This window comes from Chryseobacterium angstadtii, assembly GCF_001045465.1.
In the GTDB taxonomy this organism is placed as follows: domain Bacteria; phylum Bacteroidota; class Bacteroidia; order Flavobacteriales; family Weeksellaceae; genus Chryseobacterium; species Chryseobacterium angstadtii.
The window spans coordinates 230,685-346,027 of the sequence record NZ_LFND01000007.1 but is presented as its reverse complement, the minus strand read 5'-3'; the positions used below and the strand labels follow the sequence as shown (position 1 = coordinate 346,027).

The following is a 115,343-nucleotide window of genomic DNA, read 5'->3' as shown; positions in this document are numbered from 1 at the left end:
CACAAATAGACGAAGCCTTTAAAAACACTTTTCTCTTACCCAGAGAAAAAGCAGTCACTCAATTTTTGGTTGATGTTTTACATTCAAAATATAAATTCAGGGAAGATGATAAAAAAATTGAGGTGATCAGTTTGTATTATTATGCTTCAAGTCCTTTAAGTTTTTTATTTGCTTTGCCTAATTATGAATATTATTCTCCGGACAAAACCATTCAGATAGCGGAACTTCACTTGAAAGAGCATTCGTTTGAAGACTACTCCCCTATGGATGTTCAGGAATTATGCAAAAAGGTGCTGGATCAAAATAATATTGATTATTCTGCCTATCTCGACGAGCATGGTCATTTGGATTATGCACATTATTGGGAAAACCAATTCGGTCTGGAAAGTAATTTCATCATGAACTGTTGGAAAAATGCCAAAGAAAAAACACAGTCTAAAATGCTTGGATTTTTAGAATCTTCAGACGGCGAAAGCGGAATGTATGATCTGGACAATAATTACGTGATTCCATTTGATGTCAGCCTTGATGAATATCTTAGATCTCATGGGTTTATTATTAAAGGAGACTAATAACTTCTTTGAAAATGAATAAGTATTTATTTGTACCTGTAAATCATACCATTTTCTGAACTGTAAAAACGTATTCTTTATTCCCAAGCTCCTGTTCACGAGTAAAACAATCGCTCCGGTTCCTCTTATTTTTTGTAGCTTCGTTGTATTGAAGCCTGATGATTTTTTTCTTTCAGGCAGAATTTTGAAAAAAACACCCATGAAAAATCTCCAGCGGGAAGATATCCATATCATCAGTCGCCACAGCAATGTGACAGAAAAAGGTCTTGAAAAAGCCCTGAAAGAAAACGTTTATAATGACCGGGAAATGTGGCAGAAATTTCTTCGGCTATTGTTAATCACGCTCGGTATAGGATTTACGACGGCGGGAATTATTTTCTTTTTCGCCTATAATTGGGCATCCCTGAATAAATTCGTCAAATTCGGATTGATAGAAGTCCTTATTATTGCCACAACCATCATCGTTTTACTGCCGAAAATAAATACAACCACCAGAAGTATTATCCTTACAGGTTCTTCATTTTTGGTAGGCGTTTTATTTGCAGTCTTCGGACAGATTTATCAGACAGGAGCCAATGCCTACGACTTCTTTCTGGTGTGGACGCTTTTCATAACGCTCTGGGTAGCCGTATCCAATTTTGCTCCGTTGTGGTTGCTGTACATTATTTTAATCAATACTACATTTATCTTATACTCCCAACAGGTAGCCCGGGACTGGCCGGAAATCCTCATCATTACAATTCTTTTCCTGTTCAATACAACGGTACTTATCGCCTCCCTTGTGCTGGATCACTATAAAAAGATTGAAAACCTGCCCAAATGGTTTACCTATATTTTGGCTTTAGGCGCTGCGACTTTTGCTACAATTGGAATGATTTATGGCATTTTCGACAGTTATGAACCGGCATTTCCAGTTTTAACAGTGGTTGTTTTAATAGCTTATGGCTTCGGAATCCGGCATGGCATTCAATCTAAAAACGGCTTTTATCTTTCGGTCATACCCCTTAGCATTATTATGATGATTGCTGCTTCCCTCTTCAAAATATCGGACGGGGTAGAAATGTTTTTAATCGTCAGTCTGTTTATCATTGTAAGCGTTACTTTGGTGATTATGAAACTGATTAATCTTCAAAAAAAATGGAAAGATGAGAAATAAAGAAGAAATAAAAGAACTCCTGGAGTATTTCCGGACAACCGACAATAAAGAACTGAAGTTTGACGAAGAAGCTATTTTTGCGGCTTATGAGAAAAACAATGACCATCAGTCATTAGCCATAAAAATCCTGTCTATTTTAGGAGGTTTATTGGCAAGTCTTGCTTTTATAGGATTTCTCTTTCTAACAGGAATATATGATTCAACAGCGGGTTTATTCATACTAGGGAGCATTTCCATTATCGGAGGAATTCTTATCAATACATACTATGATAAAATCATCCTTGATACCGTAAGTATTTCCTCTTATATTATCGGATACATCCTTTTAACCATGGGATTTGTTAAGCTGGAAATGAGTGAAAATACAATAAGCCTTATTTTTATAATGATAGCAGGACTTACATTAATCCTGGCCCGTACTTATATCATTTCCTTTATTTCGGTATTGGTGATCAATGGAGCGTTCTTAACGATGATCATCACCAGCCACAACGATGATCTGGCGCATCTGTATACTTCCGTTCTTGCCATTCTATTGACTTTTGTTTTTCTGAAGGAAGCCAAAATAATTTCCCTGCATAATGCCCTTTCAAAATTATACAATCCTGTTCGTATAGGATTGGTTATTTCGTTCTTAGCAGGATTGATTCTCCTCGGGAAAAGTGACCTTATCGATCTTTCCGGAGAATATCTTTGGATCTCGTCTGTCGTGATTATCCTGACTATCCTGTATGTACTCTCCCGGCTTTTCGAAAGACTGAATATTTCCGGAACACAACAGAAAGCGGGAATCTATATCATAAGTACCCTTATTTTGCTGCCTACCATCCTGTCTCCGGCGATATCGGGAGCCATTTTAATTATTCTTCTGAGCTTTCTGGTGAATTACAAAACCAGTTTCGTTATCGGTATTATCGCCTTCATTTACTTTGTTTCACAATATTATTACGACCTTCATTTTACCCTGTTGACCAAATCCATCCTTTTATTTTCGTCAGGTATCTTATTTCTAGGTCTCTACTTATTAACCCGTAAAAAGCTGACATCGAATGAAAAAGTATAAATGGATCATTATATTGCTGAACCTGATTCTTCTTTTGGTGTATTTCAACTATTCCGTTTCAAAAAAAGAAGAATTGCTCAAAGACGGACAGTTGGTTCTTTTACAGCTTGCCCCGGTTGATCCGCGTTCTTTGATGCAGGGCGATTACATGAGTTTACGGTACAGCCTTTCGGACAATACCTATTCCGACGATATACCTAAAAGAGGATATTTCGTTGTCCGCCTCAATCCTCAGGGAGTTGCCGGGAAAGTAAGAATCCAGCAGGAACCCGCTCCTTTAAACAAAGGGGAATACCTGATTAAATACACCTCAACCAACCATTGGAACGTCAATATAGGTGCTGAATCTTTCTTTTTTCAGGAAGGACATGCCAGAAAGTATGAAAATGCAAAATACGGCGGCCTGAGAATAGATAAAGACGGAAACAGCCTGCTGGTAGGCCTTTACGATGAGCATCTGAAAAATATAAAATAAAAGCATCCTCCGGGATGAATCGTTTCTAACATTCACACAACATCATGAAAAAAACATTCGAATTTCTTCGACATCTGGAAAAAAACAACACCCGGGAATGGTTTTCACAACACAAAGCGGAATATGATGCGGTGGTGAAAGAAAACAAAATATTCTTTACTGAGATCTATCAGGAACTTCAGGAACACGATCATCTGAAAGGAATCCATATTTTCAGGATTTACAGAGACGTCCGTTTTTCTAAGGATCCTACTCCTTACAAAACCAATTTCGGAGTTGGATATTCCCGCACAAAACCCATGTTAAGAGGAGGATATTATATTCATCTGGAGCCCGGAAACAGCTTTGTGGGCGGTGGATTCTGGGGTCCTGAGGCCAAAGATCTGCTCCGGATCCGGAAGGAATTTGAAATCAGTACCACGGAAATAGAAAAAATTACATCTCATCAAACGTTCATCAAATACTTCGGAGAAATTGAAGGAGATGCCGTAAAAACTGCTCCGAGAGGTTTTGATAAAAATCATCCCGCCATTGATTTAATTAAGAAAAAGCAATACATAGTCATGCGAAAATTCACAGATAAGGAAGTGTTATCCGATAGTTTTCAGAAGGAAGCTGTCCTTACTTTATTAGCCATGCGTCCTTTTTTTGATTATATGAGCGAAGTCCTGACAACGGATTTAAATGGTGAACCTTTATTTTAAAAACAGGATTCAGAACCGTTTTCTATTATATCTATCTTCCTAAAATTCATCCATGAAAGCAACATTTGACACCCTTATTCTGTATGTCCAAAACGTAGAACTGCTCAAGAATTTTTATGTTGACCACTTTAATCTGAAAGTGATTGAAGAAGATTCCATCTGGGCCTTATTGAATGCCGGCTCCGTCAATATCGGACTTCATAAAATCGGAGATCCTTATCTCGAACAAATAGAGGAAGGCTATACATTTGATAACAACACCAAAATTGTTTTTGAAATTGAAACGGATATAGAATCTGCCAGAAACGAACTGACAGCAAGAAATGTTGAAATGAGAGCCATTAAAACCTTTGAAAACTATGGTTTCTGGTTATGCGACGGAACGGATCCGGAAGGAAATGTATTTCAGTTGAAAAGTAAAAAGACAAATAACATTTGATTTACAACAACCTACATATGAAATCATAAATCTCATTCAAGTTTTTATTAATGACATAATTGATGTTCGATCAGGAATAAATTCTGGGGATCAAAATAATACCAATCCATTTTTTCCCTATTTTTATATTCAATAAACCACTGAACATAAAATCATTATGCCTCATTTTATTATAGAATGTTCCCGGGATATTCTTCAGCAGAGAACCCCGGACGAGATCATGGATACCGTTTATACAGCGGCAGATTCTACGGGCCTATTTACTCCCAATGACATCAAAGTCAGGCTTCAGCCGTATGAATATTTCCGGCTTGGAAATGAGAAGAAAAATTTCCTTCATGTTTTCGGATATATTATGGAGGGCCGGAATACGGAACAGAAGGCGGAACTTTCAAAGAAAATCTGTAAGGAATTAACAGCTTTATTCGCGGAGATCTCTTTCCTGTCTGTCAATATTAATGAATTTGAACAGGCCACTTATTCCAATAAAGCACTGATTCATCCTGAAAATGTAGAACAAAACCGTCATTTTGGATTGTAAGTTAAAAAGATCCGGAATAGATCCATCATGTAATAGTTATACTCCTGAAATTGTTTTTTAATAAAACCAGTCATGAGAAATTTATATATCAGCATTCTTTTTTTCTGTATCCTTATTTTCTGTTCCGCGCAGAAAAAAGCTTCGGAACAATTCTTAAAAACCCAAAAAGAATTAACGGATAAACTCGCTGAAATAAGCAAGACAGCCAGTTTCAACGGCTTTGGAGTTGCCCTCGTTAATGATCAGAAAGTTTTATATCAAAACGGATTCGGAACTGCCGGATTAAATCCTTTTCAAAAATATGATGAACATACCGTTCAGAATATAGCATCCGTCTCCAAAACCCTGATTGGTATTGCCGTCCTTAAAGCTCAGGAACTGGGAAAGCTGAAACTGGATGATCCCATCAATCCCTATCTTCCCTTTAAAGTGATCAATCCAAACTATCCCGACATTCCGATCACCATCAGACAGCTCACTACGCATACTTCTTCCATTAATGACAATAACGAATACCTGACCCGGACGGTTGTTTTAAAAGATACGGTTAATCTTGCTGAAAATTTGAAGATTGATATTTCTCCTACAAAATTCAATTCTCCTTCTTCTAAAATTTCCATTGAAGAATTTCTGAATCGCGTTCTCAGTGAAAAAGGGCAATGGTATTCAAAAGATGTATTTTTGGATAAAAAACCCGGTGAACTCTATAATTATTCCAATATCGGGGCTACTTTGGCGGCTTTGGTCCTGGAAAAAGCAACAGGAATGTCCTACGCTGATTTTACAACGAAGTATATTCTCAAGCCCTTAAAAATGAATGATTCAGGCTGGAATTTCAATACCATCAATTTCTCAAAATATACCCGGACATTTATCGATAAACAAAAACCTTATCCTTATTATTCGCTCAATACTTACCCAGACGGCGGAATGCTTACCACTTCAGACGATATGAGTAAATATCTTCTTGAACTGATGAAAGGGTATTTTGGAAACGGAAGCCTTCTTTCCAAAGAAAGCTTTAAAGAATATTTCACTCCTCAGCTTAAAGCGGAGAATTTCCAGGACAGAAGCAACAGCGAATACAGCGACGAATACAATATGGGAATCACCATGGGGTTTGGTTCTACCGGGAATTTCGGGCATACCGGAGGAGATCCGGGAATGAATTCCGTGATCTGGTTTTTTAAAGACAGAAAAATGGGCAGATACCTTATCGTGAATACGGATTGGGATAATAAAGCTTCAGGAAAAGATCAAAAAGCGATTTACGATTTGCTGGATGAATATTTTCTCAAACTGGATGCCATCAGCAGAGCTGAAAAACACGAAAAGTGATGATAAGAAACCTTTTTTTAGTGAATACAGCCTAAAAAGTCATAAATTTACATTAACCAATCCATTGAAAATCAGAGTCAAATATGACGAACCAGCAGGTATATCATTTCTTTAAAGACAGGTGGAAATCTTCTTTTCTTCTCGCCGGAAGTATGGCTGTGTTCATTACATTCAATATTTTTTCTGATTACTGGTTTACGCGGTTACAAAACAGCAGCTTTTATTTCTCGGAATCGCTGCTTTTCAGCTCTTTCTGGATTCTTTTTATTCCGCTGCTTTATATCCAGAATTATTGGATAAAAGCAACGAAAAAACTCTCAGTTCTTTTGCTGATCACAGGTTTGATGATTTTAATTCATCTGACCGTATATCCGGCTCTGGTATGGCTGCTGTCAAAAATAGGATATGATCATACTTTCCCTTACATACAGACCTTTAATTTTGGACTAACGGCTTATCTGATCAAAACAGTCATTATCTATGCTTCATCATCTGTGATACTGACCATTTTAAAGAATAAGGTACAGCATCCGCCTCAAACCGCTGATGAAATAACAGAGAAAACAGCCATGCAATCTATGGTGGTTTCAGACATGAACAATACAAAAATAATCATCAGCCTGAAGGAGGTTCTTTATTTTTCGGCCAATACGCCTTACATTACGATTCATCACAGCTCAAAAAAATACCTTCACCATGAAACTTTAAAATCATTGGAAGCCAAACTGGACGGTAATCAGTTTGTCCGGATACACAAATCTCATATGATCAATCTCAATCAGATTATTTCTTACCAGTCACGGCAAAACGGGGATTATAATATCACCCTTTCGGACCAGACTGTTTTGAGAGCAAGCCGAAGTTATGCAAAAGATTTCAAACCGATGCTGGACCGCCTTCATCTTACCTCAAAATAAACTCGCCTTACCACATTAAATTTGAAAATCAAATGTTTACGTAATAAACTTTGCAAAAAAGTTGAATCGTATGAAAACATTGATTTTGTTCATCGGCATGCTGATTCCATGTCTGGGGTTCATGAGCTGCAACGGGCAGACTTCCGAAAAAAAGATAAATAATGCCATTATAGGCGGAGGTTGCGACGGTTGTGAAATGATGTACGTCGGAATGCCAAAAACCATTTATTCTGAAGACACAAGTCCCGGCTGGAATGAAAAAGGGCAAAAGCTGATCGTATCCAGAACCGTATTTCAGCTTGACGGAAAAACTCCCGCACCCAATATTATTATGTATTACTGGCAAACGGATAACGATGGTTATTATTCTCCTGAAAAAGGAATGGACAAACGTGCTGAACGTCATGGGCACATCCGTGGATGGGTAAAAACAGATGCAGCCGGAAAATATACCATTAAAACAATCCGCCCGGCGCCATATCCAGGCCAAACGATGCCCGCACATATTCATTTATCCATCAAAGAACCGGATGTTGATCATGAATATTATGTAGATGAAATCAATTTTGATGATGATCCGCTCCTTATTCCTTATCTGAAAAAAAATCCTCAGGAAAACCGTGGCGGAAGTGGCATTGTAAGGCTTTTAATACAAAGAAATATTCATATTGCAGAACATACTATTATTCTGGGCCTCCATATTCCCAATTATCCTAAAACAATTCCGCAATCTGCCCGATCAGGATTGAATATAGGTGAAGATCAGCCTTCTTTCACACCTTATCACGCGTATGGCCCTGACAAAGGAACCCGCACCTGCCCGGTTTGCAAATACGGAAGGTATCAAGGTATCCTTTATTTTACAGGAGCTAAAACAGATTGGGACGACATCAAAAAATGGCTTCAGTTTCTGGAACAGGAAAGCACGAAAAGAAGTCAATACCTGAAAGTGTATTTCATATCTGCCGGCCAGGATCCTGAGTATAGGAAAGTACTCGTCAATCTTGGGGAAGAGCTTCATTTAAAAAAGACTGCCCTATGTTTTGTTCCCTCCTTTTCCGATAAAGAAACAGAGGTCAATCTGAACAAAATAAATCCTGATTTTAAAAATACATTCATCATTTACAAGCATCGAAATATTGTGGATAAATATGTAAATCTGGAAGCCGGCAATGAAAATTTTGGTAAAATCTCCAAAGCTCTGGACAAAACACAGGGAGATTATTTTGAACTGCCGGAAATCCCTTATGAATAGATTCTGACAACAAAATTAACCGTTCATTTTTAACTTCATAAAAACTTTCATTTCTATTTCATGGTCATTTTTTGAACAAACAGTTGATATTTTACTTATTTTTAAATCATCAAATCACTAAATACTTTATGAATCACCATGAATCTAAAAACATTAATCAACCACAGTGTTCAGTACAATAATTGGGTCGTTAATAAGTATATTGACTGGCTCTCTTCAAAGTCTGATGAACAGCTTAATCAGGAGGTTATTTCAAGCTTCCCAACGATTCTGAAAACTCTTCACCACATCTGGCAGACGCAGGAATACTGGTGGGGACATATTGCAGAAAACCCGGATTTCGATTTTGAAAAAATGGCAGCAGCCCTTAGTAAGGAAGAAATTTTCGATGGCATCAGAAACAATTCACAGAAACTGGTGGATTACGTTGAAAGTTTATCCGAAGAGGATTTAACGAAAAATGTAAAAATAGTATCTCCCTGGTTTGAATGTGATTTTTCCAAGTATGAATACATCCAGCATGTGATCATCCACGGAACGTACCACAGAGGACAGATTGTAACCATGGGACGAAACGTAGGAATTACCGATGCGCCTATGACGGATTATAATTTCTGGAATATCTATAAAAATGCAGAAGTTACGTCTGAAGCATAACCCACTTCTCCTCCACTCATCTCTTTAAAAAAATCAAAAACAATGAATCAGGATTCTTCTGAAGAAAACCCGATCTACTATCACGGCACCAAAGCGGATCTCAAAACCGGAGACCTCATCGAAGCAGGTTTCAGTTCCAACTATGGGACCCGCCGAAAAGCGAAGTACATTTACCTTTCAGCAACCCTGGAAGCGGCAACCTGGGGTGCAGAACTGGCTTCCGGGGAAGGAAGGGAACGGATTTATATCGTGGAGCCTACAGGAGCTATTGAAGATGATCCCAATCTGACCGACAAAAAATTTCCGGGAAATCCTACCCGTTCTTACCGTTCCCAGCATCCTTTTAAAGTGACGGGAGAGGTTATGGAGTGGCAGGGACATTCTCCGGAACAGCTGAAAACTATGAAAGATCATCTTGAAAAACTGAAACAGCAAGGTATTGAAGCTATTGAAGACTGATTGAATATGACCGGAATACTCATCAATGCTGTAAGAAAAATGGCAATCCTGTCTGTTTTCTTTTTATTTTTTCAAAACACTTTTTCTCAGGAAATTCATGCTGAAAAAATAGATGAATACATCAGTGCCATTGAAAAAAATAATCTGGATATAGGGAATATTTCTATTTTTCAAAGCGGAAAAGAAATCTATTCCAGATCTTTTGGAGCCACGGAAAAACAAAAAAAGAATACAGGTACAGCCTATCAGATCGGATCTGTAACGAAGCTGTTTACGGCTGTACTGATTTTTAAGCTTATCGAGCTGCATAAAATCTCGCTTCATGATCCACTGAGCAATTATTTTCCTGAAATAAAAAATGCAGGATCCATGACCATCAAAAACCTACTGGAACATTCAGCAGGTTTGAATAATTATGTAAAGAAAAATGAAAAGGAGATCTGGCTTAAAGAACCCAGAACCAACGAAGAAATTCTGAAAGAAATAATCAGTCAGAGGCTTTTGTTTGCTCCCAATGAAAACATTTCCTACTCCAATTCAGGGTATTATCTGTTGGGGAAAATCATTGAAAAGGAATTCAGCAGGAATTATGGCCAGGTTTTGAAGGAAAAAATCACCAAACCGTTGAAGCTTACTTACACAAAATCAGCCCTCGAAAATCCAAAAAATGTAACGGGATCTTATATTTTTGAGGACAATGCGTGGCATACTGCCCTGGATTTTTATTTTAAAAACATTGTTGGAGTCGGGGATATTTCTTCCAATACGGAAAACCTGAATAGGTTCCTGTACTCATTGTTCAATCATCAGATTCTGTCAAAAGAAAACGTGGAAACCATGAAGCCTGTGATCGGAAAAGAAACCTATGGAAGAGGATTGATGACTTTTCAATTTCACTCTGTTGATTTTTACGGAAATACAGGCGGCACTTACGGCACCAATACGATTCTGATCTTTGATGAAAAAACGAACAGATCTGTTGCATTAATCATCAATGGCGAGCGCTATCCGAGAAATGAATTCATTAATGACATCGTGGATATCGTGTACCACAATACCCTGAAAAGCAGTGCAGAAATAGAAGATTTCGTTAAAAAAACAATTGAAAAATGACAGATCCTGAACTTTGGGAAGAAGAATTAAAAACCATCTGGGACCAACTCGGAAGCATTTCTGATGAAGATTTTATTGAGTTGATAAGAATCCATACCAATACAATTTCAAATGGGCAGCCCAACGCCATTGCAGATTTTGAAAAAGCCTGTGCCTACGACTCTACGGGTTTTGAAAAAAATGCAGAACCACTCTACAGATCAGCTTTGGAAACGGGATTAACCGGATTAAGGAGAAGAAGAGCCCGGATCCAGCTTGCGAGTACCTTACGTAATAACGGAAAGATACAGGAAAGTATTGAAATCCTCAGAGAAGAGAAGGAAAATTATTCTGATGAACTGGATGATGCGGTCAATGCGTTCCTGGCGCTGTCACTTTCATCAATCAATCAGGATAAAGAGGCTTTATCACTAGTTCTTGAATCACTGTCCGTACATTTACCGAGGTATAATAAATCCGTGTCCCGTTATTCAAAAGAGCTCATCAAATAAAAGGCAGGTTCCATTTACTTAAAGAAAAAAAATTTGAAAATCAATACGTTATCCATAGACAGACTTACGACTGAAAGATTAATTCTTATTCCATTAACTATAAAAATGTGTGAAAACATTCTGAATCATGATTTCAGTGATTGGCCTGCATTAGGATTAAAAAAAGAAAAAAGATGGCCGGACTCCGATTTCATAGAAATTATACCTAAAATCATCAATAATTTGTCCCTTGCGGAAGGGCCCACAGGATTTGAATCGTGGTTAATTATCAGAAAAGACACTTTAGAAGTTATTGGTGATGCTGGATTTAAAGGCTATAATTTTAATGAAAAAAATGCAGATATCGGATACGGAATCATTAGCGAAGAAAGACGGAAAGGTTTTGCTGAAGAAGCGGTAAAAGAATTGATACGATGGGCTTTCTCTACCGGAATTGTCGATGAAATTACCGCCAGATGCCTGTTGGACAATGTGAATTCCATTAATTTTCTGAAAAAACTAAACTTCACAGAAATCAAGCAGGATGCTGAAATGAAATATTGGACATTGCAAAACCACTTGGTTTAAAATAATTATAAAAGACAACGGCACATTAGATAAAGTCTGTACAAATATCCCAGATACATTTATAAAAAAAACACCAACTATGAACCTGAAATTATCATTTTTATATCTCTCTCTTCTGCTGATCATCAGCTGCAACCGAAAAGAAATTCAGATTGTGGATAAAGCAATCGGATTCAGCATGAATTTACCAGGCGGGTTTCAGAAACTGGATCAGAGAGAAACGGACCAGGCTATCAATCTTGGAAAAGAAAAGTTCAAAAAAATCTACAATGCCGATCTTGATATCAGCAACCTTAAACCTAATATTTTCGAAAAAGACAGGGACAATTATTTCGTTCTTAATATCAAAGATTACAATCCGCAAATTGAAGGAGATTACAGCCAGGCCGTTTACGAATCCAATATTCAGTTATATAATACCTACAGACAGAATTTTACCGGAGCGAAGATTGATACTTTAACGGCTCATGAAAAAATCGATCAGATCGATTTCACTAAGTTTTCAGTATCCATAGACATTCCGAATAAAGCTAAAATGCAGGTCGTAAGCTATACTTCTTTTATAAAGAATAAGGACTTCACAGCTTCCGTTGTCTATCTGGATGAAGAAATCGGAAATGAAATGATCAATGCTCTTAAAAAGGCTAAGTTCAAAAAGACAGCTCCATAAATTGATTCTTATGAAGACCTTCAGCTCTATAAAAACAATGTTCAGTCTATTGCTCATTGCGATCTGTTTCCTGTTCAATTCATGCTCCGGACCCGAGCCTGCATCCAAAATCACTGATATTTCCGACATTAAAGCCGAAATTGATGTTTTCCAGAGGTTGACTGATGAAAACAACAACAGTATTTCTGTGATTCTCTACGATAAAAAAGGAAAAAAGTTCGGCAACGATTCCGTAAAAATATCCGTCAACGGAAAGAAAGCAGAATATAAAGTGATGCCGTATATGTATTATTCCAAACTGTATCATTACCGCGCAGAAAAGGTTCCGCCTATCAAGGGAAATTATGAAATTCAAATCCAGCTGGCCAACGGAAAAAAGCTTTTTCTGGCCCGCATTCCTTCCCTTCCGCAGAGCAGTTCAAAAAACATTATTTATGAAAAAGAAGCTCCTTTGAACCGGGATTTTTCCATACAATGGTCCGGTCTTCGGGATGTGAATGTACTCTATCTTTCCAAAAGCGTTCAGGTAAAAAATAGGGATGAAAATAATGTAGAAACTTTTATAGAAAAAGCCGCAGATACTATAAAAATAGGTCCGGACGGAAATTACACCCTGAAAAAAGAAAATTTCTCCAATCCGGGCGAAAGGCTGAGCATAGCGAGTTTCGAATTTACGGCAGAAAAAACAGGAACTCTCAATCCCAAACTTATCAAAGGCAGCACCGCAAAGATCAGTGGCAGCCATGAAGAACGGGTAAGCTTCAAATAATATTTTAAACACTATTTAATCATCAAATATGGAAAACACAAAAATCCGGGAAGAATGGTTCTCAAAAGGAGAACGTTATGCAACAGAAATTAATGAAATGGTTGATTTCGGTGAAAAAAACGGTTGGGAAAACTGGAAAGGCAAAGAACCTGAAGATAAGAGATCCAATCTTGCACAAGGCGTTTTTAATCTGCTTAAAAAAGCCAATCAGGATGGAGATGTTGATCATTTCAGAGCGAATTTTCCGCCGGCCCACACGCCTATTATTCCTTTATTGGAAAACAGATCACAGAGTATTGAGCAGCTTCATTTTATTTCCGGTGAAAAAATTGTTTTCATGACCGGAACTTCTTATGAAAAAAGACAGGCTTATCTGCTGGATCATGATCAGGTGACTCAGCTTGACGAAAATATTCAGGCCATAGGAAAATCAAAACAGTATAATATTTTTGCTATGGCCACTCCCGGTAAAATATCAATTTATAAAGGTTGGGAAGGAGAGCTCATCAATGAATTGGAACTGAACCAGACTGCAGAATTAGGAATTACGGAACTGATTCCCTTCAATGACGGCAGCAAGGTTCTTCTGGTCACTTCATTTGGAATCTATCTGGTCTCGCCGAAAGAAGAAAAACTCATTCACCCGCTTAATGAAGACAACGAGGAAGACTGGACACCTGACATTGATATGGAAAACGCAACTCTTTCCAATGACAATTCCTATATTGTGGTGGGAGATCAAAGCTATGATCACAGGATTTTGGATCCGGAAGGAAATACTTTGGGATCCATCGGAGCACAGTCCTCCTACCCGCATTTTTGTCTGTTTACAAAAGATGACAGCCAGCTGATCACAAATTCCTGTCATTTCTACAACGGAATTACCATCGGCATCAATTCCGGCCAGTATGTAGGTGCCGACATCGAAGCGTATACGGAAAGTGATGACTACACCATTATTGACGAAGAAATGAGGGTTTATGCAGGTACAGCAACAAAAGAGTATTACATTCTCGGAGATGCTTACGGATACATCAAGGCATTCGACAAAGACGGAAATCAGTTGTGGAGACACTTTTTAGGTTCCACAATTTCAGGAATGACACTTTCGGATGATGAAAAAACACTTTGGGTAGCTGCCCATTCCGGGATTCTGCACCAATTGAAACTGGGCAAAGGCCTCAGGGACACCCACACCATAGGAAACGGGAATCATTATGAGGAATTCAGGCTGCTGATCTGGAAAAATGAGCCGCAGATCTGGAAATGGTAAAATTTTATAACGCAAAAACGTTCTGTCTTCAGAGCGTTTTTTTATTTTTACAATAACAAACCCTAATTAATCAATATGAAAAAAGTAGTTCTCGATCTGGCTGTTACTTTAGACGGATTTATCGAAGGTCCCAATGGAGAAACAGATTGGTGTATTATGGATGATGATATGAATTTCGATGGATTTCTGGACAGTATCGATACTATTTTCTACGGCAGGGTAAGTTATGATTCGTGGGGAAATTATCAGGCGGAAGATAATGCATCCTCTGAGGAAAAAAAGCTGTGGGAATCTGTCCATTCAAAAAACAAATATGTCTTTTCAAAACAGACCAGAGAGGATTCCCGGGCCACTTTTATCAGTTCCGGTATTGCTGAAAAAGTAGCAGCAATCAAAAAGCAGGATGGAAAAGATATCTGGCTTTACGGCGGGGCAAGTCTTATCAAAACCTTTATTCAGCTTCATCTTATTGATGTCTACAGAATTTCTGTTCACCCTGTTGCTTTAGGAAACGGAAAACCTTTGTTTGAAGAATTGAAAAGCAGACTGGAATTAAAACTGATCAAAACCAATGTATTCAGATCCGGAGTGGTACAGCTTATTTATGAGCCTGTCAATCAATAAACCCGGCATTATACAAAAAATGGTCTACACTAATGATCACCAAACATTTTATTTACATTATAAACTATATTAATCATGGAAAAATACGCACAATCGTCAGACGGACAGAAAATTCATTATAAAGAAAGCGGACAGGGAAAACCTTCCCTTCTATTCGTACACGGATGGCTCGGCAATGCAGAATGGTGGAACAACCAGGAGGAAAATTTCAACAATACCTATCATATTGTACAAATGAGCCTTGCAGGACACGGTTTATCTGATACATCCAGAAAAGAATGGTCAAGTGAGCTGTATTCAGATGATATCAAGGCGGTGGCAGATCAGATCAATTCAGATGAGATTATTCTGGTGGGACATTCGATGTCGGGAGCTTATGTTCTTGAAGCATCTCTGAAAATTCCTAAAGTAAAAGCGCTTATTCTGATTGACACCATAAAAGATCTTGATGAAACTTTTACGGATGAACAGGCTGAGCAATATTTATTTGTACACTATCGCAATGATTTCAAAAATGCCGTAGAAAACATCCTTCCCCAATATCTCTTTGCAGAAAACACACCGTCTGAGGTAAGAGAAAGATTACAGAATGAATTTCTTCAAAACACATCGGAGGCAGCTATTGAACTCCTCAGACCTTTGTATAAAAAAGATTTCAGAGAAACCGCATCAAAAGTTCAGATACCCGTAAGAGCAATCAATTCAGATAATTCTCCTACGAACATTGAGAATAACAGGAAATATTTAACAGACTATAACTCCGTTGAAATAGCGGGAACAGGCCACTATCCTATGTTGGAAAATCCGGAGGAATTCAACAGAATTCTTAATGATGTGCTTGGAGAGCTTAGCGGGAAACATTCATAGTCTTATTTTAAACATCAATTAAAAAATTATGCAGAATACCAGAATTTATACAACAGCTTTTGCCAGTGTCTATCCGCACTATATTCAAAAAGCGGAAAAGAAAGGCCGGACAAAATCAGAAGTTCATGAAATTATATTTTGGTTAACCGGATATGATGAGAAAAGTCTGCAGGAAATACTGGATAACCGAACCGATTTTAAAACATTTTTTGAGGATGCTCCGAAAATCAATCCCAATGTTTCGCTTATCAAAGGCGTTATCTGCGGATATCGTGTGGAAGATATTGAAGATGAACTGATGAGAAATATCCGGTATCTGGACAAACTTATTGATGAATTGGCCAAAGGAAAGAAAATGGAAAAGATATTAAGAGAACAATGATCTTTAACCTGAAAAAAAATTAAAATGTATCAATGGAACTATTTTTACGGAGCAATAATGCTGGGCTCTGATTATAAAGGTTTTTTAGACTTTGTGCAGCATACCATGAAGGACAGAAATTATTATTATTTTCATCCGGCTATTTTCTCACAGGCCATACAGGAAGCTCCTTATTATTATGATGATATTCTTGTTTCTTTTGGAAGAACGGCCAAATGGTTTCTTGATACCGAAAGTAAGCTTCATGAGTTTATGCTGGAATTCGAAGATATATTGCGGCATATAGATTTTCAGCATGCCCAGATAAAAATGGGCGGCGTTTATTCTGATTACTCTTTTTTCTGGCTGAATAAGAAGAAACTCATTAACCAACCGGGAGGCAGCTTTAAAACAATGATGGATTATCTCGCTGAAAATAAAATCCGCTTTTTTGAAAGTGAAGATCTTTATTTCGGGCTGGGTGAAATCAATCTGTCTACCGGATGGTGCGAAAAAAGATACGATGAAGATGAACTGAAGTCTTTTGACATTCAATACCCCGGATTTAAATATCCTATCTGATCTTCTCCGGCAATATACCCTCATTCGGACTGAAAATATAGTCATCCATAAATACGATCAAAAATAACTTCTCCAATTCAAAAAACTTCCCGAAATTAGCGGTCTGTGCGTTAAAATATAATGAATGAAATAAAATTTTAAATCAGAACATACAGTAAAACTTAGTATAAGTTTTCTTCGGGGCAGGGTGAAATTCCCTACCGGCGGTTACAGTCCGCGACTCCTTTCTTCTGAAGGGACTGATTTGGTGAAATTCCAAAACCGACAGTTAAAGTCTGGATGGGAGAAGAAAATGAAACGGTCAGTAAGATTCCTTACGGGCTTATTGTGCCGTATTTCATTTCCATGTACCGAAGACTATTTTAACTTTTAAAAGTAAAATAACATGGAAAAATTATTAGAACAATTTGGAGCAACCTCCACAGAACGTGTAGAAAATGCACTTCTTAAACTACAACAGGGAAAAGGAATTCTTTTAGTAGATGATGAAAACCGCGAAAACGAAGGTGATATCATCTTTCCCGCCTCCACCATTACAGAAAAAGACATGGCACTTTTAATCCGTGAATGCAGCGGTATTGTGTGTCTTTGCATTTCCGAGGAAAAAAGCAGACACCTCAACCTGCGTCCTATGGTGGAAACCAACAATTCAAAAAACCAGACCGCATTCACTATTTCTATCGAAGCCAAAGAAGGTGTTGAGTCCGGAGTTTCTGCAAAAGATCGTGTAACCACCATCAGAACAGCTGTAGCACAGGATGCGCAGGCTGCCCATATTGCAAGCCCGGGACATGTTTTCCCGCTGATAGCCAAGCAAGGCGGTGTTTTTGAAAGACGCGGTCATACGGAAGGCAGTGTAGATCTTGTAAAAATGGCCAATCTCGGAGACGATGCCGTACTCTGCGAACTGACCAATGAAGACGGCTCTATGGCAAGGCTCCCGGAAATTGTGGCATTTGCTTCTCAGAAAGGAATGAGCGTAGTGACTATTGAAGATATTTACGCTTACCGGAAAATAATGAGCAACTAGAGAAAACAGATAACGCACAGAAAGGCCGTCCGATCAATATCGGGCGGTTTTTTTTATGATCTATTGAAAAGATTAGAGAGAAAGTGTTTTTTTGGAGGCTTATTTTACGTAAAGATTGATTCTGAAACTGCATATTCAAGAGGAGCAAAGAAGGAATCAATTTCATTGATTCGACGAAGTGGAAATGTTAAAGGCGTTTGATAATCCCGTTTCAATTTCCCGAGAACTATTAAAAATCTACATAATCTCTAAAATCTGCGGGAGTTTTTTACAAAAGATTTATCTCAATAGTCTATTTAAGGAGACAAAAAAAGAATGAATCACAGATGAATCCGATTAAATAGATGCACTGTTTTTCATCCTTTAAAATAAAAAACCGCTATCAGAACCACTTTCTCTCATCCCTTTATTTTATTCATTAAAAATAAATTAACTCTAAAAATTAATATCAGTTTTTATTTATATTAGTAAAAAAATTAACCATGAAAAAACAACTACTTTTTATGCTGGGTATTTCCGGTGTACTTTCTGCACAGATCACTCTGACAAAAGCAGCTAATGATCCTTTAACAGGGGACACCGTGAATAATTACACCGTAACAGGGACCGTAAATAATTCTGCTACAGGAGCTAATGTTACCTTTTCAAACGGCGGCCTGACACAGGGAGCAGCATCTCCAACCACGTATTCAGCTCCTTCTTCTTCTGAAATTACCACATTTCCGGGTTCTACCATCAAAATGGTGGGCGGAGGAACTACTATTTTCTATAAAGCGTCTGCTTCAAAACTTGAAATCACAGGAATCGTAAATCCTCAAGCTACCCTGAATTTTTCTGTTGACAACGGAACTTACATGAATTACCCTACTGTTTACGGAACTCCTCAAAGCGACAATGCCAGAGGAACTTTCTCTTCATCATCTGCCAACGGCCTTTTCAGCGGAACCATGGGAACTTTGGCGGATGCACACGGAACGTTGATCATTGGTAACAAAACCTATACAAATGTTCTGAGAGTAAAATTCACACAGGTTTTTAATCTGTATGCCTCATTTGATATCACTTACTCTAATCCGATAGGAACCCTTACCAATACCGCCTACTCCTATTATGACGGTACCCACAGATATGCACTGCTAAGCTCTACCGCCGGAAACATTTCAGTGCCTTTACTGGGCGTTAATCAGTCTACTTCAAACGCTGTAGCTCTGAATGAAACATTTTTAGCGGTTGCCAATGCTGTAAAAAAAGAAAACTTCACCGTATATCCGAATCCAGCCCAGGATTTCATTGGGTTCAAAGGAGATATGGAGAATTATACATCTGCCAACATCTACAGTCTGGATGGAAAACTGATCAAAACATCTGATATACAGTCAGGAAAAATTCAGATTTCTGAACTTCCGCCGGCTTCGTATTTTATAGAGGTTAAAGGAAAAAATTCAGAAACGAAGAACAATACTAAGTTCATCAAAAAATAAAACTTTTTATCATCTCCGGAACAATCCGCCTTATTTCAGGGCGGATTGTTTATTTGTGTTATCTTTTGTGTTTTAGCTGGCTCTTCTTAGAATAAGCTCACGTGGATTTTTTTGTAAACCTGGGTTCGGCTTAATTACCCTTGTCAAGGTTCGAAACCTTGACAAGGGTTTTTCATTAGCAGATAAAAATTAATAAAAGGGGTTTTGCCATTCCACTTTCGCCCTCAAAAAGACACAGCTTTATTAAAAAGTTGCTGCCGGAGCCGTTTCATTATTCAGCTTTCTTTGCAGTTCTGTTTTCTTGCCTTTTGAAAAGTCAAAGCTTACTCCAAGAACAAACATCGACTTGTTATTCATAATTCTCGTATGCGAACTGTAGTTCACCAGACTTTCCGGGAGACTTTTCGTTTTGTACTCCGAAGGCATCCCGATCCAGTACATTCCCGCTGTAAAACTCCAGCTTTTAAGCCTGTAGCTGGCAAAGATGTGATTCTGATTCTCGTTGGTATTCAGGAAAGCTCCGTTCAGGGTATAAACCGGGATATTGAACATATACTGAATACTGAAAGATTTATATTCTGAGAATAATGTAAAACTATTCGAAAGATAATCGTTCTTAATTAATTCCCCTTTGCTCGTTCTCAGCGTTTCTGAAGTAGGAGTCAGAACGGCTTTCACAACAAGCCAGTTATTTCCGAAAGGTTTATAGGAACCTGACAGCTGTATTCCGTACCGCTGGGCATTCTTTCCGTTTTCATACGTCAGTGCATATCCTCCGAAAGTATCATCCAGTACATAATACTGATTGATCACCCTGTCTGTATATCTGTAGAAAAGAGCAGCATTAAAGTCAAAATACTTATTGTTAAAAGAATAAATTAAATTATTGGAAAAATTCTGCTGCGACTTCAGAAAAGGATTCCCTCTCTGTACAATATTCGGGGCCTGCTGAACCACATTACTGCTGAGCGCACTGCTCCAGGGACTTGTTGGGCTATAGCTGCTTGTAAACCTAAGACTTTGGTTATTCTTCAGCTGATATCCCAGAATAACTTTCGGGGTAAAAGACCATTCATCAAAAGTATTCTCGGCACTTTTATTATGAATATTCGTAAGTCCGGCTCCTAATCTATAGCTGAATTGATCAACTTTTCCTGAGAATTCACTGTAAAAATACTGCTCCAGATAATTAACTCTGTACTGGGAGTATCCTGCCAGGTTATTCAGATCATTAGAAATCGTACTGCTCGAAATCCGGTAGCCTGAAGACAATTTTCCGGCCTTAAAATCATGAGTATGGGCAAGTTCACCTACAAAATTAGTTTGTTCCGTCTTCAGTACCATGACATTATCGTACACTGAAATCATGGAAGGAACAATCCATTCTCTGGCAGACTCGGTAGTATTTGTGCTGTAAGCAGAACCGACAAGATTGATGCTTACTTCGTCTTTAGAATTTATTTTTTTTGAATAATAGAGATCTAGTTTCGGAATCACATAGTCTGAACCGTTATTTTTAAACATTTCATGCTCTTCAATAAAACTGTCTTTTGTAAAAACACTTGCTCCGGTACCTTTTGAAAACCGGCTAAAAATATCCATATTCAGTTTGGCCTGAAAAGCATAGTCATCAGGAACCAGGCGGGTGTATCGCAGGGCAATATTCTGAGAGGTATATCCGAAATGATCCCTTCTGTTTTCATCCGATCGGTAGTGTTCTCCGTTAAGCTGATAATCATAGATACTCTGTACTTTTCTGTTGTTATAATCCCGTAAATTCAGAGAATATTCCAAACCGAAATTATTTTTCCCTTTTGTAAAGTTGGCGTAAGCGGATGCATTAACAAATCCCGTATTGAGCGCCGCTCTTGCATCTGCTCCGAAAACATATCCGGTTTCGTTTGATTTGGTGATAATATTGATCACAGTTTCTGCTCTCGAGGCCCATCTTGCGGGTGGAATATCGTAGTACTCTACTTTTACAACTTCACTTGGCGGCACACTGCGGATCTGAAGATCTGTAGCTTCTATTCCGTTGATAAGAAACAGAGAAGTTCCCCCCTTTGTACTCGTAATGGTATTGGAAACAGGATCTAGCTGTAATTCCGGAAGTGTCTGCAGAAGATCTTTGGCATATCTGGCTTTCTCCAGCGCTTCTTTATCGAAGGTATAAACAGCTTTATCTGAAAACTGCTTTTTACGTTGAGCTTTAAGAATCACTGCCTGAATTTCTTTTGTATTCGACTGATCTGCTGTATCCTTTTTTATATTTTCCTGCGAAAACACAAAAATACCACAGAGAAAAAATAAAGAAGTTATTGTTTTTTTCATATCCAAAGTAGAGTTCATTAATAAAAATAAGACACTTGGCCCATACCCTTTGTTACATAGGGTTAAAAATTTATAGAAATTAAAAAAATTAAGCATTCAAGACCTACATGTTTATTTTTTAATTTAAATTCAGCATTTAAACGTAAACCAAAGACAAAACATCACAATAATTCAATTATTTTACAGTCAAAAACAAAAACATATTGAAATATCATTGTATTTTTGCCCGTTTTTTGCTGCTTCTTTTTTACATCACCAAATATAACGTCATGAAAAAGCTACTCCTTTCTATTCCCATCTTTCTGCTCTCAGAAGCAGGTGCACAGGAGCTTCAGGCTGCTCCATCGGATAAAATGAATATCGTTAAGACCAACGTTACGGCTTATGCATTCAGAAATATCAATCTGTCTTACGAAAGAGCCATTACCCAGTGGTTCTCTTTGAATATAGGCTTCGGAACAATGACGGAGGGAAAAGTACCCTTCATCAATGCTTTTTTAAAGGATGAAGACGAGAAAAGATTCCAGAATTTAAGGGTTAAGGCAACCAATTTCACCATCGAGCCAAGATTTTATATTGGAAAAGGCTATGGCCGGGGATTTTATTTCGCTCCCTATTACCGTTATTCAGATGTTTCATCCAATACTTTCGATTTCTATTATGACTATGATGCTGTAGACGGAAATACCTACCAGATACCGCTTAAAGGTCAGGGAAGCACCAGCGGAAACAGCGGTGGTCTGATGGTAGGTGTACAGTTTTTCCTTACCAGAAGTCAGAATCTTGTCCTGGATTTCTGGATTGCAGGAGCTCACTACGGAAGCGGAAAGGGCGATTTCACCATGACCAGCGACTATGTACTGACCCCGGAAATGCAGGCACAGCTAAAAAAAGAAATTGAAAACCTGGATATCCCATTTGTAGATTATACCGTAGAAACCAATGCCAATGGCGCCAAAGTAAAAGTGGACGGCCCATGGGCAGGATTCAGAAGCGGACTTTCCATTGGATACCGGTTCTAAATAAACAATTAAAAAATTCCGTTCTTCATTTTCTGAACGGTTTTTTTATATCTTTAAACCGGATAAACGGGTATCCGGTTTAATACTTTCGCATGAAAATTCTCATTATAGAAGACCATAAAGATCTTGCCACCAACATCACAGACTATCTTAAAAAAGAAGATTACATCTGTGAAGTAGCTTCTGATGCGAAAGAAGCCTTAGAAAAAATAGAACTTTTTGAATACGACTGTATTCTTCTGGATCTCATGCTTCCCGACGGAAACGGACTGGACATTCTGAAGCATATTAAAAACTATGCCCCGGAATCCAGCGTCATTATTGTTTCCGCAAAAAATTCTTTAGATACGAAACTCACCGGATTAGATGACGGAGCAGACGATTATATCACCAAACCATTTTCTTTACCCGAACTTCATTCCAGAATAAAAGCGGTTCTCAGAAGAAAAACGCCGGAAACCAACCGGATTTTAAGCTTCAATGAAATTAAAATTGATCTGGAATCCAAAGAATGCCGGATTAATGATCTCCTGCTCAATCTCACCAAAAAAGAACTGAACCTGCTGATTTACTTCATTAATAATCAGAACCGGATGCTTTCCAAGCAGGCCATTGCAAGTCATCTCTGGGGTGATTACACGTACAGTATTGATAATGTAGACTTTGTGTATCAGCATTTAAAGAATTTACGCAAGAAAATGACGGATGCCGGAGGAAAAGATTATCTGCAGACAGTTTACGGGCTGGGCTATAAATGGATCGATAAATGAATTTAAGTTTTCGTTTTGCCAGAGCATTTACCGTATTGGTATTTTTCGTGCTTATTACAGGCTTTGCCATTCTGTATTTTGCTTTTGAAAGAGCTACGATGCGTTCTGCCATTCTGAAACTTGAAGATTTGAATGCATATGTGGCCAAGAGACTGAAACAGGATCCCGGTTACGATTATTTAAAATTTCATCACCGGCAGACTCAGGTTAAAATTCTTCCTTTAGATTCCAAAAGCTTCAAAGAAAAAATTATTGAAGAAAAGTACATCTGGAACAAAAGCATACAGTCGCACATGAACAAAATTACAGTGACAACATATCCTGTAATTCATCATAAAAGATATGCCATCACCAGTGTAAGGTACATTACCATCATTGAGAATAATTTTCTGATGAGCATTATCATGGTCATTGCATGGATCATGGTATTTCTTATCATTCTCACCATTATTGTCAGTATTCTGGTATCAAAAAAAATTCTTGAACCGTTCTATCACGCGATAGATGAGATCAAAAAGTTCAGTCTGAGAGACAATCCTTCCATGGATCTGATGAAAACGGAGACCGAAGAATTTAAATCATTAAACACCTTTCTGTTGAAAATGACCGAAAGCTCGAAGAAAGATTATCACCTTTTGGAAGAACTTTCGGAAAACACATCCCATGAACTGCAAACGCCGCTGGCATCCATCAAAGGTAAAATAGAACTGCTTATGGACAGTGAACTTTCCGAGAACCAGCTTATCACGCTTTCTTCAATGAATGATGAACTGGACAGGCTTTCCTCTATCAACCAGTCTCTTATTCTCCTCGCCAAACTGGAACATTTTGAAAAAAACGATTCGTCACTGATCAATTTCTCTGAACTGCTTCAGAAAAGGCTTCATTATTTTGAAGATATTTTTGAAATTCAGAACCTCAGGGTCATCAAAGATATTCAGGAAAATGTTTTTGTCAATTTTGATCAAAACCTGGCGACCATCGTTATCAACAATCTGATCAGTAATTCCAAAAGACACAATATAGAAAACGGAACCATCTCCGTAACCCTTACGGAAAGCTATTTCCAGATCTCCAATACCGGAAATCCGCCTACGATTCCCACAGAAGAATTATTCCAGAGATTCAAGCGCGGAAACCCCAATCAAAACTCCATCGGGATCGGTTTGGCGCTCGTGAAGAAAATTTTGGAGATTTATCATACGGAAATAATCTATCAATTTGAAAACAATCAGCATACAACAAGAATCAATTTCGTAAAATAAACCATTGAATTTCAAAAACATAACATCAAATGATTCAATTTTATGAAAACTTCAGAATTTCTTCAGAATTTATGTATTGTTTAGGTGCAAAGAAAAGCGCCAATGAAAAAATTACTTCTTATTTTCAGTTTAGCTGCTATGCAATCTGTTTATGCTCAGGATACCTTAAATGTGCTTAAAAACCAGGAAGAGATTACTCCTCTGAAGAATCCTTTAGATGTGGGAGAACTTAAAATAAACCTTAATTCCAAAGGGGATAAATGGCTGAAGTTTGGAATTTCCAGCCAAATATGGCTTCGCAGTATTGATAACAATCCCGGAACACTGGTTAATGGAGTTCCTCAGGAACAGACTTATGATGCCGGAATCAGGAGAATGAGACTGATCATTCAAAGCCAGGTGACTCCTTTTTATTCTGTTTTTTTGCAGATGGGAATTAATAATCAGAGTTTTAATTCAGGTGGCGGATCCGGTACGGGAAACAATGGAGCCGGAAAAAAAGCGCCTTTCTTTTTTCACGATGCCTATAATGAGTTCGCCATTATTCCGAGAAATGATTTTCAGACAGGAAAACCTAATAAGAACAACCTTTATTTAGGAGCAGGTCTTCATTCATGGAACGGAGTCAGCAGGCTTACCAATGCGAGTACGACTAAAATGCTTGCGGGTGATATTCCAGTTTTTAATTTCCCTACCATTGAAATTGCCGATCAGTTTTCCCGGCAGCTGGGAATTTTTGTACATGGAGAACTGGATAGAATTAATTATCGTTTCAGCGTCAACAAACCTTTTGCGACCAGTTTGAAACCGGCAGTTGGCGGACCGGCAGTAGATAACAACCAAAGCGGAAAACTTTCTTATGCAGGATATGCATTCTATCAGTTTTTCAATAAGGAAACTACGGTGACTTCATTTCTTCCGGGAAATAATCTTGCGGCAAAGAAAGTCCTGAATCTGGGAGCCGGTTTTTATACCAATAAAGAAGCCACCCAAACCCAACCTTCAGAAAACACATTTGAATCGCATGATGTGAGTATTTTTGGAGCTGATGTCTATACAGAGCTGCCTGTAGGAAACAAAAGCAAAGAAATGGGACTGACTCTGTACTCGGTGTACTACAGGTATAATTATGGTCCTGATTATTTAAGAGTAAGCGGTCTTTTGAATCCCGGCACTCCCAATACAGAATTTATGGGCCAGAAAGCACTGGAAGGAGCAGGAAACAACAGAGTATTGATGGGAACGGGAAATATCTGGTTTTCGCAGATGGGTTTTGTTCTTCCGAAATTCAGTACCATTCTGAAGGTTCAGCCATTTTTCAATTATGCGCTTAAAGATATGCAGGCTCTTAACCAAAACGGGAGCTATTATGATGTGGGAGCCAATTTTTATTTATATGGTCAAAATGCAAGAATTGTTGCTCAATACAGCAGCAGACCGCTTTATGATGGGGCTTCCAAAAAAGTTTTTGACAGAAAAGGTGAATTTCTACTGTCTTTTCAAATCGTACTTTAAAAAATTTAATATCTTACTTATATGAATACTACTCAAATTACAACGGGCCAGAGAATCAAGGCTATCATTGGCGGTTCTGTGGGAAACCTCGTGGAATGGTACGACTGGTACGCTTATGCTGCTTTCGCCATTTATTTTTCGAATTCATTTTTTCCGGATTCCGATCTGAACGCCCAGCTGATGAATACAGCGGGAATATTTGCCGTAGGGTTTCTGATGCGTCCCATCGGAGGCTGGATATTCGGAAGTATTGCTGATAAAATCGGAAGAAAAAAAGCCATGACTCTTTCTGTATTGCTGATGTCTTTCGGCTCTCTTCTCATTGCCCTCACTCCCACGTATAAAACGATAGGAATTCTGGCTCCTGCATTGCTTCTGATCGCCAGACTGCTGCAAGGTTTAAGTGTCGGAGGGGAATATGGTGTTTCTGCTACTTATCTCAGCGAAATGGCATCGGAAGATAAAAGAGGATTTTATTCCAGTTTTCAGTATGTAACCCTTATCGGAGGGCAGCTGATTGCTTTGGGGATACAACTGATCCTTCAGAAACTGCTTTTAACCGAAACACAGCTTGAAGAATGGGGCTGGAGAATTCCTTTTGTGATTGGAGCATTACTTTCTGTTATTGCTTTGTATTTAAGAGCCAATCTTCACGAGACTGAAGCTTTTGAAAACAAAAAGGAGCTCAGCGAAAAGAAAAAAGGAACGGTAACGGAGCTTCTTAAACATCCTAAAGCATTGCTTACCGTAATCGGACTGACTCTGGGAGGAACTCTGGCATTTTATACTTACACAACGTATATGCAGAAATTCTTAGTTAATACCGTTCATCTGACTAAAGAGCAGTCTACACTGATTTCATTTATTTCATTATTTATATTTGCCTGTCTGCAGCCTGTATTCGGGGCATTATCAGACAGAGTAGGCAGACGGCCGCTGCTTTTGGGATTTGGAATTCTGGGAACAGTTTTTACAGTTCCTCTTCTTACGGCTTTAAGTACAACCACTTCAATGTGGACAGCCTTTTTTCTGATCATGGCAGCTCTGATTATTGTCAGCGGCTATACATCCATCAATGCTGTGGTAAAGGCGGAACTTTTCCCTTCTGAGATCAGAGCTCTGGGAGTAGGTCTTCCGTATGCTCTCACGGTGGCTATTTTCGGTGGAACGGCTGAATATGTGGCGCTTTGGTTCAAACAGGCAGGTGTTGAGTCTTATTTTTACTGGTACATCACCGGATGTATTTTATTTTCTCTGATTGTCTATGCCAGAATGAAAGACACTAAAGAAAATTCTTCTTTAGATAAGGATTAACTGGATTGAGCATAAAAACCGGGCGCCGCAGATTCTCTGCGGCGCCCGGTTTTATTTTTAGTGGTAAGCTTTTTTAAATTTCTCTACCATACTGTCCAGAGTATGACGCTGAACATACACGCTCTTCACATCTTCGTATCTTGGTGACTTGTAAAAAACCTCGTGGAAATCCATGCTTCCGTTTCCTACCTTCACTACTTTCTGTACATCGATATTCAGTTTTTTCAATTCGTCCTTGAATACTTTAAATTCATCTTGTATATCGCTCATTTATATTTTTGGATTTTGAGTTAAAAAAATCAACTTTACACTTTATACCCTTCCGTCAACCGGGGCGAGGTCTAAACTTATAATAAAATTAGTGAATTTTCTAATATAATAATCAGGTAAGTACATTTTTTTTACATAAAATCATGATTTTATAGCGATTTTATATTTTTTATGAATATTCAACTATTTTCCAGCTTGTTAATTTTCAAAAAAATACATAGCTTAAAAGCCTATTAATTCAAGGAAAAATAATTTTAACTCAATTTTTGACACATTATATTAAGTAAAAGAAAATCAGTGGTTTTTTCTCTTAAAAATCTGATAAAATAGGGTCAAATTTACTGGAACAACACAAAAAAGTAAAGATTTTGAATACTTTGGACTTTAAATTACACAAGAACTTGGAAATTTTCAGCAAAAAAAAGACGATACCGGTGATTAATTTTACGGTTTTTGATCACTCCATGAGACTTTAAAAACGATCTCTTTATTCACGGTTAATTAATGCTCTGTTTTATTCCGGAGAAAGTCCTTCTCATGAGGCATTCATTAAAACTTTGAAAACTCATTAAAAAAATTCTGTAACATTTTGAAAAAGCAGGTCTCTAAAGAGCATAATCATCTAAAAATTGATACCATGAAAAAATACAGAATCTTACTTATCTTATTATTAGTTTTTGCAGCAGCATGCAATATATTCGGACAGGCAAAGGCTTACCCTTTTGAAGTAAAAAAATCAGGAACAGGCAGTCAATCCATCATCTTCATTCCGGGATTTGCGTCTTCAGGAGAAGTTTGGAATGACACTACAGCCAAATTTGAAAAAAATTTCGTCTGCTATGTATTAACCATGAAAGGGTTTGCCGGAGTACCACCAGCAGCCAATGCAGATTTTAAAAGTTGGGAAAAAGAAATTGCCGCCTACATACAGGATCAGAAAATAGAAAAGCCTATTATTATCGGACACAGCATGGGAGGCGGTCTTGCAATGGCATTAGCCGCGGATTACCCTGAGCTTATTGATAAAATAGTTGTGGTAGATGCTCTTCCGTGTCTGGCCGCTTTATCCGACCCCAATTTTAAATCTAAAGAAAACAATGACTGTACTTCAACCATTAATGCTTTAAAAACAATGAATGATGAACAATTTAAGCAAATGCAGACCAGCACCATTCCGCGTCTTGTAGCAGACCTTTCCATGCAGGAAACGGTAATTGGCTGGAGCATGAAATCAGACAGAACTACGTTTGCGAAAATGTACTGCGATTTCTCTAATACTGATCTGCGCGAAAAAATAAAGCATATACAATGCCCTGCTCTTGTTCTTCTGGAGTCTTATTTTGTTAATTTTAAACCTGCCATTGAAAACCAATACAAAAATTTAAAAACAGCAGATATGAGATATGCTTCAAAAGGACTTCATTTTATTATGTACGATGATAAAGAGTGGTATCTGGACCAGTTGAATAACTTTTTATCATCAACGAAATAATGGTATTCGAAGATATATACGAACTCTACTGGCAGAAGATTTTCCGTTTGTGCATGGGATATGTTAATAATTCTGAACTGGCCAAAGATCTCGCGCAGGAAACATTCATTATTGTGTGGCGCCAGCTTCCCAATTTCAGGAATGAATCCGGTATCGGCACATGGATCTTCAGAATTGCTTCGAATAACTGTCTGAAACAGATTGAAAAGGAGAAAAAGTTTACAAAAGCAGATCTTCCCATCCATCTTGAAGAAAAAAAACAGGAATCTCTGGAACCGCAGATTCAGCTTCTCTATCAGTTTATTTCGGAGCTTCCGGAAACAGACCGGATTATTATTTCTCTGGAACTGGAGGAACTGAGACAAGCGGAAATAGCTGGCATCGTAGGATTATCCGAATCCAACATCCGGGTAAGGATTCACAGGATAAAAGAAAAATTAACGAAAAGATTTAAAGAAAATGGCTACTAATATAGATTTCAAAGGTCTCTGGAAACAGCAGACTACCCATCAGCCGAGCATGGAAGAATTACTTGGCAGACTGAAAAAATTCAGGAACGAAAACCTATACAGGTTATTAGGGACTAACATTATGCTTATCATTACCAGCCTTTTAATAGGGCTTATCTGGTACTATTACCAACCTCAGCTGCTCAGTACCAAAATAGGAATTGTACTGGTTGTATTATCCATGATCATCTTCCTTACAGCTTATAATCAAATGTTTATGATATTTTACAAACTGGATTATACACAAACCAATACAGAATATCTGCATAGTCTCTATCTGCTGAAAAGCAAACAAAAGCTGATGCAAACCACCATGCTGAACTTGTATTTCATCATGTTATCAACAGGAATTGGTCTTTATATGTATGAATATGCCTCAAAAATGGAAATCATCTATGGCATTGCCGCTTATGGACTTACGTTTTTATGGATTGCTATTAACTGGTTTTATTTAAGACCAATAACGATAAAAAAACAGCAGGCAAAACTTAATGGATTAATTAATAAATTTGAAGAAATGAACGGGCAGCTGAAAGAATAGCCATCCGATAGCTTAAACTCACAGGAAATAAAGATGGACAACACTCAAAAAGAACACTGGGAAAATGTATATGCAACCAAAAACCAGGATCAGGTAAGCTGGACACAGGAAATACCGCAGACCTCTCTTGATTTCATTGATTCTTTTCCATTGGGGAAGGACGCTAAGATCATTGATATCGGGGGCGGAGATGGCAATCTTGTAGATTTTTTGCTCAAAAAAGGGTACCAAGATATCACCGTGCTTGATATTTCTGCAAAAGCTCTGGATAAGGCAAAAGCAAGATTAGGAACCGAGGCTGAGAAAGTAAAGTGGATTGTATCGGATATCACAACATTTCAGCCACAAGAAACTTATGATATCTGGCACGACAGAGCTGCATTTCATTTCCTCACTACCCCTGAACAAATATCCGGATATCTTGACATAGCCGAAAAAAACACAACTGGTTTTATGATCATAGGAACTTTTTCTAAAAATGGCCCTCTTCAATGCAGCGGACTGGATATTCAGCAGTATGACGATGTTTCGCTGGCTGCAAGATTTAAAACCGGTTTTGAAAAAATAAAATGTCTGACGGAAAATCATACCACACCGTTCGGAACTGTTCAAAACTTCGTTTTTTGTAGTTTTAAAAAGATATAACGCTCTTCGGGCTTGGTTTAAATATTATTCTATATTTCAAGACCGGAAATTCTTTAATCTGATCCGCTCTTTATTTCAAATATTTAAATTTTTCTTATTTACTACCAAATCCATTTATTTTTAACTATTTAATAATTTATTTAATTAAAAACAATTTAAAATACACACAATATCTTATTTTACAAAACATTTCATATATTTTTTATTATTTTTATCAACCCTAAATATAATATCAAAGTACTATGAAAAAACTATTACTCCTACTGATGTCAGGAGCACTATGCTCCAATTTTTATTCACAGAAGTTAGAATTTCAGGAATGCGGAACAGATGAGCTGATGCGGAAACATTACGAAAGATATCCGGAGCAGAAAGCACAGGATGATGCCTTTAATCTGGAAATATCAAAGCTCATCAAAAGTGGAAAATTTGCCAAAACTTTCAACAAAAATCAGGTATATGAAATTCCTGTCGTAGTGCATGTAGTTGGTGACGGAAGTGCCATTGGAACCACAAATAACAAATCTGATGCAGATATTATCGCCTGGGTCAATTATACCAACGGTGTTTTTGCAGGAAGCTCCTCCAGCGGAATGTCCGGAACCAGCGCTATACTTCCTGTAAAGTTCGTCTTTGCTAAAGTAGATCCAAGCTGCAATACTACGAACGGAATCAACAGAATCAATGCATCTCATCTGCCTAAATATGTAAGCGGAGGGGTGAATGATGACAACACGACCAACGCTGTTGCCGCCACAGAAATCACTGCTTTGGGGATGTGGGACACCAGCAAATATTACAACATCTACGTTGTGAAAAAGCTCACTTCCAATGCAGGAGCACTGAATGGATATGCTTATTATCCCGGAGGAAGCAACGATTACTCTTTCATGTCTACGAATGCTTCTGCGGTAAATGCACAGACTTTGGCCCACGAATTCGGGCATGCATTAGGTCTTCGCCACACCCATGAAGGCTACAACCAAACCACAGGAGACTGCCCTACCAATACCGACTGTACTCTGCAAGGAGATCTTGTATGTGATACGGAACCTATGAAAAGTCTTTATCATTCATCCGTTCCGTATACATGCCAGACCGGACAGACCAATCCTTGCACCAGCCAGCTGTACGCAGGCGGTGAAAGAAATGTAATGGCTTACACATTCTGTTTCAGAAACTTATTCACACAGGGGCAGGCAGACAGAGCTACAGCACAACTTCTACAGTACAGACAGTCGTTAATCAATTCTCCGGTAGCGTCTTCAACAACTCCGAATAATACTGCTGTATTAACCAGCTCATGTACTCCGGCCTCCATCACCAATCCAGGGAACTATAATATTGGAATCACTTCTGTAAAATTTGCAGATATCAATAACTATTCTGCCAATTTCAAACAGGCTTCCAATAATTTCTATGAAAATTTCACCGGAAACTACTGTGCAGGAGTTTCTAAAACGTCTATTCCTGCGGGAGTTGCAACCAACCTCAGCATTACACCGGGAACCAGCAATGCACATGTTATAAAAGCCTATATAGATTATAATAATGACGGCCAGTTCAATGAAACTACAGAGCTTGTTCTTAACCAAAGCGGAGTGAGCAGCGGTACTGCGGCTACTGCATCGGTAACTCCGCCAGCCAATGCTGTTACCAATACTTCTTTAAGAATGAGAGTAATCGGGGAATTCAACGGGACAGCGGTTACTGCATGCTATACGCCAAAATATGGACAGGTAGAAGATTATTCTGTAACGATAACCCGTCAGAATATGCTGGCTACAGAAAATGTAACTAAAATGGATGATTCGGTAATCACTAAAGAAGAGAATTCTGTCTATGTAAAAAGCAATTCAAAAATTTCTTCCCTTCATATTTACGATGCTTCCGGAAGACTCCTTACCGGGAAAACAGCTATACAGTCTTCTGAGTTCAGATTCCCTGTTCGTGAGAAAAATACCATTTTAACGGTAAAAGCAGTCTTGGAAAATGGAAAGATTCTCCATAAGAAATTAAAATTCTAAATTTAATACCCAAATAAAAAGAGAGCTTTAGTAAAGCTCTCTTTTTTTTATCTCATGCAGTACCATTCCGGTAAGTTGATGATTTTATTTTTCTTCTTCTTCCAGTTCCACTTCATGTCTCAGCTGAGCTTTGTAAAGTGTAGAATAGTATCCATTTTTATCCAGAAGTTCCAAATGTTTTCCTTCTTCCACAATTTTACCATGCTCCATAACAATAATTTTATCTGCTTTCTCAATGGTAGAAAGTCTGTGGGCAATAATAATGGAAGTCCTGTTTTTGGTAATTTTTTCTGTAGCTCTCTGAATCAGCTTTTCGCTTTCGTGGTCTATTGAGGAAGTAGCTTCATCCAGAATCAGAATTTTAGGATCTGATAAGTAAGCTCTCAGGAAAGACAACAGCTGTCTCTGTCCTAAAGAAATAGAGGAACCTCTTTCGCTCACTACAAAATCGTAACCGCCCGGAAGCTGCTCGATAAATTCATCCACTTCAATCTCTCTTGCCCCTGCTTTTATCTTTTCCAATGTGATACTTTCATCACCAAAAGCCAGGTTTTCAAAAATACTTCCATGGAAAAGGAATACATCCTGAAGCACAACTCCGATATGACTTCTCAGATTATACAGTTCATAATCTTTCACATTCACATCATCAATGACAATTTTCCCGGAATTGATATCGTAAAGTCTGGTAATAAGGCTTATAATGGTAGATTTTCCGGCTCCTGTAGCTCCCACAATGGCAACGGTTTCACCCGGATTCACTTTAAAATCTATGCCCTTCAATACTTCCTGCTTCTCATCGTAAGCAAAATATACATTCTCAAATTCAATTTTACCGTCAAAATGATCCTTCTTCACAGTCCCCGTATTCGGCATTGCATAGTCTTCATCCATAATTCCCAATACCCTTTCCGCTCCTACAATACCTCTCTGGATATTGTTGAAACGGTCTGCTATCTGTCTCAGCGGACGGATCAGCATTGAAATATACTGAATAAATGCAATCACCACTCCAGCACTGATTGTGATATATCCTCCATAAAACAGGATAAACCCAATAAAGAGTGAAGATATAAGTTCTACTACCGGAAAGAATAACGAGAAAATAAAAACCGTTCTCAGAAGGGCTCCTTTTAACGTAATATTGATATCATCAAATCTTTTGAATTCAGCTTCCTGTCTGTTGAATACCTGTATAATCGGCATTCCGGCAAGCCTTTCCTGAACAAAGGAATTCTGATTGGCCGTCCAGGATCTTTCATCTCCAAAAGCTTTTTTCAGTCTTTTCTGGAAAAAACGGGTAATCAGAACCATTAACGGAAGGATAGCCAATGTGATGTAGCTCAGGTGAACATTGGTACTGAACATCATCACCAGAACGAATATGATTCTCAGAATATCTCCGAAAACCATAAGAAAACCATCCGTATATACCGTAGCAATAGTTTCTACATCTCCGACAGCCCGCGTTACCAGCTGCCCGATCGGGGTTTTATCAAAGAAAGAGGTTCTGAAATAAATCAGCTTGGCATACAGCCTCTCACGGATATCACGGATAACGTTCTGCGAGATAAAATTGGAAAAGTAAACCAGGAAAAAGTTTAAAATAGTCTCCGCAAACACCAAACCTACCAATATGTAGATATGCTTCATCATCAGACCGGTATCTTTCAGCCTGGTAATATCATTATCTACCACCTCCATGGTAAGATAAGGCCTGAAAGTAGAAACTATAGAGAGTATGACGGAAATTATTAAAGTAAGGATGAACCAGGAACGGAATTTCATCCCGATAAAGAACAACCTTTTAACAATCCCCCAGGTATCTTGTTTTTTCATTGTACGAGTTGAAGAAAGAATTTAAAATTCTATGCAAAAATAAGACTTTATAATTTGTCTGCCTTTACAAGTTCATCAAATCGTTATAGATAATTTCAGATAAGGACGATTTAAAATATGAATATACTAAACCAGATTTTGGGAGTTATTAGGGTAAGCTTTCACAGCTATTTCCGGCACACAAGCTGTTGACTGAGACTGAGGCACTCCGTTGGCTGAGGCTCTCGAAGCCAACATTCCGGTGACTTCGAGAGCCTCAGTCACCTTACTTAACCCATGATCTACACCTCCTGATCTCCGATCTTTTCAATCTCCATAGACGGCTTATTCACCTGCTCCTTTACAAATTTTTTCTCAAGAAGTTGATAAACACCATATACCGCAGCAATTGAAATAATCCAGCTGACAATATTAACGATTGAATATCCTGTATAATCTACATTGTCAAGAGCGTTAGGATCTGTAATTCCTTTGTAAATCCCGTAAGAAAATCCGAAGAACAGCTGAGTACCCAGATACACCCCAATGGCCAGAAGTCCGTAATGCCATTTTGTTTTTCCAAATTTTTCAGCAAGCTGTGCGTAGTAACGGTACGCTCCGATAAGAATAAAAATTGATAACATAATTCGTGTTTTTATATAGCGGGAAATTCAGATTTATCCTGATTTCATTATTAATACAGTCTTACTTCTATTTCCAGCAAATACTGTATTCTACATAAAAGAATCACACGAATTTTCCATGGAAATAGTCATTGATCGCTAAAATAGCATTTTTTCCGGTATTATCAACAAATACGAACGATAGATAAAAACTCTTGAATATTTTTATTCTTACACTGGCTTATTACACAGAACATCTATTTTTTCGCTTCAAACTCATAGCCTACATCCACAAGAAATAGTCCATGACCGGGAGCGGAAGTTCCTGCTGCATTACGGTGTTTGTCTTCAATGATTTTACGCAGATCTTCAGGTTTTATTTTCCCGCTTCCTATTTCCACCATTGTTCCTACAATAGCACGAACCATATTTCTCAGGAAACGGTTGGCTGAAACGGTAAACTTCAGTTCAGTTCCATCCTGCTCCCACTCTGCTTTGTACATTTTGCAGATATTGGTTTTGTTATCTGTTTTTAATTTGGCGAAACTTGTAAAATCCTCATATTCAAAAAGAATTTTACAGGCTTCATTCATTTTATCAATATCCAGCGGTCTTTTCCAGTGCTGACATGCAGATTCCTGCGTAAAAGGATTTTTGGCAAGAGAAATATAATACTCATACGTTCTGTAGGTAGCATCAAAACGGGCATGAAAATCATCCTTCACCTGAAATATTTTTTTTATAGAAATATCAGGCGGTAAAAAACTATTGAGTTTATAGGGCAGATTGATTTCGTCCACCTCTTTTTCCGTATCGAAATGGGCAAATATCTTTTTGGCATGAACCCCTGTATCGGTTCTCCCGGCACCTGTGGTTTTAATTTCTTCCCTCAATATCGTGGAAAGCGCTTTTTCCAGTTCTTCCTGTACAGAAATGGCATCCGGTTGTATCTGGTAACCGAAATAATTTTTCCCGTTGTAAGAAAATTCAATAAAGTATCTCAATGTAGTATAATAACTCCACAAAAATACTTTAATTTAATGAAAAGTCTTTGAGAATAGTACACAAAATCCTTATGAAAATTCCTATTTTTGCAAACGTATGAAAAGATGGTACCTTTATCCTTTTTCCCTTGGTTATCATTTGGTAACGGGTATCCGAAACACAATGTATGATCTGGGAGTTTTTAAAACTACAAAATTTAAGACCCCGATAATTAATGTCGGAAACCTTTCCGTGGGTGGAAGCGGGAAATCGCCTATGGTGATGTATCTCGCCCAATACTTGTCCAAACATTACAGGACAGGGGTACTTTCGCGTGGATATGGAAGACTTACGAAAGGCTACGAGGTCACCAATTACGACAGCAATTATAAAATAGTCGGTGATGAAGCTATGCAGCTTTTCGAACGCTTCAAAAACCGTTTTGTGATTGCCGTTTCCGAAGAAAGAGTTCCCGGAGCCAAAAAAGTAATTGATGACATGGATCTTGATGTGCTTGTTCTGGATGATGCTTTACAGCACAGAGCCATCAAAGCAGGATTCAACATTCTCATGACCGATTTTAATGATCCTTATTTTAAAGATCACCTTCTTCCGGCCGGAGATTTAAGAGAATCCAGAAATGGTTCCAAAAGAGCAGACATCATCATGGTCAGCAAATGTCCGGATGAACTTACTGAGGAAACCAAACGCTATTATATTTCAAGAATAAGACCTTCCTACAATCAGAAAGTCTTCTTCTCCTCCATCGGCTACGATGAAAATGTATACGGAAGAGATAAAATGCTTCCGGACAACAATCTGAATTATTATGACATCCTGCTAATTACCGGAATTGCCAATCCGAAGCCTCTTCTGGAACACTTGGCAAAATTCTCACAGCGTGTTAAACATTTAAAATTCAGAGACCATCATAATTTCACGGATGACGATATAAAAAAAATCACCGCAGAATATAAAAAATTAGGTGAATACAAACTGATTCTTACCACTGAGAAGGATTATGTACGTCTTAAAACTTTTGACTATCTTAGAGAAATTGTTTACTACTGGCCTATCAATGTCATTATTGATAAAAAGGAAGAATTCAATCAAATCATCTTAGATTATGTTAGAAAAAATTAAGCAGACCGCAGATTTTATCCAAAATATCATTCAGGAAACTCCTGATTTTGCCATTGTTTTAGGATCCGGATTGGGAAAACTGCAGGATGAAGTAGAAGCCACTCATATTCTGGAATATTCTGAAATCCCCAATTTCCCGCAAACTACTGTTGCCGGACACGGAGGAAAATTAATTTACGGAACCCTGAATGGCAAAAAGATTCTGATGATGAGCGGCCGTTTCCATTACTATGAAGGTCATTCCATGGAAACAGTGACTTTTCCGATAAGGATTTTCCATCTGTTAGGTATTAAAAATCTTATTCTTTCCAATGCGTGTGGCGGTGTAAATCCGGCTTACAGCGTTGCTGATATTGTCATTTTAAAAGATCATATCAATATGATGCCGGAACATCCTCTTCGCGGTAAAAATATAGAATCGTTCGGGCCACGTTTTGTAGATATGAGCGAGCCTTATAACAGAAAAATGATTGAAACTGCCGAAAAGGTTGCCGCAGAAAATCATATTAAAATTCATCAGGGAGTTTACGTAGCCTTACAGGGGCCAACCTTTGAAACCCCGGCGGAATATGGTATGATCAAAGCCATTGGCGGCGATATGGTAGGCATGAGCACCGTTCCCGAAGTGATTGTAGCCCGACACATGGGAATGGATGTTTTCTGTATTTCTGTGATTACGGATCTTGGCGGGCCGGATATTGCCCTTGCCGTTTCCCACGAAGAAGTCCTGAATGCAGCTAATAAAGCCATGCCGAATGTAATTGCCGTGGTAAAAGGTTTGATTAAAAACTACCCGTAAAAACTTCCCCACCCATATCACAACTTAAAACGCACATTCCCCTCCTCCGCGAGGGTGTCCAATTGAGAATTTGACGGGGTGGTCCGCGCAATAATACCATAGCATTTCCTCATAGAGCCCATCAATATTATAAATTTTTCCTAATTCGTAAGAAATCAAACCTTAATTGCATTTCATTGTTTAGATTTGTATAAATGAAATTGAGAAAATGAAAAAATTAGTATTTATTTTTATGATAAGTATTTTTGGGCTAAGCTACTCACAGGAGCAGCCTAAAGTGCTAAAAACCAGTTTTTCCAGGGAAGCCCTGGCACAGAAGCTTGAAGATGAAGAAGGAAAAAACACGACCATTCAGCAAATTCTGGATCAACATAAAGGAAAAATTTTAGTGATAGATTTCTGGGCCGGATGGTGCAGAGACTGTCTGAAAGCACTTCCCAAAGCTGAAGAACTGGAAAGAAATAATCCGAACATAGACTTCGTCTTCCTTTCACTGGAAAGATCAAAAGAAGGCTTCGATAAGAGTCTCGAAAGATTCAATATGAAGGACAAGGATAATTACTGGTTTGCTTCAGGATGGAAAAATGATTTCAATAATTATGTTGATCTCAATTGGATTCCAAGATATATGGTGATAGACCAAAAATCTTCTATTGCAAAATATTATGCCATTTCTCCTGAAGATCCGGATATTCAGGAAACCATAAACCGTCTTTTAAAGTAATGATTACCAGAGAAGCCACAGAACAGGATTTGGAAATCCTTTTAGAATTCGAACAGGGAATTGTAACTGCAGAGAGGCCTTTTAACAGCACGCTTAGTGATGGAGAAATTCATTATTATGATCTGCTTCATCTCGTTAAGTCCGAAGATTCTTTAGTCCTTGTCACGGAAGAGAATAACGAAATCATTGCATCCGGCTATGCCCGCATCCGGAAACCTGAAAATAATTATTCTAATTTCGAAAAATATGTCTATTTAGGATTTATGTACGTGAAACCTGAGCATAGGGGAAAAGGAGTTAATAAGCTGATCTTAGATGAACTGATCAGCTGGGCAAAATCTAAAGACATTTCAGAAGTAAGACTGGATGTTTACGCCCAGAATGAATCTGCCGTAAAAGCATACGAAAAAGCAGGCTTCGAATCATTACTCGTTACCATGAGGATGAAAACTTCTTAAGAACCTAATTCAAAATAAATGAATCCATATCTTTGCGGTATGGATTCTTCTTTTCCCATCCGTAAAATTATTCATGTGGATATGGATGCATTTTATGCTTCTGTGGAACAGCATGACAATCCATCTCTCAAAGGAAAGCCTATTGCAGTGGGAGGAGAACACCGCGGTGTAGTTTCAGCGGCAAGTTATGAAGCCAGAAAATATGGCGTCCGCTCTGCCATGCCAAGCAAAACAGCAAAGGAAAAATGTCCCCATATTATTTTTGTTCCGCCCCGATTTGCACGATATAAAGAAATATCAAGACAGATTCGTGAAATTTTTCATGAATATACAGATCTTGTAGAACCTCTTTCTCTGGACGAAGCCTATCTGGATGTTACCGAAAACAAAAAAGATATAGAATCTGCCAATCAGATTGCTAAAGAAATCCGTCAGAAAATATTCGAACAGACCGGGTTGACTGCTTCCGCAGGGATTTCCGTTAATAAATTTCTGGCAAAAGTTGCTTCCGATATCAATAAACCTAATGGACAAAAAACCATTCATCCTGACAGAATCGAAGGTTTTCTGGAAGAACTTCCGGTTGAAAAATTTTATGGCGTAGGAAAGGTTACCGCTAATAAAATGTTTAGTTTAGGCATTTACAAGGGAAAAGATTTAAAGAAAAAATCTCTGGAAGAGCTGGTGCGCCTTTTTGGAAAATCCGGCGGTTATTATTACAACGTGGTTCGTGGCATTCACCATTCTGAAGTAAAACCTCATCGCATCCAGAAAAGTGTTGCCGTAGAAAGAACTTTTTTTGAAGATCTTTTTGATGACCAGCAGATCAATGAAAAGCTGGAACATCTGAGCCAGGAACTTCATCAGAGATTACAAAAAAACAATATTCTCGGAAGAGCATTAACCCTAAAGATTAAGTACAAAGATTTCTCCCTTTTCACAAGAAGTTTTACAAAGGAAGACTATTTCACTTCGCCGGAACAATATTTCAATACCGGAAAGAAACTATGGGAGCTCCGTCCTTTTGACAAACCTGTAAGATTATTAGGGCTGTCCCTTTCCCACCTCAATACGGAAGAGAAAAAGCAGATTTCCATTCAACTAAAAATCCCGTTTGAAGAATTTGACCATCAATAGGTGAAAAATTTTCACTATCTTGTAGAAAATCAACTCAAATCACTTCTCCTATGAACGTTACGATGATTCAATTTTTCCACTGGTATTCTGAAGGAAATGGAAAACTATGGAAAGAAGCCGAAAAACAAGCTGCTTATCTGGCTGAATTAGGAATCACCTCGGTCTGGTTTCCTCCAGCCTATAAAGGAGCCAATGGAGGATATTCTGTAGGATATGACGCTTATGATCTGTATGATTTGGGAGAGTTTGATCAGAAAGGAAGTCTTCCTACTAAATACGGTACCAGCAAAGATTATTTAAATGCCATTAAAGCTTTAAAAAGCCAGGGTATAGAAGTGATAGCAGATATCGTTCTGGGACATAAAGCTGGTGGTGATGAGCTTGAGAAGTTCAGCGTTGTAAAGGTGGATGAAAACAACCGGGAGAAAATTATTTCCGATGTCATAGAAATAGAATCCTATACTAAGTTTACATTTCCCGGAAGAGGAAAAAAACATTCCGATTTTGAATGGAATTTCACCTGTTTCAGCGGTGTAGACTATGCAGAAGGGATGGATTCCCATATTTATAAGATACAGTCTGAATACGGCAATGACTGGGAAGAGATGATTGATGATGAAAAAGGGAATTATGATTATCTCATGTACAACGACATTGAGCACCGTAATCCTTTTGTACGTGAAGAGCTCAACAGCTGGGCAGAATGGTATTTCAACCTCACAGATTTCGACGGAGTAAGACTGGATGCATTAAAGCATATCTCCTTCGATTTTTATAAAGAATGGCTCACCATGTTACGCTCCAACAGCGGAAAAAATATTTTTGCCGTGGGAGAATACTGGGCCCCGGGACAGCTGAATCTTCTCCAAAAATATATTGAGGTGACGGAAGGATGCATGAGTCTTTTCGACAGCTCACTACAGAACAATTTTTACACCGCTTCAAAGGAAGGCAACTCCTATGATCTCCGGAGAATTTTTGATGAAACCCTTACTGAAGCTGATCCTATGCATTCTGTAAGTCTTGTGGACAATCATGATACGCAGCCTTTGCAGGGGCTTGAAGCTCCGGTAGAATCATGGTTCAAACCCTTGGCTTATGCACTTATTCTTCTTCGCGAGAACGGCTATCCTTGTGTTTTTTACCCGGATCTTTATGGTGCTCATTATACGGATAAAGACCGGGAAGGTAATGATCAGGAAATTTTCCTAGATAAAGTAGATGGTATTGAAGAGCTTATAAAAGCTAGAAAAGAACACGCATACGGCATACAGAAAGACTATTTTGAAGATGCCAACTGTCTGGGCTGGGTACGCGAAGGAGATGATCAACATTCCGGATGCGCTGTGGTTTTAAGCAATAAAGAAGCTTACACCAAACCCATGGAAATGGGCAAACAATATGCAGGGAAAACATTTTATGACATCCTGAAAAGAACGGAGGATAAGATAAGCATTGATGAAAATGGCTGGGGAAATTTTCCGGCTCCTGCAGGAAATGTAAGTGTATGGATCTCCGAGTAATTCTGAAATTAATCTAAAAAGAGCATACACAACCGGATACTTTTTCTCCTGATCATGTATGCCTGAAAGTTATCTTAATAAGTAAAATAATGGGTAGTTCTAGCAGTAGATATAACGGCAGTTCCATATATCGCTGGCCCATTCACAGCAGTAGCCTTCTTCATTGGAAGTACAGCATACCCTGTCGCGGATGATGATTCCCTCTCCTTTTAAGTTTTTAAGCTCTTTTCTGTTTAATTTTTTCGTGTTTGAAAGGATTTTCGTTTTCATAATTAATTTATTTTTTGGGTTTAGTTATCCGAATATACGTAAAATATCATAATTATGACCAAATATAACATACGAAACACATCATTTTATCTACATATTTATAATTGAATAATAGTTAATTTTTTAAACTTTACGGAAGCTTATTCACCGTATAATTTTGCGGATTTTAAGAATTTCAGGTAATTCTGAAGCCGTGGAGATGTTTCCGCTTCCTGCAAATTCAGCCCAGACCGCTCTTAGTTTTCTCCCGTTTTCATCTATATATTTCCAGGGAATATCTTTTAACATTCCTGAGGGTTTCCAAGCCTCTTCGTTTCCAAAAAGCAAAGGAAGATCTATGCAGTGAGCTGCTCCGATCGTATTTTCTGCGAATTCCGTATGAATTCTGAAGAGGTATACATTTCCTCCGGCCTTCGCATAGTTTTCAGCAAATTCCGCCGCCGGTTTCCCGTAGATCAATTCGGTTGTCTTTCTCACGACTTTATCTATTAATTTCAACCCGATTCCTCTCTTCAAATAGGTATTGAATGCTTCTGAAGTTTTGAGATAAAAAGCAGTTTCGTCATTATTCAAACCAATCAGAACATCATATTTTCCCGTAGCGGATTTCCATCTTTCAACGGCTTCATTTTCTTTGCATAGCGGAGGAAAACCATATTGCGTCCCGAATGGCATTGCTGCTTTCAGACCATATCTTACAACAGACGGCACCCATTTGTGATAGGCGTCTACCATTTTTAAAGGGTCTGTTTCTTCACTGAGAAATTCGGTGTTTTTCAGAAATTCTGCAGACATCTTTTGTCTGTTTTGCCGCAGTCCCAAAGGAGCACTCTGAATAATCACCCGTTGAAACAATCCTTCAACCCCGTCAGAAATCATCAGATGGGCAATAGCATCCCCTCCTGACGACTGGCCTAAGAGGGTGATATTTTCGGCATCACCACCGAACTCCGGGATATAGTTTTTAATCCATTTTAAAGCTTCTATAATGTCAAACAGCCCTAGATTAGGTGGTCTTTTACCATTCCCTCCTAAAAAACCGAAAAGCCCGAGCCGGTAGGAAACCGTAACTACCATGATTTGCTGCTCTTTCACCCAGTCACCGGGATCAGAGGTTGGCAAATCTCCACATCCGATTTCATGCGAACCTCCATGAATCCATACAATCACCGGAAGTTTTTCATTTTCTGTAAAGTTTTCAGGGCGGAATACCGAAAGATACTGAGTAGATTCATCCGGATCAAAACTTTCAATAGGGGTCGGTCCGATCATTTTTTCAACCAGAGGGCTTAAAACCTGAGGACAGACCGGAGTTTTATGGGGAAAGATAATTTCTGATGCTGACAACTGTTCCGGAATGGGCTTTTTAAATCTTTCAGACCGGGCATAACGGATGCTTTTAGCCCTGACCACCCCATTTTCTTTTAATGCGATAATTTTCCCAAAGGACGTCTGAAAAATGTGAGTTTTTTCCTGCTGAACTGTCATTTCAAAAACTTTGAACGATTTTTATCTAATAAAATTAATTTAGTTTTTCGAGATGAGGAAATATTTTATGGTATTTAAACACGAATAACACAAGTTTTTTACACTAATGTTCACAAATAAATGGCTCTGAATAAAATCGTGGTATTTGTGGAAACATTTGTGCTGTTGGTGGTTCAAAAAGAAAGTCTATTTAACACGAATAACACAAGTTTTTAAACTATGTTCACAAATAAATGGCTCTGAATAAAATCGTGGTATTTGTGGAAACATCTGTGCTGTTGGTGGTTCAAAAAGAAAATCTATTTAACACGAATGACACAATTTTTTTACACTAATGTTCACAAATAAGTGACTCTGAATAAAATTGTGGTATTTGTGAAAACATCTGTGCTGTTTGTGGTTCAAAAAGAAAGTCTATTTAATACGAATGACACAAATTTTTCACACAAATGTTCACAAATAAATGAACCGAGATAAGATCGTTGTATTTGTGCTGTTTGCGTTTCAAAATCAGTTTAGCATTTTATATTCGCTTGGTGAGACCCCTACTTTAGCCTTGAATAATCTGGTGAAATGCTGCGGGTATTTAAACCCAAGATCATAGGAAATTTCACTGATGGATTTTGCCGGATTTAAAATCTGTTCTTTAGCGGTATCAATCAGTTTATTGTGAATGAATTCCTGAGCAGAGATGCCCAGTTCTTTTTTGATGAGATCACCGAAATAGTTGGCGGACAGGTTCAGTTTTTCTGCAAAGTAGTTCACCATAGGAAAACCAATATTCTTCGGATTATCAGATCTGAAATAGTCATCAACCAGATTTTCAAATTTCCCAATTACACCCTGATTGACATGGTCTCTTGTAATGAACTGACGGTCGTAAAAACGCATGCAGTAATTAAGGAATAGTTCAATATTGTTGACAATTAATGATTTGCTGTGTTTGTCTATGGACTGCTCCAGTTCCAGTTTTATATTTTTAAAGCATTCCAGAACAATCTCTCTTTCTTTTTCCGAAAGGTGTAAAGCTTCGTGCACATCATATGAAAAGAAGCTGTAATCTTTGATATTTTTCCCAAGATTGGTTCCTTTGATCAGATCGGGATGAAACAGCAATGCATATCCTCCGGGTTGTATGGGCTTTCCGTCATTGGTTACACCGCTTACCTGCCCGGGAGCAATAAAAACAAGTGTTCCTTCCTGATAATCATAGCTGTGTTTGCCGTAATGCATATCGCCACAGATCACATCTTTCAGAAAAACAGTATAAAAAGTATAGGTTCTTTTATATTGACAGATAGGATCAGATTTTGCAAAATCTACCACGCTTACGAGCGGATGCAGAGTTTCATGATTCACCATTCTATTATAATCTGAAACACTTTTCACTTTCTCAACTTCCTGATTTTCCATTGACTGTCTTTTTAAACTTATTCAAAATTACCACTTTCCGGCGTACCTTTTAAGATGTCTGTAAAATTGGTAAGTATTTCGGTAATCTGTATAAGTTATGTTTATCTGAAAGTATCGAATTTTGTACCGTTATGAAAACACCAGATACCAACATTTTTCCTAAAGGAGAAAAGGCTCCTGCAGCTTATTTTTCCGGAGGAACAGCCTGGGTAGAGATTTTAAAACCCAACAACGATGATTTAAACTGTCAGATCGGGAACGTTATTTTTGAACCCGGATGCAGAAATAACTGGCATTCTCACGGAGGCGGACAGATATTAATCGTAACTTCAGGAACAGGATTTTATCAGGAGAAAGGAAAGCCGGCACAAACTTTAAAAGCAGGAGATGTAGTGAATATACTCCCCGATGTTATTCACTGGCATGGTGCAGCTTCAAACAGTGAACTGGTCCACATAGCCATCAATCCCAATACTCAAAACGGTATTGTGGAATGGATGGAGCCTGTAAGCGATGAGGAATACAATCAATTATCAACGAACTTATTAACTTAAATCAAATAAACCAATGAGCACAATCACAGTAAAAGCCTATGGCGCTGAGTCTACTACAGCAGACCTGAAAGAAATGAATATTGAAAGAAGAGAAACGACTCCTAAAGATGTAGAAATTGAAATTCTATACTGCGGAGTGTGTCACTCGGATCTTCATACCGCAAGAAATGACTGGGGCGGATCTTTATACCCTGTAGTTCCCGGACATGAAATTGTGGGAAGAATCACCAATGTAGGAAGTGAAGTTTCTAAATTTAAAGTAGGAGATCTGGCGGCAGTAGGATGCCTAGTGGATTCCTGCGGACACTGCGACAGCTGCAAGGAAGATCTGGAACAATACTGCCTTAATGGATTTACCGGAACCTATAACGGAAAAGACAAGCATTTGGGAGGCCATACTTTTGGAGGATATTCTCAGAAAGTAGTGGTGGATGAACATTTTGTTTTAAGTGTGCCGGAAAACTTAGATCTGGCAGCAGTAGCTCCTCTTTTATGTGCCGGTATTACGACATGGTCTCCATTGAGACATTGGAAAGTGGGACCTCACTCTAAAGTGGCTGTTGTAGGACTGGGCGGTTTGGGTCATATGGCCATCAAACTGGCCAAAGGACTGGGAGCGGAAGTAACTTTATTCTCCAGAACTCCGGGAAAAACAGAAGATGCCAAACAATTGGGTGCTGATCATGTTGTGATCTCTACGGATGATTCACAAATGGATACGGTAAAAGGAAAGTTTGACCTGATTATCGATACGGTTCCTTATGAGCATGATATCAATCCTTATATGCATACACTTACTCTGAACGGGACTTTGGTTCTTGTAGGATTTGTAGGTGAATTCGGTGAAGCTGAAGTGAGCACAAGGCCTATGATTTTCCAACGCCGTTCCGTAGCGGGATCATTAATCGGGGGTATTGCCGAAACTCAGGAACTGTTGGATTTCTGCGGAAAGCATAATATTGTTTCTGAAATTGAAGTGATTAAAATGCAGGATATCAACCACGCATATGAAAGAATGCTGAAAAGTGATGTAAAATACCGCTTTGTAATTGATATGAAATCTTTGTAATTCTTCTACAGGATCTCAACGAAAACAGGCTCTTCTATCCGAAGAGCCTGTTTTTATTTTTTCAGGTTTTGACTAAAGCCGCTCTGGTTTTTATCTATCCTATATCTGTTTCCTTCTGCACATTTATTATCATTCCTTTCCATGTCCTGAAATGCCCATTCTGCCATAGCATCAATAACGGGAGCAAGTTCATTACCTGCTTCACTCAGTTTATAAGTGACATGAGGTGGTACTACGGGTTTGGCTGTTCTGATAATTAATCCGTCAGCTTCCAGCTGTTTCAGGTGCTGAATCAGCATTTTTTCCGTTACGGCAGGAATTGATTTTTTCAGTTCGCTATATCTTTTTTCTCCAGTAGAAAGATTAAACAGAATGATGGGTTTCCAAAATCCGCCAATTCTTTCCATAACGTACATGACGGGACAATCCTGCACTATCTTTTTATTCTCCTGAATGGTAGAACTTTCTTTAATTGCTGCCATAGCTACATACTTTAGGGTAAGTACTTGTATAAAAGTAAGTACAAATATAACTTTGTTCTCAGAAATAAAAAAATATTTTATTATGAAATCGCAGCCATTTAATCAGTTCATAAAGAAAGCTGAATATTAAGCGATTGCATATGACCATTAAACAACAATAAAAAATTTACATATGAAAATTGTAATCACAGGATCATTAGGAAATGTAGCGAAACCATTGGCTCAACAATTAATTGCCGAAGGGCACCATATCACAGTAGTAAGCAGCAGCGATGCCAGAAAACAGGATATCGAATTGCTGGGAGCCACTCCGGCTATAGGATCTATTACGGACGTTCAATTTTTAACTCAAACTTTTGAAGGAGCGGATGCCGTTTTTGTTATGACTCCTCCTGCCATCAGCCCGGATAAGATTGTGGAAAACACGACCAATGCAGGGAAAAATTATGCTGAAGCTATAAGAAAATCTCGCGTAAAAAAAGCTGTAATGTTAAGCAGCGTAGGCGCAGAATCGCCGGTAGAAAACGGCCCGATTGCTGGTCTTCACAACATTGAAAAGCTGTATAATGAAGTAGAAAATACGTCTTTCACTTTTTTAAGAGCCGGATATTTTTATAATAACTTTTTCAACGATATTCCTTTAATTCAGAACGCAGGGATCATTGGCGGTAATTACCCTGAAAGTATTGAAATTCCCGTGGTACATCCCCATGATATTGCGAAAGCAGCTGCCGAAGAACTTGTAAAAGACGCCAATACCAATTCCATCCGGTATATTGTAAGTGATGTACGAAAAGCTTCTGATTTTGCTAAGGTTTTAGGAACTTCTGTCAACAAACCTGAACTTCCATGGGTAGAATTCTCTGATGAAGATTCTTTAAACGGAATGTTGCAGGCGGGACTTCCTGAAGATATGGCTAAGCTGTATGTGGAAATGGGCAGAGGAATGAGAACCGGAGTTGTACAAAAAGATTTTATTGATCACGGTTCTCCGGTTACAGGAAGTGTTAAATTAGAAGATTTTGGGAAAGAGTTTTCCTCTCATTTTTAATTCCCAGGTCAATTTATAAAACAAGTTTCGGCGCGCCAAAGGCGCGCCGAAACTTGTTTTATAATTATATTTTAAACCCTAAGATTATTTTTTGTCTTTCAGGGTTTCTTTTAATACTTTCAGTTTTCCGTCAATAGGTTCATCTATTTTCAAGCCTAAAATTTCTGTGACTAAAGGATATACATTCACATTGGTAAATTCCTTTACGACTACGTTATTTTTAAACTCCGGCCCCCAGGCATAGAAAGTAGCTTTCATTTCAGGAACCAGTTTCGGGTTATAGCCATGTTTTCCTACGGATGTTTTCTTTCCTTTTTCTAAAAATATTTTGGGTGCTTTCGGGATCAGAAGAATCTGCCCGATCCGGTCATATTTATCATCCCTGGTGGCAAAATGTAAGTATTTCGGTAGTTTTTTATCCAGATAGACTTCATAGTCGTTTGTTTTATTCGCTTTTAATTCTTTATAGACTGTTTTAATCTCAGCCGGATTTTTAACATATACTCTCAGCAGGGTTTGGGAATTATAAAAATCAAATCTGTTTTTATCCAAAAGCAGGGCCGGAATTTCAAGAGGAGCTCCTCCGTCTACTTTGATCATTCCGTGATCCGAAACGAAGATAAAGTTGACATTTTTCAGTCCGAGATCATTCACTTTCTTCACCAGTTCTCCAATGGCCTGATCAATCAAATGAACGGCATTTTCGGTTTCTATGGCATCCGGTCCGTAATGATGTCCGCTTCCGTCTACTTCCGGAAAATAGAGGGAAATGAAGTGCGGTCTGTTTTCTGCCGGCAGCTTCAGCCAATTGACCACTTTCTCCACTTTTTCGGAAGGTTTGAATTTTTCATGATAAGGATAGTAGTAAGAAGGTCTTGTTCCCGCAGCATCGCTTGCAGATCCTACCCACATCAGTGAAGCAGAAACCATCCCTTGTTTTTCAGCCAGTGTCCAAAGAGGTGTTCCGCCATACCAGCTTCCGTCTTCAGCATTTTTTTTGCTGTTCATTGCGTAGGCTTCTTTTCTTTTATAATCATAGAAAAAATTATCTATCAGGCCGTGATGGGAAGGATAAAGCCCGGTGATGAGACTCCAGTGGTTGGGAAAAGTTATACTGGGATAACTTGGGATCATGGCATCTGCCTGAACTCCTTCTGCTGCAAACTCCAACAGGTTTTCTGCATGGTATTTTTTAGCATAATCATAACGGAAACCGTCTGTGGAGATCATGATCACGTAAGGTTTAGCCTGTGCTTCAGCAGTATTGGTACGACCCGGAATAACTACCTGGGCCGTGTCTGTATTAGCCTGCTGAGCATAGATCATTAAAGAAAAAAACAGCAGTACAATTTGTATTCCTCGCTTCATTGTCAAAATTTTCTGCAAATTTACGGTGTATACTCTTCCTGAAAAAGTTTATCAGATTAAAAGTATATTAAAACAGAGTAAAAATTCCGGGTGGTTTCGTAAAGTTGGACCATAAAAAATGCCTCCGGTTTCAGAGGCATTTGGTGTATGATTTTTTAAAGATCAGGTTGTATTATTCTTTGATCAGCTTTTCATAAGACAGGCTTCCGTCTTTTAAAGTAATTTCAAAGTAATAAATTCCCGGCTTCAGATCTCTTACATTGATTGTTTCTCCTTCCGGTTTTACAGATCTCACTTTTCTTCCTGCTGATTCATAGATATCCACAGATTTCACTTTATCAGCATTTTTAAAACTCACGGTTTCCTTAGCCGGATTCGGGTAAAGAATAAGTTTTTTGCTTTCTGCAGCCACTTCAGTAGTTCCCAATACCGCCCTGCTCAAAACTGCATAACCTCTGTTAGCAGTTCCGAATCCATGGTTTGCAATTGTAGTGGTAGCTCCTTTCGCAAAGAAAATATTGATTGAGTTTGTATTATTGGTAAATACGGTATCTCCTGTCCCTCCTGCAAGCGATCTGGTAGCCACAATTGTTCTGGTTCCACTTGAAGTAGTATTTGAAGTAATAGTCCAGTCTTGTACAGCATCAGCGCTGGGAGGCACTCCCACTCCGGCAAAAGTGTAATCAATATTCGTGTTTGTTGTAGAATTGACGTTGTAAATAAATCCGTCTACTCCATTCCCCATTCCTCCGGTGGTTCCTGTTCCTCCAAAACCAACACCCAAATAGGATGTATCCGGTCCGGTAAGGGTCATAGTAACTGTACTGGCTGTAGTGGTAAGCTTGATGGTCATCCCGGTCGATAAATTCACCGTTCCGGTTGTAAACTGCGCCCATGCCAGATTGGTCAGGGCTAAAGTAAGTGCTAGTAGAACTTTTTTCATCTTAATTTTTTAAAAGGTTGATAATTTCTTTATTGTTTGTTTGTAAAGCGTATTCAAAGGGTGTCATTCCCATGGAATCTTTTTTGGATTTATCTGCTTTGTGCTTCAGCAGCATTTCGATAAGCTCTTTATTCCCAAACTTTACTGCCCAGAACAAGGGGGTGTATCCTGAGACATCAGCAATATTCGGGTCGGCATTTTTATTTAATAAATAGATTGTAAGATCTTTATTGTATTTCACGGAAAGTCCTGCTAAAGCTGTTCCTTCCTCACTTTTATAGTTAATATCTTTTACATGATCTATCAAAAACTTAGCAACCTCAACATTCCCTCTGTAGCACGCGAGAATAAGTGGTGAAAAGCCATTTTCATTGGTTTTATTAATAATATCCGGATCCTGCTTCATCAGATCTTTCACTTCAGTTACAGTTCCGTTTCTTGCAACATCAAATATTGATTTTACTTTTTCCTGAGCAGATATGAAAGAGAAACTCAGGAAAATACCGATGATGAAGATGATCTTTTTCATTGTTTGCTCATTACGTAATTGTATTCCACGTTTACATTTTCCGCTACCTTTTTGGTTACCATTTTCGGAATGGTTACATTATGATCTGCAGGTCTGGCTACAAAACCTCCCTGCATATAGATTTTCCCATCTTTGGCATAAATAGTAGCTGAAGAATTGACCGCTTTATCCACTCCATGAAAGTTCAAGGTTCCCTGAACGGTATATTTCTGTGGAGAAGCAGTAAGTTTTGTTTTATCAAAATTGATAATCTTCCCTTTGAACGTCGTCTTGGGGTATTTTGCTGTTTCTGCATAGCTTTCATTGAAATGTTCTTCCATTAATTTGGTTTTAAAATGAAAGTTTTTCACTGCCGACAGGGAAGCTATTTCACCACTATCCGCATTCAGAACGACTACGTTATTATTATCTTTTGCATATACATCTTCGAAGAGCGGAACCGATGCTTCAAAGCTTACGCTACCTGTTTTGGAACTGTATTTCTGGGCCGGGACAAGGGCTGTACAAAACAGTACTGCACTCATTAATACTAATCTTTTCATATCCAATATTTTTTAATTTTCGGTAAGCCCGTCAGCTTTCCATTTGATGAAGGTATTGATCTGGGTTTGGGACAGGGATCCACCCTGCGGCATTTTTCCAGGGTCACCGTTTGGTCTTTGGATCCTGTCTATAATTCCGTCAATATTATTTTTAACATCGTTATAGGTTGTCAGGGGTTTAAAACTTCCTGCCGAGTGACATCCGATGCAGTTGTTGTCCACAATGGTTTTCACTTCAGTATTGTACCTTACCAGTGTCGTGATAGGTGTATTGTCGGAAATTTCCTCATAGGTTCTGCTGTCACAAGCAATTAACAAAACAGCTGATGACAATATGTACATTATTTTTTTCATCTTAAAAAACTCTATAAAGGTTAAACCCAAAGAAAATCTGTCCTTTTCCCCATTTCCCTGCTGCATTGGAGAGATATCCGATATCTGAGTTGATCTGGGAATTGGAGAATACAAGCTGGAACACATGTCCCCCGGTTTCTATATCCATTCCTAAAGACAAAGGATTTTTATAGAAACTGTGATTGTCAAAATTCACAAAATATTCTGCATTAAGAGAGATTCTTTTGGAAATTTTATAGCGTCCTCCCAACCCTGCCAGAAACTGATTTTTGTCTTCAATAGCAGGATCATAAAGATTTTTATGAATGAAAGAAGGGGTAAGCTGTAATGAAAACTTGTCATTAAACCTTCTTGAAATCAAAGCCTGGGTAAGGTAGGAAAGCCTGTCTCCAAATTTAAGATAGGGATAATTGTCCTTATCCAGATCTGTATTTACGGCCATCACATTGTACCCCACGATGTCTACAGGAGTATTGTCTGTCTGCTTCAACAGTTTATACTTTACAGCCCCTTCGAAAGTTTTCATATTCGTTTCTCTGGAAAGGCTGACTGAAACGGCATCTGTAAGACCATAGATAACGCCCAGTTTGGTAGAAGCATCATCTAGACCGAAAAAGTTTTTAAATCCTGTGCTTATGTCTCCGAAACGGTGCGCCACCACAATATACCATTCTTTTTTGGCCGTAAGTTTGGTAGACTGTCCGGTGACAATCTGCAAGGCTTTAAAAGCAGGCTGTGATACTTCTGTGTTTGTTTTGAGTGTGTCAATATCTTTCAACAGATCTTCCTGGGCGAAGGTAAGACCTGATACCAATACCGACAAAAATAAGAGAGTTTTTGTCATATACTATTTGCATTAAATTATGATATAACAAACTTATCGAGTTATAAAGTTAAAAGTAGGTGATAAAAGTCACAGGGTAGATTGTTTTTATCAATAATAAATATAAAACCATTAAAACATCACACCTTAGACAGTTCTAACATTTTCATTTACAGGAATTTTGATTCCTTCTTTGGTTTGCAGAATTTCTCCTTCATTTTCTATTTTTTTCAAAACCCTGCTGATTACTTCCCTTGAAGTTCCGAGACTGTTGGCAATTTCACGGTGCGTGATCTTGAGAGGATTGTTTCCTGTGACGTCAATCTGCTGTTTTATATAACTCAATACTCTTTTATCCAATCTGTGGAAAACCGCATCATTTACCATGTTCATTACATCTGAAAACCTTTTGTCATATTCATGATAAAATATTCTGTTGATCTCAGGGTATTTGATGAGCCATTCGTGAACAGTGGATACAGGAATAAGCATTACTTCCGATTCTTCTTCAGCCAGCGCATATACTCTGCTGGTGTAATCTGTAAAAATAGACGAAAAGGTCATCAGACAGCTGTCATTGGGTCTGATGTAGTAGTAGATGAGCTCTCTGCCATCGTTTAGGGTAAAAACCTTTATTGAACCTTTGATCAGGAAAGGAACATATTTATTTTTCTGCCCTTCCCGGATGATTTCGGTTTTTGCCTTTATATCCGTAATTATGGCGTTTTCCTGCAGTTCAGTTAAAAATTTTTCACCTAAAAAACTAAATTTGTTAAGAATAAGTTGGTTACTAATCATATCTGTTATCATTTTCAAAACAAATATATAAAATTGGATATTTATCTACCATAAAAACATAGTTCTTTAATTATCACTATTAAAAAATTAACAATTGATTAATTAATAAGTATATTTTAAACTAAAACACAATTTTAGATTAAAAATATATAATACTAAATAGACAATATCTTCATTTCTCCGTTTAATCAGGTATTTTACATTTCAATGGATGATACCCATAAAAAAATGCCCCGGTAAAAACCGGGGCACCTTTATGTATTGTAAGAAAAATCTTATGCTTGTACGTTGTTACCTCCTAATACGAAAGGCTCAACTTCTTTGATTTCTCCGAACTGCTGCTCATAGTTAGCGATGTTCTGTTGAAGAGCAGATAATACTCTTTTAGCATGAAGTGGAGCAAGAATAACTCTTGATCTTACTTTAGCCTGCTGTACCCCCGGCATTAATTGGATGAAATCTACTACGAATTCAGATGGAGAGTGGTTTACCAATGCTAAGTTAGCATAGATACCAGCAGCTACCATTTCGTTTAATTCGATGTTGATGTTTCCGTCTTGTGGATTTTGATTGTTGTCCATTGTTATAAATTATGTTTTTAAAATTCGAAATTTGAGATTGTGAAAATATAAAAATAATTTCAAACCTCAAATTTCAAATCATTAATTTTAGTTAAGGTCCTCGAATTCTTTCTTAGAACCAACAATTACATTCTGGTATTCTTTAAGACCTGTACCTGCAGGAATTCTGTGCCCTACAATTACATTTTCTTTAAGACCACTCAAGAAGTCTATCTTACCAGCCACAGCTGCTTCGTTTAGAACTTTAGTAGTTTCCTGGAATGATGCTGCAGACATAAATGACTTAGTCTGAAGAGCTGCTCTGGTAATACCCTGTAGTACAGGAGTTGCAGTAGCAGGAAGAGCTTCTCTTACTTCAACTAAAGCCTGATCTTCACGCTTCAGTTTAGAGTTCTCATCTCTCAATTCTCTTGCAGTAATCATCTGACCTGGCTTGAATTCTTTAGAATCACCGGCTTCTACTACTACTTTAAGACCAAATACTCTGTTGTTTTCTTCAAGGAAGTCAAACTTATGTTCAAGTGCTCCTTCCAGGAACTGAGTATCACCTCCATCTACGATAGATACTTTCGTCATCATCTGTCTTACGATGATTTCGAAGTGCTTATCATCAATTTTTACCCCCTGAAGACGGTAAACTTCCTGAATTTCATTTACCAGATATTCCTGAACCGCAGTTGGACCTTTGATTCTTAAGATATCATCCGGTGTAATAGAACCGTCGGAAAGTGGTGAACCTGCTCTTACGAAGTCATTCTCCTGAACAAGGATCTGGTTGGAAAGCTTAACCAGGTAGATTTTTCTTTCACCTGTTTTCGCCTCAACAATAAGTTCACGGTTACCTCTTTTGATTTTTCCGTAAGAAACTACCCCGTCGATTTCAGTAACAACCGCTGGGTTTGAAGGGTTTCTTGCTTCGAATAATTCGGTAACTCTCGGAAGACCTCCGGTGATATCCCCTGCTTTTGCAGATTTTCTTGGGATCTTGATTAAAACTTTACCCGCTTTAATTTTTTCACCATCGTTTACCATCAAGTGGGCTCCTACCGGTAAGTTGTAAGCTTTTTGCTCAACTCCTTTAGAATCTACCACTTTTAAGGTTGGTACGGCTTTCTTATTTCTGGATTCAGAGATTACTTTCTCTTCGAATCCTGTCTGTTCGTCAATTTCAAGCTGGAATGAGATACCCTGGATAATGTCTTCGTATTCAACTTTACCTGAGGTTTCTGCAATGATTACCGCGTTATACGGATCCCACTTACAGATTACATCTCCTTTCTTCACTTTATCACCTGGCTTAACGGCTAGTATGGAACCATAAGGTACGTTAGCCACCATTAATGGAGTTCTGGTTTCGTTATCTGCAACCAATCTGAATTCCGTTGAACGGGAAACTACTACTTCCGCAGTATTACCGTTTTCATCTTCAGAAGTAATGGTTCTTACTTCATCCATTTCAACGATACCGTCTCTTCTTGCAATGATAGATGGGTTTTCTGATACGTTACCTGCAGTACCCCCCTGGTGGAAGGTTCTCAACGTAAGCTGAGTACCCGGTTCTCCAATAGACTGTGCAGCAATTACTCCTACTGCTTCACCCATATGGATCATCTTACCGGTTGCAAGGTTTCTACCGTAACATTTCGCACAGATTCCTTTCTTGGTTTCACAAGTAAGCGGAGAACGAACTTCTACAGATTCTAGACCTGCCGCTTCGATTTTCTTCGCTAATATTTCATTAATAACCTGATCTGCTTCAGCGATTAATTCATCTGTTTCCGGATCATAGATATTATGAAGTGATACTCTACCTAAGATTCTTTCAGAGATTTTTTCAACGATCTCGTCATTTTTCTTCAGTGCAGTCACTTCCGTACCTCTTAAAGTACCACAGTCATCTTCAGTAACAATAACGTCCTGAGCAACGTCTACCAATCTTCTTGTTAAGTAACCTGCATCGGCAGTTTTAAGAGCGGTATCCGCAAGACCCTTACGGGCACCGTGGGTAGAGATAAAGTACTCAAGGATGGAAAGACCTTCCTTAAAGTTTGCAAGGATCGGGTTTTCGATGATCTCCGCACCGGTAGAACCGGCTTTTTGCGGTTTTGCCATCAACCCTCTCATTCCGGATAACTGACGGATCTGTTCTTTAGAACCCCTCGCCCCGGAATCAAGCATCATATATACAGAGTTGAATCCACCTTGATCAGATTTCATTCTACTCATAATCATTTCAGTTAATCCTGCATTGGTGTTCGTCCAAACGTCAATTACCTGGTTATAACGTTCCGTATCTGTAATCAGACCCATGTTATAGTTGGCTCTAATTTCATCTACAGTTTCAATAGACTGGGCAATCATTGTTTTCTTCTCAACAGGAACTACAATATCTCCCAGTGAGAATGAAAGACCTCCTTTGAATGCATTTGAATACCCTAAGTCTTTCATTGCATCAAGGAACTTCACTGTGGTAGGGAAATCTGTATCAGCAAGGATCTTACCGATAACATTTCTCAATGATTTCTTAGTAAGAAGCTCATTGATATATCCTACTTGTTTAGGTACAATCTGGTTGAACAAAATTCTACCTACAGAAGTTTCGATCAATCTTGTTACGATTTCTCCATCTTCTTTAACCGGAAGTCTACATCTTACTTTAGCATTTAAAGATACTCTGCCTTCAGCATAAGCGATTTCCGCTTCTTCAGGAGAATAGAATGCAAGACCTTCTCCTTTTACTTTCATGGTATCTGTAGAGCTTAATTCTTTAGTCATGAAATAAAGACCAAGAACCATGTCCTGAGAAGGTACCGTAATTGGAGAACCGTTTGCAGGGTTCAGGATGTTCTGAGAACCTAGCATCAATAACTGAGCTTCAAGGATCGCTTCAGGACCTAACGGTAAGTGTACCGCCATCTGGTCACCGTCGAAATCGGCGTTGAATGCTGTTGTTACCAACGGGTGAAGCTGGATCGCTTTACCTTCAATCATCTTAGGCTGGAATGCCTGAATACCCAGTCTGTGAAGAGTAGGTGCTCTGTTCAGAAGAACAGGGTGACCTTTCATCACGTTTTCAAGGATATCATATACTACAGGCTCTTTTCTGTCGATGATTCTTTTTGCAGATTTTACGGTTTTTACAATTCCTCTTTCAATCAGTTTTCTGATGATGAACGGTTTGTAAAGTTCCGCTGCCATATCTTTAGGAATACCACACTCGTGAAGCTGTAAGTTTGGACCTACAACAATTACGGAACGTGCAGAGTAATCTACCCTTTTTCCTAGTAAGTTCTGACGGAAACGACCCTGCTTACCTTTCAATGAATCAGAAAGTGATTTCAATGGTCTGTTTGATTCAGATTTTACAGCAGAAGATTTTCTTGTGTTATCGAATAATGAATCTACTGATTCCTGAAGCATACGCTTCTCGTTTCTTAAGATTACTTCCGGAGCTTTGATCTCCAATAGTCTTTTCAGACGGTTGTTTCTGATAATTACTCTTCTGTAAAGGTCATTCAAGTCAGAAGTTGCGAAACGCCCTCCATCCAATGGAACCAATGGTCTTAGTTCTGGTGGTATTACTGGAAGTACACGCATAATCATCCACTCCGGTCTGTTGATCATTCTGGTATTGGCACCTCTTAATGCTTCTACTACGTTCAATCTTTTCAGAGCTTCCGTTCTTCTTTGCTTAGAACCTTCGTTGTGAGCTTTGTGTCTTAAATCGAAAGACAATGCATCAAGATCAATTCTTTTTAACAGATCTTCAACAGCTTCAGCACCCATTCTGGCGATGAATTTGTTTGGATCAGAATCGTCAAGATACTGGTTTTCCACAGGAAGAGTTTCCATGATATCCAGGTACTCTTCTTCTGTAAGGAACTCCATGTTATCGAAGTCGGAACCGTCTAATTTTTTAGCAATACCCTGCTGAATCACCACATATCTTTCGTAGTAGATGATCATGTCTAATTTCTTAGAAGGAATTCCTAAAAGGTACCCTATTTTGTTTGGTAAAGAACGGAAATACCAGATGTGTGCGATAGGCACTACAAGGTTGATGTGTCCGATTCTTTCTCTTCTTACTTTTTTCTCAGTAACTTCTACACCACAACGGTCACAAACGATTCCTTTGTAACGAATTCTCTTGTATTTACCACAAGCACATTCGTAATCCTTTACCGGACCAAAGATTTTTTCACAGAACAACCCGTCTCTTTCAGGCTTATGTGTTCTGTAGTTAATAGTTTCCGGCTTTAAAACTTCTCCTCTTGATTCCTGAAGAATCGATTCTGGTGAAGCTAAACCGATGGTTATTTTATTAAATCTACTTGATTTATTTTTATTTGACATTTTTTAGATTTTAGATTTTGGATTATAAATTTTGGATTATAAAATTCTGAACTGATTCAAAATTCAACATTCAAAATTTAAAATTATTCCTCAAGTCTTACATCAAGTCCAAGTCCTTGTAGTTCATGAAGTAATACATTGAATGATTCCGGAATACCTGGTTCAGGCATAGATTCACCTTTTGCAATAGCTTCATAAGTTTTCGCTCTACCAATCACGTCATCAGACTTCACGGTAAGGATTTCTCTCAAGATGTTAGATGCTCCGAATGCTTCAAGAGCCCAAACCTCCATCTCTCCGAATCTCTGACCTCCGAACTGAGCTTTACCTCCTAACGGCTGCTGAGTAATCAATGAGTAAGGACCAATAGAACGTGCGTGCATCTTGTCATCAACCATGTGTCCCAGTTTCAGCATGTAGATTACTCCTACCGTAGCCGGCTGAGTAAATCTTTCCCCGGTACCACCATCATAAAGGTGAGTGTTACCAAATTTAGGAAGACCTGCTTTTTCTGTGTACTCGGTAATCTGATCAAGCGTAGCACCATCGAAGATAGGCGTAGCGAACGTCATTCCTAATTTCTGACCAGCCCATCCAAGAACTGTTTCATAAATCTGTCCGATGTTCATACGGGAAGGTACCCCAAGTGGATTCAATACAATATCTACCGGTGTTCCGTCTTCAAGGAATGGCATATCTTCTTCACGAACGATTCTTGAAACGATACCTTTGTTACCGTGACGTCCTGCCATTTTATCTCCTACGTTCAGCTTACGTTTCTTAGCGATATATACTTTAGCCAATTTCATGATACCAGCCGGAAGCTCATCTCCGATAGAAATTGCGAATTTCTCACGGTTTTTAACTCCCTGGATATCGTTGAACTTGATTTTATAATTGTGAATTAATTGTTTGATCAATTCATTCTTATCGTTATCTACCGTCCAATCTGCACCGCTTACGTTTACGTAATCTTCAACTGAAGTCAATAATTTATGAGTGAATTTCACACCTTTTCCGATGATTTCCTCATCAAGGTCATTGGTAACTCCCTGAGAAGTTTTACCGCTTACCAGTGTATTTAATTTTTCAATTAAAGTATTTCTCAACTCATCAAACTTAGCCTTGTAAGTGTTTTCAATTTCTTCAAGTTTAAGTTTTTCTTCAGTTCTCTTCTTTTTGTCTTTAATGTTTCTGGAGAACAATTTTTTGTTGATCACAACACCTCTTAATGAAGAATCTGCTTTCAATGAAGCATCTTTTACATCACCGGCTTTGTCACCGAAAATCGCTCTAAGAAGTTTTTCTTCAGGAGTTGGGTCAGATTCACCTTTTGGAGTGATCTTACCGATCATAATGTCTCCAGGCTTCACTTCCGCACCAATTCTGATCATACCGTTTTCGTCAAGATCTTTGGTAGCTTCTTCAGAAACGTTAGGAATATCTGCTGTAAGCTCTTCCATACCTAATTTGGTATCACGAACTTCAAGAGAATACTCATCTACGTGGATTGAAGTAAACCAGTCTTCACGTACAACCTTTTCGTTGATTACAATTGCATCCTCAAAGTTGTATCCTTTCCAAGGCATGAAGGCTACCACAAGGTTTCTACCAAGTGCCAACTCTCCATTTTCAGTAGCATAACCGTCGCAAAGTACCTGTCCTTTCTGTACCGTTTCACCTACTCTTACGTTTGGTCTTAGGGTAATAGTAGTACTCTGGTTGGTTTTTCTGAACTTGGTAAGGTTGTATGTTTTAGTAGCAGACTCGAATTGTACTAAATCTTCGTCGTCGCTTCTTTCATATTTAATAGTGATCTTATCAGCATCTACATATTCTACAAGACCTGTACCTTCAGCATTGATCAAGATTCTTGAATCTTTAGCCACTTGCTGTTCCAGACCTGTACCTACGATTGGAGCCTGAGGCTTCAACAATGGAACGGCCTGACGCATCATGTTGGATCCCATCAATGCACGGTTCGCATCATCATGCTCCAGGAATGGAATCAATGAAGCTGAGATACCGGAGATCTGGTTTGGAGCAACGTCGATAAGGTTTACCTGAGCTGGTTCAACTACCGGGTAGTCACCATCAAGTCTTGCAATGATTCTGTCTGTTAAGAATTCACCGTTATCGTTCAATTCTACGTTCGCCTGAGCAATTACTTTATCTTCTTCGTCTTCAGCATTCAGATAAATAGGATCTGCAGAAAGATCAATCTTACTGTTTTCTACTTTTCTGTATGGTGTTTCGATGAAACCTAAATTATTGATCTTCGCATAAATACCCAGAGATGAAATCAAACCGATGTTTGGTCCTTCCGGAGTTTCAATCGGGCAAATTCTTCCGTAGTGTGTATGGTGAACGTCACGAACCTCGAAACCTGCTCTTTCTCTTGATAAACCACCAGGCCCTAGTGCAGAAAGTCTACGCTTGTGCGTGATCTCTGAAAGCGGGTTGGTCTGGTCCATGAACTGAGAAAGCTGGTTGGTACCGAAGAACGAGTTGATTACTGAAGTTAATGTCTTAGCATTTACAAGGTCAAGCGGAGTAAAGATTTCGTTATCTCTAACGTTCATTCTCTCTTTGATTGTTCTTGCAATTCTTGAAAGACCTACACCGAACTGTCCTGCTAATTGCTCACCAACAGTTTTAATTCTTCTGTTTGATAAGTGGTCGATATCATCTACTTCAGCTTTAGAGTTTACCAATTCGATCAAGTGTCTTACGATCGCAATGATATCTTCTTTTGTAAGAACTTCAGTTGTAGTAGGGATATTAAGACCTAACTTTTTGTTTAGTCTGTAACGTCCTACTTCTCCTAGTGAGTATCTCTGCTCAGAGAAGAATAATTTTTCAATGATTCCTCTTGCTGTTTCCTCATCTGGCGGATCTGCGTTTCTTAACTGACGGTAGATGTACTCTACTGCTTCTTTCTCAGAGTTGGTAGGGTCTTTCTGTAATGTATTCTGGATGATAGAGAATTCATTGCTGTTTTCTTTGTGAATCAGGATAGATTTCACACCAGCATCAAGAATAAGATCCAAATGTTCTTTTTCAAGAATTGTTTCTCTGTCCAGGATGATTTCGTTTCTTTCGATAGAAACTACTTCACCTGTATCTTCGTCTACGAAATCTTCGAACCAAGTGTTCAATACTCTCGCAGCCAATGTTCTTCCTTCCACTTTTTTAAGGGCCGCTTTAGAAACTTTCACTTCTTCAGCAAGGTCGAAGATCTGAAGGATATCCTTATCAGACTCATAACCGATAGCTCTTAACAGGGTAGTTAATGGTAACTTTTTCTTACGGTCGATATACGCGTACATTACGCTGTTGATATCGGTTGTAAATTCCATCCAAGATCCTTTGAAAGGGATAATTCTTGAATAGTACAGTTTAGTTCCGTTAGCGTGGTAAGTCTGTCCGAAGAATACACCAGGTGAACGGTGAAGCTGCGTAACAATAACTCTCTCTGCACCATTGATGATGAAAGATCCGCTAGGCGTCATATAAGGAACCGGGCCTAAATACACATCCTGAACTACCGTTTGGAAATCTTCGTGTTCAGGGTCTGTACAATACAATTTAAGTCTTGCTTTAAGAGGAACTGAATACGTCAATCCTCTTTCCACACACTCGTTAATTGAATAACGTGGAGAATCTACCAGATAATCAAGGAATTCCAATACGAACTGATTTCTAGAATCGGTAATCGGGAAGTTTTCCTGGAAGGTTCTGTATAAACCTTCGTCTGTTCTGTCTTCTGGAAGGGTATCAAGCTGGAAGAAATCTCTGAAAGACTCTAACTGGATGTCCAGGAAGTCCGGAGTGATGATTTTTCCTTTCGCTGATGAGAAGTTAATTCTCTGATTCCCCCTTGTTGTTGCTGTTGTTTTACTCATAAAACTTTTAAAGAAAGGGTTAAAAAATATTTTGATTCATTCAAAAATATCAGAAGAAGACAAAAAGAGAAAAGAGAAAAGAGAAAAGAATACGTGTGAAAATTTTGGCGCAATTATCGGTCTTTATTCTTTGTTCTTTATTCTAAAAAGTCTTTGATCTAACTTCTAACTGCAACGCTGGTATATCTTTTCACAGCGTAATGCAAAATATTTTTATTACTTTTAGGGGCAGAATTTGCCGTAGTATCTAAACACAGGAAATCTCTTTCATTATTTTTCATGAAAGAGCTGATTTTCAGTATTTTATAGATTTTCGTACAATGATTCGTGCCAAAAGAGGGACAAAATTACAAAATTTTATTCATATAGGCAAATAAAACCCATTCATTTTGAGACTGTTAAAATTTTTTACATAAAAAAGGCCGCCCTCAGGGGCGGCCTTCATTGTATAGGATATGAAAATTACTTCACAATGATCTTGTAAGATTTCACTGTAGATTTGGTTTCAATTTTTACAATATATACTCCTGTTGGTAATGAAGCCGTATTGATTACAGCGTTACCGGAGAATTTATCAGATCTGATTACCTGCCCCTGAGCAGAGAACAAGGTATACACACCACTCTCTTCAGACTTCACATTCAGATTTTCACCTGATTTCACAGGGTTAGGATACACATTAATATCATTTGCTTTTTCAGTAACATCTGTTGCAGTGATTCCTCTCATCTGAGCCGTTTTCAGTAGTGCAGCATAAGGTGAAAGCGGAGAATTAGGTGCTCCTCTCTTCACAAGGTCCGTATCTACCACTGCCTGAATACCGTCTTTATCTTTATCATCAATTCTGGAGATAAATCCTGCACCGAAATCATCTAAGTTTGCTTTACCGATCGCATAAAGATCAAAAACAGAACCATTAGAGTCAAGATCAAGGAAATCAGGTTTATCATCACCGTCTGTATTTCTAAGCGGATATTTCATCACTCCTGAATCCGGAGAAGTTTCCAATATATCTGCAATACCGTTTTTACCTACTGGAATATTGCTGTCAATGATTCCGTTACGGTCTGTATCAATCTGGCTGATTACTGAAGCAGGGATTCCTGATTCAAACAGATCCAGAATACCATCATTATCAGAATCAAGATCCAGATAAGCTGCAATACCGTCACCTAGTACCTGTACCGGACCTAATACTCCTTCTGTATCATCATCTTCAAATTTTCCGTTATTGTTAAGATCTTCCAAAGCATCAGAAATTCCATCGTTATCAGAATCTAAATCACATGCATCTACAATACCGTCTCCATCTGTATCCAATGTAGGCGATTTATCATTCACAGCTGTACAACCTTCTGCACAATCCGGAATACCGTTTCCGTTTGTATCAATGCTGTCATTACCGTTTGGACACTGGTCAAAGCAGTTAGGCACACCATCATTATCATCATCTCTGCTTGCAAATGCATTATAGATATTGTAGTTCTGAGGGAAACGTATTCCTGTGCCACTGTAGAAAGTAATCTTAATACGGTTGAAAGGTTTTGTTGCTTTTCCTCCTACATAAAATTTATTAGAGTCTGTAGTGAAGAAGTTTCCACTGAATAAACTCCCTGTACTTACGAAATTATCTGTCTGGGTATTGTTATTATAAAGCGTTACCGTGATATTTTCCAGAACACTTACCCCGATCAGGTTCGCTGCTTTTTCTAATGTAAATCCGGCATACGTATTAGCAGGAAGTAATGTATTGCTGCTTACCGTAGTATATGCTGAGAAAATACTTAAAAACGATGCAGCCGGAATAGTAGCCGTAGCATAATTAGAAGTATTGTTATCTACAATAGCACCCGGATTGATCATTTTTGATAAAATAAGACCGAATAATCCAGGTCCTGAAGTCCAGTTAGCTCCTGTTACAAGATTTCCCGGCATTGCAGATCCACTTGTCTGGATTTTATCATTACACTCGCAAGTTGCCGGCTCTTCAAATGCATAATACACTTTTAAAGATCCTAAGTTTACTCCTAATGTCTGAGTAATTTTCAAACGTACTTCGTTGAAAGGTTTTGTCGATGTAAGTGTTACTTTCTGCTTTCCTGTACCAAAACCTAAAACTTTAACGTTAATCAATCCTCCGCCATCAGATAGTGTTCTGGAATCCTGAAGTTGACCAAATAAGTAAGTTTCCACTGTAATATTTTTCAGGAATTCAGCACTCAAAAGTTTTCCTTCATCATCCGGAGAAATTACAAAACCAGTTTTGTTTCCTGCAGGATACACCTGGTTTTTATCTAATACTCCCACTGAATAAGACCCAAGAAGTCCCGCAGGCAAAACAATAGAACCATAAGAATTCTTGTCTCCGTCTCCTATTCTTTCTCTGTTCTGAACAAAAGAAAGTGGCGCAAGGAAACTGCTGCTTCCTGATACATTCCCGTCTACACCGCTTCCCGCAATAATATCATCACAGATACCATTCTGATCAACCGGAACTTTAGTAGGATCGAATGCGAATGCATAATACACATTCATAGCACTGAAAATAGACAGTACATTGGTCTGGTATAATCTTACTTCGTTAAAATCCTTTGTTGTTTTTAAATGCAGGAAAATTCTGTTTTTACTTCCTCCAAATGCAGGAACAGAAAGCAAAGTACTGCTTGTAGTTGTTTCCTGAAGCACTCCGTTTTTATAGGTGCTTATTCTTAAAGAGCTTAACAGGTCCACTGTAATGAAGCTGGTTCCCAAATCCACATTAAATCCGGTGATATATCCTGCCGGATAAGTGGTATTGTTATTCTTTACAGAGATTCCGTTACCGCTCACCAGGGAAGCAAAATTCCCCATGCTTACGCTATTGTCCAAGTTTGCATCTATCACCGGATTCATGCTTCCGTTGTAGCATGCCAGGCAGATTCCTGAATTATTAACAGGCTTTGCTTCAACTCCCATCCCACGGATAGGCTCATAGCCCTGCTGCGCCAATGCGGACACAGACATCATTAACACCAGCAATACCGACGCTAATTTCTCAAATAATTTTTTTGTCATTTTTTCTATTTGTTTTTTTTATTAAGGTTTGTTTTTTTAGTATAAAGCTTTCCAGTTCGTTCCGTTGCAGCCTTCATGAACATTTGTCGTCGAATTATAGCGGATAGCACCTGCCATAGCCGCAGTACATGTAGCATTGGCCGCTGAAGCAAAACCTTTCATCTGAATAGCACCTCCCGCAGCTGCTACAGCCGCCACAGGAATTATATTCACTCCTATAGCTGTATCAGTTCCGTTACTTTGGTTAAAGAAAGCATGCACTTTATTGGCATAGACATTCTGGTCTCCCAATGCTTTTCCTCCTACACCAATAGCCACTGCACGATCCTGGCTTACATCGTTATTACTTCCAATAGCAAATCCGTTCAAATTCACCACATTGTTGGCCCCAAATGCAAAACCTCCGTTTGAAGCATCATTTGAATATCCCACTGCAACTGCTACAGAGTTTCCTGTTTTATTGAATCCACCGAAAGCAAAATTATTGGCAGCAGTAGCAGTGTTTCCAGCACCGAAGACTTTACCACCTCCTGAAACTACATTAGATGATCCTATTGCTATTGCCGGGAAATTAGCTGCTGAAGCATTGGCCGTATTTCCTCTTCCAAGTGCTATATTATTCGAAGTATTGTTGATGAGATTCGAACTTCCCCATGAAAGGCCTGAAGCATCTTCACCACCTCCGGAAAGAGCTCCTGAAGTATCAAGAACGGCATGAACTTTATTCGCTGAAATAACAACAAGATTAGCAGCTCCTTTTGGTCCTAAATAATTAGTGGAAGCCGGTGCGTTCCCTAAAGTTTCTGTAGTAGTCGCTATTTCTCCGACGGCATTTCCTTGCACCTGCCATTCTGTACCGGTCTGTTTCTGCCACAGTGCTCCATCAAAATAATAATATCCAGGAACGGTTACATTCACCGTTTGGCCTGCCGGTGCAAGATCTGCAAGGGTAATGTAGATCAATGCTCCGGTTTGAGCAGAAGCGTACGTTTTTTTGTTTAATTCAGTTTCTGTCAGCCTGGGAGCTATAATCCCATCCATTTTAGTAGTAACTGAAGGACTTCCTACGACATCAAGCGTTGCCTGGCCCTGACCCGTATTTATTCCTACTTGCGCGCTCAAACCTAAATAGAAGGATAAAGCTGTTAGCGTAAATAATCTGTTTTTCATTTGTCGTGATATTTGTCTTTTTTTAATGTGTTTATTTTTCAAGGGAGACATGAAACTTCTTTTACACTCAGAGGAAAGAGTGAAAATGGGGATGTATCGTTAAAGTGAATGGGGAGCAGCTGGCCTGCCTGAGATAGTTAAGATCGTTTATCCGGAAATTCAACAATTGAATAAAAACCACCCAGACTTTTAGCACCACCAGTAAAATGCATGAATGTATTTTGGTGTTTCTCAATTTCCATTTTAGCGGAAAAAGAATTTGAATACCTACCTGCCGTATTCAAAGCGATAAAAGAAGGGATTTTTTTCAGGAAATCATAGTGAACAAAAACAGGATGAACAGAACTCATACTTTTCGTTTCAATATGACATGCATTTTTTAAATTCCTCGTATTTTTAAGTTGTTCTCTATCGGTATATATTTTACCGACAGCCGGAATACGGGACTCAATAGCTGAACTTACATCTCTATCCCTGCTTGGGCGTTCCGAATCACAAGTATTACCAGAATAGCCAATTGAAACAACAGGTTGATGTGTTATTAAAGATAAAGTGCTGAGATTTTCTATTTGCAGTGTAAACAACATACTTATACAATATGCTACAGCAGCGCCATAGAAAATAAAGTAACCTCTTTTCAAATTGTGTGTGTGTTTTTTTTCGTGACAAATATAGTAATTTTTCAATCAAAACAATCTTTTAATAAAAATATTTAATATTAAATATGTAATTCAACGAATAATAAATATTTAATTATGTTAAATACTGGCAATTCAACAATTATAATTAACTATTGAATTGAAAATGGCAATTATATCCAAATACAATTATTAAATATCGATTGTTTTGAAAGACAGGGAAATACAAAAAAAGCCCGGACGTTACCGTCCGGGCTTCATATTCTATAGTAAATTGAATTATTTCAATTCTACTTCAGCACCAGCTTCTTCTAATTGCTTCTTAAGAGCTTCAGCTTCGTCTTTAGAGATACCTTCTTTGATTGGAGCAGGAGCACCATCTACGATATCTTTAGCTTCTTTAAGACCAGCACCAGTTAAATCTTTTACCAATTTAACGATAGCTAATTTAGAAGCACCTGCAGACTTAAGAATTACGTCGAATTCAGTCTTTTCTTCAGCAGCTTCACCTGCACCACCTGCAGCAACTACTACAGCAGCAGCAGCTGGCTCAATTCCGTACTCATCCTTAAGGATAGTAGCTAATTCATTTACGTCTTTTACTGTTAAGTTTACTAGCGTTTCAGCTAAATTTTTTAAATCTGACATTGTTGTAATGTTTTTGTTGATTATTTATTTAATTTCTTGAGTGTAATTATTCAGCAGCTGGAGCTTCTCCTTCTACAGCTGGAGTTTCCGGAGTTTCAGTAGCAGGAGCTTCTTCTACTGCAGGTGCAGCTTCTTCAGCTTTAGCTTCTACTGTCTCAGGCTTGTTTTGAAGAGCAGAAACAACTCTTTGAATTGGAGACTGAAGTAATCCGATGATTTCACCGATCATTTCTTCTCTAGACTTAATGTTTACTAAAGTATCTAGATTGTTGTCACCTACATAGAAAGTTTCCTGAACGAAAGCTGATTTTAAAGCCGGCTTCTCTTCTTTTTTTCTAAAGTCTTTGATTAATTTTGCTGGAGCATTCGCTGTTTCAGCAATCATTAATGCAGAGTTACCTTTGAAAGTCTGGAACATTTCAGAGAAATCTACTCCGTCAATTTGTTCCATTGCTTTTTGTAAAAGTGTATTTTTTACAACTTTTACTTTGATATTTTGCTTGAAAGCCTGTCTTCTGAAATCAGAAGATTTAGAAGCGTTCAAACCGTCTAGATCTGCTACATAAACTACTTTAGCATCCTGAAGCAAATCTTTGATCTCTTGTATCGCTACAACTTTTTGGTCTTTTGTCATTGTCTTGAGGATTTATATTAGTTAACAGATTTAGTATCAATTGCAATACCCGGGCTCATTGTAGAAGACAAGTAAATGCTTTTTACATATGTTCCTTTCGCAGCAGTTGGCTTCATTTTGATCAAAGTCTGGATCAATTCCTGAGCATTTTCCTTGATTTTAGCAGCATCGAAAGATACTTTACCAATACCAGCGTGGATAATACCGTACTTGTCTACTTTGAAATCAATTTTACCAGCCTTTACTTCAGTTACTGCTTTACCAATTTCCATAGTTACAGTACCTGATTTAGGGTTTGGCATAAGACCTCTTGGACCTAATACTCTACCTAATGGACCTAATTTACCCATAACAGCCGGCATAGTAACGATAACGTCAACATCTGTCCAACCTTCTTTTATTTTTTGTAAATATTCGTCAAGACCTACATAATCAGCTCCAGCTTCTTTAGCTTCAGCTTCTTTATCTGGTGTAACAAGTGCTAAAACCTTAACATCTTTACCAGTTCCGTGAGGAAGAGATACTACACCTCTTACCATTTGGTTTGCTTTTCTTGGATCTACACCCAATCTTACAGCGATATCTACAGAAGCATCAAATTTTGTAGTGTTCACCTCTTTTACAAGAGCAGAACCTTCTTCAAGGTTATAGATTCTTCCTTTTTCTACTTTGCTTAAAGCTTCCTTTTGCTTTTTAGTTAATTTTGCCATTTCTAATAGTTTTAAGCGTTAAAAGTTGGTTTAGTTCCTGTTACTCTTAATCCCATAGATCTAGCAGTACCTGCTACCATAGAAACTGCAGAATCTATTGTAAAGCAGTTAAGGTCAGTCATTTTATCCTCAGCGATTTTCTTCACCTGATCCCAAGATACAGAACCTACTTTGTTTCTGTTTGGTTCTCCGGAACCTCCTTTGATTTTAGCCGCATCCATCAACTGGATAGCTGCAGGTGGAGTTTTAATAACGAATTCAAAAGATTTGTCTTCGTATACTGTAATTACTACAGGTAAAACTTGCCCTGGCTTATCTTGGGTTCTTCCGTTAAATTGCTTACAAAACTCCATGATGTTCACACCTGCAGAACCTAATGCCGGACCTACTGGTGGAGAAGGGTTAGCTGCGCCACCTTTCACCTGAAGCTTTACCATTTTAAAGACTTTCTTAGCCATTTTAATTTTTTTTAGTTTGAATAATTAATGAGTTTGGAAGCATTTATTATTCAGTAGATTACCGACTCACATACAGTAAACCTACTTTTCGGACTGCAAAATTATAAAATATTTTTGAAATAGCAAACGGAATGTGTTGATTTTTAGAAAGAATTATCATAAAACTTTTTCTCTCCATTTACGAAAAACAAAACCTATGAAACTGAAATATTTACTTTTAAGTATTCTGTTAATAGATTTAATGTCTTCTTAAGTTTAATAAATAAAAACCAACGTATTAAACCTTTTGTTTAGTTCTTCGTTTCAAAAAGCCTTATCCAGATCCAGGTTGAATTAATAAAAATTTCTATCAGTCTTAATATAAAAAAGGTCTCGGCTGCCCTTTGGGCAGCCGAGACACCTCCTATTTTATTCTAACGATGAATATTACTTTTTAATAAATTTCGCAGCTTCTGCTTTATCTTTTATTTTCAAAACATAATTTCCTTTTATAAGATCACTCACCTCTATTCTGCCCTGTTTCAGGTTACCCATTTTCACTACCTGTCCTGCAGCATTGTAAATACTGAAGTTTTGATCCTTCATTCCATCAACATAAATTACGTCTGTAGCCGGATTAGGATAGATTCTGATTGAAGGATCTTTCTGTGAAGCTTCGTGAACTGCCATTGTTCCGTTCGGCAGGATTAAATTCTGCGCATAGATAGCCAGAGAGGCATCACTCGATTTCTGTTCCTGGAATACAATTACACTTTGTCCGTTCACAGGTTTCAATACATTGATATATGCTTTTGAAGCCAGATAAGTAGCCATAGGAAGATAATTCTGAGGCCATGCAAAATCTCCGTTATTCGTTAATTGTACCGCATTCAGGGAAATATTTACTGCAGATGTACCTTCTTTTTTGCGAACAACAAAATAAGGGCTGTCATTCACGAGCTGTAAATCTCCGAAATGGTATATGGAAACATTATCAATTGGAAATACCTGCTTACCATGATCTGTCAGAAGTCTTGTTCCGGTATTTTTATCAAACTTCTGTACGAATTCACCGTTTTCTCCCTGTGAAGAACTGCTGTAGTTGGCAATGGACCAAATGTAGGAAGATCCCGGACTGAAAGCAATTTTCATGTCTTTCTCAAAATACGTCTGGTTGGTATCAAAGTCTATTCCTGCAAGCCCCCATGGAAGAGTACCGTCTGCATTAACTCTTTGAAGATATCCGTCGAATCTCATGTTCTCTCCGGTACTGTAACCGTAATAGACCACATTTCCATCTACAGCGCCACTGTATTTGGCATTGTAAGCAGTGGTTTTAGGAGCAATCTGTTTAGCACCGTCCCAGGCTAAAGTTCCATTCAGTCCGATCTTGTGAGCAAACAGGTAGCTTGATGTGCCGAAGGAAAGCTGTTTATGGAAAATAATTTCACATTCATTATCTGATAATTCAAAAAGGTCTGCGGGAATTGTATTTTTCGTCACATCATCAGAAATAATCTGAATGGGATTGGCCCATACCGGCTGTCCTGCAGCATTAAATCTTTGTACTTTCGTATATTTCTGAGTGGGAGGGTAATAAGCGACTACGATATCTCCTCCGGACAATGGGAGAATAGTTGGCAGATAAGCCTCTCCTAAACTAAGACCATTAGGCCATGCGGATGTTCCCTGCGGAGTAACCTTAAACACAAATCCGGGATTTCCTGTTCCCGTTCCCGTAACTCCGATATAAAGATTATCCGAAGAGTCTACTGCTATTTTCTCAACAACGGTATAGGTGTTCATCGGGATCTGGTTGCTGAGCATAACGCCGTCTCCAGGTAATTCTTTCATTCCGTTCTGATCCAATATCTGCAGCCATAATTCGTAGTTGGTGGGAGCAGGTGCGCTTCTCCAGTAGCCTATATAAGTTTTCCCGCTACTTGTTGTCGCAGAAAAAGATGCTCCGCCCGCCTGCTTGGTTACGGAAAGGTTTTCATTCAAAACAGGATTCCATTGTGCATTAGCAAAAAAGCCCAGCGATGCAATCACAAAAAGAGTCAGTAATTTTTTCATAGTGGTATCGTATTAATCGAAACAAAGGAAGAGAATGTATAGGATAACCTGTTTAAAATTATCCACACAATTACCACTTCATCTGTAAAAACCACCACACTCTTTCCACACACCTACATTCAATCAATTGATAATAAGTAAATTACAATTCATTTAAATATTGAGCTAAATCTTCTTTGGTATTGGTCAAATTCATTTTTTTGCGAAGTCTCGTTCTGGAATTTTCTATGGTTTTTGGAGTTACGTTCAAAAGATTGGAGATCTCTTTTGTAGATAATTTAAGCTTTAGCATGGCAGCAAGCCGTTTATCATAATTGGTAAGTCCGGGATGTTTGAGGTCCAGATTTTCATAAAATGATTCATGGATATTCAGGAAATGATATTCAAATTCACCCCAGGAATCCTGTTTGGTATTCATTTTAATATCATTGATAATTCTGGACACTTCGTTGATCTCGCTGTCATTGAGTTTAGATTTCAGGACATTCACCTGTTCCAGAATAGATTTAAAGATTTCTTCTATTTTGGACTGTTCCATAGATTTATAGACAAGCATTTTTTCTTTCATCTGATTGTCTATTTCCAATTCTCTTTCTCTGTTCTCAATCAATTTTTTTTCAAGCCGGAGTTTCTCTGTTTTATTTCTGAAATTAATGAGCAGCAGGATACATATGGCCGAGACCAGTAAAAGAATCACCACCATTACAATATATAAGGTGTTTTTTCTGTCCTGCTCTATTTTGTTCAATCTTTTCTCCAGTTCATAATCCTGTTTCACTTTCAGCCGTTCCACATTCACTGCTTTTTCCTCTATGTTCAGCAGCTCCCGTATGGAATCGTATTTTGCAAATGTTTCCGACGCAAGTTTATAGTCTTTATTCAGCTGGTATGCCCGGTATAATGTTCTTAAATAATTGGTATTATCAAAGCTTACCGAGTTAGGAACCACATAGCGACCTACATTTTCTGCATGCAGTAATGCTTTTTGAGGATTTTTCTGTTCGATGTAAAAATTAGCCAGATTATAATTGACCTGATAGTTTGATTTATGATCCTGAATATTGTTTCTTTTCAAAATACCCTCGGCATCCAGCAGATAATTTTCTGCTTTAAGAGTGTTTCCTTCCAAAAAATTAAGCTTTCCGAAATTGGAAAATACAAATGCTTTTAAAACCGGATTATCATAGGTTTCAAAGATCATCAGGCTTTTTTCAAAATAGTAGCGTGATGAATCAAGTTTTGATAAAACCAGGTAGGCATTTCCCAGATTGTTCAGGGACTTGATGGTTTCTGTTTGTTCCTTTTGCTTCTGATAAAAATTTAAAAGTTTTTTATAATAGGCCACTGCTCTTTTTGTATCATTGAGCTGGGAATAGATGTAGGCAAAAATACCGTCTATCTTGGCCATCTTTTTTTCATCTTTATCTAAAAACAGAGCATATGCTTTGTCTGAATAATCCAATGCCAGATCAAAATAATTGACATCACTGTAAATTTTGGCTGCTTCAATATAGAAATCGCCCAAATCTTTGTCTGAAACGTTTTTCCTTGCAGTCTGAATATTGGCTTCTGCTTTTTTCCAGTCCTTAAATTTCAATTCATTGGCAGTCTCCATATACTGCCGGTATTCTTTTTTCTCCTGTCCGAAACAAAGAGAAACCGAAATCAACAAAGACCATATAATAAGTAAAGATTTTCCCATGAAGATATAATTCCATATAAAATTATAAAATCATTTGAAAAAATAGCATGAAACCTATGCCTTATATGAAAAATTAGCAAAATATTTAAAATTGCTCTTTAACCCAAAAGAAAGAAGACTATTTGCAGTAAATAGTCTTCTTTCTTTTTATCGTCAATAAATGCTGTTAAAACCCGGATGGTTTATTAATCGTCTGGGTAGAGCCGTTGGTTCCTCCGAGATCTGCATTGATATCTGTAATATTCTGTTTCGTGATCAGTCTTTTATAGGCCATAAGATAAAGATCAATCGTAAAGTTGTTATACGTTCTTGGAGGATTGGCAGAAGTAAGTGCAATCAGCCTGCTGTCCGTAAACCTTGCTCTGATATGCCATGTTCCGTTACTTTTGAATGAAGTCACATCGGGAGATCCCTGTCTGTTATCGTTGGTACCATTATCTCCATAGTCAAGCGCTACATTCGTGGTTCCATCATTCATCTTAAAAGAATAATTGTGAACGACGACAAGAAATTTATCCGCATCAATTTTAGTATCATAATCTGTAAGACCTGCCCCTGATATTCCGGTAAGGGAAAGTTTAAGATAATTAAACAATCCGCTGGTTTCCAGATTAGGATTATAAAGCTGAAGTGAATTGGCAGAGGTCGCTAAAAAGCTTCCTCCTGTCATGGTAGGCTCTCCCGGATTTCTAAGATACAGCGAGTTGGTATAAGTATCTCCGTTTACATCCAGATTTTCTTTCGGATCTGTTGTTCCGATTCCTACTTTTCCTGTCTGGGCATTCATCAGCATTCCCAGGAACAGGGTCATTATAATATAAATTCTTCTTTCCATGATCATCATTATTGAAGCCCTAAAGGCGTGTTAGTTGAAACTCCCGAATAAACAGGTGAAGCCGAAGCAGATACAGACCCGTTAAATGTTCCCCAATCTTTTACCAGTGATCTTTCAAATACATTCAGGGCAATCGTCCAGGTTCCGTTGGTAGAAGATACTGTACTGGCTCCTTTAAAACTTAAATTAATAGCATGATAGGTCTTCCCTCCGCTAGTTACCTGAGTAACTTCTGTAGAATAAGCTCCGAAAGACTTTGGCGTAGTAGATGTATTCACAGCAGAAACGGCATTGGTAAAAACAGCACCGGTAATGGCCACTACATATTTACTGGTTTCCAGGTTTGTATTAAGACTCACTACTTCATCCTGATTCACATTCTTTAGTATAACATTATAGGTATTTACGGGAGCTACATTTCTCAGAGAAATATCCAACATTTTAATTTTTCCTACGGGTGAAGTATCTTTTGAACGGGTAAGAAGAAAATAATTTCCGCCTGCCGATGAATTTACCGTGTCTACAAGATAAGATTCCACCAAAATATCTCCGGCAACATCTAAAGTACCCTGCGGGGTTTTGGTATTAATTCCAACCTGAGCCTTAGCAGCAAAAAGAGCTCCGGCCATTAGGAATAATGTGCTTATTTTTTTCATTATATGATGTTTTTTATTGAATTAATGGAGCTGCTGCTGCACCGGTGGTACCTGCTCCGAGATCTTGTGTAGTATTCAATTCTTTTGCATACGCTTTATCAAAAACCAGCAGATTGAGCGTCCATATGCCTGTAGGGAAAGAGTTGTCCGGGGCAAATCCTTGATAATCGGCTTTCAGTTTCCAGGTTCCTCCGGAAGAATAGGCAAAAATCTGAGGTACCGGAGTCAGCCAGTCTGCAGAGAAAGTTCTTACGGGCTGCGTAAACCCAAATGAAGAAATCACTACAAGAAATTTATTGGAATTGATTTTGGTATCAAACTCGTTCACCCAATCCTTATCATTGGTATCACAGGTAATTTTAAACTGAATAAGATTAATAGGTGCCGGGGAATTCGGAACAAAAGAATCATTATAAGCTGTAATCTTATTTTCAGGTGCGGGAGATTTAATGATGAATGTATAATTCTCGCTGGCACCCAATTTCTCTAAAGGGCTTTTAAAAATCATCCCGGATGTCTTCATCGTCCCGTTCACGGTAAGATCTTTTTCTGGCGTATTGGTGTTTATGCCAACTTGTGCATTCATGAATACAGCACCAGCTAAAAGTACTGTAGAAATAATTTTCTTCATTGGAAATGGGTTTTGTGTTTACTTTTATTAGTCCTTCTAATTCATTTCTTCCTCTTTAAGGCATACCCAATTTTATACGCGTAGGTTACGCAGTATATCATGTAAGAGGAATAAAGCTTTATGGATTAATCGCCTATTACTTAACAAGAAACATGCCATATAGAAATAAATTAAAAAATAAATACTTATTATAGCAAAAATTCAATCATTTATCACAAAACAGTGAAAATAAAATGAAAAGAAAGATTCTTTTTTAAAAAGATCGCAATAAACACATCCACTCAAATCTCTTTTTAATAAGCTTTAATCATAAATACTGATAAATACTGCTTAAAAAAGTCTTTACAGATAAAACGAATACATGTAATTTCCCATATCATTGATAATCATTAAAATAGGGTAAGAAAAAAGACTGTCTACCCGACAGTCTTTGTATAATTCGAAATAAAACACTTACAATAATTTATTAATGATAAGAAATGATCCTCCACGGTTCAAACTTACATTCCCATTATCCGCCATCGTATTTGTACCGTAAGTTAGCTGATATACATTAATTAACTGTCCTTTTTTTAACCATACCGTTGCATTTACCCAATTATCATAAACATTCGACCCCTTCAGAAATAAAAGTACCTTTCAGGACTCTGATCATTTTACCTGCCAGTGCACTATTGAGATTATTATCTATGATTAAGAAAGCTCCATAATCTCCTCCATTTCCGTCAAGAGTTCCTCCTCCTACTCCGAGACACAATTTGGCTTGTATGTAATAAAGGCCATCCTCTGGAACTGTAAACTGTCCTGTAACCGGATCATAAGCATTTAAAGGATCATAAGACTCATCTAAAGGGATGGGAGTAGGTGTATAGTTTTGCCAACCTGTTCCATAAACAAGGGTTGTTCCTCCAGTAGCCCTTAAAACTCTATTTCCACTGTTCGTTACAGAGAAAGGAGCACCACCTGCAATTTTCAGAACGCCGCCGGCATCTGCTACTACAAGCTTATCTCCCTCTGTACCTATTGAATTTCTGATATCGCGGACTCTTACATTTCCATCGGCTATATCAAGATGTTCTGATGGGGTAATGGTACCTATTCCAACGTCTCCCGTTTTGGTAACGCTTACATCATCCTTTTGTTGTATTAAAGGAGGGGCTTCGGTAGCAGGATTATCTTTAGCTCCATCAATGTGAAAAGAGGTTTGAGGATTGGATGTATGTATCCCTACTTGGCTAAAAAAGAAAAAAGGAAACAAAACTGTTAATAATAAAAGCTTTTTCATTTTGTGTATGATTTAATGTTAAAATTGTGTTTGATTCCAGGATAAGTATATCCCGGGCAAAAAAGAATAAAAAAGCATAGGGAAATAACTAAATTTCCACTTTATCTGAATCTATCTTACCTGAAGAGTTTGGATTACAGGAAATAATCCTCCTAAAATAAAGAGAAGTTTCTGATTCTTTTTCATCATTAATGCTTTTTAAACCTACATTTATTTTTTCAATTACACAATATAAACTATTGACTATCAATTGATTAATTAAAATAAACAACTGATTTAACAGATACTAGATATTTTTTTAATCAAAAACAGGTGAAGCATAAAATTTATTTTGAATAGAGCTCCATATTCATCAACAAAATCTTCTATGCAAGAAGTATTTACCTTTATCATGTAAAACTAAAGGTGAAAAATCTGATCGGTTTTTCAAGGCCTTTTATATCATATGATTTAGTTTCGTAAGCCACGAACTATTCTTCTTAACAGCTAAAAAGCAAAAAGACCACTCTATTGAGTAGTCTTAAATAGAAAATGAATATTTGCAAACACAAGAGATTGATTCCGGTCACCTAAACAGAAAATAAATTAGTTTAGGAAACATCCAAGCTCCGGTCTTTTTACTGCATCTTATTAATTCTAAGATAGCATGCATCTCTGATAATACTTACTTTATTATGGTCTGCCATATTAGCCGTACCTCTAGCATAGAAAATCAGCTTTATTTTCTGGCCTGCTTTCAACCAGATGGTAGCATGGCTTTGGCTGTCGTAATAATTAGGAAAACCACTTATAAAAGTTCCTCTGATGACTCTTGTATCGTTGGCTCCCGTATTTCCTTCCGGCTCGGTATTGTTATCAATACTGTAACCGGTGCTGAACATTCCTCCGTCTCCATTGAATTCGCCTTTTCCAACCTGAAGACGTACTCTGGATTTAATATTGTATAATCCATCTTCCGGAACTACAAATTCTCCTGTGCTGGGATTATAGGCATTAAGAGGATCATAGCCTTCGTTCAGAGGAAGGGTTGTCACTGCTCCATCCTGCCAATTGGTTAAGAATTTAAAATCTGTTCCTCCCATTACACGAAGAACTCTGCTTCCGCTATCTGTTGTTGACCACGGAAGTCCTGTACTCTGTGAAAAAATAAAGATGGATACTGAAAACAGTAAAACTGTTAATAATTTTTTTTTCATGTGAATTGATTTAGGTTGGCTTAAAAGTAGAACAGCAAAAAAACAATTCAAAAAAATAATTGAATAAAATTTATTTATCCGTTTTCAATAATTTATTTATCTGTTTATGATAATTAAATAAATCCAAATAAAGTGATATATATTGCACAAAACAATGCGATTAAAGAAAGTAAATAATGATTTGTTTGGAAAAATCTTTTTCTTAATTGTAATAGAACTAACAACTTAAGAATAAAATCATTCTACCTATAGTCATTTTGTGTGAAAAAAATTCCGAAAACCAGAGCGGTCTAAAAAGGAAAACAGTCTATGAAATTAGTCTTTAGAACAAAAAAAGACCGCTTTTCAGCGGTCTTTATATATTTGAAAAGTATATTATACTTTTTCTACCTGCATATAGCTAAGCTCCATTGGAGTTTTTCTACCGAAGATCAATACAGAAACTTCAATTTTCTTTTTGTCTTCAAGAATCTTCTCAACAGTTCCGTTGAATCCATTGAAAGGTCCGTCTATTACTTTAACGTTTTCACCTACAATGAATGGAATTTCAACATCGCTTGCAAATTCTGAAAGCTCATCCATTCTTCCCAACATTCTGTTTACTTCAGACTTTCTCATTGGAACAGGATCTCCTCCTTTAGTTAAACTCAAGAAAGATATCACACCAGGAATATTCTTAATAACGTGAGGAATTTCCCCCATCAGATCAGCTTCGATCATCAGGTATCCAGGGTAGTAAGGTTTCTCTTTAGGAACTTTTTTTCCGTTTCTGATCTGAATAACCTTTTCCATAGGAATAACCACTTGAGTAACGTACTGCTCAAACCCTAAACGTTTGATTTCTGTCTCAATATAGTTTTTCACTTTATTTTCCTGTCCGCTGATTGCTTTCAGCACATACCATTTCAATTCGCTCATTATGGGAAAATACTTTTTTAGTTGAACACGTTAATTAGCATTCCTATTATGTTGCTGATTGCTTTAGAAAACAATTCATCAACTCCAAAGGTAAATAATGCCAAGATCACTGTAGCAATAGTTACTACAATAGTAGACGACTGAAGATCAGCCCATTTTGGCCATTCAACTTTATGTCTGAATTCGTTATAAGAACCTTTTAAAAAATCGACAAATGAACTCATAATTAATATTTGCACGGGCACAAGGATTCGAACCCTGATCAACGGTTTTGGAGACCGGTATCCTACCATTGGACGATGCCCGTAGATAAAAAGCTTCCGAGAGTTTCCTTCCGGAAGCTTTATTTATTTTAAGATGATTAGTCTATGATTTCAGTAACCTGACCTGAACCAACTGTTCTACCTCCTTCTCTGATCGCAAATCTAAGACCTACGTTAAGAGCGATTGGCTGTAACAATTCTACAGTGATCTCTAAGTTATCACCAGGCATTACCATTTCTACACCTTCTGGTAAGAAGATCTCACCTGTAACGTCTGTAGTTCTTACGTAGAACTGAGGACGGTATTTGTTGTGGAATGGAGTGTGACGTCCACCTTCTTCTTTAGAAAGGATATATACAGATGCTTTGAATTTTTTATGTGGCTTCACAGAATCTTTCTTAGCGATTACCATACCTCTCTTGATGTCAGTTTTTTCAATACCTCTCAACAATAGACCTACGTTATCACCAGCTTCTCCTCTGTCTAGGATTTTTCTGAACATCTCAACCCCTGTAATTGTAGAAGTTAATTTTTCATCACCCATACCAACGATATCAACTGGATCACCAGTGTTGATAACACCAGCCTCGATTCTACCAGTTGCTACAGTACCTCTACCTGTAATAGAGAATACGTCTTCGATTGGCATCAAGAATGGCTTTTCAGTATCTCTTGGTGGTTGCTCGATCCAAGTATCAACAGCATCCATCAATTCTTCAACAGATTTGAACCACTTGTCTTCAGTATCAGGAGTAGCTGCTGTAGCTGCTGTAAGAGCACCTAGTGCAGAACCTTGGATTACTGGAGAGTTGTCTCCGTCAAATTCGTAAGTAGATAATAAGTCTCTAAGCTCCATTTCTACAAGCTCTAATAACTCAGCATCGTCTACCATGTCAACTTTGTTCATGAAAACAACGATTCTAGGTACGTTTACCTGACGACAAAGTAGGATATGTTCTCTAGTCTGAGGCATAGGACCGTCAGTTGCAGCACATACTACGATAGCTCCGTCCATTTGAGCAGCACCAGTTACCATGTTCTTTACGTAATCCGCGTGACCTGGACAGTCAACGTGAGCATAGTGTCTTTTTTCAGTTTCGTATTCGATGTGAGCAGTATTGATAGTAATACCTCTTTCTTTTTCTTCTGGAGCAGAGTCAATTGCAGAGAAGTCTTTTTTCTCAGCAAGACCTTTGCTAGCTAATACAGCAGAAATTGCAGCTGTAAGAGTAGTTTTACCATGGTCAACGTGACCAATAGTACCAATGTTCAAGTGTGGTTTGTTACGATTAAACGTTTCCTTTGCCATGATTTAAAATTATTTATTTTATTATTTTTCAATTTTTCGGTGTGCAAATATAATGATTTTTTAAATACCAAAACCTTTTTCTTTAAAAAAGTTTCAATATTCAAATCAATGAAGCACAAACCTTATATTTCAATGTATTGAGGTGCAAATTTACACAAATTTCCGGATTGAAAAAAATCATTGCAAACGTTTTTATCCCAAAGCATAAAGTATCTGACTAGTTCTGAATGCAATAGAACCTAAAAAAAAATTATTCTTCATTAAAATCCGGCAGATAAAACCGCTGAGAATGTTTTCTCGTAGATAATATAAACCAATAAAAAATAATATTATGAGAAAAGTATTACATCTATTTTTGGTCCTGGTTACCATGACAACTATTTTTTCATGTACCGATTCTGAAGACCAAATGATTCCCGAAAATATTCCTACCGGACCGGATCTTTCAGCTTTTGGCCTGACAGGAATGAATGAGCTTGTATCTTTCAATGCGAATAATCCTAAAACATTTGCATCCAAAACAGCCATAACCGGAATTCCTTCCGGCGAAAAGTTAATGAGTATTGATTTCAGGCCGGCTACCGGAGAATTATATGCCTTATCCAATGCCAGCAAATTATACATCATTAATACCTCCAACGCCTCGGCAAGAACAGTAAGTACTACTGCTTTCAGTCCTGCTATTGCCGGTACTGTTGCTTCTATTGATTTCAATCCGACTGTAGACAGAATCCGACTGGTAAGCAACTCCGGGCAAAATTTAAGGCTTCATCCCGAAACCGGAGCTGTAGCCGCAACCGACACCAATATTTCAGGAACCGCCACAACAAGCATTACAGGAGTGGCTTATACCAACAGCAAAGCGGGAGCTTCTTCCACCGTATTGTATGATATTGATGCTGCCGCCGGAAAATTATTCAAGCAGGATCCACCCAATAACGGAACCCTGGTAGAAGTAGGAAACCTTGGGGCTACATTCTCAGGACAGGCTGCTTTTGATATTAAATACGACAACAGTACCGCCTTATTAGCATTAAATGAAAAGTTACATACTTTGGATCTGAATAATGGTAAGGCTACTTTTATAGGATCATTTCAGCAAGCCATTATCGATATGGCTATTCCGACAGAAGTAGTAGCTTACGCCATAGACAATTCCAATAATCTCCAGATATTCAATCCAAACAATCCGATGCCTGTTTCAAAAACAGTAGCCGGACTGCAAACGGGTGAGAATATTTTAGGAATAGATTTCCGCCCTGCCAATGGACAGCTGTATGCTTTGGGAAGTTCAAGCAGGATTTATACCATTAATTTAGGAACCGGTGCTGCTACCGCTGTAGGAACTACTCCTTTTGCCACTTTACTGGCAGGAACTGATTTCGGATTTGATTTTAATCCAATGGTAGACAGAATCCGGGTAGTAAGCAACACGGGACAAAATCTCCGGTTGAATCCCAATGACGGAACTCTTGCAGCAACCGATATGGTTTTGAATCCGGGAACCCCGATGATCAGCGCGGCTGCTTATACGAATAATTTTGCTGGTGCCACCACCACTACTCTATTCGTAATTGATCATAATACAGATAAGCTGTATCAGCAAAATCCTCCCAACAACGGAACTTTGGTGGAAACAGGTTCTTTGGGAATCAATATTACTAATGCTAACGGTTTCGATATCGGAAGTATGAGCCAGAAAGCGTATTTAATGGCTTCAGTAGGAACCTCAACAAAACTTTATACCGTGAATATGACTTCCGGAGCTGCAACAGCAGTTTCAGACTATCCTAACGCTGTAAAAGCTTTTGCCGTAGGGTTAGGATTTTAAAAAGACTCATAATAATTATTTCGATACGAAGAAGCGCGGAAAACTCTGTTTTCCGCGCTTCGCTTACTATAGATAGAAGAAAAATTAAATTTGTTGAGACTTTTTGGTTCTGTTAAAAATCCAGAAGATAATCGGGAAGATAAGCAGCGTCAATACGGTTGCCGTTATTAATCCTCCGATAATCACGATGGCTAAAGGTTTTTGGGATTCCGAACCGATACCTGTAGACAATGCAGCAGGCATTAGACCAATAGAAGCCATAAGCGCTGTCATAATAACGGGACGTGTTCTGGATTTCACTCCGTTTAATATGGCATTATCTAAGGTGAGTCCATTCTTGACATTCTGATGGAACTCTGTAATCAGAATCACTCCGTTCTGGATACAGATTCCGAGCAGTGCAATCATTCCCACTCCGGCAGAGATTCCGAAATTCATTCTGGTCAAATGAAGGGCAATAATTCCACCGATCAGGGCAAAAGGTACATTCGCCAATACAAGTAATGAATCTTTCATATTTCCAAAAAGGATAAACAGCAAGAAGAAGATCCCTAAGATACTGATCGGAACCACCTGAGCCAGTCGGTGTGAAGCTCTCTGCTGGTTTTCGAACTGACCTGTCCATCCAATGGAATAGCCATCCGGAAGGTCTATATTGGCTACTTTTTTCTGAGCATCGGCAATCGTACTTCCCAAATCACGGTCACGGATTGAAAACTTCACCCCGATGTATCTTTTAATATCATCTCTGTAAATAAAAGCGGCTCCGTTATCTTTCACAATGGTACTGATCTCTTTCAGCGGAATCTTGGCACCATCCTGAGTAGGAACCATCAAAGAAGCAATATCATTTTCATCTTTTCTGTATTCCTGGGAATAGCGGAGACGAATCGGGAATTTCCTTTCACCATCGAACATTTCAGAGGCTGTTTTTCCTCCGAAAGCCATTTCCAGCACAGATTGTGCATCATCCGGCATCACTCCATAAGCCGCCATCTTATCTCTGTCCAGCACCACACTTACTTCCGGCTGTCCGATATTTTTAATGATCCCCGGATCTTTTACCCCGTTTACATCTTTAATCTGTTTTAAAACTTCTTCCGCCAGTTTATCCAAAGTTTCCAGATTGTCACCATAGATTTTAATACCGTTTTCGGCTTTGAAACCGGCTACCGCTTCTGCTACGTTATCTGAGATCGGCTGGGAATAGTTAAAGGTAATTCCCTGATAACTTCTGAGTTTTTTATCAATTTCCTCAATCAGTTCCTCATGGCTGATCTTTCTTTTCCATTCTTCTTTAGGCTTCAGATTGACGGCAAACTGTACAAATCCGAATCCGTTCGGGTCTGTTCCGTCATTACTTCTTCCGGTTTGGGCCAGAACATCTGTGACTTCTGAGAAGCTCATAATGTCTTTTTTTAACAGATCAGCTGTTTTCAACGATTCTTTTAATGAAGAGCTCATCGGCATTTCTGCGGTGATCCATAATGAACCTTCATTCAGCTGGGGTAAGAATTCCGTTCCTAAAAATTTTCCGGAGAAGATGGTAACCACCATAAAAGAAATGGCTACAATTAAGCTCATTTTTTTATGTTTAAAAGTATAGTTGAACCCTTTCAAAACAATTCTGTCCCAGAAATTCACAAACGGATTGTTTTTTTCTTTTACATTTTTATTCAGTAAAATATGGGAAAGAACGGGAACCAGCGTTAATGTAAATATCAAGGCTCCTATGAGGGCAAAACCTAAAGTAAATGCCAAAGGAGAGAACATTTTACCTTCTACTTTCTGGAAAGAGAAAATAGGAATCAGGGAAGTAATGATGATCAGTTTTGAAAAGAAGATGGCTTTACCCAAGCCTGTACCGGTCTGTTTGATCCAGCCTCCTTTTGCGAGTTTATTAAATTTTTCTGTCCCGTATTTATGGGCTTTATGATCGAGCATCACAAAGAGTCCTTCCACCATGACGACGGCTCCGTCAATAATAATCCCGAAATCTACCGCTCCTAATGAAAGCAGATTGGCACTCATCCCGGCCAGTTTTAAACATAAAAAGGCAAACAGCAAAGAAAGAGGAATAATGATGGATACAATAAGCGTTGTTCTCCAATCCGCCATAAAAATCAATACAATCACGGTCACCAGAATAATCCCTTCAATCAGGTTGTGCATTACCGTGTGCGTGGTAAAATCCATCAGATTATCACGGTCGTAGAATGTTACCATTTTAACATCTTTCGGAAGTACTTTTTCGTTGAGCTCTTTAATTTTGGCTTTTACGCCAACCAAAACTTCTCTCGGGTTCTCGCCTTTTCTCATGACAACGATTCCTTCCACCGTATCTTCATGCTGGTTAAGACCAGCCTGCCCTACTCTTGGCATTGAACTTTCGTGAACATCTGCTACATTCTTCACCAATACCGGATTGCCGCTGTCATTCTGAATGGTAATATTTCCGATATCTGCTACAGATTTTACAAGACCGATTCCTCTTACTACATAGGCCTGGCCGTTTTTCTCGATCACATCTCCTCCAACATTTAAATTGCTTTTGGTAACAGCATCGTATACCTGAAGCGGAGTAAGGTTATACTTGTCCAGAGCTCTCGGATCTATACTTAATTCGAATACTTTATCCTGTCCTCCGAAAACATTGATGTCTGCTACTCCGGGAACTCCTCTCAAAGCACGGTCTATCACCCAGTTTTGCAAGGTAAGCAGCTCTCTGGAATCTTTTGTTTTACTTTCCAGCGTATATCTGAAAATCTCCCCGGTAGGCCCGTAGGGTGGCTGAACTTCCGGATCCACCTCATCAGGAAGGCTTACGGTTCTTAATTGGTTATTCACCTGATTTCTGGCGAAAGTATCATCCACCCCGTCGTCGAAAAGAATTTTAACAATGGATAGACCAAACATCGTGGTACTTCTCACACTTGTTTTCTTCTGGACCGGGCTCATGGCCAATTCGATGGGCGTAGTGACAAAACGTTCCACTTCTTCTGCACTTCGTCCATTCCATTGGGTTATTATGACAATCTGGGTATTGGTAACATCGGGGAAAGCTTCAATGGGCATATTTTTGAAACTGATGAATCCCGCAATGGCCAGAATAGCTACCCAGATAAAGGTAAATGCTTTGTTTTTTAAGGAAAAAGCAATTATATTTTTAATGAATTTATTCATGATGGATTAAATTGATGACCTAAAAAAGCCGTTGAAAGAAATATTATTTTAATTGAACCATTAAGATTAAGAGCAGTTCAGATTTTAAGCTCGATTAAGGAAATATCTGAAGATATTTTTCAGCTTCCCTCTTATTATATCTGCTTGCAGATACTTAATTTTCCCTAACAGCTTAAATAACCTTAATGGTTTAAAATGTATTAACTATTTAAAGAGCGATAAATCAGCAGCTGGTTGTTGGTGATCACTTCTTCACCTTCAGAAAGTCCTCCTGCGATATAGGTGATATCTCCCACCTGTTTCAGAACTTTTATTTCTTTAACCTTTATATCGGTTCTGGATTTAAAGACTACCACGAAACTTCTGTTATCATCAAAAATCACAGCCTTTGAAGGAACAGTCAAAGCTGTACTGCTCTCCGAGCTCGATACTTTGATCGTCGCTTTACTTTCCGGAATCAGGAGACCGTTTGCATTGTCAAGAACTACCCTTGCCTGCATGGAATTGGTTTCCGGGTCAATAATTTTGAAAATTTTATCTATTCTTCCATCAAAGATTTTATCGGGATAAGACAGTGTGGACACCTGCGCTTTCATTCCGAGGCTTATTTTTTCAATGTCTGATTCATTTACGTTCATAATGGCCCATACATTGGTAGTATTGGCTACATCGAAAATATTTTCACTTCTGTCACTTCTCAGCTGCATGTCTTTGTTGATATTTTTCTGAACAATATATCCGCTGATAGGGGCAACAACACTGTAGATGTTTCCTTTTTTCACATTGTAAACCGTACTTACGGCTGTTGCTCTCTGCATCTGGTCCTGGGCCTTTTGCAATACGCTTCTGGCTTCAAGAACTTCTCTTTCCGTATTCAACTTGCCTTCATACATTTCTTTGGCTACACGCAGATTATTCTGGGCTACCACCAGATCTGTCTTTGCATCGCTTACATCTTTCTGAACTTCTGCCAGCTCTGTACTTCGGATAGTCGCCAGAACCTGTCCTTTTTTCACGTAATCGCCCAGCTCGGCATTGACGCTTAAAACATTCCCTCCTACGAGTGGATAAACATCAATATAACTGTTTTTATCGGCGGAAATTTTTCCATAAAAACTGTATTGGTCTTCTATGTTTTTTCTCTCGGCTTTTGCTAAGGAAATAGAGCTTAGCATGGTATTGCTCAGTTCAAAACCTTTTTTGGCCTTCGGGCTTGGTTGTTCCTCTTTTTTCGCACATGATAATAAAGACAGGGCTATCAGTACAGGGATTATATATTTTTTCATAGCTTAATAGAAGATTTTCGTTTGTATGAGTTGATTAAGTTGTTCTGCCGACTGCATGATTTCATTCTTCATATCATAGATCTGGAGAGCGGTTTGTCTGTAGCTGTCCATAAAATCTGTAAATTCTATAAGGTTCACGTTTCCTTTTCTGAAGTTTTTCAGCATTCCGTCATACACCAGTTCCATATTACTAAGGTCCGTGGTTTTGATTTCGGCAAGCTGATCGTATTGGGTTTTCCAGGTTTTGTAAGCAGCCTGAACTTTAGTTTCAAGATTCAGTTTCTGATAATCTGCATTTTTCTGGTTCTGCTGAATGGCATAATTGGCTTTTACTACATTTCCCTGATTGGCTTTCCACAGCGGAAGAGGAATTCCTACCATAAGATTCACTTCATTTTTGAAAGTTCCTCCGTTCTGGTCCCATCCGGCCCCTACGTTCAGGTCGGGTACATTCAGGGATTTCTGCCATTGTGCATATAGTTTACTGTTATCAATTAATTTCAGGAAATATTGATAGTCAGAATTATTTTCCAGTGCCTTTTTCTTTAATTCTTCTTCATCTCCGAAAGGCTGTGCGGCAAGAATATCTTTAGCATCTGTTTCGGAAAGCTGTGGTTCGATATCATCCGAAACTCCGGTAAGTACTTTTAAATTCTGTTCAAACTCAAGAATGTTCTTATTGATTCCCAGTTTATCATTATTAAGCTGGATCACCAGACTCTGCAGTCTTACTTCGTCTTTAAGAGAAACGTTTCCTTTGGCCGACTGTACGCGGTAAGCGCTTAGAAGATCATTCATGTATCCCAACTGCTTATTGGTATTCTCCAGTTTAAGCTTTTCATAATACAGATTGAAGTAAGCGGCGTGAAGCTGGGTTCTGAGATCTACCAAAAGTTGTGAAAACTGAAGCTGGGCAAGTTCTTTGTTTGATTTTGCGAACGCAATTTCATTTTTCTTTTTCCCACCCATATAAATCAGCTGGGTGATCTCCGCTCCTTTGGCCTGGCCTATATCAAAAACTTTCTTACCTTCCGGATTATAGGCATTGATCTGCCCGCTCAGTTGTGGAAGTTCCCAGATTTTTGCCTGCAGAATATCTGCATCCGCCATATTGATATTGTATTGTTCTGCAAGCAGCTGAAGATTGTTTTTTTGAAATGCCTCTTCACAGTCTGAAAGCGACATTTGCTGCTGCGCTGCCATGAATGAGGAAATGGCAATAAACAGCCCTGCAATTTTGTTCATGATTTTCTTTTTAAAATACAAAATTGCCTTTATACGATTAAAACGAACTTAAAGAACCCTTAAAAAAAAATTAAATTTCCCATGAATACTGATATTTCGGAAGATCGTCTCTTTCATCAACCCTACTTATTTATTCCCTGCTTGTTGAATTTTTATGTTAAATTCAATCTTTGGTTTAACGAAAAAAAGTACAAAATCTGTAAGAATAGGGATTGAAATCAAAACCTATATTAAACAATCGTTTAACACATTGAAATAATCAAGTGGTATGATATGAAATAAATATGTTTTAAAGAAATTAAGACTGTTTAGCGAAAATCACACTAAACTTATTGATATATTCCGCCGGAGAAGAATACCCAATTTTTGCACCGTGATATTCAAGGATTCTTTTAACAATACGAAGCCCGAGACCTGATCCTGAAATATGCTGGGAATTGTTTCCTCTCATAAAAGCTTCAAACAACTTAGCCTGTTCTTCTTCCGGAATGGTTTCTCCGTGGGAAATAACGTCCACCGTAAGCATATCGCTGGTTTCAGTGATCAAAACATCCACTTCCACATCATCCGAATATACTGCCGCATTTTTGAACAGGTTGATAAAGACAATAACCAACAGGGAATGGATACCTGCTATCGTCAAAAGACCGTTTTCCGAAGTGTCCTCTGAAATTAGAAAATCCAGCTTCAGAGCAGGGTAACTTTTTTCCACCGCTTCGAAAGCTTCAAAAATAACTTCATCAATTCTTACTTCCTCATAAATACTCTGGATATTTTCCTTGTCGAATTTAGTCAGAAGCAAAAGGGAATTGGTAAGGTCGGACAGCTGATAAACATCCCGCTGAATCTGTTTTAAAGAAGAAAGGGTATCAGGAGAATGTTCTCCAAATTTAATCAGGTTTTCCAACTGAAACGCCATCCTTGTGATCGGGGTCCTGATTTCGTGGGAAGCACTGGCCGTAAAATCTTTCTGAGACTGAAAAACATCATCCAGCCTTGCAATCATGGTATTAAAGGATTTCGCAAGAACGTTGATCTCATCATTGGATTCCTGGACGGGAATCTGCGTTGTCAGTTTATGGGCTGTCACTTCTGAGATTTCGGTATTCAGATCTTCCAGAGGACGCAGAAACTGCCCCATAAAATAGTAGCTGAAAAAGCCGATCAGAAGCGTACTCATCACATAAGCCGTGATCAGAAGGTATTTAAGGTACTCCAGCTTTGATTTTCCATTGGTATCTAACGCACTGGTCAGGATGTAATAGTTCTCCCCATTGATATTTCTGAGAGCAGCATAAATCTCGGGAACGGTTTTTTCCGTGTAGATGATTTTCTTTTCATCAAGCTCTTTAAGAAGAACGCTGTCCCAGGTTACATTGCGATCCTTAATGGTACTGTAGATTAATTCTTTTTCGCTGTTAAAAATCAAGATGGTTTCATTGAGAAGGATATTATCTGAGTTTTCGTTAAAGAATATGGGTGCTTCTTCTTCAAAATCTTTAGACTTTGAAATAAAATGGGAAGTAAATTCCAGACGCTGTCTGAATCTTTCTTTGAACTCATCCCTTCTGAAATCGTTAAAAGACAGATAAATCACGGCCATCACCATTGCAAAAAGCAAGGAAAAAGCAACACTGATTGTTAATGCTATCTTTCTTTTTAAAGTCATCTACAGCGGACTTAGGTAATATCCGAAACCTGAACGGGTGTGGATAAGTTTAACTTTGAAATCTTTATCAATCTTTTTTCTTAAAAAATTGATGTACACTTCTACAGTATTGGTATTGGTATTGAAATTATGTTCCCATACATGTTCTGTAATCTGTTGCTTGGAAACAGTTCTCCCCTGTGCTTCGGCGAGATAGGCCAACAACTGAAATTCTTTCAGAGTAAGGGCTATTTCGTTACCGGCTCTGTAGACTTTCTGCTCGGTTTTGTTAATAATAAGATCATCTATCCTGATAATATCCTGATCGGTAGCATCGGAAGGTGCTTTTCTCCTCAACAGTGAATTCATTCTCAGCAGCAGCTCTTCAAACTGGAAGGGTTTCACCAGATAGTCATCCGCCAGTCTTGTGAAGGCATCTTTTTTATCGGAGATATCTCCATAGGCGGAGATGATGATGATAGGTGTATTTTTATCGAAAGAACGGATGGTCTGGCATACGTCCAGCCCGTTTATTTTTGGGACGTTAATATCCAGCAGATACAGGTCGTAGGTATTGTTTTTAATCTGGCGGAGAAAGGTTTCTCCATCATAGATTTTATCACAGGTAAAATGGTTGGATTCCAGGAAACGGCAAAGTTCCGCAGAAAGAATGAGGTCGTCTTCCAATAAAAGAATATTCATCAAAATCTTATTTTATACGAATTTAACAAAAAAATTATGTTCCTGTGTCATTACTTAAAAGCAGATGAAAAGATTTAATTAAATTTTAAGCCGAACTTCCTTATAAGAATTGGTTCCCTAGAAAAGCTTTTTTCACACAAAGTTCAATTTTAATTACATACAATATAATGGAAGTAAAGAAAGGAGTCCATTTCATTGGTTCTGAAAAAGGGGATGGATATATAATAATTTGAAATTTCAAGCAGATTAATCAGATGATACAGATTCTTACTTTTATAATCTATTCTATCCTGTAATCCGTGTAAGCATTTAGTTTTTTTGTTTAGCTCACAACTTTCTGTGCCTGATTCATTATTCTTAGGGAAACTTTCGGGCAAAAAAAAATCCCGAAATAAATCCGGGAAATTTTGAGAGCCAACTACGGGACTTGAACCCGTGACCTCTTCCTTACCAAGGAAGCACTCTACCGCTGAGCTAAGTCGGCACTAACTAAAAAAATCACACTGATTAGCATGATTTTATTTGAGCGGAAGACGGGGGTCGAACCCGCGACATTCAGCTTGGAAGGCTGACGCTCTACCAACTGAGCTACTTCCGCAATTTTGTTTCCAAAATTATTGGTAACGCTGTGCAAATCTAGGAAAAATCCTTTAGATACACAAGATTTTTATTAATATAAAATGTGGGGAGAGCAGGATTCGAACCTACGAAGCCGAAGCAACTGAGTTACAGTCAGTCCCATTTAGCCACTCTGGAATCTCCCCTCATGTTTATATTAAAATTGAGCCTCCAGAGGGATTCGAACCCACGACCCCGAGATTACAAATCACGTGCTCTGGCCAACTGAGCTATGGAGGCAATTTTAAAAAGTGAACTGAATACTTTAGAGAAAATCTACTCTACGTTTTTCAGCTGTGAAAAAAAAATCACCCTCAGACAGAGTGATACTTTTTGAGCGGAAGACGGGGGTCGAACCCGCGACATTCAGCTTGGAAGGCTGACGCTCTACCAACTGAGCTACTTCCGCAATTTTGTTTCCAAAATTATTGGTAACGCTGTGCAAATCTAGGAAAAATCCTTTAGATACACAAGTTTTTTTCATAATATAAAATGTGGGGAGAGCAGGATTCGAACCTACGAAGCCGAAGCAACTGAGTTACAGTCAGTCCCATTTAGCCACTCTGGAATCTCCCCTCATGTTTATATTAAAAAGAGCCTCCAGAGGGATTCGAACCCACGACCCCGAGATTACAAATCACGTGCTCTGGCCAACTGAGCTATGGAGGCAAATATAAAAAAGAATTCAAAAGATCGCTGTTCCCTTTTTGCGAGTGCAAATATAGAACGGATTTTTTGAATTCTCAAACTTTTTTATGACTTTTTTTATCTTTTTTTCTTACGCCATCTCTTTTTTCTTGATTAGTAGCTTTTTAGCTGTATCAACACAAAGGTCTAAACTTTCTTCAAAACTTTCGGATGTCTTTTTTACAACGATATCGTCACCCGGGACCGCTAAAATAAGTTCAGCTACTTTATTGCTTTTATCTGAGTTATTTTCAACTTTTAAGAAAACCTTGCACTCCTGAATTTTATCATAGAAGGTTTCCAACTTGCTTACTTTTTTGTCAATGTGTGATTCCAGTGGTTCGTGTGGAGTTAAACCAATTGATTGAACTGTGATCTTCATAATTCTTCTTTTTTAGATGCTCTTGGATGAGCCTGATTAAACACTTTTTTCAATTGTTCAATATTGGCATTCGTATAGACTTGAGTACTGGCAAGACTTGAATGCCCTAATATTTTTTTTACTTTGGAGATCTCCGCCCCATTATCCAAAACATGCGTAGCAAAACTATGCCGAAGGATGTGAGGACTTCTTTTTTCTTTCGTTGTTACCAGACTAAGGTACTTATTAACTACCACATAAACAAATTTTTCGGAGAGTTTTTTACCCTTTTTGTTCACAAAAAAATATGATTGATGTTGGCTTTCGGGTTGCCTTATTTCCAGATAACTTCTGAGCAGATCTGAAAGGTCTTGAGAAATAGGAATAAAGCGTTCTTTATTTCCTTTTCCTATTACCTTCAACTCATTTCCGCCTAAATTAACATACTCAAACATCAGGCCACAAAGCTCTGCTTTACGAATTCCTGTCTGGTATAAAACCTCAACAATGCACTTTTCGAGAATATCGCAGTGCTCTGCAAGAACACGATTGCTGAGTGTCTGCATTTCTTCCTGAGAGATAGGGATCTGTTTTTCAGCATAAAACTTAAGTGAGGAGATGCTTTCTGCGGGTGAAACTTTGATCTCCCCTAATTTTAAAAGAAATAAATAAAAACTTCTCAGGGAAGATAATTTTCTGTTGATACTTCTTTTTGAAATGTTGTTTTCACTTAGTTCTACGATAAAATTTCTGAGGACTTTTTTGTCTGCTTTGGAAATATCTTCCGATCCTTCTGTTTTGAGATAGAAATGAGAAAAATCGTCAAGGTCTTTTTTGTAGCTTGTAATGGTATGAGGAGAATACCTCTTTTCGAATTGTAAATATTCTAAATACTTATCTAACATCACTTAGGGTATAAAAACAAAAATTCACCTCTCAAATATACGAATATTTAAGAAGTGAATTTAGTATGTGGTTAAGAAAAATCTTAAGCCTGCTCTTCTTTGCTAAGCCCTCTCTGTTTGTGAGCGGCTTTCAGTCTAGCTTGTCTTAAAGTTACAGAAGGCTTAATAAACTGTTGTCTAGCTCTTAATTGACGAACTGTACCTGTTTTATCAAATTTTCTTTTATATTTTTTTAAAGCTCTGTCGATGGATTCCCCATCTTTTACTGGAATTATTAACATATTTTACATCTCATTTTGGATTGCAAAGTTAACATTTTTTCATTAATCCACAAATTATATTGTTTAAAAATAATTTTCCTGATACTATTTCAACTTAATCAATTATTAAAACAACGATCCAATAAGTGAAATTAACATATTTCATTTATAATTTTAACTAAAAATAGAATTTTAATTAAAGTAAACGCGGTTTTAATTACGATAAACTTATTTTAACTAGATTTGTGATTATTAAAATCCTAAAAACCAGACTGCTATGAAAACCCTGAAAATGAATCTTTTTTTAACAACCTTCTCCTTACCCCATTAGAAAAGCTTTTCTTTTCATTTTCTCTTCATTCAGCATAGAAATAATTTTTTCTTTATACCCCCTTATTAATTATGGCAAGAAAACTACTCTTTCTCTTTTTATTTATACTTTATCAGTCTTTATCCGCTCAGGAAGACTGCAATTCCGCTATTACTGTATGTGGAAATTCCAATATCAACTATACCCCATCCGGTATTGGAAATATTAACGAAAATGTTGGCGGATGCCTGTCGGGAGAACATCATTCCGTCTGGTACAAGTTCACTATTGCAACTAGCGGCACACTCACCTTCAATCTTACCCCAACCGGACCTGTGGATTATGACTGGGCAATTTATGGTCCCAATGCAACCTGTAATAATCTGGGATTTCCTATCCGTTGTAATGCTTCCGGTGCATTGACAAGTACCGGCATGAATATGACGAACACGAATACAACATCGGCCGGCGGAAATACGGATCCTTACTGCAGATACATGGATGTAGTAGCGGGACAGACTTATTATCTGTATTTGGACAACTGGTCGCCTACTGTCTTTACATTTAATTTAACGTGGGGAGGAACAGCTACTTTTGTTTCACCTTTCAATAATTCAACGGCAGCACCGAATCCGTTCATTCCACCGGGAAATCCAGGAAACGGAGCCAACGCACCAAGAGAAATCAGCATTTGCGGACCGACTGCACTTTATGATTTCAGCACTTTATCCGCAGGAATATTAAACGGGAACCCAAATTTTACCGTTACTTATTTCAACAATGCCAATAATGCTGCAACGGGAACAAATCCTATTACAACTCCGGTTACCGTCAATACAACCAACACTTATTATTACAGCATTAATTATCATGACCCCAATAACACGGGCAGTACAATCAATAGCTGTAAGCAGACAAATGCTATTGTATTTAAAGATAAGAGTATTACTTCTGTTATCACCCCATCGGCAACCGTTTTGTGCCCGGGTGGAAACATCACCTTAACTTCTAATAATGCTACCGGAAACACCTGGTCTACAGGTGCAGCAACACAAACTATCACTGTAACAACTCCCGGAATCTACACTTTAACGAGCACCAACGGAACCTGCACAAGCACACCCGTTTCCGTTACCATCACTCAGGATACTGATCCCAATGTAGATATCACAGGAAATTTAGTACTCTGTGAATCAACCTCAACACAACTTACCGCTTCTTCAAACGGAGCTGGAAATACATACACATGGTCTACCGGTGCAGCAGGAAACACTATTTCGCCTACCGCTCCAGGAATTTATACCGTAACGGTAAAAACACCTGCCAACTGCCAGTACACCAAATCTGTAACGGTAACACAGGGCGAAGTTCCGGCAGTTCAGAATTCAAGTCTAAGCGAGTGTTCTAATACCACTACGGCTGTTTTTAACCTTACTTCAGCACAACCCAATATCAGCACCACTGCCAATGTAAGTTTTGATTATTACGCCAACCAGGCAGATGCAATTGCAGGCAATACGAATACTATCGCTAATCCTACGGCTTATACTTCCGGAAATACTACAGTTTATGTACGGGTAAAATCTTCAACCTGCTTTAAAGTTGCTGAATTACAACTCAGCATTACTCAAGCTGTAACTCCTACCATTACGCCATCTTCTACAACGATATGCTTTGGAGGAAACGTTACTTTAACGTCCAGCAGCACTACAGGAAATACCTGGTCTACAGGAGCCACAACACAGACCATCACTGTAACCGCTGCCGGAACTTATACTTTAACGGCAACGAGTGGCACATGCACAAGTGCCCAAACCGCTGTTACCATTACCCAAGAGACTGATCCCAATGTAGATATCACAGGAAATCTACTACTTTGCGATGCAGCCAACACCCAACTGACCGCTTCTTCAAGCGGAGCAGGAAATACGTACACCTGGTCCACAGGAGCGGCAGGAAATACCATTTCACCTACAGCTCCCGGAATTTACACCGTAACTGTAAAAACACCCGCCAACTGCGAATACACCAAGTCTGTAACCGTTACACAAGGTGTAGTTCCTGCTATTCAGAATGCGAATTTGAGTGAGTGCTCCAATTCAGCTACGGCTACTTTTAATCTTACTTCAGCACAACCCAATATCAGTACCACAGCGAATGTGAGCTTTGATTATTATTTAAATCAAGCAGATGCTCTAGCAGGCAATACGAATACCATTGCCAATCCAACAGCTTATACATCAGGAAATACAACGGTTTATGTACGGGTGAAATCTTCAACCTGCTTCAAGGTTGCTGAATTACAGCTTGCCGTTACCCAATTTCCGGTGCCTACCATAACAGCATCATCTATGACGATATGCTTTGGAGGAAATGTGACTCTAACTTCCAGCAATGCTACCGGAAACACTTGGTCTACAGGAGCTACAACACAAACGATAACCATTACAGCACCGGGGACTTATACTTTAACAGGCTCAAGCGGAGCATGCTCCAGTACTCCGGCGTCTATAACAATTTCTGCAGAAAACGATCCGAATGTAGGCATTACAGGAAATCTTACTTTCTGCCAGGGTTCTGCAACCGTTCTGACTGCTTCTGCACAAGGAGCCGGAAATACATTCACATGGTCAAACGGGGTTAATGGAGCTGCCAACAACGTTAACGCGCCCGGCAACTATACTGTTACCGTTACTACTCCTGCGGGATGTCAATATCAAAAATCGGTTACGGTAGTTATGGATGCCGCTATTATTGTTAATATTGCACCTCCCGCACAGATCACCTGCACCAATGCACAGGTTACCTTAAATGCAACCGACTCCATTTATTTACCAGGCTCTACATTTGCCTGGGTTGCTTCCAATGGAGGTGTCATTGTTTCAGGGGCTAATACGCTAAATCCTGTAGTAAGCAATGACGGAACCTATACTCTTACTATTACCAGCCCAACTCCTTTAGGTTGTGTAGCGCAAGCCTCCGTCAATGTTATAAAAAACACCACTCCTCCTGTGATTACTGTCACTTCTCCTAAACTGACCATCTGTCTTGGAGAATCTGTAACTCTTACCGCAGCCGGTGCAGCAACTTACACCTGGACAGGGCTAGCAGGAAATGGAAATACCCAGACTGTTTCACCTACCACCACAACAACTTATTCCGTAACGGGAACAGGAGCCAATGGATGTCCTGCTCAGGCTCCTGCGAATATTACCATTACCGTAGTTCCTGAAATAGTTTCCACATTACGGGATATTGAAATCTGTAAGGGTGACAAATCAATACTGGATGCAGGACCAGGGCCGAACTATACTTATTTATGGAGTACCGGAGCCAACACAAGAACCATCAACGTGGAGCTTGAAGGAATTTACAGCGTAACCATAAGCAACGGAGTATGTTCAAAGGTATTTACCGCCACTGTAAAATACATTGTGACTCCTGAAATTTTAAATATTGTTTTTAAAGACAATACATTAACGATCAATATAAAAAACAGCGGAAATCTTCCTGCCGAATATTCTATTGACGGGGGCCTCACCTGGCAGTCATCGAATATATTCACCAATGTTCTCAGAAACACTCAATACCCTATTAAAGTAAGGAACAGAGGCGCATTGTGCGAAACAAACACCACTTACTACACCTTCTTTATGGCGAATGTAATCACTCCGAACAGCGATGGTAAGAATGACGTCATTGACTTCAGCGAGATCAGTAAATATGGAAATTTCCAGGGAAGCATATTTGACAAGTATGGAAAATCCGTTTTCAAAGTCACTACCAAAACACCTATCTGGGACGGAAAATACCTGAGCAGACCTCTTCCTTCCGATACGTATTGGTACAGATTATTCTGGGAAGACAAAATCAGTAAAAAACCGGTAGAAATATCGGGATGGATCTTACTAAAAAACAGGGACTAATACATCTTCATCTGCCGGCCATAGTATAGCCGGCAGTTTTTATTACAGCTCTAATATTCAACAGCACCCCATTCCATTATTTTTTTAAAGCAAATGGTGAGATTCGCTGTATTTAAACAAAAAAGTCTATCTTTGCATTCACTTTATTCATGGGGTTGACTGGTTTCGACAGCAAGATCAATGGGTAAGTAAGCATGCAGAGAACCGTAGCGCGATCTCTTTAATCCCTTGCTACACAACTTTAACTGGCAACGAAGAGTTCGCTCTTGCAGCTTAATATCGAAGTATAGTAGATCAAGCGTTTTCCTGAAGATAGTAAGGAAGCAAGATATCTCACAAATGCTCTGTTCTGCGGCGTTTGATCCTGAGATATAGGAATGCGGGAATAAGGTTTCAGATGCTTTGGCTGGAACTCGAAAATTTCAGAAGATAAGCTGGAAGTTGGGTGTCTGCCCTCTGCCTTCAGTCGAAAATCAATGGTAGAATAAGCATGTAGAAGGCTTATGTATTGCTTGTTTGGACGAGGGTTCGAATCCCTCCAACTCCACCGAGATGAAAGGTTGTAAAACCTTTTGAAATCTAAAAACCCTTTATATCAAAGATATAGAGGGTTTTTTATAAGTAGTTTACTTCCATTAGACATCACTTTGGTGGTTACATTGGTGGCAGCAAGTAATTTTAAACTAAAAAAGATCGTAATAATATGTTTAATTTTAAACTATCACGAGTTAGATGTTGATCCCAAACCGTTTCAATTTTCTTATTGATTCGTAGGCTTTCATCAAAGACTGTTCTTTTATCTGATCATTTTTCACCAATGTGGATTGTATAGATTTTATATTACTTAATTCAGGAATCGTAAAAATATTGGTTTGATTTGCCAAATCAATTATCTTTTTCCAATCATCTTTTGACAGAAGTCTTAATCGGTCAAACATAAATTTTATTTCTACGGATTCTTGATTTTCAAATTTTGACAAAGACTTCATTTCCTCATAAAACGATGGATTTTCTGATAAGAACTGAATGACTTTTCTACCAACTGTTATATCTCTTGGCAGAAGGTTTTTATTTCTTTGAATATTTTTTAAAACTTCTTCAACTGAATTTCTAATGAAACCATCCAAGGAATTACTCCCGAGATATATAAACAAACCATCCCAAAACTTTAAACCAAATTTGTGAATTTCACTAACAATAAAAAGTCTATTTTCTTCATCGTTGGTATCCGCTTCCTTCTCATTTTCTCTATTTTCTTTTTCTTCAGGTGAAATTAAATAATCCGCAACAATTTTCTTTAAATCTTCGTTATAAGGCGAGTCTTTCAATTTATTCCAAGAAGATTCTCTTTTTGCATATTCGGAAATCAAACTGTTGTTAGCTTCCCTAATCAAATGATCATACACAAAAACAAGAAGTTTTTTGAAATGATTTATGAGAACATCATCCATTTTCTGATCCTCGTAAATTTTCCATAAATCTAATCGATTATCTGTGAGATAGTGAAAATACGAAATTGTGTAAGCTACTGTAAAAGATTTCAAATTGGTATCTCCAATTGCATCAACATTCTTTCGACCGAATAATTTATCAACGGATCTGAATAAAACAGCATTAGCAATTAGTTTTTTGTATAGATTTTCGCCAGGCAATTTATTTTTACTGACCAATATGTTTATTTTTTTTGTAAAATGGATGAAATTCTTTTGTGAACCTTGAGATACAAAATACGGTTCCAATTCCCAGAGATTTATAAACTTGGCCACATCAGATTTTACAAATTTCAGTTGAGATGGATTTTGTTCTTTAAATTTCTTTTGCTGGCTGAGTGTTTGCTTATTCAGCGTTTCACGATACTGCCCATTTGCCCGTTCAAAAAACCATAGAAGTGATTGATTTTTGTTCTGGGGATTTACCACATATTTCTTCCTTGATAAATTTTCAATCTGAACAAAATAAGGGTTGTTAGATGATAAATCCAGTTCAGAAACTTTATTCTGACTATTAGCATAACGTGAGATATTAGGAACTTCAATATTTTTCTGTTCCTTATCTTTGATAACAGTGAGCTTCATCTGAACAAAAATCTTACTCAAATCCGCTTCCTTATATTTTTTTTGAGTATGATATAGGGAAGCTGTTGTTTGTCCGCCGTTTACTATCTGAAAATCGTTCAGTCGGGTAATTATCATTTGCCCGTCGACTGATTGTGTTACCACACTTTCAGCTGTAGCAGTAATCCCATTGTTATAAGGAAGAAACATTTGGGGTTTTGCACGAATAGTATCCCGAATTCCTTTGTTGAATTTACCGGCTTGACCTAAAAAAGCACGAACGTTACTTTCCAACAATTCATTTGAAAATTCTTTATACAAATTGGCTAAAACTTCACCAGGAACTATTGCCAAATAGCAATCATACATTTCGTCGATGCTCGGAACCTGCAGACATTGCAACCCCTTTCCTTCATCAGTAAATTTCTCAAACTCAATTTCTATCGGTTCGTGGACACTGTTAGTTTCGTTTATTTTAAACAATCTTGCAATATCCCAAGTGTGGACAAAAACATCAACATCAACACCTTTGATCTCTATTCTGTTTTTTTCTATTTCTGAGAAGCCATTTACAAGAAGATAAATATTAATTCTGTCAAAATCTTTCCCTTGCTTTTCAATTATTTTAATTAATTCGTGTAGCTCCGAATGAGAATGGTCTATGTAATTTATATGTCGTTTATAAGCATCATTTATAAATTTCTTTATTTGATTGATAGTTCTATCATAAACGCTACTGTCATTAAAACTATAACCATAATCATCGTTTCTGAAATTCGTTATAAACAAATCTAAAGTCTCAAAATACGTTTTATTATTTTCATCTTTAAATTGATCCTTTAAGCAATAACCGTTGATTTTCCAATCGATTCCTCCTTTACTATTTGGATGAATATAAGACAAAACTCTTGCGCCCTCAGACTTTCCGATAGATTCAAAAACTTCAATGCAATATTCTGTAAATTTATCTTCAAAACTAGCTCCTTCTCCGTCTGAATAAACCAATGAAGCCACGTCAGATTTTAATTCATCAATGTAATTTTGTAATGCTTTTTCCATTCATTAAATGTTTTTGATAATATCTTCCATTTCTACTGCAAAATTTTCTACAGCGGAAAGTTCGATAAAGTAAGAGGTGTTGTAAATACCTAGCGGAAGGTGACTTTTTATGATTTTCGGGAATTGTTCTGATACTGAATAAGAATGTATTTTCTTTAAAGAATACATTTTGTTGTAATGTTCTTTATCGCCATCAAAATATCCCAAAAGCATTAGCCTTTCATTGAAAAATTTGAGTTCATCAATGTTTGCAACCAGTTTTTGTTGAGTCTGGCCGATTAAAGAATTAAGTGTAAAACCGTTTTCTTTTACATCTTCCACTGTGTATAAAATCAAAAACAATTCGTTCAGACTTTGAGTGTCTAATTGTCTTTCATTGGTAATTTTCAGTTTTGGATATTTTGAAGAAGTAAGTTTTATTTCAACTCCTGTTGCTCCAAAAACAAAATCTTTGTCTTCAAAATCGGGTCCTGTCCAAGCGTTCAAAATGGCCGAGGACGATTTATCATCTAAAAGTTGATTAATGAAAAGTAATTCTCCTATCAAACCTTTCTGTTGCTCAATGCTTAAACCATTAAAACTAATTTTATCAAAAAGTTTCTTCCATTTTGAAATAACATTCAGCGTTTTTGTAACTGCTTCATTTTCCGTCACACTTTCCGCAATATCTTCCAGAACATTTTGGATGAACAATGAGAAAATATCTTTTAAATCACTGTCTAATAAATAGATATTCAGTTCGCAAAAATCTTCAGTTTCAACTGGAAAAATCTCAACACTTTTAAAACGATAATTTTTCAGTTCTGGAATTTCCACATTTTTGGAAACAGACATTATGTACAAATGCTGACCTGTGATGTGATTGGTTGCGGCGTAGCAATTGAGATGCAGAATATCTACAATTCTTGTTTTTATAATGATGTCGCCCGTTGGCTTTTGCGTTTCCCAAATTGATTTTATGTTAACCATATCTATTCGTTATCATTATTTGGAGAATCATCGTCTTCTTGTGGGTCCTCATCAAAACCGTCAAAAATCGTCGTGGTGTACGAAGTTTTCACTTCGTTTTCAATCTTTGGAAAGTGAAGACTGTAGCCAATTATTGGAATTCCGTTATTTACATTTGGTGTTGCTCTTTCGTCTAAGGCATAAATTAAAAGCAAGCCTTTTTTCTCAGAAGCTCTCTGTTCTTTTATTTCCTTATTTTTTTTCAATCTATTTATTGATAAATCCACTTGTCTGTCTTTCAGATCATCAATTTGATTTTTGGCAATTAAATAATAATCACTTGCTCGTGTTATTTTAGGCTGGTTACGGACACTGCATCCTAATGTAATTGATTCATTATTAAAATGTAAATCATATGTCATCACATCTTCTTTTTCTTGTCTTTCATTTAAAGGCGTATTTCCAACGTAATCGATAAATACTTTTTCATCTGTATTAGAAACAATACAAACATTCCATTCACTTATATTATTATTTTTAGATTGAGCTTTAATATAATCGCTCAATGTTGCATTTCTAATACTTGGTTGTTCAATTTTGAAAGCATCAATAAAATCGCAAATTGGGTCAATTTCAAGATTGGGATAAAATAAATATCTGATTTTACCTCTACTCTCCTTTCTGTTTTCAGCCGCAGGAAATCCGATAACAGAGATTAAATTATTAAGTGCTTTAAAATTGTTTTCAATTGTCGATTTCATTTTCAACAATTGATAAGTTTGTGGGTTAGTTCCAGAGAATGAAATTTCAATATTCGTAGAGAAATTGAGTTTTGCCAAACTCGTAATCGTCATCAAACCGTGATGATTTCTAACCTTTAATCTAAAATCTTTAGGGCGTTGATGCGAAGCGGTCATTTCATCAAAATCATTTCGCATCTCTTCGGTTGCCATTGTGATGTGATTGAACCATTCAAAAATCTGTTCGGTCGTGTACAGTCTGCATAAATCAACATAACCAGGGCGATAACCAAACCAACGCCCCATCTGCATAAGAGAATCGTACATTTTTGTAGTTCGTAAATAATAACTGACAGACAATCCCTCCAGGGTAATTCCTCTTGATAACCTGCTTCCTCCAACAGCAATTACTGACAAACCATTATCGTGTCTGTTGTAATCAATTTCCTCAATATTGTGATACTCTAAATTGGTTGTAGAACGAGTTCCATGAACAGAACGAACATCAATTTTCGAAACTGCCTTTTTCAGCTCACCTTTTATTTCCTCCCAAGAATGTTGCTTAATTCTGATGTCTTTGTAATCTAAATTTTCTAAAACATTGTCTGTTGTTGGAACAAAATCTGTTTCATATAATTCCTTCAGTTCTTGTAAAATTCCTTCATCTTCGCTCCTAATTTTATTTGCATACTCTTTCGTCTTTTCATTCACTAAAGAAGCAACTCTGTCGATCCATTTTACTAATAAGGCAACATGAACAAGCATTGAATTATGTTTGTTTTCGTGTCCTCTTAATCTGCGGATTGCACAAGTAAGAATGAAAGATTTTATAGCTTTTTCTAAACTTCCCGGAAGGTATTCTGGTAAGTCTTCTTTATTGAATTTGTTTATAGTTCTGAAAAACGGTGGGTCAAAATCATCAATCGCTCTGAAAATATCCAAAGCTTCTTTTTCTTCTCCATCCGGATTTTCAAATCCAAATATTTTTGCAGCACCGATGTAATTTGTTGGTGCTTTTATATTAATAATAAAATCTCGTGGAAATAAATCTTCTCCAATTTTATACTCTTTATTTTTTACAATGGTCATTAATTCATCCTTGTGTTCTTGCGAAATAAACAAATTTGCATAAGGTGTAGCTGTATAACCAATGAACGTATTTTGGTTAAATAAATTCAGTAATGTTCTGATTAATTTATTTATAGTTTTGATATCCTCGATGCTTTTACTTGCATTTACTGAGGCAGCATCGGCTTCGTCGTCAATTATTAATACCGGAACATCAAACAATTTTGGCGAACCATCAATAATTTTCGCATTGACATCTTTAGAAAACCAATCAATAAGATTTTCAAGAATACTTTTATTTTTTTTGATGACAAAAACTACCGGATTTTTTCCGATTGGAATGTTTAATCTATTCGCAACGGATTGGCTAAAATCTCCCTCGTCTCCAGTTTTGTAGTAAGAGGACGTTAAAGAATAAATATCTGTATCGACATTAATTTTCCCAACGCCAATAATTTTGTTTTGGTTTTCTCTGATGAATGCAGAACTGTTCCTGCCGATATAACCGGAATCAATCCTTTCCTGAGTCTGTCTTCTAAGTGAACTGATTGTTCCTGCAATTACAATAATTACTTTATAACCAGCATCTGTTGCTTTATTAATTAAACCGACATAATTTGAAGTTTTACCAGACTGTACGTGACCAACTACCATTCCTCTTCTGTCCCACGAACCTTCTTTTTTTGGATTTACACATTTATCCAAAATTTTATCTGTGAAATCATCCAAATCATTTACAGGAAACGAGGGATCGTTTTTTTGCATATCCAATTTGTACCTATTCCATAATTCAAAGTCGATATGTGCTTTTTCTTCTTTGAGCCAAGGCGTAATTTCGTCGGATAATATTGTTATCTCTCCTTTGCCAATACTAAAATCCGCACGAAGAATTTCAAATAATTCATCTTCATCAAACATTTGTCCTTCAACAATATTCATTGCTTTGGTTTTCTCAATTATATTCAACAATACTTCATCAGTAATTTCTCCTTGATGTAGAGATAGTAAAGTATGCGATATTGCTCTTGCTGATTGCAGTAATGTACTCATTTCAAATAGTCATTGATTAGTGGAAATAAATTAAATGGTGTCGAAGACATAATTTGTTGCCTGGCTAAAGATTCTGGAATACCTTGTTGAATATATATATTATATAATTCAACAGCTAAGTTCAGTAAATCATCACTCGGAGTTTCTGAATGTTTTTCTAATTCGTGAAAAGCGGGATCTTCATTCTGGTTGTTTAATATTAATTCAACAGGAACATTTTCTTCGAGAAGTTTCAAAGCCTTTGACATTAACTTATTATTGTCCGTCAGCAGTGAATTAATTATCGGATGTTTTCTATTGATTTTGTATTTCTTTATTCCTTCTCTTGTAATTTCATCCTTCCATAAAGGCTCAAAATTTGAATTCGAGATTTTACGTACCTTTTTTTGTCCTCGCCAGTTATAGATTTTAGCAGATTTCATGATCGCCATTTTCGCAATCCTTAAAAGCTCCCGTCTAATTTCGATCGGTGGTGTTGCAGTAGATTTTTTTATATCAAGATTCCAATTAAAATCGCTTGAATTTGAAAAATTGACTGCTATTCTTGCAAGTTTTGCATAATCTCTTTTCTTCTCCAATCCTAACCAATCGCCAGCAACTAATAATCTGTCTCCACGATATACATAAAATCCCTGTTGCTGAAACCAACCAAGAGGGCCGCCTGTTTTATCATAATCTTCCTTGCCAATTTCAGACATATGAGGTAAAATAAAGTAAGTAACTTCTACATTGTCAAATTTTTCAGGTAATCCCATTTCAGGCTTTGGATCGAGATTCAATAAAAAAGGATTGTATGCTTCAATTTCTTCATTCTGAAAAAATATTTTTATTCTTTTACTTTCAATAAATTTATGAAAAACCAAACTTAAATGTTCTCGCACATTTTCCATTTCTTGGTAAAAAGCATTCTTTACACTTTCATTTTTACTTTCGGCTTTTCCTACTATTCTATCTAACTTTTCCCATAGAACTAAAGTCCCTGACTTTTGTTCATTTATTTCTTCAAACAAATTTGAATCAGAAATATAATCAAGAAGTTGCCATTCTTCTGCATCATTTATAAAATCAATATCCCAACACCTTTTAACTGTTGAAAAATTTACTCGCTTCGATACACAGGTCAATCTTTTACATTGCGAAAAAGATGCAGTTTTCAATCCCATTCCAAAACGTCCCAAATCTTTTTCCGAGCGTTCATCTTCAGGGTCTTTACTTCCCGGAGTCATTGCTAATACCAATTCATCTTTATTCATTCCGTCCCCATTATCTTTAATGGAAACAAAAGAATCTTGACCTTGCCATTTATACGAAATCGAAATTTCACTAGCATTGGCAGAAATACTGTTATCAACAATGTCGGCAATAGCAGTAGACAAATTATATCCAAAACTTCGATAAGAATTTATAGTCGATTTTGGATTCGGTTGGGCTATTTCAGCTTTGAATTCGTGCATTTAATTATAATTTTCATTACAGTTGATTAGTTTAGCCTTGTTCCTTAATGTATATTATTTATTCATTTATGTTAGATATATTTATAACTTCTTTGAGGTGTGTAGGTATTTCTTTTCGGATAGTATTGCCAATTTATCATTTAATCATTTCTTTTATTTTATTCGCAATACCTTCCGCCATCAATACAGGCACTGCGTTTCCAATTTGTTTAAATGCTGCCGTCCTGCTCGATTCAAAAAAATAATCATCAGGAAAAGATTGAATTCTTGCAGCTTCTCTTACAGTTATTGAGCGGTTTTGAGTAATATCCGGATGAATATAATAATGTCCATCTGCACAAATATGAGCAACAACAGTGTGAGATACACCTTTGTGATTTACCACTTGAAATCTGTTAGTAAAAGATTTTATATTATTGTGTTTAATTAGGTTTGGAGGAAGTTCTCCGTAGTTTAAACGCTTTCCTTCATTTACCCATTTTTCTACAGCAATTCTGTAAATTTCCAGATCGTTTTCATTGTTGAGTCGGGAAATGTGCTGTGTTGTAAAATCAACTCCGTTTCTGATACCGGAATTCTTTAGATAAGAATTTGTTATCCCTGCATAATTCGAAACGCCCCAACTTCCCTCTCCACTTTTTATTTTAGGTAAATCAGAAAAAAGATGTTTCCCTATTTCAAACTCCATTTCAGTTTTTTTGAATTGTGGATATTCAAATTCCAAATTATTCTTCCATCCAATTATGATTACTCTTTTCCTATCCTGCAATACACCAAAATCCTGAGCGTTTAAAACTTTTTTATCAAGTTCATAACCAGCTTCCCGTACTGCATCAAAAATCAACTGAAGATAATGACCATTGTTGGCAGAAAGAATTCCTGGCACGTTTTCAAATACAAACATTTTTGGCTTATATTTTTTCAAAAACTCAACATAATGTTTATACAGATGATTTCGAGGATCGTCAGTCATATCTTTTCTAACCCTACCAGCTACGGAATATGCCTGACAAGGTGGTCCACCAATGACAATATCAACAATTTGATTATTTAGACTACTGTCAATCTGTTCAAAAATATATGGAAGTGTTTTTTCTGAAATTTCTGTATTTATAACTGATTTTATTAGATTATCAGGGATTTTAGTCCAAAGCTCGTCTCTCAGAATATTTCCCTTTAAATAGTCTTGATATTCTTCAGTACGCCCATGTTCTTTTAACCAATGAAATGCAGTTCTTGTTTTCATTGTTTGACAAGCATCCTTATTCATCTCAACATGAGCAATGGGTGTAAAACCGGCTCTCACAAAACCCTCAGAGAGGCCACCCGCACCTGCAAATAAATCTATAAATCTTAATTCTGACATTGTTTAATATAAAAATAAATAAAAACTGACTTTTTGAATTTAAAAACTTATAAAGTTTATCATTCAAGGTCAGCAAACTGTTTGCAAAATTACAATGTTTACTTAATAAAAAATACATTACAAAAAACAGTTTTATAAATTTACATAGTATTTTCTATTAAAAATTACGGCATCCCGTAATTTTTGAAATTTAAAAAAAATCATATGACAGACAGACATACCCCCGAACAGAGAAGGTTTAATATGCAGCAGATCAAAAGTAAAAATACTAAACCTGAAATACTTTTTAGAAAATTACTTTTTGCTAAAGGATTTAGGTATAAGATCAATGATAAAAATTTACCCGGGAAACCTGATCTGGTTTTAAAAAAATACAAAACTGTTATTTTTGTCAATGGATGTTTTTGGCATGGACACAAAGACTGTAAGTATTTTGTAATTCCAAAAACTCGAACTGAATTTTGGGTTGAGAAAATACAAGGAAACATAAGCAGAGATAATATCAATGAAAGTAAGCTCTTGGAAATGGGATGGAATATAATAACCGTTTGGGAATGCCAGTTAAAAAAACAAAATATTGAAAATACAACAACTATGGTTATAAATCAACTTAAAAAATAATCTTTTTTAGGACCATAAACAGCATTCCTTCAATAAATTTACCCTTTAGCTTTTTTGAAAGCAAATCTAAACTTTTACATTCAAAAACCCTCCTTTTTCTAAAGCACAAGCAAGCTGTGATTCATTGTATAGGCAATAAGTTCTGCTGATGTTTTGACATTTGTTTTTCTTCTAAGATTGCGTTTATGGTTTTCCACGGTATGATAGGAGATAAAAAGCTTTGAAGCAATTTCCGGACTGTTGAGACCTTGTGCCATAAGTCTCAGAACATCTTTTTCACGTTTTGTAATGACGGGTTTATCTACATCTATCTTAAGCAAATGCTGATCAATATGTCTGAAATACTTGACTTCATTATCCGCAAAATCCATTACCGAAAGTAGCGGCATGTTTTGAATAATAAAATGGGAAAGATCATAAATAAAAACTATAGAAGCTTTTATGTCGTAATTATTGACAATCTGAACAGGCGACTGCAGTAATATCCAGCGATACTCTCCACTTCGGTTGATCATTCTGCCGTAATGATTGAATGTCATATCGGTTTTTCCGTTTCTTAGAAACTCCAAACGTAAGTTGGCAGAAAATACGAAGGCAGCCATCATATACTCCCTGTCCATCGGATGGAACAGGTCCATAAAAAATTCAGTATCTGAGCCAATCCAATCTTCTTTCTTAAAAGGGGTAAACTGCTCAATATTGTCACTGGTTCGTTCCGTTTTCTTAATTGTACTGTTATTAATAAACCAGAAGTAGGGTCCTATAGCGAAACTCTTAGCATTTTCAATTGAATTTTTAAAAACATCAATATAATTCTCCGGCAGTTCGCCCTCTTTTTTAGCGAAATACTCATTGAAATCCTTTTCATCCATTGGATTAATCTTTTTTCCCATATCCTTGTGATATTAAATTAATACGTACCAGCTATTGTTTTTTACAGCGACAATTATACCAATCGTCGCTATAAAAAAACATAGTTCCCAATAAATTTAAAATACTGATTTAAAAATATTTAAAATAACAGCTCAAATAAAAACATTTAAGCATTACAAGAGGTTCTGCCGTTTTAAACAGTAAGATTTAAAGAAACAAAGCATCGGCATCCCAAACAAAATAGTATTAGAAACTAGAATAACAACATTAATCTGTAGTAGAAATGAAATGTGCCGATGCAATGTTATACCATTTGAAATTTAATTTTGAATAGCATAATCATAGACCGTATCTTCACTCAGGTATAGATGCAGCTTTAATTTCAATAGTCCGAAAAATGTTTTTTTCAGGATAAAAACGCGTTCGTTAGTGTGCAGTTTTTGGATTTTAAAATCAGTAAAAAAACCTTCCAGGTCATCCATCTTTTTCCCCACCAACTGATCTTCTGATATCACCATGTTTTGATGTCTGTTATAGAAATAGTATTTTTTATTGAAATAAAACTTTTTATGATCCATAGCAAGAAATATTTTTCATTGGTTAAATTCTTTTTTCTGTATTCTTTTTTTCCAGTCTGCCAGAGTATTTCTGCTTAATTTAAATACCAAAGCAACCTCTTTGTTCGACATCTTTTGCTTTCTTTGATATTCCAATATATGGGCAATACTTTCATGATCATAAGACTTGTGACCATTATCTGCTTCATCATCATGAAATAAAATACGGTTGAGCGTAATAACATCCAATGAGGATAGCTTTCCTTTTTCAAGAAATTTGGTACAATGAGACATTTTTTCCGGAAATTTTTTAGAAATGATGTCTGAAAAAATCTTCACATAATCAGGTCCTTTATTTTCCATAATTATTTTTTACTTTACAGGTATCTGCCTTTATGATTTATACTTATCAATCCATTTGTACAATGTGGTTTTCGGAATTCTATATTCTTCAATAACCTGAGCTCTCGTTTTTTCTCCGTTTTCTATCAGGTCTAAAATGAAATCAATAATTTCTTTTGTGTACATATTTTTCCTGAATTTTGGCAAGCTCGATTTCTGCTTTACGTCAGTTTGATTCCTCACCATTACCGGAGCAAACAAAATCAAATGCTGGGTATATATTCTGAAAAAATCATATTCCAGAATCTTGCACCATCGTAATATAAGTTCAGAATCAAGGCTTTTTAAAGTATACATCTCAAAGATTTCGTCTACCGAACGGTTAAGGAATTTGCAAATTCGGGATGTTTCTATTCCGGATTCCGATACTCTTTTCTGAATTGCCTCACCTATATGTATATTTTTAAAATCCATTTATTCTTTATTTACGTAATTGAATATTGAGTCGGCGAAAACCGCTATTATTTTTCACCTCTTATTTATCAGACTACAAGCCTTATAAAAAAGACCTGTAGTCATAATAAACATATAAAATAGTGTGTTTTTTATAATTTAAAAAAGAGGCCAATATGGACTGGTTTTCCGTCCCTGTTCCATTCCCCAACCACTCTATAGCTCTCCAAACATCTTCTTTAAAAACATGTGTTCCTGCTGATAGACTAGCTATTGTGCATTTCTCAAAGCTTTACTAATAATATTCATCAACATGGCAGAGTTAGATACATTAGATCTCAGAGGACTTCCCCATTGCCCCATAACAGGTCTTCTATTATTATCTAACAGCCATGGATAGCTGTTGCTGTTTACAGGAGGTGCACTACCGATGTAAACTGACATTCCGCCATCTCCGAACCAATAAAACTCCTTTGTTTTATATTTGAATGCTACAGGATTATTGGTTGTTACGCTTCGGGACAAAATATCAATGACATTAGGATTAAAACCTCCTCTTAAATCTCTGCCAATACAAGCATCATTACCATATACTTTTCCTCTTGCATCTCCAAAATCCCCGGTTAATACATCATTTGCACTTGAGTTGGCAGCAGTACAATCAGCCCAATCCCCAAGACTAACGGACCCTCCCGACAGCGCACTAACCAGCTGTACCGTAAATGTTCCTCTTGACTCAGTGAACCACAAAACGGTTCCGCCATTATTAACAAAATTCAAAATAAGATTGAGATCACTGCTGTTAGACACATCATAGGCATATCCTACTATCAGCATTTTGTATCCGCCAGTATTTAAATCCGAAACTCCGCCGCCGGTTACATTACGCCTCGTAACATTCCAGCTATTGATTGTTTTAACTGTTCCGGAAGGCCCAAAGTTATTAGCACTATTCATCGCAAGTGCCAGCCCTGAATTATTGTTTCCTGTATCTATAGAATAAGGGCTCGCCCCCAAAGCCAATATTTTCAGCTTCGATAGATCAAATCCTGCAACGACGGTATAATTAACCACGCAACCAGATCCGCCCACATTCACCGCAAAGCTTGCTGTTCCTGTTGAAGCAGGCGTACCGCTTACCGTATAAGTAAGGCTTCCTGAACCATTATTAAAATTGCCGGCGGTAATGCTAGCCGTAAGACCACTCACTCCTGTTGAAGCAATACTTTGCGCAGGATATGCAGCTCCATTACCAGCAGTATAAGGTATTGTAAAAGACGCTCCATTTGTAGCAGAATTCGCAACCAATGTTCCGGAAGTCGTAGACTGTGAACAATTTAAAACAGCAGATCCATTTACGTTGATATTCACAGAACAGGAGGAACCTCCCATGTTAATGTCAAAGCTCGCTGTACCGCTATTAGCAGGAGTTCCTGTTATACTGAACACAAGATTTCCGGCTCCGTTATTGAAATTTCCGGCCATGATACTTGCGGTCAAACCTGTAACTCCTGTAGAATTTATATTTTGTGCAGGGTAAGTTCCTCCATTACCTGCAGTATAGGGAACTGTAAGAGATACACCGTTTGCAGGCTGTCCAACAGTTAACGTACCTGTAGAACTTGCGCCAGCGCAGTTTAATGTAGCCAAACCGGAAACAGTTCCATTAATAGGTCTTCCGCAAATTTCCAACCACTGATTCTGAGGTGCGGCAGCCCAATAGTTATAACACTTCGTATCCGTATTATACACCCACAAACCATCTACGGGAGCATCACCTACTAAAGGTTCAATAGAAGCAATATTGGATGTTGTAAGTCTTGGAAATAGAACTCCTGTATTATTCATCCTGGAAACGATATCTAAAACGCTTTTTTCATGAGGGGATGAGGTATTTATTCCGACTTGTCCTTTTGATAAAACTATACCTGCTACCATAACCAGCATAGCTATTACAGAAGTTAATTTATTATTTTTCATACATTTTATCTATTATTGGGTATTTTTAAGCAATCCGCTTAACTGATAAAAATATTTTTTTAGCTCCGGATACCTCCATGCACCACCATTTAAGTTCATACCATCTATATGTATTGGCATTTACCTGCACCTGCAGGTTGGTAGTTTCTACTTCTGCATTCCCTGTATTCCAAAATACAATATTGTTATTATCGACACCACGCCATCCCGCACTATTATTTCCATCATTCCAATTTGAAGTAAACGTTGTAGGTCCAAAAGGACATGGTGATAGCGAGAAATTCAAAAGTGTTCTGTTTTCGTTCACTTGAGTGGCAAATGACTGATAACTGACCTATTGAGAAAAGGCAGCTGTATTCTCTATTATTGGAACATAATAATTCGAATCATAGCCTAAGAGATCCATTTGAATTCCATCCATTACCGGAAGAGACTGGAGACCATTGGCTGCTACGTAGGCTCCCAATCTAAATCTGCCACCACCTACGGTTGCCTGTGCATTAGGTACAGAATATATTCTGGAAATAGTTTCACCTATGTTAGGAGTTCCTGAACTACTAGAGGTCTGTGGAAGCCCACTGATATATCCTAATACACCATTATTATCAACAACTAATGTTTTAGTCGCACTAAAAGTCTGATCTTTAGCATCGGATTTTGTACCATCGGATTTTGTATAAATAGCATTGACAGTTCCATTTAAAGGAACATCCCTTACTCTTGCAGTACCGTTTATATCCAATGTTTCAGTAGGCATAGAGGTGCTGATGCCCACCTGTGCTGAGATTTTTGCACCTAATAATATAAGTACTGTTGTTACAATTATATTTATTTTCATCATTTTAAAAATTTGTTTTTCTATTATTTATGTACAATTATTGTTAATCCATGTTTTTTTACTGGAGAAATTTCAGGTGAAGGGTAAGTTTTGATGATAGATTTCAGTGATGCATAATCAACATTCAAATGCTGCAGATCTAATGCTAAATTCTGTTAATGATAAACATCGTTTCTCAAATTACACCTATCGCTATAGATGGTATTGAGGCTGTTATTTAGTCCTTAAACACCCCCATTTCAGATACAGCTGGAGTACCTTTATTTACGTTTAAATACTCTCTATCAATATTATACACCAGCTGACCGTTTGCCGGGTTTATTGATAGGGCTCATTGTCATTGTTTTTAAAAAAGTTCCTTTATACTGTCTTTTTAAATCTATGGGAGTCACTGTAAGAATACTTGACGGATTTGGATTTTCGGAATCAATGCCAACCTGGCAGGATACATAGGATGTGCATAAAACTGCACCTGTCGAAATCATCATTTTTTTCATTATTTTTCATTTATATTTGATTACAATTCTTTAAAAAGATTTGTAACCGAGTTGAGTTAAATGGTTGTGTTTTTTTTGCCGAATTGTATCGGAAGTATCTGAGGGCAAAGTTAACAGACCGGGAAATCGCAACAAATAGCAGATATCTGTCATTTTCACTCCTATGCTTTACTATTACGACAATAAGAATTAACTTTGTCAGTTATTATTCCCCTCGGAAAAGTCCTATTCATAGATATTACAGCCTCAACAAATGGTGAATAATCATACACTTGGCAAAAATCTGTTACCATAAGAATATCAACCACTTTTTTACAAAAAAAGAGAATCTATGTACATAAATTCTCTTCTATAATGGATAAGGATGGCTCAAACAGATTGCATTACAACAGCAGCTTACTCGGCGGCAAGCCATACTGCTTTTTAAAAACAAATGAAAAATGGGAAAGGTCTTCAAAACCAAGATCAAGGTAGATATCTGTTGCTTTTTTTCCTTTTTCCAGCAGATAATAAGCTTCCTGCAATCTTTTTTCAAGCAGCCATTTTCTGGGAGCGATTCCAAATATTTTTTCAAAATCCCGCTTAAAAGTGGCCAGACTTCTTCCGGTGAGATAAGCAAAACGATCTAGTTTGACATTAAAATGATAATTTTTCAGCATAAAGCCTTCCAGATCTATTTTATAGGGATCAGAAATATCATACAGAACATTTTTTAAGGACGGATCATGTCCAAAAAGAAGAATCAAAGCTTCTTTCTGCTTCAATAAGGCCAGTTCAGGAGATTTATTTTCCAGCAGATCCTGATACTGCAGCAAAGATTCCATGAAATATTTCAGATGCTTAGCTTCTGACACATTGATAAAAGCAGGTGTTTTGGGTCTTTCCGGAAGAGAAAAATGTTCTTCTGCACTCTTATTTTTCAGCAAATCGTCATCAAACCGGATAGATAAAGATTTAAAACCAACTTCTTCTCCCGGTTTTTTCAGAAATTTCAATAATTGATTTTTCCTGACAAGATACACATCTCCTTTCCTGAATATTTTCCTGTGAACCCCGTCATTAAGCTCCATTTCTCCGGAAATCACCATCGATAGAGCATTATAGGAAACAAACTGTTCGCCTTCACGGAAAACGGTAAAGTAGCAGGAATAATTAATGTAATCAATACTTTCAGACATTCTGTTAAGATTAAAGTCAAGCCAAAAGAGATCCGGCTTGACTGATTAAATATACTATTTTAAATTTTGGGTTTACACTAAAATAGATTTGGGTTCCAGATATTCTTCAAGACCATAGGCTCCGAATTCTCTCCCAATTCCCGATTGTTTAAACCCTCCGAACGGTGCTAAAGGATCATGCTTGAAACCATTCACACAAACTCTTCCGGCTTCAATCTGAGATGCTACCTTAACTGCCCTTTGCTCATCTGAAGAGGTTACATAAGCCGCCAAACCATAAGGCGTATCATTCGCAATAGCAAC

105 protein-coding genes, 8 tRNA genes, 1 other RNA gene and 1 riboswitch (2 of these 115 cut by a window edge) are annotated in these 115,343 nt (G+C 37.7%); of the genes, 47 read left to right on the top strand and 67 right to left on the bottom strand.

Annotated features, from left to right (window positions below):
- The 24 genes from ACM46_RS20515 to ACM46_RS20400 form a co-directional block, all read left to right on the top strand.
- A protein-coding gene (locus tag ACM46_RS20515) for a hypothetical protein (protein ID WP_048508533.1) crosses the window boundary here: on the top strand, positions 1 to 572 show its 3' portion. The gene continues 16 nt to the left of window position 1, outside the view; 572 of the gene's 588 nt are visible here — the last part of the coding sequence; the start codon falls outside the window, past its left edge; it ends in the stop codon at positions 570 to 572.
- A gap of 199 nt (positions 573 to 771) precedes the next feature.
- Positions 772 to 1,728, top strand: coding sequence for a DUF2157 domain-containing protein (locus ACM46_RS20510; protein WP_048508650.1), 957 nt, complete (start codon positions 772 to 774; stop codon positions 1,726 to 1,728).
- Complete coding sequence (locus tag ACM46_RS20505; protein WP_048508532.1) at positions 1,718 to 2,791, top strand: DUF4401 domain-containing protein; 1,074 nt, start codon at positions 1,718 to 1,720, stop codon at positions 2,789 to 2,791. The genes ACM46_RS20510 and ACM46_RS20505 overlap by 11 nt, the downstream gene beginning before the upstream one ends.
- On the top strand, positions 2,778 to 3,266 hold the full coding sequence (locus tag ACM46_RS20500) for a GDYXXLXY domain-containing protein (protein WP_048508531.1): 489 nt from the start codon (positions 2,778 to 2,780) through the stop codon (positions 3,264 to 3,266). Before ACM46_RS20505 ends, ACM46_RS20500 begins: the two co-directional genes overlap by 14 nt.
- 44 nt (positions 3,267 to 3,310) lie before the next feature.
- Positions 3,311 to 3,970, top strand: coding sequence for a DUF2461 domain-containing protein (locus ACM46_RS20495; protein WP_048508530.1), 660 nt, complete (start codon positions 3,311 to 3,313; stop codon positions 3,968 to 3,970).
- 52 nt (positions 3,971 to 4,022) lie between these two features.
- Positions 4,023 to 4,409 carry a VOC family protein gene (locus ACM46_RS20490; RefSeq protein WP_048508529.1) on the top strand — a complete coding sequence of 129 codons (387 nt, stop codon included), beginning with the start codon at positions 4,023 to 4,025 and terminating at the stop codon, positions 4,407 to 4,409.
- A gap of 157 nt (positions 4,410 to 4,566) precedes the next feature.
- Positions 4,567 to 4,950, top strand: coding sequence for a 5-carboxymethyl-2-hydroxymuconate Delta-isomerase (locus ACM46_RS20485; RefSeq protein WP_048508528.1), 384 nt, complete (start codon positions 4,567 to 4,569; stop codon positions 4,948 to 4,950).
- 72 nt (positions 4,951 to 5,022) lie between these two features.
- The gene (locus tag ACM46_RS20480) at positions 5,023 to 6,288 is read left to right on the top strand and encodes a serine hydrolase domain-containing protein (protein WP_048508527.1); all 1,266 of its coding nucleotides are present in this window, start codon (positions 5,023 to 5,025) and stop codon (positions 6,286 to 6,288) included.
- Between the two features lie 83 nt (positions 6,289 to 6,371).
- A complete protein-coding gene (locus ACM46_RS20475) occupies positions 6,372 to 7,205 on the top strand; it encodes a LytTR family DNA-binding domain-containing protein (protein ID WP_083997484.1) in 834 nt (277 codons plus the stop codon).
- 70 nt (positions 7,206 to 7,275) lie between these two features.
- Complete coding sequence (locus ACM46_RS20470; RefSeq protein WP_048508526.1) at positions 7,276 to 8,460, top strand: dioxygenase family protein; 1,185 nt, start codon at positions 7,276 to 7,278, stop codon at positions 8,458 to 8,460.
- 138 nt (positions 8,461 to 8,598) lie between these two features.
- Positions 8,599 to 9,117: a DinB family protein gene (locus ACM46_RS20465; protein ID WP_048508525.1), complete on the top strand. Its 519-nt coding sequence runs from the start codon at positions 8,599 to 8,601 to the stop codon at positions 9,115 to 9,117.
- Between the two features lie 42 nt (positions 9,118 to 9,159).
- Entirely contained in the window at positions 9,160 to 9,576 is a 417-nt protein-coding gene (gene arr, locus ACM46_RS20460; RefSeq protein ID WP_048508524.1) for an NAD(+)--rifampin ADP-ribosyltransferase, read from the top strand.
- A 6-nt stretch (positions 9,577 to 9,582) separates the two neighbouring features.
- Positions 9,583 to 10,689, top strand: a complete 1,107-nt coding sequence (locus ACM46_RS20455) for a serine hydrolase domain-containing protein (RefSeq protein WP_048508523.1) — start codon at positions 9,583 to 9,585, stop codon at positions 10,687 to 10,689.
- Positions 10,686 to 11,180 (top strand): tetratricopeptide repeat protein, encoded by a 495-nt coding sequence (locus tag ACM46_RS20450; RefSeq protein WP_048508522.1) that lies wholly within the window; start codon positions 10,686 to 10,688, stop codon positions 11,178 to 11,180. Before ACM46_RS20455 ends, ACM46_RS20450 begins: the two co-directional genes overlap by 4 nt.
- A gap of 33 nt (positions 11,181 to 11,213) precedes the next feature.
- Positions 11,214 to 11,747, top strand: a complete 534-nt coding sequence (locus ACM46_RS20445; protein WP_048508521.1) for a GNAT family N-acetyltransferase — start codon at positions 11,214 to 11,216, stop codon at positions 11,745 to 11,747.
- A 79-nt stretch (positions 11,748 to 11,826) separates the two neighbouring features.
- On the top strand, positions 11,827 to 12,417 hold the full coding sequence (locus ACM46_RS20440; RefSeq protein WP_048508520.1) for a hypothetical protein: 591 nt from the start codon (positions 11,827 to 11,829) through the stop codon (positions 12,415 to 12,417).
- A 10-nt stretch (positions 12,418 to 12,427) separates the two neighbouring features.
- Positions 12,428 to 13,186 carry a hypothetical protein gene (locus tag ACM46_RS20435; RefSeq protein ID WP_131707637.1) on the top strand — a complete coding sequence of 253 codons (759 nt, stop codon included), beginning with the start codon at positions 12,428 to 12,430 and terminating at the stop codon, positions 13,184 to 13,186.
- Positions 13,187 to 13,214: 28 nt separating this feature from the next.
- Positions 13,215 to 14,459: a hypothetical protein gene (locus ACM46_RS20430; protein WP_048508518.1), complete on the top strand. Its 1,245-nt coding sequence runs from the start codon at positions 13,215 to 13,217 to the stop codon at positions 14,457 to 14,459.
- Positions 14,460 to 14,534: 75 nt separating this feature from the next.
- Entirely contained in the window at positions 14,535 to 15,083 is a 549-nt protein-coding gene (locus tag ACM46_RS20425; RefSeq protein WP_048508517.1) for a dihydrofolate reductase family protein, read from the top strand.
- 75 nt (positions 15,084 to 15,158) lie between these two features.
- Positions 15,159 to 15,950 (top strand): alpha/beta fold hydrolase, encoded by a 792-nt coding sequence (locus ACM46_RS20420; protein ID WP_048508516.1) that lies wholly within the window; start codon positions 15,159 to 15,161, stop codon positions 15,948 to 15,950.
- 28 nt (positions 15,951 to 15,978) lie between these two features.
- On the top strand, positions 15,979 to 16,332 hold the full coding sequence (locus ACM46_RS20415) for a DUF2200 domain-containing protein (RefSeq protein WP_048508515.1): 354 nt from the start codon (positions 15,979 to 15,981) through the stop codon (positions 16,330 to 16,332).
- Positions 16,333 to 16,356: 24 nt separating this feature from the next.
- Positions 16,357 to 16,893, top strand: a complete 537-nt coding sequence (locus ACM46_RS20410) for a hypothetical protein (protein ID WP_048508514.1) — start codon at positions 16,357 to 16,359, stop codon at positions 16,891 to 16,893.
- A gap of 169 nt (positions 16,894 to 17,062) precedes the next feature.
- A riboswitch (FMN riboswitch) is annotated at positions 17,063 to 17,188 on the top strand.
- A 90-nt stretch (positions 17,189 to 17,278) separates the two neighbouring features.
- A complete protein-coding gene (ribB, locus tag ACM46_RS20405; protein ID WP_048508513.1) occupies positions 17,279 to 17,923 on the top strand; it encodes a 3,4-dihydroxy-2-butanone-4-phosphate synthase in 645 nt (214 codons plus the stop codon).
- Positions 17,924 to 18,405: 482 nt separating this feature from the next.
- Positions 18,406 to 19,404, top strand: a complete 999-nt coding sequence (locus ACM46_RS20400; protein ID WP_048508512.1) for a T9SS type A sorting domain-containing protein — start codon at positions 18,406 to 18,408, stop codon at positions 19,402 to 19,404.
- 243 nt (positions 19,405 to 19,647) lie between these two features.
- Here the strand turns inward: ACM46_RS20400 and ACM46_RS20395 are convergent, their stop codons facing one another.
- Complete coding sequence (locus ACM46_RS20395; RefSeq protein ID WP_048508648.1) at positions 19,648 to 21,735, bottom strand: TonB-dependent receptor plug domain-containing protein; 2,088 nt, start codon at positions 21,733 to 21,735, stop codon at positions 19,648 to 19,650.
- Positions 21,736 to 22,004: 269 nt separating this feature from the next.
- On the opposite strand from ACM46_RS20395, the gene ACM46_RS20390 reads away from it, so the two are divergent.
- The 5 genes from ACM46_RS20390 (at position 22,005) to ACM46_RS20370 (ending at position 27,621) form a co-directional block, all read left to right on the top strand.
- Positions 22,005 to 22,757, top strand: coding sequence for a hypothetical protein (locus ACM46_RS20390; protein ID WP_048508511.1), 753 nt, complete (start codon positions 22,005 to 22,007; stop codon positions 22,755 to 22,757).
- A gap of 92 nt (positions 22,758 to 22,849) precedes the next feature.
- Complete coding sequence (locus ACM46_RS20385) at positions 22,850 to 23,527, top strand: response regulator transcription factor (RefSeq protein ID WP_048508510.1); 678 nt, start codon at positions 22,850 to 22,852, stop codon at positions 23,525 to 23,527.
- Positions 23,524 to 24,792: a sensor histidine kinase gene (locus ACM46_RS20380; RefSeq protein WP_048508509.1), complete on the top strand. Its 1,269-nt coding sequence runs from the start codon at positions 23,524 to 23,526 to the stop codon at positions 24,790 to 24,792. The genes ACM46_RS20385 and ACM46_RS20380 overlap by 4 nt, the downstream gene beginning before the upstream one ends.
- A gap of 102 nt (positions 24,793 to 24,894) precedes the next feature.
- Entirely contained in the window at positions 24,895 to 26,307 is a 1,413-nt protein-coding gene (locus ACM46_RS20375) for a hypothetical protein (protein WP_048508508.1), read from the top strand.
- 21 nt (positions 26,308 to 26,328) lie between these two features.
- Positions 26,329 to 27,621, top strand: coding sequence for an MFS transporter (locus tag ACM46_RS20370; RefSeq protein WP_048508507.1), 1,293 nt, complete (start codon positions 26,329 to 26,331; stop codon positions 27,619 to 27,621).
- Positions 27,622 to 27,678: 57 nt separating this feature from the next.
- Here the strand turns inward: ACM46_RS20370 and ACM46_RS20365 are convergent, their stop codons facing one another.
- On the bottom strand, positions 27,679 to 27,891 hold the full coding sequence (locus ACM46_RS20365) for a hypothetical protein (protein ID WP_048508506.1): 213 nt from the start codon (positions 27,889 to 27,891) through the stop codon (positions 27,679 to 27,681).
- A 637-nt stretch (positions 27,892 to 28,528) separates the two neighbouring features.
- Here ACM46_RS20365 and ACM46_RS20360 point away from each other — a divergent pair.
- The 5 genes from ACM46_RS20360 to ACM46_RS20340 all read left to right on the top strand — a co-directional run bounded on the left by ACM46_RS20360 (position 28,529) and on the right by ACM46_RS20340 (position 33,105).
- Positions 28,529 to 29,383 carry an alpha/beta fold hydrolase gene (locus ACM46_RS20360; protein ID WP_048508647.1) on the top strand — a complete coding sequence of 285 codons (855 nt, stop codon included), beginning with the start codon at positions 28,529 to 28,531 and terminating at the stop codon, positions 29,381 to 29,383.
- Positions 29,383 to 29,853, top strand: coding sequence for an RNA polymerase sigma factor (locus ACM46_RS20355; protein ID WP_048508505.1), 471 nt, complete (start codon positions 29,383 to 29,385; stop codon positions 29,851 to 29,853). The genes ACM46_RS20360 and ACM46_RS20355 overlap by 1 nt, the downstream gene beginning before the upstream one ends.
- Entirely contained in the window at positions 29,843 to 30,433 is a 591-nt protein-coding gene (locus ACM46_RS20350) for a hypothetical protein (RefSeq protein WP_048508504.1), read from the top strand. The genes ACM46_RS20355 and ACM46_RS20350 overlap by 11 nt, the downstream gene beginning before the upstream one ends.
- Positions 30,434 to 30,466: 33 nt before the next feature.
- Positions 30,467 to 31,078 carry a class I SAM-dependent methyltransferase gene (locus ACM46_RS20345; RefSeq protein WP_048508503.1) on the top strand — a complete coding sequence of 204 codons (612 nt, stop codon included), beginning with the start codon at positions 30,467 to 30,469 and terminating at the stop codon, positions 31,076 to 31,078.
- A 242-nt stretch (positions 31,079 to 31,320) separates the two neighbouring features.
- Complete coding sequence (locus tag ACM46_RS20340) at positions 31,321 to 33,105, top strand: GEVED domain-containing protein (RefSeq protein WP_083997483.1); 1,785 nt, start codon at positions 31,321 to 31,323, stop codon at positions 33,103 to 33,105.
- An 84-nt stretch (positions 33,106 to 33,189) separates the two neighbouring features.
- Here the strand turns inward: ACM46_RS20340 and ACM46_RS20335 are convergent, their stop codons facing one another.
- The 3 genes from ACM46_RS20335 to truA form a co-directional block, all read right to left on the bottom strand.
- Entirely contained in the window at positions 33,190 to 34,944 is a 1,755-nt protein-coding gene (locus ACM46_RS20335; RefSeq protein WP_048508501.1) for an ABC transporter ATP-binding protein, read from the bottom strand.
- 281 nt (positions 34,945 to 35,225) lie between these two features.
- Positions 35,226 to 35,567 (bottom strand): hypothetical protein, encoded by a 342-nt coding sequence (locus ACM46_RS20330; RefSeq protein WP_048508500.1) that lies wholly within the window; start codon positions 35,565 to 35,567, stop codon positions 35,226 to 35,228.
- A 236-nt stretch (positions 35,568 to 35,803) separates the two neighbouring features.
- Positions 35,804 to 36,571, bottom strand: coding sequence for a tRNA pseudouridine(38-40) synthase TruA (truA, locus tag ACM46_RS20325; RefSeq protein ID WP_241486065.1), 768 nt, complete (start codon positions 36,569 to 36,571; stop codon positions 35,804 to 35,806).
- A 76-nt stretch (positions 36,572 to 36,647) separates the two neighbouring features.
- On the opposite strand from truA, the gene lpxK reads away from it, so the two are divergent.
- From lpxK to ACM46_RS20295, 6 genes are all read left to right on the top strand, one after another.
- Complete coding sequence (gene lpxK, locus ACM46_RS20320) at positions 36,648 to 37,673, top strand: tetraacyldisaccharide 4'-kinase (protein WP_048508498.1); 1,026 nt, start codon at positions 36,648 to 36,650, stop codon at positions 37,671 to 37,673.
- Positions 37,657 to 38,472 (top strand): purine-nucleoside phosphorylase, encoded by an 816-nt coding sequence (locus tag ACM46_RS20315; protein WP_048508497.1) that lies wholly within the window; start codon positions 37,657 to 37,659, stop codon positions 38,470 to 38,472. Before lpxK ends, ACM46_RS20315 begins: the two co-directional genes overlap by 17 nt.
- A 208-nt stretch (positions 38,473 to 38,680) precedes the next feature.
- Entirely contained in the window at positions 38,681 to 39,196 is a 516-nt protein-coding gene (locus ACM46_RS20310) for a TlpA family protein disulfide reductase (protein ID WP_048508496.1), read from the top strand.
- On the top strand, positions 39,196 to 39,654 hold the full coding sequence (locus tag ACM46_RS20305) for a GNAT family N-acetyltransferase (protein WP_048508495.1): 459 nt from the start codon (positions 39,196 to 39,198) through the stop codon (positions 39,652 to 39,654). Before ACM46_RS20310 ends, ACM46_RS20305 begins: the two co-directional genes overlap by 1 nt.
- A 39-nt stretch (positions 39,655 to 39,693) precedes the next feature.
- Positions 39,694 to 40,791, top strand: coding sequence for a DNA polymerase IV (gene dinB / locus ACM46_RS20300; RefSeq protein ID WP_048508494.1), 1,098 nt, complete (start codon positions 39,694 to 39,696; stop codon positions 40,789 to 40,791).
- Between the two features lie 50 nt (positions 40,792 to 40,841).
- A complete protein-coding gene (locus ACM46_RS20295; RefSeq protein WP_048508493.1) occupies positions 40,842 to 42,314 on the top strand; it encodes an alpha-amylase in 1,473 nt (490 codons plus the stop codon).
- Between the two features lie 99 nt (positions 42,315 to 42,413).
- Here the strand turns inward: ACM46_RS20295 and ACM46_RS23435 are convergent, their stop codons facing one another.
- The 3 genes from ACM46_RS23435 to ACM46_RS20285 form a co-directional block, all read right to left on the bottom strand.
- Positions 42,414 to 42,584, bottom strand: a complete 171-nt coding sequence (locus ACM46_RS23435; protein ID WP_157859468.1) for a hypothetical protein — start codon at positions 42,582 to 42,584, stop codon at positions 42,414 to 42,416.
- Between the two features lie 144 nt (positions 42,585 to 42,728).
- Positions 42,729 to 44,072: a carboxylesterase family protein gene (locus ACM46_RS20290; protein ID WP_048508492.1), complete on the bottom strand. Its 1,344-nt coding sequence runs from the start codon at positions 44,070 to 44,072 to the stop codon at positions 42,729 to 42,731.
- Between the two features lie 510 nt (positions 44,073 to 44,582).
- Complete coding sequence (locus tag ACM46_RS20285; RefSeq protein WP_048508491.1) at positions 44,583 to 45,485, bottom strand: helix-turn-helix domain-containing protein; 903 nt, start codon at positions 45,483 to 45,485, stop codon at positions 44,583 to 44,585.
- A 131-nt stretch (positions 45,486 to 45,616) separates the two neighbouring features.
- Here ACM46_RS20285 and ACM46_RS20280 point away from each other — a divergent pair, with 131 nt between their 5' ends.
- Positions 45,617 to 46,039: a cupin domain-containing protein gene (locus tag ACM46_RS20280; protein WP_048508490.1), complete on the top strand. Its 423-nt coding sequence runs from the start codon at positions 45,617 to 45,619 to the stop codon at positions 46,037 to 46,039.
- Positions 46,040 to 46,052: 13 nt separating this feature from the next.
- Positions 46,053 to 47,108 (top strand): NAD(P)-dependent alcohol dehydrogenase, encoded by a 1,056-nt coding sequence (locus ACM46_RS20275; RefSeq protein WP_083997482.1) that lies wholly within the window; start codon positions 46,053 to 46,055, stop codon positions 47,106 to 47,108.
- A gap of 53 nt (positions 47,109 to 47,161) precedes the next feature.
- On the opposite strand, the gene ACM46_RS20270 is transcribed toward ACM46_RS20275, so the two are convergent.
- Entirely contained in the window at positions 47,162 to 47,590 is a 429-nt protein-coding gene (locus ACM46_RS20270) for a winged helix-turn-helix transcriptional regulator (protein ID WP_083997481.1), read from the bottom strand.
- Between the two features lie 172 nt (positions 47,591 to 47,762).
- Here ACM46_RS20270 and ACM46_RS20265 point away from each other — a divergent pair, with 172 nt between their 5' ends.
- Positions 47,763 to 48,641: an NAD(P)H-binding protein gene (locus ACM46_RS20265; RefSeq protein ID WP_048508489.1), complete on the top strand. Its 879-nt coding sequence runs from the start codon at positions 47,763 to 47,765 to the stop codon at positions 48,639 to 48,641.
- An 84-nt stretch (positions 48,642 to 48,725) separates the two neighbouring features.
- Here the strand turns inward: ACM46_RS20265 and ACM46_RS20260 are convergent, their stop codons facing one another.
- The 28 genes from ACM46_RS20260 to tuf form a co-directional block, all read right to left on the bottom strand.
- The gene (locus tag ACM46_RS20260) at positions 48,726 to 50,009 is read right to left on the bottom strand and encodes an alkaline phosphatase family protein (protein ID WP_048508488.1); all 1,284 of its coding nucleotides are present in this window, start codon (positions 50,007 to 50,009) and stop codon (positions 48,726 to 48,728) included.
- Positions 50,010 to 50,181: 172 nt separating this feature from the next.
- The gene (locus tag ACM46_RS20255; RefSeq protein ID WP_048508487.1) at positions 50,182 to 50,952 is read right to left on the bottom strand and encodes a T9SS type A sorting domain-containing protein; all 771 of its coding nucleotides are present in this window, start codon (positions 50,950 to 50,952) and stop codon (positions 50,182 to 50,184) included.
- A gap of 1 nt (position 50,953) precedes the next feature.
- The gene (locus ACM46_RS20250; protein ID WP_048508486.1) at positions 50,954 to 51,481 is read right to left on the bottom strand and encodes an ankyrin repeat domain-containing protein; all 528 of its coding nucleotides are present in this window, start codon (positions 51,479 to 51,481) and stop codon (positions 50,954 to 50,956) included.
- The gene (locus tag ACM46_RS20245; protein WP_048508485.1) at positions 51,478 to 52,023 is read right to left on the bottom strand and encodes a YceI family protein; all 546 of its coding nucleotides are present in this window, start codon (positions 52,021 to 52,023) and stop codon (positions 51,478 to 51,480) included. Before ACM46_RS20245 ends, ACM46_RS20250 begins: the two co-directional genes overlap by 4 nt.
- 12 nt (positions 52,024 to 52,035) lie before the next feature.
- A complete protein-coding gene (locus tag ACM46_RS20240; RefSeq protein WP_241486064.1) occupies positions 52,036 to 52,365 on the bottom strand; it encodes a c-type cytochrome in 330 nt (109 codons plus the stop codon).
- Between the two features lie 13 nt (positions 52,366 to 52,378).
- Positions 52,379 to 53,221, bottom strand: a complete 843-nt coding sequence (locus ACM46_RS20235; RefSeq protein ID WP_048508483.1) for a DUF5777 family beta-barrel protein — start codon at positions 53,219 to 53,221, stop codon at positions 52,379 to 52,381.
- Between the two features lie 126 nt (positions 53,222 to 53,347).
- On the bottom strand, positions 53,348 to 53,998 hold the full coding sequence (locus tag ACM46_RS20230) for a Crp/Fnr family transcriptional regulator (protein WP_048508644.1): 651 nt from the start codon (positions 53,996 to 53,998) through the stop codon (positions 53,348 to 53,350).
- A gap of 275 nt (positions 53,999 to 54,273) precedes the next feature.
- Positions 54,274 to 54,579, bottom strand: coding sequence for a DUF3467 domain-containing protein (locus ACM46_RS20225; RefSeq protein WP_027375539.1), 306 nt, complete (start codon positions 54,577 to 54,579; stop codon positions 54,274 to 54,276).
- A gap of 87 nt (positions 54,580 to 54,666) precedes the next feature.
- Positions 54,667 to 58,932 (bottom strand): DNA-directed RNA polymerase subunit beta', encoded by a 4,266-nt coding sequence (gene rpoC, locus ACM46_RS20220; protein WP_048508482.1) that lies wholly within the window; start codon positions 58,930 to 58,932, stop codon positions 54,667 to 54,669.
- An 83-nt stretch (positions 58,933 to 59,015) separates the two neighbouring features.
- Positions 59,016 to 62,837, bottom strand: coding sequence for a DNA-directed RNA polymerase subunit beta (gene rpoB / locus ACM46_RS20215; protein WP_048508481.1), 3,822 nt, complete (start codon positions 62,835 to 62,837; stop codon positions 59,016 to 59,018).
- A gap of 462 nt (positions 62,838 to 63,299) precedes the next feature.
- Positions 63,300 to 65,891 (bottom strand): T9SS type A sorting domain-containing protein, encoded by a 2,592-nt coding sequence (locus ACM46_RS20210; protein ID WP_083997480.1) that lies wholly within the window; start codon positions 65,889 to 65,891, stop codon positions 63,300 to 63,302.
- A 36-nt stretch (positions 65,892 to 65,927) separates the two neighbouring features.
- Positions 65,928 to 67,061 carry a hypothetical protein gene (locus tag ACM46_RS20205; RefSeq protein ID WP_131707636.1) on the bottom strand — a complete coding sequence of 378 codons (1,134 nt, stop codon included), beginning with the start codon at positions 67,059 to 67,061 and terminating at the stop codon, positions 65,928 to 65,930.
- A 137-nt stretch (positions 67,062 to 67,198) separates the two neighbouring features.
- Complete coding sequence (locus ACM46_RS20200) at positions 67,199 to 67,702, bottom strand: hypothetical protein (protein ID WP_173426504.1); 504 nt, start codon at positions 67,700 to 67,702, stop codon at positions 67,199 to 67,201.
- A 276-nt stretch (positions 67,703 to 67,978) separates the two neighbouring features.
- A complete protein-coding gene (gene rplL, locus ACM46_RS20195) occupies positions 67,979 to 68,347 on the bottom strand; it encodes a 50S ribosomal protein L7/L12 (RefSeq protein ID WP_048508477.1) in 369 nt (122 codons plus the stop codon).
- Positions 68,348 to 68,393: 46 nt separating this feature from the next.
- Complete coding sequence (rplJ, locus tag ACM46_RS20190; RefSeq protein WP_048508476.1) at positions 68,394 to 68,981, bottom strand: 50S ribosomal protein L10; 588 nt, start codon at positions 68,979 to 68,981, stop codon at positions 68,394 to 68,396.
- Positions 68,982 to 68,998: 17 nt separating this feature from the next.
- Positions 68,999 to 69,691 carry a 50S ribosomal protein L1 gene (gene rplA / locus ACM46_RS20185; RefSeq protein ID WP_040997412.1) on the bottom strand — a complete coding sequence of 231 codons (693 nt, stop codon included), beginning with the start codon at positions 69,689 to 69,691 and terminating at the stop codon, positions 68,999 to 69,001.
- A gap of 11 nt (positions 69,692 to 69,702) precedes the next feature.
- Entirely contained in the window at positions 69,703 to 70,149 is a 447-nt protein-coding gene (gene rplK, locus ACM46_RS20180) for a 50S ribosomal protein L11 (protein ID WP_034723381.1), read from the bottom strand.
- A gap of 426 nt (positions 70,150 to 70,575) precedes the next feature.
- Positions 70,576 to 72,204, bottom strand: coding sequence for a T9SS type A sorting domain-containing protein (locus tag ACM46_RS20175; RefSeq protein ID WP_048508475.1), 1,629 nt, complete (start codon positions 72,202 to 72,204; stop codon positions 70,576 to 70,578).
- A 142-nt stretch (positions 72,205 to 72,346) separates the two neighbouring features.
- On the bottom strand, positions 72,347 to 73,906 hold the full coding sequence (locus ACM46_RS20170; protein ID WP_048508474.1) for a LuxR C-terminal-related transcriptional regulator: 1,560 nt from the start codon (positions 73,904 to 73,906) through the stop codon (positions 72,347 to 72,349).
- Positions 73,907 to 74,072: 166 nt separating this feature from the next.
- Positions 74,073 to 74,741: a hypothetical protein gene (locus tag ACM46_RS20165; RefSeq protein WP_048508643.1), complete on the bottom strand. Its 669-nt coding sequence runs from the start codon at positions 74,739 to 74,741 to the stop codon at positions 74,073 to 74,075.
- Positions 74,742 to 74,749: 8 nt separating this feature from the next.
- Positions 74,750 to 75,397, bottom strand: a complete 648-nt coding sequence (locus tag ACM46_RS20160; protein WP_048508473.1) for a hypothetical protein — start codon at positions 75,395 to 75,397, stop codon at positions 74,750 to 74,752.
- A gap of 13 nt (positions 75,398 to 75,410) precedes the next feature.
- The gene (locus ACM46_RS20155) at positions 75,411 to 76,028 is read right to left on the bottom strand and encodes a hypothetical protein (RefSeq protein WP_048508472.1); all 618 of its coding nucleotides are present in this window, start codon (positions 76,026 to 76,028) and stop codon (positions 75,411 to 75,413) included.
- A 601-nt stretch (positions 76,029 to 76,629) separates the two neighbouring features.
- A complete protein-coding gene (locus ACM46_RS20150) occupies positions 76,630 to 77,313 on the bottom strand; it encodes a complement C1q domain-containing protein (RefSeq protein WP_048508471.1) in 684 nt (227 codons plus the stop codon).
- Positions 77,314 to 77,930: 617 nt separating this feature from the next.
- Positions 77,931 to 78,509 carry a hypothetical protein gene (locus ACM46_RS20145; RefSeq protein ID WP_048508470.1) on the bottom strand — a complete coding sequence of 193 codons (579 nt, stop codon included), beginning with the start codon at positions 78,507 to 78,509 and terminating at the stop codon, positions 77,931 to 77,933.
- A gap of 375 nt (positions 78,510 to 78,884) precedes the next feature.
- Positions 78,885 to 79,427: a transcription termination/antitermination protein NusG gene (gene nusG, locus ACM46_RS20140; RefSeq protein WP_048508469.1), complete on the bottom strand. Its 543-nt coding sequence runs from the start codon at positions 79,425 to 79,427 to the stop codon at positions 78,885 to 78,887.
- Between the two features lie 17 nt (positions 79,428 to 79,444).
- Complete coding sequence (gene secE, locus ACM46_RS20135) at positions 79,445 to 79,651, bottom strand: preprotein translocase subunit SecE (protein WP_034702507.1); 207 nt, start codon at positions 79,649 to 79,651, stop codon at positions 79,445 to 79,447.
- A gap of 12 nt (positions 79,652 to 79,663) precedes the next feature.
- A tRNA-Trp gene (locus ACM46_RS20130) sits at positions 79,664 to 79,734 on the bottom strand.
- A 54-nt stretch (positions 79,735 to 79,788) separates the two neighbouring features.
- On the bottom strand, positions 79,789 to 81,000 hold the full coding sequence (gene tuf / locus ACM46_RS20125; RefSeq protein WP_048508468.1) for an elongation factor Tu: 1,212 nt from the start codon (positions 80,998 to 81,000) through the stop codon (positions 79,789 to 79,791).
- Positions 81,001 to 81,331: 331 nt separating this feature from the next.
- On the opposite strand from tuf, the gene ACM46_RS20120 reads away from it, so the two are divergent.
- Positions 81,332 to 82,831 (top strand): DUF4394 domain-containing protein, encoded by a 1,500-nt coding sequence (locus ACM46_RS20120; RefSeq protein ID WP_048508467.1) that lies wholly within the window; start codon positions 81,332 to 81,334, stop codon positions 82,829 to 82,831.
- Between the two features lie 84 nt (positions 82,832 to 82,915).
- Here ACM46_RS20120 and ACM46_RS20115 read toward each other — a convergent pair whose 3' ends face one another.
- The 15 genes from ACM46_RS20115 to rpsU form a co-directional block, all read right to left on the bottom strand.
- Complete coding sequence (locus tag ACM46_RS20115; protein WP_048508466.1) at positions 82,916 to 86,014, bottom strand: efflux RND transporter permease subunit; 3,099 nt, start codon at positions 86,012 to 86,014, stop codon at positions 82,916 to 82,918.
- A 200-nt stretch (positions 86,015 to 86,214) separates the two neighbouring features.
- Positions 86,215 to 87,300, bottom strand: a complete 1,086-nt coding sequence (locus ACM46_RS20110) for an efflux RND transporter periplasmic adaptor subunit (protein WP_048508465.1) — start codon at positions 87,298 to 87,300, stop codon at positions 86,215 to 86,217.
- 3 nt (positions 87,301 to 87,303) lie between these two features.
- Positions 87,304 to 88,545, bottom strand: coding sequence for a TolC family protein (locus ACM46_RS20105; RefSeq protein WP_083997479.1), 1,242 nt, complete (start codon positions 88,543 to 88,545; stop codon positions 87,304 to 87,306).
- A 298-nt stretch (positions 88,546 to 88,843) separates the two neighbouring features.
- On the bottom strand, positions 88,844 to 90,214 hold the full coding sequence (locus tag ACM46_RS20100; protein WP_048508464.1) for an ATP-binding protein: 1,371 nt from the start codon (positions 90,212 to 90,214) through the stop codon (positions 88,844 to 88,846).
- Positions 90,215 to 90,895: a response regulator transcription factor gene (locus ACM46_RS20095; protein WP_048508463.1), complete on the bottom strand. Its 681-nt coding sequence runs from the start codon at positions 90,893 to 90,895 to the stop codon at positions 90,215 to 90,217.
- A 412-nt stretch (positions 90,896 to 91,307) separates the two neighbouring features.
- Positions 91,308 to 91,379: transfer RNA gene (locus tag ACM46_RS20090), tRNA-Thr, on the bottom strand.
- 41 nt (positions 91,380 to 91,420) lie between these two features.
- A tRNA-Gly gene (locus tag ACM46_RS20085) sits at positions 91,421 to 91,493 on the bottom strand.
- 85 nt (positions 91,494 to 91,578) lie between these two features.
- Positions 91,579 to 91,659: transfer RNA gene (locus ACM46_RS20080), tRNA-Tyr, on the bottom strand.
- A 20-nt stretch (positions 91,660 to 91,679) separates the two neighbouring features.
- Positions 91,680 to 91,753 (bottom strand) — tRNA-Thr (locus tag ACM46_RS20075).
- A gap of 96 nt (positions 91,754 to 91,849) precedes the next feature.
- Positions 91,850 to 91,922 (bottom strand) — tRNA-Gly (locus tag ACM46_RS20070).
- Positions 91,923 to 92,008: 86 nt separating this feature from the next.
- Positions 92,009 to 92,089, bottom strand: a tRNA-Tyr gene (locus ACM46_RS20065).
- A gap of 19 nt (positions 92,090 to 92,108) precedes the next feature.
- Positions 92,109 to 92,182, bottom strand: a tRNA-Thr gene (locus ACM46_RS20060).
- A 109-nt stretch (positions 92,183 to 92,291) separates the two neighbouring features.
- Entirely contained in the window at positions 92,292 to 92,582 is a 291-nt protein-coding gene (locus ACM46_RS20055) for an HPF/RaiA family ribosome-associated protein (protein ID WP_048508462.1), read from the bottom strand.
- The gene (locus ACM46_RS20050; protein WP_048508461.1) at positions 92,579 to 93,466 is read right to left on the bottom strand and encodes a tyrosine-type recombinase/integrase; all 888 of its coding nucleotides are present in this window, start codon (positions 93,464 to 93,466) and stop codon (positions 92,579 to 92,581) included. The genes ACM46_RS20055 and ACM46_RS20050 overlap by 4 nt, the downstream gene beginning before the upstream one ends.
- An 83-nt stretch (positions 93,467 to 93,549) precedes the next feature.
- Positions 93,550 to 93,747 (bottom strand): 30S ribosomal protein S21, encoded by a 198-nt coding sequence (rpsU, locus tag ACM46_RS20045; RefSeq protein WP_048508460.1) that lies wholly within the window; start codon positions 93,745 to 93,747, stop codon positions 93,550 to 93,552.
- A gap of 381 nt (positions 93,748 to 94,128) precedes the next feature.
- Here rpsU and ACM46_RS20040 point away from each other — a divergent pair, with 381 nt between their 5' ends.
- Together ACM46_RS20040 and ssrA are read left to right on the top strand one after the other, a co-directional pair.
- Positions 94,129 to 97,962: a T9SS type B sorting domain-containing protein gene (locus ACM46_RS20040; RefSeq protein WP_053082732.1), complete on the top strand. Its 3,834-nt coding sequence runs from the start codon at positions 94,129 to 94,131 to the stop codon at positions 97,960 to 97,962.
- A gap of 151 nt (positions 97,963 to 98,113) precedes the next feature.
- Positions 98,114 to 98,512: a transfer-messenger RNA gene (ssrA, locus tag ACM46_RS23055) on the top strand.
- A gap of 178 nt (positions 98,513 to 98,690) precedes the next feature.
- On the opposite strand, the gene ACM46_RS20035 is transcribed toward ssrA, so the two are convergent.
- From ACM46_RS20035 to ACM46_RS20015, 5 genes are all read right to left on the bottom strand, one after another.
- Entirely contained in the window at positions 98,691 to 101,075 is a 2,385-nt protein-coding gene (locus tag ACM46_RS20035; RefSeq protein WP_048508459.1) for an AIPR family protein, read from the bottom strand.
- A gap of 3 nt (positions 101,076 to 101,078) precedes the next feature.
- Positions 101,079 to 102,044: a PD-(D/E)XK motif protein gene (locus ACM46_RS20030; RefSeq protein WP_083997478.1), complete on the bottom strand. Its 966-nt coding sequence runs from the start codon at positions 102,042 to 102,044 to the stop codon at positions 101,079 to 101,081.
- 2 nt (positions 102,045 to 102,046) lie between these two features.
- Complete coding sequence (locus ACM46_RS20025; protein WP_048508457.1) at positions 102,047 to 104,881, bottom strand: Z1 domain-containing protein; 2,835 nt, start codon at positions 104,879 to 104,881, stop codon at positions 102,047 to 102,049.
- Entirely contained in the window at positions 104,878 to 106,335 is a 1,458-nt protein-coding gene (locus tag ACM46_RS20020; protein ID WP_048508456.1) for an ATP-binding protein, read from the bottom strand. The genes ACM46_RS20025 and ACM46_RS20020 overlap by 4 nt, the downstream gene beginning before the upstream one ends.
- A 136-nt stretch (positions 106,336 to 106,471) precedes the next feature.
- The gene (locus tag ACM46_RS20015) at positions 106,472 to 107,701 is read right to left on the bottom strand and encodes a DNA cytosine methyltransferase (RefSeq protein ID WP_048508455.1); all 1,230 of its coding nucleotides are present in this window, start codon (positions 107,699 to 107,701) and stop codon (positions 106,472 to 106,474) included.
- Positions 107,702 to 107,905: 204 nt separating this feature from the next.
- Between ACM46_RS20015 and ACM46_RS20010 the strand changes: the two genes are divergently transcribed.
- Positions 107,906 to 108,322 carry a very short patch repair endonuclease gene (locus tag ACM46_RS20010; RefSeq protein WP_048508454.1) on the top strand — a complete coding sequence of 139 codons (417 nt, stop codon included), beginning with the start codon at positions 107,906 to 107,908 and terminating at the stop codon, positions 108,320 to 108,322.
- A gap of 98 nt (positions 108,323 to 108,420) precedes the next feature.
- Here the strand turns inward: ACM46_RS20010 and ACM46_RS20005 are convergent, their stop codons facing one another.
- From ACM46_RS20005 to ACM46_RS19960, 10 genes are all read right to left on the bottom strand, one after another.
- Positions 108,421 to 109,215, bottom strand: coding sequence for a LuxR C-terminal-related transcriptional regulator (locus ACM46_RS20005; RefSeq protein WP_048508453.1), 795 nt, complete (start codon positions 109,213 to 109,215; stop codon positions 108,421 to 108,423).
- 300 nt (positions 109,216 to 109,515) lie between these two features.
- Complete coding sequence (locus ACM46_RS20000; RefSeq protein ID WP_048508452.1) at positions 109,516 to 109,773, bottom strand: hypothetical protein; 258 nt, start codon at positions 109,771 to 109,773, stop codon at positions 109,516 to 109,518.
- A gap of 15 nt (positions 109,774 to 109,788) precedes the next feature.
- On the bottom strand, positions 109,789 to 110,115 hold the full coding sequence (locus ACM46_RS19995) for a helix-turn-helix domain-containing protein (RefSeq protein ID WP_048508451.1): 327 nt from the start codon (positions 110,113 to 110,115) through the stop codon (positions 109,789 to 109,791).
- 30 nt (positions 110,116 to 110,145) lie between these two features.
- Positions 110,146 to 110,568 carry a transposase gene (locus ACM46_RS19990; RefSeq protein WP_048508450.1) on the bottom strand — a complete coding sequence of 141 codons (423 nt, stop codon included), beginning with the start codon at positions 110,566 to 110,568 and terminating at the stop codon, positions 110,146 to 110,148.
- 249 nt (positions 110,569 to 110,817) lie between these two features.
- Positions 110,818 to 112,527 carry an autotransporter outer membrane beta-barrel domain-containing protein gene (locus tag ACM46_RS19985; protein ID WP_048508449.1) on the bottom strand — a complete coding sequence of 570 codons (1,710 nt, stop codon included), beginning with the start codon at positions 112,525 to 112,527 and terminating at the stop codon, positions 110,818 to 110,820.
- A gap of 25 nt (positions 112,528 to 112,552) precedes the next feature.
- Positions 112,553 to 112,813 (bottom strand): hypothetical protein, encoded by a 261-nt coding sequence (locus tag ACM46_RS19980; protein WP_048508448.1) that lies wholly within the window; start codon positions 112,811 to 112,813, stop codon positions 112,553 to 112,555.
- Positions 112,814 to 112,861: 48 nt separating this feature from the next.
- Positions 112,862 to 113,365 (bottom strand): hypothetical protein, encoded by a 504-nt coding sequence (locus ACM46_RS19975; RefSeq protein ID WP_131707634.1) that lies wholly within the window; start codon positions 113,363 to 113,365, stop codon positions 112,862 to 112,864.
- A gap of 290 nt (positions 113,366 to 113,655) precedes the next feature.
- Positions 113,656 to 113,853: a hypothetical protein gene (locus ACM46_RS19970; protein ID WP_131707633.1), complete on the bottom strand. Its 198-nt coding sequence runs from the start codon at positions 113,851 to 113,853 to the stop codon at positions 113,656 to 113,658.
- Positions 113,854 to 114,245: 392 nt separating this feature from the next.
- Entirely contained in the window at positions 114,246 to 115,040 is a 795-nt protein-coding gene (locus ACM46_RS19965; protein ID WP_048508445.1) for a helix-turn-helix domain-containing protein, read from the bottom strand.
- Positions 115,041 to 115,112: 72 nt separating this feature from the next.
- Positions 115,113 to 115,343, bottom strand: the 3' portion of a protein-coding gene (locus tag ACM46_RS19960) for an aldehyde dehydrogenase family protein (protein WP_117614456.1). Its footprint extends 1,185 nt past the window's final position; 231 of the gene's 1,416 nt are visible here — the last part of the coding sequence; the start codon falls outside the window, past its right edge; the stop codon is at positions 115,113 to 115,115.

Excerpts from the sequence above, each read along its gene's own strand:
- ACM46_RS20245 (WP_048508485.1), bottom strand. The coding sequence starts at position 52,023 with ATGAAAAGATTAGTATTAATGAGTGCAGTACTGTTTTGTACAGCCCTT.
- ACM46_RS20155 (WP_048508472.1), bottom strand. The coding sequence starts at position 76,028 with ATGAAGAAAATTATTTCTACAGTACTTTTAGCTGGTGCTGTATTCATG.
- ACM46_RS20395 (WP_048508648.1), bottom strand. The coding sequence starts at position 21,735 with ATGAAAAAAACAATAACTTCTTTATTTTTTCTCTGTGGTATTTTTGTG.
- ACM46_RS20370 (WP_048508507.1), top strand. The coding sequence starts at position 26,329 with ATGAATACTACTCAAATTACAACGGGCCAGAGAATCAAGGCTATCATT.
- ACM46_RS20415 (WP_048508515.1), top strand. The coding sequence starts at position 15,979 with ATGCAGAATACCAGAATTTATACAACAGCTTTTGCCAGTGTCTATCCG.
- ACM46_RS19995 (WP_048508451.1), bottom strand. The coding sequence starts at position 110,115 with ATGGAAAATAAAGGACCTGATTATGTGAAGATTTTTTCAGACATCATT.
- ACM46_RS20230 (WP_048508644.1), bottom strand. The coding sequence starts at position 53,998 with ATGATTAGTAACCAACTTATTCTTAACAAATTTAGTTTTTTAGGTGAA.
- ACM46_RS19965 (WP_048508445.1), bottom strand. The coding sequence starts at position 115,040 with ATGTCTGAAAGTATTGATTACATTAATTATTCCTGCTACTTTACCGTT.
- ACM46_RS20250 (WP_048508486.1), bottom strand. The coding sequence starts at position 51,481 with ATGAAAAAGATCATCTTCATCATCGGTATTTTCCTGAGTTTCTCTTTC.
- ACM46_RS20025 (WP_048508457.1), bottom strand. The coding sequence starts at position 104,881 with ATGAGTACATTACTGCAATCAGCAAGAGCAATATCGCATACTTTACTA.
- ACM46_RS20315 (WP_048508497.1), top strand. The coding sequence starts at position 37,657 with ATGTTAGAAAAAATTAAGCAGACCGCAGATTTTATCCAAAATATCATT.
- ACM46_RS20480 (WP_048508527.1), top strand. The coding sequence starts at position 5,023 with ATGAGAAATTTATATATCAGCATTCTTTTTTTCTGTATCCTTATTTTC.
- ACM46_RS20105 (WP_083997479.1), bottom strand. The coding sequence starts at position 88,545 with ATGAACAAAATTGCAGGGCTGTTTATTGCCATTTCCTCATTCATGGCA.
- ACM46_RS20410 (WP_048508514.1), top strand. The coding sequence starts at position 16,357 with ATGTATCAATGGAACTATTTTTACGGAGCAATAATGCTGGGCTCTGAT.
- ACM46_RS20010 (WP_048508454.1), top strand. The coding sequence starts at position 107,906 with ATGACAGACAGACATACCCCCGAACAGAGAAGGTTTAATATGCAGCAG.
- ACM46_RS20490 (WP_048508529.1), top strand. The coding sequence starts at position 4,023 with ATGAAAGCAACATTTGACACCCTTATTCTGTATGTCCAAAACGTAGAA.
- ACM46_RS20345 (WP_048508503.1), top strand. The coding sequence starts at position 30,467 with ATGGACAACACTCAAAAAGAACACTGGGAAAATGTATATGCAACCAAA.
- ACM46_RS20240 (WP_241486064.1), bottom strand. The coding sequence starts at position 52,365 with ATGTACATATTGTCATCAGCTGTTTTGTTAATTGCTTGTGACAGCAGA.
- ACM46_RS20355 (WP_048508505.1), top strand. The coding sequence starts at position 29,383 with ATGGTATTCGAAGATATATACGAACTCTACTGGCAGAAGATTTTCCGT.
- rpoC (WP_048508482.1), bottom strand. The coding sequence starts at position 58,932 with ATGTCAAATAAAAATAAATCAAGTAGATTTAATAAAATAACCATCGGT.
- ACM46_RS20150 (WP_048508471.1), bottom strand. The coding sequence starts at position 77,313 with ATGAAAAAGCTTTTATTATTAACAGTTTTGTTTCCTTTTTTCTTTTTT.
- ACM46_RS23435 (WP_157859468.1), bottom strand. The coding sequence starts at position 42,584 with ATGAAAACGAAAATCCTTTCAAACACGAAAAAATTAAACAGAAAAGAG.
- ACM46_RS20270 (WP_083997481.1), bottom strand. The coding sequence starts at position 47,590 with ATGGCAGCAATTAAAGAAAGTTCTACCATTCAGGAGAATAAAAAGATA.
- ACM46_RS20110 (WP_048508465.1), bottom strand. The coding sequence starts at position 87,300 with ATGAAAAAATATATAATCCCTGTACTGATAGCCCTGTCTTTATTATCA.
- ACM46_RS20425 (WP_048508517.1), top strand. The coding sequence starts at position 14,535 with ATGAAAAAAGTAGTTCTCGATCTGGCTGTTACTTTAGACGGATTTATC.
- ACM46_RS20015 (WP_048508455.1), bottom strand. The coding sequence starts at position 107,701 with ATGTCAGAATTAAGATTTATAGATTTATTTGCAGGTGCGGGTGGCCTC.
- ACM46_RS19990 (WP_048508450.1), bottom strand. The coding sequence starts at position 110,568 with ATGGATTTTAAAAATATACATATAGGTGAGGCAATTCAGAAAAGAGTA.
- secE (WP_034702507.1), bottom strand. The coding sequence starts at position 79,651 with ATGAGTTCATTTGTCGATTTTTTAAAAGGTTCTTATAACGAATTCAGA.
- ACM46_RS20475 (WP_083997484.1), top strand. The coding sequence starts at position 6,372 with ATGACGAACCAGCAGGTATATCATTTCTTTAAAGACAGGTGGAAATCT.
- ACM46_RS20235 (WP_048508483.1), bottom strand. The coding sequence starts at position 53,221 with ATGACAAAAACTCTCTTATTTTTGTCGGTATTGGTATCAGGTCTTACC.
- ACM46_RS20380 (WP_048508509.1), top strand. The coding sequence starts at position 23,524 with ATGAATTTAAGTTTTCGTTTTGCCAGAGCATTTACCGTATTGGTATTT.
- ACM46_RS19970 (WP_131707633.1), bottom strand. The coding sequence starts at position 113,853 with ATGATGATTTCGACAGGTGCAGTTTTATGCACATCCTATGTATCCTGC.
- ACM46_RS20290 (WP_048508492.1), bottom strand. The coding sequence starts at position 44,072 with ATGACAGTTCAGCAGGAAAAAACTCACATTTTTCAGACGTCCTTTGGG.
- ribB (WP_048508513.1), top strand. The coding sequence starts at position 17,279 with ATGGAAAAATTATTAGAACAATTTGGAGCAACCTCCACAGAACGTGTA.
- ACM46_RS20175 (WP_048508475.1), bottom strand. The coding sequence starts at position 72,204 with ATGAAAAAATTACTGACTCTTTTTGTGATTGCATCGCTGGGCTTTTTT.
- rpsU (WP_048508460.1), bottom strand. The coding sequence starts at position 93,747 with ATGTTAATAATTCCAGTAAAAGATGGGGAATCCATCGACAGAGCTTTA.
- ACM46_RS20485 (WP_048508528.1), top strand. The coding sequence starts at position 4,567 with ATGCCTCATTTTATTATAGAATGTTCCCGGGATATTCTTCAGCAGAGA.
- ACM46_RS20295 (WP_048508493.1), top strand. The coding sequence starts at position 40,842 with ATGAACGTTACGATGATTCAATTTTTCCACTGGTATTCTGAAGGAAAT.
- ACM46_RS20450 (WP_048508522.1), top strand. The coding sequence starts at position 10,686 with ATGACAGATCCTGAACTTTGGGAAGAAGAATTAAAAACCATCTGGGAC.
- tuf (WP_048508468.1), bottom strand. The coding sequence starts at position 81,000 with ATGGCAAAGGAAACGTTTAATCGTAACAAACCACACTTGAACATTGGT.
- ACM46_RS20500 (WP_048508531.1), top strand. The coding sequence starts at position 2,778 with ATGAAAAAGTATAAATGGATCATTATATTGCTGAACCTGATTCTTCTT.
- ACM46_RS20340 (WP_083997483.1), top strand. The coding sequence starts at position 31,321 with ATGAAAAAACTATTACTCCTACTGATGTCAGGAGCACTATGCTCCAAT.
- rplK (WP_034723381.1), bottom strand. The coding sequence starts at position 70,149 with ATGGCTAAGAAAGTCTTTAAAATGGTAAAGCTTCAGGTGAAAGGTGGC.
- ACM46_RS20505 (WP_048508532.1), top strand. The coding sequence starts at position 1,718 with ATGAGAAATAAAGAAGAAATAAAAGAACTCCTGGAGTATTTCCGGACA.
- ACM46_RS20465 (WP_048508525.1), top strand. The coding sequence starts at position 8,599 with ATGAATCTAAAAACATTAATCAACCACAGTGTTCAGTACAATAATTGG.
- ACM46_RS20310 (WP_048508496.1), top strand. The coding sequence starts at position 38,681 with ATGAAAAAATTAGTATTTATTTTTATGATAAGTATTTTTGGGCTAAGC.
- ACM46_RS20335 (WP_048508501.1), bottom strand. The coding sequence starts at position 34,944 with ATGAAAAAACAAGATACCTGGGGGATTGTTAAAAGGTTGTTCTTTATC.
- ACM46_RS20255 (WP_048508487.1), bottom strand. The coding sequence starts at position 50,952 with ATGAAAAAAGTTCTACTAGCACTTACTTTAGCCCTGACCAATCTGGCA.
- rplL (WP_048508477.1), bottom strand. The coding sequence starts at position 68,347 with ATGTCAGATTTAAAAAATTTAGCTGAAACGCTAGTAAACTTAACAGTA.
- ACM46_RS20455 (WP_048508523.1), top strand. The coding sequence starts at position 9,583 with ATGACCGGAATACTCATCAATGCTGTAAGAAAAATGGCAATCCTGTCT.
- ACM46_RS20210 (WP_083997480.1), bottom strand. The coding sequence starts at position 65,891 with ATGACAAAAAAATTATTTGAGAAATTAGCGTCGGTATTGCTGGTGTTA.
- ACM46_RS20495 (WP_048508530.1), top strand. The coding sequence starts at position 3,311 with ATGAAAAAAACATTCGAATTTCTTCGACATCTGGAAAAAAACAACACC.
- rplA (WP_040997412.1), bottom strand. The coding sequence starts at position 69,691 with ATGGCAAAATTAACTAAAAAGCAAAAGGAAGCTTTAAGCAAAGTAGAA.
- ACM46_RS20285 (WP_048508491.1), bottom strand. The coding sequence starts at position 45,485 with ATGGAAAATCAGGAAGTTGAGAAAGTGAAAAGTGTTTCAGATTATAAT.
- lpxK (WP_048508498.1), top strand. The coding sequence starts at position 36,648 with ATGAAAAGATGGTACCTTTATCCTTTTTCCCTTGGTTATCATTTGGTA.
- ACM46_RS20375 (WP_048508508.1), top strand. The coding sequence starts at position 24,895 with ATGAAAAAATTACTTCTTATTTTCAGTTTAGCTGCTATGCAATCTGTT.
- ACM46_RS20120 (WP_048508467.1), top strand. The coding sequence starts at position 81,332 with ATGAGAAAAGTATTACATCTATTTTTGGTCCTGGTTACCATGACAACT.
- ACM46_RS20400 (WP_048508512.1), top strand. The coding sequence starts at position 18,406 with ATGAAAAAACAACTACTTTTTATGCTGGGTATTTCCGGTGTACTTTCT.
- dinB (WP_048508494.1), top strand. The coding sequence starts at position 39,694 with ATGGATTCTTCTTTTCCCATCCGTAAAATTATTCATGTGGATATGGAT.
- ACM46_RS19975 (WP_131707634.1), bottom strand. The coding sequence starts at position 113,365 with ATGAAAATAAATATAATTGTAACAACAGTACTTATATTATTAGGTGCA.
- ACM46_RS20510 (WP_048508650.1), top strand. The coding sequence starts at position 772 with ATGAAAAATCTCCAGCGGGAAGATATCCATATCATCAGTCGCCACAGC.
- ACM46_RS20330 (WP_048508500.1), bottom strand. The coding sequence starts at position 35,567 with ATGTTATCAATTTTTATTCTTATCGGAGCGTACCGTTACTACGCACAG.
- ACM46_RS20145 (WP_048508470.1), bottom strand. The coding sequence starts at position 78,509 with ATGAAAAAAAAATTATTAACAGTTTTACTGTTTTCAGTATCCATCTTT.
- ACM46_RS20430 (WP_048508518.1), top strand. The coding sequence starts at position 13,215 with ATGGAAAACACAAAAATCCGGGAAGAATGGTTCTCAAAAGGAGAACGT.
- ACM46_RS20350 (WP_048508504.1), top strand. The coding sequence starts at position 29,843 with ATGGCTACTAATATAGATTTCAAAGGTCTCTGGAAACAGCAGACTACC.
- ACM46_RS20050 (WP_048508461.1), bottom strand. The coding sequence starts at position 93,466 with ATGTTAGATAAGTATTTAGAATATTTACAATTCGAAAAGAGGTATTCT.
- ACM46_RS20055 (WP_048508462.1), bottom strand. The coding sequence starts at position 92,582 with ATGAAGATCACAGTTCAATCAATTGGTTTAACTCCACACGAACCACTG.
- ACM46_RS20360 (WP_048508647.1), top strand. The coding sequence starts at position 28,529 with ATGAAAAAATACAGAATCTTACTTATCTTATTATTAGTTTTTGCAGCA.
- arr (WP_048508524.1), top strand. The coding sequence starts at position 9,160 with ATGAATCAGGATTCTTCTGAAGAAAACCCGATCTACTATCACGGCACC.
- ACM46_RS20020 (WP_048508456.1), bottom strand. The coding sequence starts at position 106,335 with ATGCACGAATTCAAAGCTGAAATAGCCCAACCGAATCCAAAATCGACT.
- ACM46_RS20165 (WP_048508643.1), bottom strand. The coding sequence starts at position 74,741 with ATGGAAAGAAGAATTTATATTATAATGACCCTGTTCCTGGGAATGCTG.
- ACM46_RS19985 (WP_048508449.1), bottom strand. The coding sequence starts at position 112,527 with ATGAAAAATAATAAATTAACTTCTGTAATAGCTATGCTGGTTATGGTA.
- ACM46_RS20205 (WP_131707636.1), bottom strand. The coding sequence starts at position 67,061 with ATGAAAAACAGATTATTTACGCTAACAGCTTTATCCTTCTATTTAGGT.
- rpoB (WP_048508481.1), bottom strand. The coding sequence starts at position 62,837 with ATGAGTAAAACAACAGCAACAACAAGGGGGAATCAGAGAATTAACTTC.
- ACM46_RS20260 (WP_048508488.1), bottom strand. The coding sequence starts at position 50,009 with ATGAAGCGAGGAATACAAATTGTACTGCTGTTTTTTTCTTTAATGATC.
- ACM46_RS20365 (WP_048508506.1), bottom strand. The coding sequence starts at position 27,891 with ATGAGCGATATACAAGATGAATTTAAAGTATTCAAGGACGAATTGAAA.
- ACM46_RS20040 (WP_053082732.1), top strand. The coding sequence starts at position 94,129 with ATGGCAAGAAAACTACTCTTTCTCTTTTTATTTATACTTTATCAGTCT.
- ACM46_RS20385 (WP_048508510.1), top strand. The coding sequence starts at position 22,850 with ATGAAAATTCTCATTATAGAAGACCATAAAGATCTTGCCACCAACATC.
- ACM46_RS20030 (WP_083997478.1), bottom strand. The coding sequence starts at position 102,044 with ATGGTTAACATAAAATCAATTTGGGAAACGCAAAAGCCAACGGGCGAC.
- ACM46_RS20435 (WP_131707637.1), top strand. The coding sequence starts at position 12,428 with ATGAAGACCTTCAGCTCTATAAAAACAATGTTCAGTCTATTGCTCATT.
- ACM46_RS20305 (WP_048508495.1), top strand. The coding sequence starts at position 39,196 with ATGATTACCAGAGAAGCCACAGAACAGGATTTGGAAATCCTTTTAGAA.
- ACM46_RS20100 (WP_048508464.1), bottom strand. The coding sequence starts at position 90,214 with ATGACTTTAAAAAGAAAGATAGCATTAACAATCAGTGTTGCTTTTTCC.
- ACM46_RS20440 (WP_048508520.1), top strand. The coding sequence starts at position 11,827 with ATGAACCTGAAATTATCATTTTTATATCTCTCTCTTCTGCTGATCATC.
- ACM46_RS20095 (WP_048508463.1), bottom strand. The coding sequence starts at position 90,895 with ATGAATATTCTTTTATTGGAAGACGACCTCATTCTTTCTGCGGAACTT.
- rplJ (WP_048508476.1), bottom strand. The coding sequence starts at position 68,981 with ATGACAAAAGACCAAAAAGTTGTAGCGATACAAGAGATCAAAGATTTG.
- ACM46_RS20115 (WP_048508466.1), bottom strand. The coding sequence starts at position 86,014 with ATGAATAAATTCATTAAAAATATAATTGCTTTTTCCTTAAAAAACAAA.
- ACM46_RS20225 (WP_027375539.1), bottom strand. The coding sequence starts at position 54,579 with ATGGACAACAATCAAAATCCACAAGACGGAAACATCAACATCGAATTA.
- ACM46_RS20470 (WP_048508526.1), top strand. The coding sequence starts at position 7,276 with ATGAAAACATTGATTTTGTTCATCGGCATGCTGATTCCATGTCTGGGG.
- ACM46_RS20035 (WP_048508459.1), bottom strand. The coding sequence starts at position 101,075 with ATGGAAAAAGCATTACAAAATTACATTGATGAATTAAAATCTGACGTG.
- ACM46_RS20170 (WP_048508474.1), bottom strand. The coding sequence starts at position 73,906 with ATGGGAAAATCTTTACTTATTATATGGTCTTTGTTGATTTCGGTTTCT.
- ACM46_RS20005 (WP_048508453.1), bottom strand. The coding sequence starts at position 109,215 with ATGGGAAAAAAGATTAATCCAATGGATGAAAAGGATTTCAATGAGTAT.
- ACM46_RS20160 (WP_048508473.1), bottom strand. The coding sequence starts at position 75,397 with ATGAAAAAAATAAGCACATTATTCCTAATGGCCGGAGCTCTTTTTGCT.
- ACM46_RS20000 (WP_048508452.1), bottom strand. The coding sequence starts at position 109,773 with ATGGATCATAAAAAGTTTTATTTCAATAAAAAATACTATTTCTATAAC.
- ACM46_RS20420 (WP_048508516.1), top strand. The coding sequence starts at position 15,159 with ATGGAAAAATACGCACAATCGTCAGACGGACAGAAAATTCATTATAAA.
- ACM46_RS20265 (WP_048508489.1), top strand. The coding sequence starts at position 47,763 with ATGAAAATTGTAATCACAGGATCATTAGGAAATGTAGCGAAACCATTG.
- ACM46_RS20280 (WP_048508490.1), top strand. The coding sequence starts at position 45,617 with ATGAAAACACCAGATACCAACATTTTTCCTAAAGGAGAAAAGGCTCCT.
- ACM46_RS20275 (WP_083997482.1), top strand. The coding sequence starts at position 46,053 with ATGAGCACAATCACAGTAAAAGCCTATGGCGCTGAGTCTACTACAGCA.
- ACM46_RS20390 (WP_048508511.1), top strand. The coding sequence starts at position 22,005 with ATGAAAAAGCTACTCCTTTCTATTCCCATCTTTCTGCTCTCAGAAGCA.
- nusG (WP_048508469.1), bottom strand. The coding sequence starts at position 79,427 with ATGAGCGAATTGAAATGGTATGTGCTGAAAGCAATCAGCGGACAGGAA.